The organism is Streptomyces sp. NPDC058001, from assembly GCF_042886315.1.
Classification (GTDB): domain Bacteria; phylum Actinomycetota; class Actinomycetes; order Streptomycetales; family Streptomycetaceae; genus Streptomyces.
In genome coordinates, this window is the sequence record NZ_JBHVQT010000020.1 from 56810 (window position 1) to 154745 (window position 97936).

93 protein-coding genes and 1 pseudogene (1 of these 94 only partly in view) are annotated in these 97936 nt (G+C 70.9%); 49 read left to right on the forward strand and 45 right to left on the reverse strand.

The annotated features are described in order from the left end of the window. A protein-coding gene (locus tag ACFVT5_RS38640; protein ID WP_389898154.1) for a GntR family transcriptional regulator crosses the window boundary here: on the reverse strand, nucleotides 1-219 show its beginning. 621 nt of this gene lie to the left of the window's left edge; the window shows 219 of its 840 coding nt (coding positions 1-219); the start codon lies at nucleotides 217-219; its stop codon lies off the left edge, out of view. Between the two features lie 304 nt (nucleotides 220-523). Between ACFVT5_RS38640 and ACFVT5_RS38645 the strand changes: the two genes are divergently transcribed. The 5 genes from ACFVT5_RS38645 to ACFVT5_RS38665 all read left to right on the forward strand — a co-directional run bounded on the left by ACFVT5_RS38645 (nucleotide 524) and on the right by ACFVT5_RS38665 (nucleotide 6756). Continuing rightward, nucleotides 524-1801, forward strand: coding sequence for an extracellular solute-binding protein (locus ACFVT5_RS38645; RefSeq protein WP_389898156.1), 1278 nt, complete (start codon nucleotides 524-526; stop codon nucleotides 1799-1801). An 85-nt stretch (nucleotides 1802-1886) separates the two neighbouring features. Further along, the gene (locus ACFVT5_RS38650; protein WP_389898158.1) at nucleotides 1887-2876 is read left to right on the forward strand and encodes a carbohydrate ABC transporter permease; all 990 of its coding nucleotides are present in this window, start codon (nucleotides 1887-1889) and stop codon (nucleotides 2874-2876) included. After that, nucleotides 2873-3712, forward strand: a complete 840-nt coding sequence (locus tag ACFVT5_RS38655; RefSeq protein WP_389898160.1) for a carbohydrate ABC transporter permease — start codon at nucleotides 2873-2875, stop codon at nucleotides 3710-3712. The genes ACFVT5_RS38650 and ACFVT5_RS38655 overlap by 4 nt, the downstream gene beginning before the upstream one ends. A gap of 54 nt (nucleotides 3713-3766) precedes the next feature. Beyond that, nucleotides 3767-5329 (forward strand): beta-N-acetylhexosaminidase, encoded by a 1563-nt coding sequence (locus ACFVT5_RS38660; RefSeq protein ID WP_389898163.1) that lies wholly within the window; start codon nucleotides 3767-3769, stop codon nucleotides 5327-5329. Next, nucleotides 5326-6756: a cellulose binding domain-containing protein gene (locus ACFVT5_RS38665; RefSeq protein ID WP_389898165.1), complete on the forward strand. Its 1431-nt coding sequence runs from the start codon at nucleotides 5326-5328 to the stop codon at nucleotides 6754-6756. Before ACFVT5_RS38660 ends, ACFVT5_RS38665 begins: the two co-directional genes overlap by 4 nt. A gap of 98 nt (nucleotides 6757-6854) precedes the next feature. Here the strand turns inward: ACFVT5_RS38665 and ACFVT5_RS38670 are convergent, their stop codons facing one another. Beyond that, nucleotides 6855-7310, reverse strand: coding sequence for a hypothetical protein (locus ACFVT5_RS38670; protein ID WP_389898168.1), 456 nt, complete (start codon nucleotides 7308-7310; stop codon nucleotides 6855-6857). 264 nt (nucleotides 7311-7574) lie between these two features. Between ACFVT5_RS38670 and ACFVT5_RS38675 the strand changes: the two genes are divergently transcribed. Further along, entirely contained in the window at nucleotides 7575-8207 is a 633-nt protein-coding gene (locus ACFVT5_RS38675) for a hypothetical protein (protein WP_389898170.1), read from the forward strand. Nucleotides 8208-8288: 81 nt separating this feature from the next. On the opposite strand, the gene ACFVT5_RS38680 is transcribed toward ACFVT5_RS38675, so the two are convergent. Beyond that, nucleotides 8289-9008, reverse strand: coding sequence for a hypothetical protein (locus ACFVT5_RS38680; protein ID WP_389898172.1), 720 nt, complete (start codon nucleotides 9006-9008; stop codon nucleotides 8289-8291). Between the two features lie 185 nt (nucleotides 9009-9193). Here ACFVT5_RS38680 and ACFVT5_RS38685 point away from each other — a divergent pair, with 185 nt between their 5' ends. Beyond that, nucleotides 9194-9847, forward strand: a complete 654-nt coding sequence (locus tag ACFVT5_RS38685) for a hypothetical protein (protein ID WP_389898175.1) — start codon at nucleotides 9194-9196, stop codon at nucleotides 9845-9847. Nucleotides 9848-9884: 37 nt separating this feature from the next. Here the strand turns inward: ACFVT5_RS38685 and ACFVT5_RS38690 are convergent, their stop codons facing one another. Then, nucleotides 9885-11390 (reverse strand): cytochrome P450, encoded by a 1506-nt coding sequence (locus ACFVT5_RS38690; protein WP_389898178.1) that lies wholly within the window; start codon nucleotides 11388-11390, stop codon nucleotides 9885-9887. Between the two features lie 103 nt (nucleotides 11391-11493). Between ACFVT5_RS38690 and ACFVT5_RS38695 the strand changes: the two genes are divergently transcribed. Together ACFVT5_RS38695 and ACFVT5_RS38700 are read left to right on the forward strand one after the other, a co-directional pair. Continuing rightward, the gene (locus ACFVT5_RS38695) at nucleotides 11494-12126 is read left to right on the forward strand and encodes a TetR/AcrR family transcriptional regulator (RefSeq protein ID WP_389898181.1); all 633 of its coding nucleotides are present in this window, start codon (nucleotides 11494-11496) and stop codon (nucleotides 12124-12126) included. Between the two features lie 110 nt (nucleotides 12127-12236). Then, the gene (locus ACFVT5_RS38700; RefSeq protein WP_389898184.1) at nucleotides 12237-12593 is read left to right on the forward strand and encodes a DUF6479 family protein; all 357 of its coding nucleotides are present in this window, start codon (nucleotides 12237-12239) and stop codon (nucleotides 12591-12593) included. Between the two features lie 117 nt (nucleotides 12594-12710). Here the strand turns inward: ACFVT5_RS38700 and ACFVT5_RS38705 are convergent, their stop codons facing one another. Then, nucleotides 12711-13631, reverse strand: coding sequence for a pentapeptide repeat-containing protein (locus tag ACFVT5_RS38705; RefSeq protein ID WP_389898187.1), 921 nt, complete (start codon nucleotides 13629-13631; stop codon nucleotides 12711-12713). A gap of 281 nt (nucleotides 13632-13912) precedes the next feature. Here ACFVT5_RS38705 and ACFVT5_RS38710 point away from each other — a divergent pair, with 281 nt between their 5' ends. Both ACFVT5_RS38710 and ACFVT5_RS38715 read left to right on the forward strand, forming a co-directional pair. After that, nucleotides 13913-14734 (forward strand): VOC family protein, encoded by an 822-nt coding sequence (locus ACFVT5_RS38710; protein ID WP_389898190.1) that lies wholly within the window; start codon nucleotides 13913-13915, stop codon nucleotides 14732-14734. A 94-nt stretch (nucleotides 14735-14828) separates the two neighbouring features. Continuing rightward, on the forward strand, nucleotides 14829-15569 hold the full coding sequence (locus ACFVT5_RS38715) for a hypothetical protein (RefSeq protein ID WP_389898193.1): 741 nt from the start codon (nucleotides 14829-14831) through the stop codon (nucleotides 15567-15569). A gap of 21 nt (nucleotides 15570-15590) precedes the next feature. On the opposite strand, the gene ACFVT5_RS38720 is transcribed toward ACFVT5_RS38715, so the two are convergent. The 4 genes from ACFVT5_RS38720 to htpX form a co-directional block, all read right to left on the reverse strand. After that, nucleotides 15591-16682 carry a glutathione S-transferase family protein gene (locus tag ACFVT5_RS38720; protein ID WP_389898196.1) on the reverse strand — a complete coding sequence of 364 codons (1092 nt, stop codon included), beginning with the start codon at nucleotides 16680-16682 and terminating at the stop codon, nucleotides 15591-15593. A 136-nt stretch (nucleotides 16683-16818) separates the two neighbouring features. Then, complete coding sequence (locus tag ACFVT5_RS38725; protein ID WP_389898199.1) at nucleotides 16819-17859, reverse strand: PHP domain-containing protein; 1041 nt, start codon at nucleotides 17857-17859, stop codon at nucleotides 16819-16821. 126 nt (nucleotides 17860-17985) lie between these two features. After that, on the reverse strand, nucleotides 17986-18564 hold the full coding sequence (locus ACFVT5_RS38730) for a hypothetical protein (protein ID WP_389898202.1): 579 nt from the start codon (nucleotides 18562-18564) through the stop codon (nucleotides 17986-17988). A 6-nt stretch (nucleotides 18565-18570) separates the two neighbouring features. Further along, nucleotides 18571-19488 carry a zinc metalloprotease HtpX gene (gene htpX, locus ACFVT5_RS38735; protein ID WP_389898205.1) on the reverse strand — a complete coding sequence of 306 codons (918 nt, stop codon included), beginning with the start codon at nucleotides 19486-19488 and terminating at the stop codon, nucleotides 18571-18573. 260 nt (nucleotides 19489-19748) lie between these two features. Between htpX and ACFVT5_RS38740 the strand changes: the two genes are divergently transcribed. Beyond that, the gene (locus tag ACFVT5_RS38740; RefSeq protein WP_389898208.1) at nucleotides 19749-19940 is read left to right on the forward strand and encodes a DUF1059 domain-containing protein; all 192 of its coding nucleotides are present in this window, start codon (nucleotides 19749-19751) and stop codon (nucleotides 19938-19940) included. Nucleotides 19941-19991: 51 nt separating this feature from the next. Here the strand turns inward: ACFVT5_RS38740 and ACFVT5_RS38745 are convergent, their stop codons facing one another. The 5 genes from ACFVT5_RS38745 to ACFVT5_RS38765 form a co-directional block, all read right to left on the reverse strand. Beyond that, entirely contained in the window at nucleotides 19992-21191 is a 1200-nt protein-coding gene (locus tag ACFVT5_RS38745) for a cytochrome P450 (protein ID WP_389898384.1), read from the reverse strand. A 132-nt stretch (nucleotides 21192-21323) separates the two neighbouring features. After that, nucleotides 21324-22352, reverse strand: coding sequence for a non-homologous end-joining DNA ligase (gene ligD / locus ACFVT5_RS38750; RefSeq protein ID WP_389898211.1), 1029 nt, complete (start codon nucleotides 22350-22352; stop codon nucleotides 21324-21326). Continuing rightward, complete coding sequence (locus ACFVT5_RS38755) at nucleotides 22349-23098, reverse strand: DNA polymerase ligase N-terminal domain-containing protein (RefSeq protein WP_389898214.1); 750 nt, start codon at nucleotides 23096-23098, stop codon at nucleotides 22349-22351. Before ACFVT5_RS38755 ends, ligD begins: the two co-directional genes overlap by 4 nt. Nucleotides 23099-23203: 105 nt before the next feature. Beyond that, nucleotides 23204-24364, reverse strand: a complete 1161-nt coding sequence (rho, locus tag ACFVT5_RS38760; RefSeq protein ID WP_389898217.1) for a transcription termination factor Rho — start codon at nucleotides 24362-24364, stop codon at nucleotides 23204-23206. Nucleotides 24365-24707: 343 nt separating this feature from the next. Next, entirely contained in the window at nucleotides 24708-25067 is a 360-nt protein-coding gene (locus ACFVT5_RS38765; RefSeq protein WP_389898220.1) for an ArsR/SmtB family transcription factor, read from the reverse strand. 84 nt (nucleotides 25068-25151) lie between these two features. Between ACFVT5_RS38765 and ACFVT5_RS38770 the strand changes: the two genes are divergently transcribed. The 3 genes from ACFVT5_RS38770 to ACFVT5_RS38780 all read left to right on the forward strand — a co-directional run bounded on the left by ACFVT5_RS38770 (nucleotide 25152) and on the right by ACFVT5_RS38780 (nucleotide 30243). Next, entirely contained in the window at nucleotides 25152-26237 is a 1086-nt protein-coding gene (locus tag ACFVT5_RS38770; RefSeq protein ID WP_389898223.1) for a cation diffusion facilitator family transporter, read from the forward strand. A 159-nt stretch (nucleotides 26238-26396) separates the two neighbouring features. After that, nucleotides 26397-27437 carry a PP2C family protein-serine/threonine phosphatase gene (locus tag ACFVT5_RS38775; RefSeq protein WP_389898226.1) on the forward strand — a complete coding sequence of 347 codons (1041 nt, stop codon included), beginning with the start codon at nucleotides 26397-26399 and terminating at the stop codon, nucleotides 27435-27437. A gap of 112 nt (nucleotides 27438-27549) precedes the next feature. Further along, nucleotides 27550-30243: a SpoIIE family protein phosphatase gene (locus tag ACFVT5_RS38780; protein ID WP_389898228.1), complete on the forward strand. Its 2694-nt coding sequence runs from the start codon at nucleotides 27550-27552 to the stop codon at nucleotides 30241-30243. A 44-nt stretch (nucleotides 30244-30287) separates the two neighbouring features. On the opposite strand, the gene ACFVT5_RS38785 is transcribed toward ACFVT5_RS38780, so the two are convergent. After that, a complete protein-coding gene (locus ACFVT5_RS38785; protein ID WP_389898232.1) occupies nucleotides 30288-30800 on the reverse strand; it encodes a levansucrase in 513 nt (170 codons plus the stop codon). Between the two features lie 223 nt (nucleotides 30801-31023). On the opposite strand from ACFVT5_RS38785, the gene ACFVT5_RS38790 reads away from it, so the two are divergent. Together ACFVT5_RS38790 and ACFVT5_RS38795 are read left to right on the forward strand one after the other, a co-directional pair. Further along, nucleotides 31024-33627, forward strand: coding sequence for a SpoIIE family protein phosphatase (locus ACFVT5_RS38790; protein WP_389898235.1), 2604 nt, complete (start codon nucleotides 31024-31026; stop codon nucleotides 33625-33627). A gap of 102 nt (nucleotides 33628-33729) precedes the next feature. Further along, a complete protein-coding gene (locus ACFVT5_RS38795) occupies nucleotides 33730-34245 on the forward strand; it encodes a metallophosphoesterase family protein (protein WP_389898386.1) in 516 nt (171 codons plus the stop codon). A 12-nt stretch (nucleotides 34246-34257) separates the two neighbouring features. Here the strand turns inward: ACFVT5_RS38795 and ACFVT5_RS38800 are convergent, their stop codons facing one another. Genes ACFVT5_RS38800 through ACFVT5_RS38830 form a run of 7 tightly spaced genes read right to left on the reverse strand, consistent with a single transcriptional unit; the run spans nucleotide 34258 to nucleotide 42124 of the window. Continuing rightward, nucleotides 34258-35031, reverse strand: a complete 774-nt coding sequence (locus ACFVT5_RS38800) for an SRPBCC family protein (RefSeq protein WP_389898237.1) — start codon at nucleotides 35029-35031, stop codon at nucleotides 34258-34260. 43 nt (nucleotides 35032-35074) lie between these two features. Further along, entirely contained in the window at nucleotides 35075-36187 is a 1113-nt protein-coding gene (locus ACFVT5_RS38805) for an XdhC family protein (protein ID WP_389898239.1), read from the reverse strand. Then, nucleotides 36180-37397, reverse strand: a complete 1218-nt coding sequence (locus ACFVT5_RS38810; protein ID WP_389898242.1) for a VWA domain-containing protein — start codon at nucleotides 37395-37397, stop codon at nucleotides 36180-36182. Before ACFVT5_RS38810 ends, ACFVT5_RS38805 begins: the two co-directional genes overlap by 8 nt. A gap of 5 nt (nucleotides 37398-37402) precedes the next feature. Beyond that, nucleotides 37403-38290, reverse strand: a complete 888-nt coding sequence (locus tag ACFVT5_RS38815; RefSeq protein ID WP_389898245.1) for an AAA family ATPase — start codon at nucleotides 38288-38290, stop codon at nucleotides 37403-37405. 56 nt (nucleotides 38291-38346) lie between these two features. Continuing rightward, nucleotides 38347-39204, reverse strand: coding sequence for an FAD binding domain-containing protein (locus tag ACFVT5_RS38820; protein WP_389898247.1), 858 nt, complete (start codon nucleotides 39202-39204; stop codon nucleotides 38347-38349). Continuing rightward, a complete protein-coding gene (locus ACFVT5_RS38825; protein ID WP_389898250.1) occupies nucleotides 39201-41618 on the reverse strand; it encodes a xanthine dehydrogenase family protein molybdopterin-binding subunit in 2418 nt (805 codons plus the stop codon). The genes ACFVT5_RS38820 and ACFVT5_RS38825 overlap by 4 nt, the downstream gene beginning before the upstream one ends. Further along, nucleotides 41615-42124 (reverse strand): (2Fe-2S)-binding protein, encoded by a 510-nt coding sequence (locus ACFVT5_RS38830; protein WP_389898252.1) that lies wholly within the window; start codon nucleotides 42122-42124, stop codon nucleotides 41615-41617. Before ACFVT5_RS38830 ends, ACFVT5_RS38825 begins: the two co-directional genes overlap by 4 nt. 148 nt (nucleotides 42125-42272) lie before the next feature. On the opposite strand from ACFVT5_RS38830, the gene ACFVT5_RS38835 reads away from it, so the two are divergent. After that, the gene (locus tag ACFVT5_RS38835) at nucleotides 42273-42782 is read left to right on the forward strand and encodes a DUF664 domain-containing protein (protein ID WP_389898254.1); all 510 of its coding nucleotides are present in this window, start codon (nucleotides 42273-42275) and stop codon (nucleotides 42780-42782) included. 19 nt (nucleotides 42783-42801) lie between these two features. Here ACFVT5_RS38835 and ACFVT5_RS38840 read toward each other — a convergent pair whose 3' ends face one another. Beyond that, on the reverse strand, nucleotides 42802-43683 hold the full coding sequence (locus ACFVT5_RS38840) for a Gfo/Idh/MocA family protein (protein WP_389898256.1): 882 nt from the start codon (nucleotides 43681-43683) through the stop codon (nucleotides 42802-42804). 322 nt (nucleotides 43684-44005) lie between these two features. On the opposite strand from ACFVT5_RS38840, the gene ACFVT5_RS38845 reads away from it, so the two are divergent. The 10 genes from ACFVT5_RS38845 to ACFVT5_RS38890 all read left to right on the forward strand — a co-directional run bounded on the left by ACFVT5_RS38845 (nucleotide 44006) and on the right by ACFVT5_RS38890 (nucleotide 56431). Beyond that, complete coding sequence (locus ACFVT5_RS38845; protein WP_389898388.1) at nucleotides 44006-46087, forward strand: glycoside hydrolase family 27 protein; 2082 nt, start codon at nucleotides 44006-44008, stop codon at nucleotides 46085-46087. 196 nt (nucleotides 46088-46283) lie between these two features. Continuing rightward, the gene (locus ACFVT5_RS38850) at nucleotides 46284-47570 is read left to right on the forward strand and encodes an ABC transporter substrate-binding protein (protein WP_389898259.1); all 1287 of its coding nucleotides are present in this window, start codon (nucleotides 46284-46286) and stop codon (nucleotides 47568-47570) included. Between the two features lies 1 nt (nucleotide 47571). Further along, nucleotides 47572-48510, forward strand: coding sequence for a carbohydrate ABC transporter permease (locus ACFVT5_RS38855; RefSeq protein ID WP_389898261.1), 939 nt, complete (start codon nucleotides 47572-47574; stop codon nucleotides 48508-48510). Further along, nucleotides 48507-49415, forward strand: coding sequence for a carbohydrate ABC transporter permease (locus tag ACFVT5_RS38860; protein ID WP_389898264.1), 909 nt, complete (start codon nucleotides 48507-48509; stop codon nucleotides 49413-49415). The genes ACFVT5_RS38855 and ACFVT5_RS38860 overlap by 4 nt, the downstream gene beginning before the upstream one ends. Further along, nucleotides 49412-51523: an alpha-galactosidase gene (locus tag ACFVT5_RS38865; protein ID WP_389898266.1), complete on the forward strand. Its 2112-nt coding sequence runs from the start codon at nucleotides 49412-49414 to the stop codon at nucleotides 51521-51523. Before ACFVT5_RS38860 ends, ACFVT5_RS38865 begins: the two co-directional genes overlap by 4 nt. Before the next feature lie 168 nt (nucleotides 51524-51691). Beyond that, nucleotides 51692-52465: an SDR family NAD(P)-dependent oxidoreductase gene (locus ACFVT5_RS38870; RefSeq protein ID WP_389898268.1), complete on the forward strand. Its 774-nt coding sequence runs from the start codon at nucleotides 51692-51694 to the stop codon at nucleotides 52463-52465. A 198-nt stretch (nucleotides 52466-52663) separates the two neighbouring features. Then, a complete protein-coding gene (locus tag ACFVT5_RS38875) occupies nucleotides 52664-53452 on the forward strand; it encodes a FadR/GntR family transcriptional regulator (RefSeq protein WP_389898270.1) in 789 nt (262 codons plus the stop codon). Continuing rightward, complete coding sequence (gene dgoD / locus ACFVT5_RS38880) at nucleotides 53449-54594, forward strand: galactonate dehydratase (RefSeq protein ID WP_389898273.1); 1146 nt, start codon at nucleotides 53449-53451, stop codon at nucleotides 54592-54594. The genes ACFVT5_RS38875 and dgoD overlap by 4 nt, the downstream gene beginning before the upstream one ends. Beyond that, nucleotides 54588-55478, forward strand: coding sequence for a hypothetical protein (locus tag ACFVT5_RS38885; protein ID WP_389898276.1), 891 nt, complete (start codon nucleotides 54588-54590; stop codon nucleotides 55476-55478). The genes dgoD and ACFVT5_RS38885 overlap by 7 nt, the downstream gene beginning before the upstream one ends. Next, on the forward strand, nucleotides 55475-56431 hold the full coding sequence (locus ACFVT5_RS38890) for an SMP-30/gluconolactonase/LRE family protein (RefSeq protein WP_389898279.1): 957 nt from the start codon (nucleotides 55475-55477) through the stop codon (nucleotides 56429-56431). Before ACFVT5_RS38885 ends, ACFVT5_RS38890 begins: the two co-directional genes overlap by 4 nt. 64 nt (nucleotides 56432-56495) lie before the next feature. Here ACFVT5_RS38890 and ACFVT5_RS38895 read toward each other — a convergent pair whose 3' ends face one another. Then, a complete protein-coding gene (locus ACFVT5_RS38895) occupies nucleotides 56496-56990 on the reverse strand; it encodes a MarR family transcriptional regulator (RefSeq protein ID WP_389898281.1) in 495 nt (164 codons plus the stop codon). Nucleotides 56991-57073: 83 nt separating this feature from the next. Between ACFVT5_RS38895 and ACFVT5_RS38900 the strand changes: the two genes are divergently transcribed. Continuing rightward, the gene (locus ACFVT5_RS38900) at nucleotides 57074-57457 is read left to right on the forward strand and encodes a 4-oxalocrotonate tautomerase family protein (protein ID WP_389898284.1); all 384 of its coding nucleotides are present in this window, start codon (nucleotides 57074-57076) and stop codon (nucleotides 57455-57457) included. 165 nt (nucleotides 57458-57622) lie between these two features. Then, complete coding sequence (locus ACFVT5_RS38905; protein ID WP_389898286.1) at nucleotides 57623-58453, forward strand: undecaprenyl-diphosphate phosphatase; 831 nt, start codon at nucleotides 57623-57625, stop codon at nucleotides 58451-58453. 99 nt (nucleotides 58454-58552) lie between these two features. Here ACFVT5_RS38905 and ACFVT5_RS38910 read toward each other — a convergent pair whose 3' ends face one another. After that, nucleotides 58553-61849, reverse strand: a complete 3297-nt coding sequence (locus tag ACFVT5_RS38910) for a GH92 family glycosyl hydrolase (RefSeq protein ID WP_389898289.1) — start codon at nucleotides 61847-61849, stop codon at nucleotides 58553-58555. A gap of 422 nt (nucleotides 61850-62271) precedes the next feature. Between ACFVT5_RS38910 and ACFVT5_RS38915 the strand changes: the two genes are divergently transcribed. Further along, entirely contained in the window at nucleotides 62272-62907 is a 636-nt protein-coding gene (locus ACFVT5_RS38915) for an LAETG motif-containing sortase-dependent surface protein (protein ID WP_389898292.1), read from the forward strand. A gap of 153 nt (nucleotides 62908-63060) precedes the next feature. Here ACFVT5_RS38915 and ACFVT5_RS38920 read toward each other — a convergent pair whose 3' ends face one another. Beyond that, entirely contained in the window at nucleotides 63061-63447 is a 387-nt protein-coding gene (locus tag ACFVT5_RS38920) for a DUF6223 family protein (RefSeq protein ID WP_389898295.1), read from the reverse strand. Between the two features lie 246 nt (nucleotides 63448-63693). Between ACFVT5_RS38920 and ACFVT5_RS38925 the strand changes: the two genes are divergently transcribed. The 3 genes from ACFVT5_RS38925 to ACFVT5_RS38935 all read left to right on the forward strand — a co-directional run bounded on the left by ACFVT5_RS38925 (nucleotide 63694) and on the right by ACFVT5_RS38935 (nucleotide 67774). Beyond that, entirely contained in the window at nucleotides 63694-64809 is a 1116-nt protein-coding gene (locus ACFVT5_RS38925) for a sensor histidine kinase (protein ID WP_389898297.1), read from the forward strand. Next, nucleotides 64806-65468 carry a response regulator gene (locus ACFVT5_RS38930; RefSeq protein WP_389898299.1) on the forward strand — a complete coding sequence of 221 codons (663 nt, stop codon included), beginning with the start codon at nucleotides 64806-64808 and terminating at the stop codon, nucleotides 65466-65468. Before ACFVT5_RS38925 ends, ACFVT5_RS38930 begins: the two co-directional genes overlap by 4 nt. 101 nt (nucleotides 65469-65569) lie before the next feature. Then, entirely contained in the window at nucleotides 65570-67774 is a 2205-nt protein-coding gene (locus tag ACFVT5_RS38935) for a PQQ-binding-like beta-propeller repeat protein (protein ID WP_389898301.1), read from the forward strand. A 178-nt stretch (nucleotides 67775-67952) separates the two neighbouring features. On the opposite strand, the gene ACFVT5_RS38940 is transcribed toward ACFVT5_RS38935, so the two are convergent. Continuing rightward, complete coding sequence (locus ACFVT5_RS38940; protein ID WP_389898303.1) at nucleotides 67953-68420, reverse strand: hypothetical protein; 468 nt, start codon at nucleotides 68418-68420, stop codon at nucleotides 67953-67955. 267 nt (nucleotides 68421-68687) lie between these two features. Next, entirely contained in the window at nucleotides 68688-69911 is a 1224-nt protein-coding gene (locus tag ACFVT5_RS38945; RefSeq protein ID WP_389898306.1) for a glycoside hydrolase family 64 protein, read from the reverse strand. A 192-nt stretch (nucleotides 69912-70103) separates the two neighbouring features. On the opposite strand from ACFVT5_RS38945, the gene ACFVT5_RS38950 reads away from it, so the two are divergent. Next, nucleotides 70104-70337, forward strand: a complete 234-nt coding sequence (locus ACFVT5_RS38950; protein ID WP_389898308.1) for a hypothetical protein — start codon at nucleotides 70104-70106, stop codon at nucleotides 70335-70337. Nucleotides 70338-70369: 32 nt separating this feature from the next. On the opposite strand, the gene ACFVT5_RS38955 is transcribed toward ACFVT5_RS38950, so the two are convergent. Both ACFVT5_RS38955 and ACFVT5_RS38960 read right to left on the reverse strand, forming a co-directional pair. Next, nucleotides 70370-71164, reverse strand: a complete 795-nt coding sequence (locus ACFVT5_RS38955) for an ArsR/SmtB family transcription factor (RefSeq protein ID WP_389898311.1) — start codon at nucleotides 71162-71164, stop codon at nucleotides 70370-70372. Between the two features lie 146 nt (nucleotides 71165-71310). Beyond that, nucleotides 71311-71691 carry a VOC family protein gene (locus ACFVT5_RS38960; protein ID WP_389898314.1) on the reverse strand — a complete coding sequence of 127 codons (381 nt, stop codon included), beginning with the start codon at nucleotides 71689-71691 and terminating at the stop codon, nucleotides 71311-71313. Nucleotides 71692-71815: 124 nt separating this feature from the next. Between ACFVT5_RS38960 and ACFVT5_RS38965 the strand changes: the two genes are divergently transcribed. After that, complete coding sequence (locus ACFVT5_RS38965; protein WP_389898316.1) at nucleotides 71816-72259, forward strand: RidA family protein; 444 nt, start codon at nucleotides 71816-71818, stop codon at nucleotides 72257-72259. Between the two features lie 108 nt (nucleotides 72260-72367). Here the strand turns inward: ACFVT5_RS38965 and ACFVT5_RS38970 are convergent, their stop codons facing one another. After that, nucleotides 72368-72832 (reverse strand): hypothetical protein, encoded by a 465-nt coding sequence (locus ACFVT5_RS38970; RefSeq protein ID WP_389898318.1) that lies wholly within the window; start codon nucleotides 72830-72832, stop codon nucleotides 72368-72370. Between the two features lie 346 nt (nucleotides 72833-73178). On the opposite strand from ACFVT5_RS38970, the gene ACFVT5_RS38975 reads away from it, so the two are divergent. Next, entirely contained in the window at nucleotides 73179-74057 is an 879-nt protein-coding gene (locus tag ACFVT5_RS38975; protein ID WP_389898320.1) for a menaquinone biosynthetic enzyme MqnA/MqnD family protein, read from the forward strand. A 249-nt stretch (nucleotides 74058-74306) separates the two neighbouring features. Here the strand turns inward: ACFVT5_RS38975 and ACFVT5_RS38980 are convergent, their stop codons facing one another. Then, complete coding sequence (locus ACFVT5_RS38980) at nucleotides 74307-74978, reverse strand: TetR/AcrR family transcriptional regulator (RefSeq protein ID WP_389898322.1); 672 nt, start codon at nucleotides 74976-74978, stop codon at nucleotides 74307-74309. Nucleotides 74979-75098: 120 nt separating this feature from the next. Here ACFVT5_RS38980 and ACFVT5_RS38985 point away from each other — a divergent pair, with 120 nt between their 5' ends. Further along, a complete protein-coding gene (locus ACFVT5_RS38985) occupies nucleotides 75099-75617 on the forward strand; it encodes a hypothetical protein (protein WP_389898324.1) in 519 nt (172 codons plus the stop codon). Nucleotides 75618-75644: 27 nt separating this feature from the next. On the opposite strand, the gene ACFVT5_RS38990 is transcribed toward ACFVT5_RS38985, so the two are convergent. From ACFVT5_RS38990 to ACFVT5_RS39005, 4 genes are read right to left on the reverse strand one after another with little or no spacing between them, the layout of a single operon-like run. Further along, on the reverse strand, nucleotides 75645-77273 hold the full coding sequence (locus tag ACFVT5_RS38990; protein ID WP_389898326.1) for a phytoene desaturase family protein: 1629 nt from the start codon (nucleotides 77271-77273) through the stop codon (nucleotides 75645-75647). Then, nucleotides 77270-77737: an SRPBCC family protein gene (locus tag ACFVT5_RS38995; protein ID WP_389898328.1), complete on the reverse strand. Its 468-nt coding sequence runs from the start codon at nucleotides 77735-77737 to the stop codon at nucleotides 77270-77272. The genes ACFVT5_RS38990 and ACFVT5_RS38995 overlap by 4 nt, the downstream gene beginning before the upstream one ends. Nucleotides 77738-77779: 42 nt before the next feature. Further along, nucleotides 77780-78721: an SRPBCC family protein gene (locus tag ACFVT5_RS39000; protein WP_389898330.1), complete on the reverse strand. Its 942-nt coding sequence runs from the start codon at nucleotides 78719-78721 to the stop codon at nucleotides 77780-77782. Nucleotides 78722-78724: 3 nt separating this feature from the next. Continuing rightward, nucleotides 78725-79384 (reverse strand): histone protein, encoded by a 660-nt coding sequence (locus tag ACFVT5_RS39005; RefSeq protein ID WP_389898332.1) that lies wholly within the window; start codon nucleotides 79382-79384, stop codon nucleotides 78725-78727. Between the two features lie 214 nt (nucleotides 79385-79598). Here ACFVT5_RS39005 and ACFVT5_RS39010 point away from each other — a divergent pair, with 214 nt between their 5' ends. The 9 genes from ACFVT5_RS39010 to ACFVT5_RS39050 all read left to right on the forward strand — a co-directional run bounded on the left by ACFVT5_RS39010 (nucleotide 79599) and on the right by ACFVT5_RS39050 (nucleotide 84006). Continuing rightward, nucleotides 79599-79937 (forward strand): gas vesicle protein, encoded by a 339-nt coding sequence (locus tag ACFVT5_RS39010; protein WP_389898334.1) that lies wholly within the window; start codon nucleotides 79599-79601, stop codon nucleotides 79935-79937. Nucleotides 79938-80015: 78 nt separating this feature from the next. After that, nucleotides 80016-80525, forward strand: a complete 510-nt coding sequence (gvpJ, locus tag ACFVT5_RS39015) for a gas vesicle protein GvpJ (RefSeq protein WP_389898336.1) — start codon at nucleotides 80016-80018, stop codon at nucleotides 80523-80525. A 3-nt stretch (nucleotides 80526-80528) separates the two neighbouring features. After that, complete coding sequence (locus tag ACFVT5_RS39020) at nucleotides 80529-81245, forward strand: GvpL/GvpF family gas vesicle protein (RefSeq protein WP_389898338.1); 717 nt, start codon at nucleotides 80529-80531, stop codon at nucleotides 81243-81245. A gap of 19 nt (nucleotides 81246-81264) precedes the next feature. Then, a complete protein-coding gene (locus ACFVT5_RS39025) occupies nucleotides 81265-81534 on the forward strand; it encodes a gas vesicle protein GvpG (RefSeq protein WP_389898390.1) in 270 nt (89 codons plus the stop codon). 4 nt (nucleotides 81535-81538) lie between these two features. Further along, nucleotides 81539-82153, forward strand: coding sequence for a gas vesicle protein (locus ACFVT5_RS39030; RefSeq protein ID WP_389898340.1), 615 nt, complete (start codon nucleotides 81539-81541; stop codon nucleotides 82151-82153). After that, nucleotides 82150-83013: a GvpL/GvpF family gas vesicle protein gene (locus ACFVT5_RS39035; protein WP_389898342.1), complete on the forward strand. Its 864-nt coding sequence runs from the start codon at nucleotides 82150-82152 to the stop codon at nucleotides 83011-83013. The genes ACFVT5_RS39030 and ACFVT5_RS39035 overlap by 4 nt, the downstream gene beginning before the upstream one ends. After that, complete coding sequence (locus ACFVT5_RS39040) at nucleotides 83010-83228, forward strand: gas vesicle protein (RefSeq protein ID WP_389898345.1); 219 nt, start codon at nucleotides 83010-83012, stop codon at nucleotides 83226-83228. Before ACFVT5_RS39035 ends, ACFVT5_RS39040 begins: the two co-directional genes overlap by 4 nt. Continuing rightward, nucleotides 83218-83673, forward strand: coding sequence for a gas vesicle protein K (locus ACFVT5_RS39045; RefSeq protein WP_389898348.1), 456 nt, complete (start codon nucleotides 83218-83220; stop codon nucleotides 83671-83673). Before ACFVT5_RS39040 ends, ACFVT5_RS39045 begins: the two co-directional genes overlap by 11 nt. A gap of 105 nt (nucleotides 83674-83778) precedes the next feature. Beyond that, entirely contained in the window at nucleotides 83779-84006 is a 228-nt protein-coding gene (locus ACFVT5_RS39050) for a DUF6458 family protein (protein ID WP_389898351.1), read from the forward strand. Nucleotides 84007-84375: 369 nt separating this feature from the next. Here ACFVT5_RS39050 and ACFVT5_RS39055 read toward each other — a convergent pair whose 3' ends face one another. From ACFVT5_RS39055 to ACFVT5_RS39065, 3 genes are all read right to left on the reverse strand, one after another. Further along, the gene (locus ACFVT5_RS39055; RefSeq protein WP_389898353.1) at nucleotides 84376-85500 is read right to left on the reverse strand and encodes an AI-2E family transporter; all 1125 of its coding nucleotides are present in this window, start codon (nucleotides 85498-85500) and stop codon (nucleotides 84376-84378) included. Nucleotides 85501-85763: 263 nt separating this feature from the next. Then, on the reverse strand, nucleotides 85764-87182 hold the full coding sequence (gene murF / locus ACFVT5_RS39060; protein WP_389898355.1) for a UDP-N-acetylmuramoyl-tripeptide--D-alanyl-D-alanine ligase: 1419 nt from the start codon (nucleotides 87180-87182) through the stop codon (nucleotides 85764-85766). Nucleotides 87183-87210: 28 nt separating this feature from the next. After that, nucleotides 87211-87684: a peptidase gene (locus ACFVT5_RS39065; RefSeq protein WP_389898357.1), complete on the reverse strand. Its 474-nt coding sequence runs from the start codon at nucleotides 87682-87684 to the stop codon at nucleotides 87211-87213. Between the two features lie 100 nt (nucleotides 87685-87784). On the opposite strand from ACFVT5_RS39065, the gene ACFVT5_RS39070 reads away from it, so the two are divergent. Together ACFVT5_RS39070 and ACFVT5_RS39075 are read left to right on the forward strand one after the other, a co-directional pair. Beyond that, nucleotides 87785-89011 (forward strand): hypothetical protein, encoded by a 1227-nt coding sequence (locus ACFVT5_RS39070; RefSeq protein WP_389898359.1) that lies wholly within the window; start codon nucleotides 87785-87787, stop codon nucleotides 89009-89011. Between the two features lie 258 nt (nucleotides 89012-89269). Beyond that, nucleotides 89270-92191, forward strand: a complete 2922-nt coding sequence (locus tag ACFVT5_RS39075) for a choice-of-anchor D domain-containing protein (RefSeq protein ID WP_389898361.1) — start codon at nucleotides 89270-89272, stop codon at nucleotides 92189-92191. A gap of 38 nt (nucleotides 92192-92229) precedes the next feature. Here ACFVT5_RS39075 and ACFVT5_RS39080 read toward each other — a convergent pair whose 3' ends face one another. The 6 genes and pseudogenes from ACFVT5_RS39080 to ACFVT5_RS39105 form a co-directional block, all read right to left on the reverse strand. Beyond that, the gene (locus ACFVT5_RS39080; RefSeq protein ID WP_389898363.1) at nucleotides 92230-93270 is read right to left on the reverse strand and encodes an LLM class flavin-dependent oxidoreductase; all 1041 of its coding nucleotides are present in this window, start codon (nucleotides 93268-93270) and stop codon (nucleotides 92230-92232) included. 47 nt (nucleotides 93271-93317) lie between these two features. Further along, on the reverse strand, nucleotides 93318-94142 hold the full coding sequence (locus tag ACFVT5_RS39085; RefSeq protein ID WP_389898365.1) for a DUF1684 domain-containing protein: 825 nt from the start codon (nucleotides 94140-94142) through the stop codon (nucleotides 93318-93320). Beyond that, nucleotides 94139-95851, reverse strand: coding sequence for a dipeptide ABC transporter ATP-binding protein (locus tag ACFVT5_RS39090; RefSeq protein WP_389898367.1), 1713 nt, complete (start codon nucleotides 95849-95851; stop codon nucleotides 94139-94141). Before ACFVT5_RS39090 ends, ACFVT5_RS39085 begins: the two co-directional genes overlap by 4 nt. Further along, entirely contained in the window at nucleotides 95848-96774 is a 927-nt protein-coding gene (locus ACFVT5_RS39095) for an ABC transporter permease (RefSeq protein ID WP_389898369.1), read from the reverse strand. The genes ACFVT5_RS39090 and ACFVT5_RS39095 overlap by 4 nt, the downstream gene beginning before the upstream one ends. After that, entirely contained in the window at nucleotides 96771-97730 is a 960-nt protein-coding gene (locus ACFVT5_RS39100) for an ABC transporter permease (protein WP_389898371.1), read from the reverse strand. Before ACFVT5_RS39100 ends, ACFVT5_RS39095 begins: the two co-directional genes overlap by 4 nt. Before the next feature lie 3 nt (nucleotides 97731-97733). Next, a pseudogene (locus tag ACFVT5_RS39105) lies at nucleotides 97734-97936 on the reverse strand (ABC transporter substrate-binding protein); the annotation flags it as partial.

The window sequence follows — 97936 nt, forward strand, 5'->3', positions numbered from 1 at the left end:
TGCCACGAACATGCCGCGGCCGTGTTCCCGTACCAGCAGGCCCGCCGCCACCAGTTCGTCCACGGCGGCGCGCAGGGTCGGGCGGGAGACGCCCAGGCGCGCGCAGAGTGTCCGCTCGGACGGGATGGCGTCCCCCGGGCGGTGGGACTCGATGAGTTCGAGGATGAAGTCGCGGACCCGCTCCCGCTTGAGCACCGCCCCTGGTGCGTCGGCGTTCATGCTGTGCCCCCTCTTGCACGGATGTCTCCGACCAGCCGGACCATTCTTTACCAGTTGATAACCAGTTGACTGCCAGTGGACCACAACTGGCCTGCTGGTCAGGGGAAGTGTAACCGCTGTCACCCACCGGCTCACCGCGCCCATACCGGCGGGCGGGGTCAAATCCCTTACGGCGGAGGGTCTTGACGCCCACATTGGTCTATGCCACCTTCAACGACCATCAAGAGGTGAGCTGTCCAGTGGGCTGCGCTGGTCAGGTGGTTTGGTCCTGTCTTCTCTGGTCCTGTCTTCTCCGAGGTGAACCGTGAAGCTCCGCTTGCTCGCCGGTGTGTCCGTGCTCCTGATGACCGCCGGACTCAGTGCCTGTAGTTCCTCCGACTCCTCGTCCGGCGCGGCCGGCGACGGCGAGGGCGGGAAGACCACCATCGACGTCTGGCTGATGCGCGACAGCGTCTCGGACGCGTTCCAGAAGGAGTTCGTACGGGGCTTCGAGGACGCGCACCCCGACATCCGCGTCAAGGTGCAGATCCAGGAGTGGGACGGCATCGGACAGAAGGTCACGGCGGCCCTGGCCAGCAATGACGCACCCGATGTCATCGAGGCCGGCAACACCCAGGTCGCCCAGTTCGCGCAGAGCGGCGGCCTGCTCGACCTCAGCGACAAGGTCGCCGAACTCGACGGCGAGAACTGGCTGAAGGGCCTCGCCGAGCCGGGGTCCTACGAGGGCAAGCAGTACGGCATCCCGTACTACGCGGCCAACCGCGTCGTCGTCTACCGCACCGACCTCTTCGAGAAGGCCGGCGTGGACGCGAGCGCCATCAAGACCCGTGACCAGTGGATCGCGGCGACTCGGAAGCTCAACAAGGGTGCCACACAGGGTATTTATCTGCCGGGCCAGAACTGGTACGCCCTGTCCGGCTTCATCTGGGACGAGGGCGGTGACCTCGCCACCGAGTCCGGCGGCACCTGGAAGGGAGCCCTCGACACCCCCGAGGCGATCCGCGGCGTCGAGTTCTACAAGAAGCTCCAGGCGCTCGGCAAGGGACCCAAGGACTCCGACGAGGCCCAGCCCCCGCAGGGAGAGGTGATGGCCAAGGGGCAGGTCGCGCAGATCATCTCCGCGCCGGGCGGCGCGAACCTGATCGCGCAGAACAACCCCGACCTCAAGGACAAGCTGGGCTTCTTCCCGATCCCGGGCAAGACCGCCGGCACACCGGGCGCCGTCTTCACCGGCGGCTCCGACCTCGTCGTGCCCACCGTCGCCAAGCACCACGACGCCGCGCTCACCTTCATCAAGGAACTCACCGGTGAGACCTGGCAGAAGAAGCTCGCCCTCGCCATGAGCTACGTCCCCAACCGGACGACGCTAGCCGACGCCGTCGCCTCCAACCCGGGCGCCGCCGCCATGGCCGTGGGAGCGGCCAACGGACACGCCACGCCCAACACCCCGGGCTGGGCCGCCGTCGAGGCCGAGAACCCCATCAAGGACTACCTGACCGCCGTACTCACCGGGGGCGACGCCCAGGCGGAGGCGGCCAAGGCGTCCGCCGACATCACCCGGGCCATGAAGACGGGTTCCTGACCGGACACCCCGGGCGACCCGAAACCCGATCCCCGAAACCCGGTCCCCGAAGCCCCGTCCCCGAAACCCCGGAAGGAGGAGCGCCGTGTCGGTCATCCGCGAGCGGACCGCGCCCCGCCCCCTCAGCCACCGCCCGCCCCGGCGCTCCCCGGGCGCCGAGGGACCCCGACGCACGGCGACGACCGACGGCCGCACCCCCTGGCCGTACCTCCTGATCGCACCCGCCGTCCTCGGCATGCTCTATCTGCTCGTCTACCCGCTGGTCCGCGCCGTGGTGATCTCGCTCCAGCGGTTCGGACTGCGGGAACTGGTCCTCGGCAAGGCGGAGTTCGTCGGCCTGGACAACTACCGGACCCTGCTGTCCGACCCGCGCTTCTGGGAGGTCGTCCGCCGCACGTTCCTCTTCATGGCGATCAACGTGGTCCTGATCATGGCGCTGTCCACCCTGGTCGCCCTGATGATCGAACGCCTGCGCAGGGTCGGCCGTACCGTCGTCCTCAGCGCCCTCGTCCTGGCCTGGGCGATGCCCGTGGTGGCGGCGACCACGGTCTTCCAGTGGCTGTTCCACTCCGAGTTCGGCATCGTCAACAAGGCGCTGACCGGCCTCGGCCTGGAGTCCTTCGACCGCTATCCATGGTTCGCGCACGGTCCGGCCGCCTTCGCCATCCTGGTCCTCCTGATCGTCTGGCAGTCGGTGCCGTTCGCCGCCGTCACGATCTACTCGGCCCTGACCACCGTGCCCGCCGAGCTGTACGAGTCGGCGCGGCTCGACGGCGCGGGCGGCACCCGGATCTTCCGCTCGATCACATTCCCGATGGTCCGGCCGATCTTCATGCTCGTCCTGTCGCTCGAAGTCATCTGGACCTTCAAGGCGTTCGTACAGATCTGGGTGATGACCCGCGGCGGTCCCGGCGACGCCACCACCATCCTGCCCGTGTACGCGGTCCAGACGGCCCTCTCCGGCCAGCGCTACGACCTGGGCTCCGCCGCGTCCATGGTCACCGTCGTCCTGATGTCCGGCGTGCTGGTCCTCTACTTCCGCCAGATGTTCCGCCAGGAGGCCGAGCAGCGATGAAGCCGATCCGCCACCGTCTGCGCCGACTTCCGCTGAACGCCGCCGCCGTCGTCACGGTCGTCGTCTGTCTCTTCCCCGTCTACTGGATGATCTCCACATCCTTCAAGCCGTCCCGCGACATCCAGTCCGACAGCCCCCGACTCGTGCCACAGACCTGGACCCTCGACCACTTCCGCAGAGCCGTGGACGCCGACGGCTTCGGACTGTTCTGGCGCAACAGCGTCCTCGTCACCCTCAGCGCGGTCCTCCTCGCGCTGCTCGTCGCGCTCGGCGCCGCCTTCGCCGTCGCCCGGATGCGCTGGAGGGGCCGGCGGCAGTTCATGCTGATGGTCTTCATCGCGCAGATGGCGCCCTGGGAGTCCCTGATCATCCCGATCTACATCATCTCCAGGGACACCGACATGCTCGACCGGCTGCCGACGCTGACCCTGGTCTACTTCATGATCACGCTGCCGTTCACCATCGTGGTGCTGCGCGGCTTCATCGCCACCATTCCGCCCGAACTGGAGGAGTCCGCGCAGGTCGACGGCTGCACCCGGCTCGGCGCCTTCCGGCACATCGCGTTCCCCCTGCTCGCCCCTGGCCTCATGGCGACCTCGCTGTTCGGCTACATCACCGCCTGGAACGAGTTCGCCTACGCCAACTTCCTCATCATCAAACAGCAGGACAACCGGACGCTGCCCGTGTGGCTGTCGTCCTTCCAGAACACCTTCGGCACCGACTGGGGCGCCACCATGGCCGCCTCCACCCTCTTCGCCCTTCCGGCCCTGGTGGTGTTCCTGCTGCTCCAGCGCCATGTGACCGCCGGCTTCGCCGCCGGCGCCGTCAAGGGCTGACGACCACGGACCCCCCGGGCCGAACCGCACGCGACCCGTCACGGAGGCCGACCTGTGCCCGCACACCGACCCGAACCCGCCCTCGTACCCCGCCCCACCAAGGCGGCCTTTCGCTCCGGTCACTTCACCTTCGACCGCACCACCACCCTCCGCGTCGACCCGGGCGCCGAACCCGCCGCCGACCTGCTGCGCACCCTCCTCGCCCCGGCGACAGGGCTGCCCCTGCGCCCGTCCCCGGAAGGACAGGTGGTGTTCGCCCTCGATGCCCAGCTCAGCGGTCTCGGCGAGGAGGGCTACGGACTCACCGTCGGGCCGCACGCCGTCCTCCTGCGGGCCGGACACCCCACCGGACTGCTGCGCGGTGTCCAGACGATCCGTCAACTCCTGCCCCCCGAAGCCCTGTCCGACCGCCCCCGGCGCCCCGGCCGCTGGCAGGTGCCGTGCGCCGAGATCACCGACATACCCCGCCACCCGTGGCGCGGCGCGATGCTCGACGTCGCCCGGCACTTCCAGCCGGTCTCCTTCCTGCGCCGGTACGTCGACCTGCTCGCGCTGCACAAGCTGAACGTGCTCCACCTCCATCTCACCGACGACCAGGGCTGGCGCATGCCCGTCGCCGCCTACCCCCGGCTCACCGAGATCGGCGGGCACCGGGCCGAGTCGATGGTCGGCCCGGCCGGCAGCGACACCTACGACGGCATCCCGCACGGCGGCTCCTACACGCGCGCCGAACTCGTCGACCTGGTCGCCTACGCCCAGGCCCGTGGCGTCACCGTCATGCCGGAGATAGAGATGCCGGGCCATGTACGCGCCGCCCTCGCCGCCTACCCCGAACTCGGCTCGAACCCCGACCGTCAACTCGACGTATGGACCCGGTGGGGCGTGTGCGACACCGTCCTCGCGGTCCACCGGGACCATGTACTCGACTTCTGCACCACCGTGCTCGGCGAGGTCATGGACGTGTTCCCGTCCCCGTACATCCACGTCGGCGGCGACGAGTGCCCGACCACCGAGTGGACCCGGAGCCCGGCCGCCCGCGCACGGGCCGCCGCCGAAGGACTCCCGAACCCCGAGGCGCTGCACGGCTGGTTCCTCGGCCGGATCGGCGCCTTCCTCACCGCGCACGGCCGGCGTCCCACCGGCTGGGCCGAGAGCGGCGGCGAACTGCCCGACGACTTCACCGTCATCACCTGGCGCGAACCCGCCCACGCGCTGCGCGCCGTCCGCCGCGGCCACGCCGTCGTCAGCGCCCACTACCGCGCCACCTATCTCGACTACGCCCAGTCCGACGACCCCGGCGAGCCCCCCGCCCAGCCCGGAGCCGTCGTCGACCTGCGGGCCGTCCACGCCCATGACCCGGTCGCGGACGACCTCCGGACCACGGCGTCCGCGCAGGTGCTCGGCGCCCAGGCCCAGCTCTGGACCGAGTTCGTCAGCACGCCCGCCCACGTCGAATACCTCACCTACCCCCGGTTGTGCGCACTCGCCGACCGGACCTGGACCGGTCCCACGGACTGGTCCGACTTCCTGGCACGACTCGGCCCCCACACGGACCGACTCGACGCACTCGGCGTCCGTCACCGTCCATCCCACCGTTCCGGAGAGGAAGCATCATGAGCAGGATCCCCCCGAGCAGGCTGCGCACCGCGGTCGCCACCGCCGTCGCGGTGACCCTGGGCGCCGCGGGACTCGCGGCGCTCCCGGGCACCGCGAACGCCGCCGCGGACGGCCTCGCCGTCCAGTACCGCACCAGCGCGTCCGGCGCCACGGCCGACCAGTCGGAGCCCTGGCTGAAGGTCCGCAACACCAGTGCCGCGGCGGTACCGCTCGCGAACGTCAAGGTCCGTTACTACTTCAAGGCCGACTCGGCGAGCACCGACTACCGCTTCGCCTGTTCCTGGGCGGTCAAGGGCTGCGCCAACATCACCGGCACCTTCGGCACCCTCGCCCACCCGACCGCCACCGCCGACCGCTATCTGGAGATCGCCTTCACCTCGGGCGCCGGCTCCCTCGCCCCGGGCGCCGACACCGGGGACATGCAACTCCGCTTCCACCGCGCCGACTGGCAGACCCTGCGGCAGAGCGACGACTACTCCTTCGGCGCCAACCAGACGTCGTACGCGGACTGGTCGAAGGTCACCGCCCTGCTCTCCGGCAGCCAGGTGTGGGGCACCGCACCCGAGGGCAACACACCGACCGACCCGCCCACCGACCCCCCGACCGACCCGCCCACCGGCGGCGCCACCCTGTTCGACGACTTCAACTACAGCAACTCGGGCGACCCGGCGATCTCGGCGCACGGCTGGAGCGTGCGCTCCAACTCCGGCGGCCCCGGGGTGCCCGGCGCCACCTGGGCCCCGGAGAACGTCACCTTCGCCACCACCGGCGGCAACTCCATCATGAACATGGAGACCTCGACGGCGGGCACCGGCGCGAGCACCAAGCAGACCGAAGTGCTCACCAAGGCGATGAAGTTCAAGAACGGCACCTACGCGGCCCGCGTGAAGTTCAACGACGCCCCGAAGTCGGGCCCGGACGGCGACCACCTGGTGCAGACGTTCTTCACCATCAACGACCTCAAGGCCCCGATGGCCGACGACTACTCCGAGTACGACTTCGAGTACCTCCCCAACGGCGGCTGGGGCGAGTCGTCGAACATCCTCTACACGACGTCCTGGGAGACGTACAACCCGGACCCGTGGCAGGCGGTCAACCAGCACACCGAGTCCCGCCAGAGCTACGCCGGATGGCACGACCTCGTGCTCACCATCGACAACAGCACCATCAAGTACTACGTCGACGGACAGCTCTTCGGCACCCATGACGCCGCGTATCTGCCGGAGCGTCCGATGTCCATCAACTTCAACCAGTGGCTGATCGACCTCGCGGGCCAGACCAGCACCACGCCGCGCGCGTACGACCAGCAGGTCGACTATGTCCTGCACGTCAAGGACCAGGTCCTCACGCCCGCGCAGGTCACCGCGAAGATCGGCGCCTACCGCTCGGCGGGCACGACGTTCGAGGACACGGTGCCGGGCGTCTGACCCGTCCCGTACGACCGGCGCCCGTACGACCGGCGCCCGTACGACCGAGCGGGGCGGAGACCGTGACGGCCTCCGCCCCGCTCGCCGGGTGCCGGGGGTCAGCTTGTGGTGGCCCCTTCGGGTACCGGCGAGCTGACCCAGGTGTTGGAGTTCCCGTCCGCCGGGAGCCAGCGCAGCCGCAGTTGGCGGTGTGCCGTCTCGCCGGACATCCGGGTCGTCGTCCCCTTGGTGCCGCACTGCATGCCGAGCACCTGCCCGCGCGGTGACTGCCAGGTCCCGGGCGCGGTGCCGTCGTCGGCCTGGAGCACCACACATCCGCGCCGGTCCGTCAGCTTGGTGACATCGGCCGTCACCAGGGTCCCGCCGTCCGCCGTCGGCCGCGTCGCGATCGTCGCCGCGCCGGTCTTCTCGATGTCGGCGACGACCAGACGCACCGGCTCCCGCTCCACATCCGGTCCCACGGCCACCGCAGGCCCCGCCGCGACCAGGGCGGACGCCACCGCTCCCAGCAGAATCGGCGCCAGCGCCACCGTCACGACATCACGTACCCGCATGTCGACCTCCTTCTGTGCCGGCCACCGCCGTCCGGTGGCCGTTCGCCCTGGTCAACCGGGTCGGCCCGGACGGCGGCACGCGGCGAACGGGTGAGCCGCCGGGCGTCGTGGGCCACCCGCGTCAACCTCTGTAGGCCAATCCCCTGACACCACGGAGATTCTGCTTAATGGCCATGAAATGCGGTGATATCGGGCCATGTGGCTCCAGGGCTTCGCCGGGCACGACCGAGCGTGGCCGGCCCTGTGGCCGGAGAGGACAGGCATATGCTCCGCATACGCACCGCAGCGCTGCTCACCACGGGCGCTGCCTCGCTGGCCGTACTGGGCGCCCCGGGCGCGGTGGCGGCCACCGGTGAGATCAGCGGCGCGAGCGCCGCCGTGACACCGGCGGTCGTCGCTCCCGGCGGTACCTTCACGCTGACCGTCGACTGCTCCGCCCTCGCCAAGCCGGTGGTGAGCACCGGCAACGGACAGGGCCTCGAAGCGCCGGTGACCCTGTCGTCCATCGGCGCCGGCAGATACCGGGGCATCGGCCGCCTCGCCCCCAATCTCGGCAACGCGACCGCCGTCGGCATCAACGGCAACTGCGGGTCGACGGGCAGCCAGTGGTCGGCCGGCCTCATCGTCTCCTCGTTCGCGACGAGGACCCCCACCCCCACCCCCACCGTGACGCGCGCACCGGCCGTCGGCCCCACGCGCGCCCCGGCCGTCAAGCCCGCACTCACGCCGGATCCCGCGCTCTCCACGACGGCCGGAGCGGTACGAGGCGGCCTGGGCGGAGCGTTCGGCGACCATCCCAACGGGACCGACATCGCCATCGGCTCCGGCCTCGTCGCCGCCGGACTGGCGACGGCCTATATCGTCCTGCGCCGCCGCACCCGCGCGCATCGCCACTGAACCGACCGGCGCCATGCCCCTCGTACGGTCGCGCCCCGGGTCCCAGGGACCCGGGGCGTCGTACGTGCCACCCTGGCGCGCTCAGTCCGAGGTACGGCGGCGTACCGCGAAGTAGACGCCGGAGCCCAGGGAGCCCGCCACCAGGGCGCTGCCCAGGGTGAGTTGGACCGGCCCGATCTCACCGATGCCTCCGCCGCTGCCGGCCTGCACGCCCTTGCGCTCGGACGGACCGAAGCGCTCCGACTCCCTGCGGTGCTCCGACTCGTTCCGGTGGCCCGGCTCCTGGCGATGGCCCGGCTCTTTCTGACGGTCCAGCTCCGTCTGACGGTCGGGCTCCCTCTGACGTTCGGGCTCTTTCTGGCGGTCGGGCTCCTTCTGCTGCTCGGGCCGGCGTTCCGCCGAGGGGTCCTTCTGCTGGTCCGGCCGGTGGTCCGCGCTCTCGGGGCCCTTGCCCACCTGGCCGCGACCGTCGTCCGCGATGGTCACCTGCACGGTCTTCGACCGGCCGTCACAGGTGAAGGTCACCTCGTGCCGGGCGGCCGGCTTGGCGTCCGGGGACACCCTTGTCCGCGTCTCACGTCCCTCGTTGAGTTCCGCGTGGTCGAAGACGCCCGAGTCGACGGTGACCTCCGGTACCTGGCAGCCGCGTGAGGTGAGCGTGACCGTGTCGCCCGGTCGCACCGTGGCCGGTTCCACGCCCACCTGCCACGACTCGTCGTCGGCCGACGCTGCCGGGGCGGTCACGGCCACCCATGCCACGGCGGCCACCGCGGCCCCCGACGCCCGTACGATCGCCCGCATCACACCACTTCCCGTCCGCTTCGCGCAGGTCCTTGCTGTGTGGACGCTAGGAGCGGGTGAACGGGGGCGCCGCTGGGCAAGGGCCATACGGGCGGCCGGCCCTGCCGTTCGGGCCAACCGGGGTGGCGTCCCGCTGAGTACCCGTACTCAGGTCCCGCGCGGGCCCGACCGGACATACTCACTCCATGACTTCACGAGGACGCCTGACCCTGGCGACAGCCGCGTTGGTCTCCGTACCGCTCGCGCTCACGGGCTGCGCCGACACGGGCCGGACCACGGACGCGTCGGGGACGGTGGCGGGTTCGGCCACGCCGCCTCAGGGAGGCGCCACCTCGGCATCGGAGGAAGGCGCGACCCCGGCATCGGACGCATCGGACACATCCGAGAAGGGGACGACCTCGGCACCGAAGCGGAAGGCGTCCTGCCCGGAGGCGACCGCGAGCACGGCGAGCGCGGACCCCGGCGCCACCACCGGCGAGCAGGGCGGCGACGCCAACCCCAAGTACGCCGAGAACCACGCCTTCCGTCAGACCCTCCCTCTCTCCGGCGACGCCCTGTGCACGGCCGCTGAGGAGACCCGCCGCGTGAAGAAGGCCCTGGAGGGGCTCGCCGGGACCCGGGAGGCGACGGTGGCCCAGGTCAGGACCGCCCTCACGGGCCTCGGCTACGACGCGTCCGCCGTCACCGCGAGCAGTTTCGGAACCGGCCTGATCAGTTACGTCGTCGACTTGCGCCCGGTCTGTGTCGAGGGCTCGCTCGGCAGCACCCAGGTGACGGCCGAGGCGCACGGCGTGTACATGGAGGGCACGGGCTGCCAGGAACCGGCGGGCGGCCACTGACCACCGCCGAGCCGCAGGGGCTCGGACGCTCCAACGCTCAGGACGACGGCGCGCGGCGGCCCAGGCCGAGCGTCAGACCGGCCGGCATCAGCGTCAGCCGCTCGGTGACCCGCAGACGGTACGCGGGATCGGCGGTCAGGTCGTAGCGGCGCAGCAGCAGACCGAGGACCAGTGTCGCCTCGTGCAGCGCGAACTGGCGGCCGATGCACGCCCGCGCGCCCGTACCCCACGGCTTGAAGGCGTGGGCGGGGCGGGACCGTACGGCGGCGGGCGTGAAGCGCTCGGGGTCGAAGGACTCCGGGTCGTCGCCCCACACGGACCGGTCCCGGTGCAGCATGATCGTCAGCACCAGCGCCCAGGCACCCTGGTTCATCGGATGGACGCCGGACAGCGTCGTGTCCTGCCGGGCCTCGCGCGCGAAGGCGGGCGCGGTCGGCCACAGCCGCAGCGACTCGTCGAGCACCCTGCGGACGTACCGCAACTTCGCGACCTGGTCGTACGCGGGCCGTGGCGTGTCGCCCCACACCTGGTCGACCTCGGCCCGCGCGCGGGCGGCGACCTCCGGGTGCAGTGCGAGGTAGTGCAGCGCGAACGACAGCGCCCCGGAGGTCGTCTCATGCCCCGCGACCAGGAACGTGATCACCTGTCGGCGAATGTTCTCGGGGGACAGGCGCTCACCCGTGACGGGGTGCGCGGTGTCCAGCATCCGGTCGAGCAGATCACCGGAACCACCGCCCTCGCGGGGCGCCGCACGCCGTGAGGCGATCACCTCGTCGACGATCCGGTTGAGATACGCGATGTCGTCGGCGTTGCGCCGGGCCGCGCCGCGCAGGATCAGCGGGGTCAGGGGAGTGGGCACGGCGTTGCGCCGCTGCGCGAACGACAGGGTGCCGACCATCGCCGTGACGAAGGGGTGCGGCCGGGACCGTTCGAAGGACCCGAAGTCATGGCCGAAACCGGTACGGGCGATCGTCTCCAGGGTCAGCTTGGTCATGTCGCCGGGCACATCGACCCGCGCGCCCGCCGACTCCCGCTCGTCCCAGTGCGCCGTCAGACGCTCGGCGACGTCCAGCATCAGCGGGTGGTAGCCCGCCATCGCCTCACGGCTGAAACCGGGCGCGAGCACATCGTGCGCCAACTGCCAGTTGGGCTCGTGGTTGTACGCGGTGAACAGACCGTCGCCCGCGACGGGACGGAGATTGGCTACCCCGAGCCCGACATGCTTGGCGAAACGCGACTCGTCCGCCAGCTCGGCCACCGGCTCCGCGCCCCACACGAAGACGATCTCCTTGCCGAACGCCTTCCGCCGGAAGACGGGACCCAGCTGCCGCGCGAACTTCATCGAGTCCTGCACCGGCGTCCGCACATGCGAGCCCAGCGCGTCGCCGAGCAGCGGCAGCCGGTGCGGGGGATGCGGGATACGGCGCAGCTCCGGCCAGCCCAGCTCCGCGCTGCGGAACCCCTTGTCGGTCCCGTCGGCCCCGTCCGTGTCCTTGGTCCCGTCGGCCCTCGCACCGCCGACCGTCCCCGTCGTGCCCGCCATCCGCGCCATCTCCCCAGTCGTTGTTGTACGCGGGTTCAACAGTGCTCCCAGTCTGATCCCGTTATTGAACTCACGTCAAGTAACGTGCAGTAGGGTGCGCAACATGGCCGGGAAACAGGGGGAGCGCACCACTCAGCCGGGGGAGCGCGGCACGCGGAAACGGCTGAGCACCGAGGAGCGCCGGGAACAGTTGCTGTCCGCCGGCGCGAGCCTCTTCGCGCAGCACCCGTACGACGATGTGTGGATCGAGCAGGTCGCCGAGATCGCCGGAGTCTCCCGAGGACTCCTGTACCACTATTTTCCCACCAAACGGGACTTCTTCGCCGCCGTCGTGGAACGCGAGAGCGCCCGCATGCTGCGCCTGACGGCCGCCGAACCCGGGGTGCCCGTGCGGGAGCAGATCCGCACCGGCCTCGACGTCTTCCTCGACTACGCGCACACCCACGCGCACGGCTTCCGCGCCTTCCACCGCGCCGCCGCCACCGGGGACCCCTTGGTGCGGGACGTCTACCGCGCGGGACTCGCCGCCCATGAACGGCAGATCCTCGACGCCCTCGCGGCGGACCCGGAGTCCGCGCGCATCACCCGGGACCCGGTCACCCTGCGGATCGCGGTACGGGGCTGGCTCGCCTTCATGGTCGCGGTCTGCCTGGACTGGCTCGACGCACCGGACCTCTCGCGCGAACAGCTACGGGACCTCTGCGCGAGGGCACTGCTGGGCGCGATCGAGCCTTAGCGGTGCCTTAGCGGTGCCTTGGTGGGGGTGCCGATGCGGAGTGGGGCGAACTGGTCGGTCCGGGAGGGACTGCACCGCCGAATACGGGGTATTCAGGTGGTATGACCGGAATGAGTGCACACCTGGTCCTGGCCTCCACGGAGGGGCTGCTTGTCATCGGCCCGTTCATCATCGGGGCGGTCCTGGTGGTGGCCCTGATCTGGATCGTCTGGCTGGGCATCAGGATGCGCAGCGCGGAACCCGGACCGCCGAGCGCTGACGAGCAACCGCACCTTCCCGATACGGGTGCGGTTCACGAGGTCAGTGAGCGGCGCGAGCCGGACGAGGTGCCGCCGGAGGGTAGCGGCCTCAATCCCTACCAGCTCCACGGGAACCTCCCGAACAAACGGAGCGAGGACCAGCGGCGCAGGCGCTGGACCCCGGGCCACGGAGGCTCCTTCGGGAGTGGCGGAGCGGGCGGGATGTAGCGGACCCGCCCGGCCCGCACGGTGCGCCGCGAGCGCCGGAGAGGACCCGCGGTGAGGGGGAAGAACGCCCCGAACGGCGCGAGCCCCCCGCTCTCCCGACGACTCCGACTCGTCCGATTACCTCGGCTTACGGCGAGCCCGTGGGCGCCGTTGTTTCTGGGGCCGGGGTGTGGTGTCCGGGCTCCAGTGGAGCGGGCGCGTGAAGGGCGCCGGTATCCGCGTCGCCGCGTCACCTTTCGCCGCGGTCAGTTGCGGCTGGGTCAGGAACAGGCAGCTCCTGAGGTCCGCCCCGCTCAGGTCGGCGCCCCGGAAGTCGACCCCGATCACATCCGCGAGCCGGAGATCGGCCCCCTTGAGGTCGGCGCCGACGAGCCGCGCCCCCCGAAGGTTCGCGCCCCGCAGATCGGCGCCCGCCAGTCTCGCCCCGATGAGATCCGCGCCCCGGTGATTCCGGCGGCCCGGGACCTCGGCCCGTACCAGCTCACTGGCCCGCAGCAGCAGCGCGCTCACCTCGTCACGGAGCGTCGGCACATCGACGTCGGTCAGGCTCTCGGCGGTGCCCCTGGTCAGGCGCTCGACCCCGTCCAGGGTCTGCCGGAGTTCTCCGTACAGGGGCCGGGCGGCCGGCAGTGTCAGTGCCTCGGTGAGGTGGCGGAGCAGTTCGTGGAGCTGGCGCATCACCGGGAACACGTCGAACATCTGTCGGGCGGTCCCGGGATTCCGTCGCCAGTCGCGCCCGCCGAATGTCACCTGCGCGACCTTCTGCCCGGCACCGAAGCAGTCGAAGACCGTGCAGCCGGTGAACCCCTTCTCGCGCAGATCCGTGTGGATCCCACAGCCGAAGTCCGCGCGCAGATGACCGCAGGGCTTCCCGGCCGGCTTGTCCACCGCGAAGTCGGACGAGGCGGCGAAAGGCAGGGCCACACAGCACAGGCCGAAGCAGTTGGCGCAGTCGGCCCGCAGCGGGTCGGGATCGCCCGAACGGGTGGAGGCTGAACCTTCGGTCGAGGGTGAGGCTTCGTGCTCTGAAGGCGACAACGCGCGATCTCTCCTGCCAAGGGGCGGGCACGGCCGGTCGCCGGGCCCCGGTCCGTCGAACCGCCCCCATTCTCCCCGACAGGGTCACCCGCCCGGTCCCGCCCGCCAAGGGCCCCGTACCGGAAGATCCTGACCCGGAAGGGCACGTGCGAAAGCGGGTAAATGCTGTCAATGTGGTGGTGTGCCTCCTGTCTCCGTCGAGCCACGGCGGGCGTCGACAGAGGTGAGCGCGCCCCGGCGACTGTCCGTGGTGCCTTCCCACGAGGGAGACACGGCCTGCGATGGACAAGGAAACGTCAGCGGCGGACACCGCCGCACAGTCGATCACGACCGACGCCGTCTTCGGTGCGCCGTGCTGGGTCAGTCTGATGGCGCGCGACCTGGAGGCCGCGCAGGCGTTCTACGGCGCCGTACTCGGCTGGAAGTTCCGCAAGGGCCCGCTCGGCGACGACTTCAGCGTGGCATCGCGCGACGGCGTACCCGTGGCGGGCATCAGCTCGCTGGCCACGGCCCTCCAGGTCGCGGTGGCCTGGACCCCGTACTTCGCCGTCGCCGACGCGGACGTCACGGCGGCCCGCATCCGGGAGCGCAGCGGCACCATCGCCGTCGGCCCCATCGCGCTCGCCTCGGGCCGCGGTGTGCTGGCCGCCGACCGGGACGGAGCCACCTTCGGTATCTGGGAGGGCCGCCTCTACGTGGGCTGGGACGTCTGGCACAAGGAGGCGCCCGCCTGGCTGCGACTGCGCACCCGCAGCGCCTTCGATGCGGCGATCTTCTACGGCGAGGTCCTGGAGTGGGCCTGTGAGCGCCCCGGCGGTTGCGAGGTCGGCTACGAGGACGACGAGGTCGTGCTGCGCAGCGGCGGCCATGTCGTGGCGCGGCTCAGCTCCGGCGCCCTGGAGGCCGCCGTCGATCCGACCATCCGGCCCCGCTGGCAGGTGTACTTCCCCGTGCCCGACGTGGAGTTCTGCGTTCAGGCCGCACTCGACAGCGGCGGCTCGCTGGTCCTACGGGAAGTGACCGCGCTCGGCGTTCCGGAGGCCACCCTCCGCGACCCCGACGGGGGACTCTTCACCGTCACGAGGGGCAACCCCCGCAGGTGAACCCCGGGGCCGGTGCCCGGCCGCCCCGGCCTCTTCGCCGTCTCGCGGGGTCGTCCGGCTGGCCCGGTGGGGCAAGGGTGGCGACGATGGACGTGTGTACGGCAGCTGGTGGTATCGCAACATCGTCGAACCGGGCAAGCTCCCGCTGCTGCTCGCCCTGGTCGCGTTCGTCGTCACCTTTGTGCTGACCCGGGTGATCACCCGGATGATCCGCGCGGGGAAGGGCCCCTTCCGCAATGTCACGCCGGGTGGGATGCACGTCCACCACGTGGTGCCGGGCATCGTGTTGATGGTCGTCGGCGGATTCGCCGTCATCGCCGGCGGCAACCAGGGCTTCGGCTCGGGATTCGCCGCCGTCCTCTTCGGCGCCGGTACCGGCCTGGTGCTGGACGAGTTCGCGCTGGTCCTGCACTTGAGCGATGTGTACTGGACCAGGGAGGGCACGAAGAGCGTCGAGATCGTCCTGATCACGATGGCGCTGGCGGCCCTGCTCCTGGCCGGCTTCTCACCGTTCGGGGTCGACGGGCTGAGCAGCGCCGAACTGCACGACCGTCTCAACGTCACCTTCACGGTCGCCGTGAACCTGCTGTTCGCCCTCATCGCGCTGTTCAAGGGCAAGGCCCGCATGGCGGTCCTCGGTGTCCTGGTGCCCTTCGTCGCCCTGTTCGGAGCGGTTCGCCTGGCCCGGCCCGCGTCACCCTGGGCCAGACGGTTCTACCGCCGCCGCCCCAAGGCACGCGCCCGCTCCAGGAAACGCGCCTACCACCACGACCGGCGCTGGGCCCGGCTGCGTCAGCGGGTCACGGACCTCATCGGCGGTGCCCCGACCCACTGACCCACTCGCCCAGGTCCGTCGCTACGGCAGCGGGGGCCGGCCCGTCGCGGGAACCTCCTCGCCCGCCGGTACGGGGCCCGGAGGGGAGCCGGCGCCGAACGGGCGACCGCCCAGTTTCTCGCGGTGGTGCGGCGTCAGCCAGCCCGACAGCTCGGGGCCCAGGGGGACGATCCCGGTCGGGTTGATGCCCGTGTGCACCTGGTAGTAGTGCCGCTTGATGTGGTCGAAGTCCGTCGTGTCGCCGAATCCGGGCGTCTGGTAGAGATCACGGGCGTACGCCCAGAGCACCGGGTTCTCGGCGAGCTTCCACAGGTTGCACTTGAAATGGCCGTGGTAGACCGTGTCGAACCGGACGAGCGTCGTGAACAGCCGGATGTCGGCCTCGGTGAGGGTGTCCCCGACCAGATAGCGGCGGTCGGCCAGGCGCCGCGCCACCTCGTCCAGACGGCGGAACACCCCCTCGGCCGCGGCCTCGTACTCCGCCTGGCCGGTGGCGAACCCGGCCCGGTACACACCGTTGTTGACGTCCCGGTAGACGCCGTCCACGACCTTGTCGATCTCGTCGCGCAAGGGCTCCGGATACAGATCGGGCGCACCGGGCCGGTGCAGCGCGGTCCACTCGGTGGCGAAGTCGAGGGTGATCTGCTGGAAGTCGTTGGTGACGAGCTGCCCGGTCGGCACATCGACGATCGCGGGCACGCTCACGCCGCCCGGATACCCCGTCTCGCGCGCGTCGTACGCCTCCGACAGATACCGGATGCCCAGGACCGGATCGCGGTCGTCCGGGTCGAGCGTGAAACGCCAGCTGCGGTCGTCCTGGATCGGATCGGTGATCGCCAGCGACACCGCGCCCTCCAGGCCGAGCAGCCGCCGGGAGATGACCGAGCGATGCGCCCAGGGGCACGCACGGCTCACGACGAGCCGGTACCGGCCCGCCTCGACGGGCCAGCCGTCACGGGCGTCCGCGGTGACGCGGTCCGCGAAGTGACTCCTGGACCGCTTGAACGCCTTGCGCCCGTACTCGGCATTGCCTTCGGGGGCTTTCGGGGTTTCCGGGGCTTCCGGCGTTCTGGTCGTGGCCTGTGCGCCGTCCCCGTCGTTCGTGGGGGTCATGACTGGCTTCCCCTTTCCGTCGGTCCCGTTTCCGTCGGTCCCGCACCGCGTGGCGCCTGCCCGGTGGTCGGCCGCTGCACGCCCCGCAACCGGCCATCGTCGCAGCCGTGCCGTCTCCTTGGGCAGGTCCGTCGCGTCAGCCCCTCGCGTGCGCGCCCGCGGGCGTCTCGCCCGTACGGGTCCAGGCCCGCAGCTCGTCCGCCGACCAGGTGGTGACCACCCGTTCGGGCGGCACCTCGCATTCCGTGGCCCGTGCGCAGCCGTACACCTGCCAGTCGAGCTGGCCGGGCGCGTGGGCGTCGGTGTCCACCGAGAACAGCACCCCTGCGTCCAGCGCGCGGCGCAGCAGCCGCCGGGGCGGGTCGAGGCGTTCCGGGCGGCAGTTGATCTCGACCGCGGTACCGGTCTCGGCGCAGGCGGCGAACACCGCGTCCGCGTCGAACTGGGACTCGGGCCGCCGCCGCTCACCGAGCAGCCGTCCCGTGCAGTGCCCCAGCACGTCCGACAGCGGATTGCGGACGGCGGCGATCATCCGGCGGGTCATCGCGCCCGGGTCCATCCGCAGTTTGGAGTGCACGGACACCACCACGAGGTCGAGCTGCGCCAGGAGGTCCGGCTCCTGGTCGAGGGAACCGTCGTCGAGGATGTCGCACTCGATGCCGGTGAGCAGCCGGAACGGCGCCCAGCGCGTGTTGAGTTCGGTCACCACCGCCAGCTGTTCGCGCAGCCGCTCGGGCGACAGACCGCGTGCGACGGTGAGGCGGGGGGAGTGGTCGGTGAGTACGGCCCACTCGTGGCCGAGCCAGGCGGCGGTCCGGCCCATCTCCTCGATGGGGCTGCCGCCGTCCGACCAGTCCGAGTGCAGATGACAGTCGCCGCGCAGGAGCCGCCGCAGTTCCTCGCCGCCGGTCGCGAGCGGGGTCCTGGCCTCCCGCTCCAGCTCCGCCAGATACTCCGGCACCTCGCCGTCCAGGGCCTCCCGGACGACCCCCGCGGTCCTCGGGCCGATGCCCTTGACCGTCTCCAGCGAGCCGGCCGCCGCGCGCCGCCGTACCTCGCCGTCACCCATCGCCTCGACGACCGCGGCGGCCGTACGGAAGGCGCGGACCCGGTAGGTCGGCGCCAGGGTGCGTTCGAGGAGGAACGCGATCCGCTGGAGGGCCTCGACGGGATCCATCGGCACCTCCTGGCATCGGAAACAGGCCGCCGTACTCCAGTCCTGCCATCGGAACAGGCCCTACTCCAGCTTCGCCCGGCCGGCGCGTCCCCGCACGGTGACCCAGGGGCCCGGCGGCTCGGCGGCTCAGAGGCCCGGCGCGCCCCAGAGCGGGAACCAGCGGGTCAGTTCCGGCTCGATCCGCAGATCGTCCGTGAGGACCGCTCGCACCTGGAGTTCCAGCGGATTGTCGCGATGCTGGCCCGGCAGCGGCGCGAACGGATAGAAGGAGCCGCGCTTGTAGAGATAGACCAGCGCGAGTTGCCGGCCTCCCTGGTCGTGGAACCCGACCAGGGAGCACAGGAGCTGCGGCCCGAACCCGGTGCCTTCGAGCGCGGTGTTCACCGCGTGCAGATCGCTGACGAGTCCGGGCAGGTCGTCAGGGGTGCGCCGGGACACCAGCCACGAGTAGCCGTACGGGTCGCGGCTGATCTCGACCGGGGAGCCCAGCCGGTCCTTGTCGGCCTCAAGGAGGGCCATCGCGTCGTCGTGGATCCGGGAGAACTCGGCGCCCTCGACGGTCGAGAAGCACACCGAGCCGACGCCGGTCGGCGTGAAATCGGTGGCGGCCTGAAGGGTGATCGCCGCCGACGGCAGGGCGAACAGCCGGTCCAGATCCGGGGCGACCGGCTTCGTCCGGCCGAACAGTGTGTCGAGAAAACCCATCAGCACTCAGCTCCGTTGGTCCGCGGCCTGACCCAGGCTCGCGCTGATCGAGGCCAGCTGCTCCAGCCTCTTCTCCAGGCTCGGGTGCGTCGAGAAGAGCTGAGAGACGGTCTTGCTCGCCTCGCCGCTGATGGCGGGCGCGAAGTAGAACGCGCTGAACGCCTGTGCCGTCCGCAGATCCTCGGTGGGGATCCGCGCGATGTCGCCGCTGACCTTGGTCAGTGCCGACGCCAGCGCGGACGGCCGTCCGGTGAGCATGGCGGCGGCCCGGTCGGCGGCCAGCTCGCGATACCGGGACAGCGCCCTGATCAGCAGGAAGCTGATCGCGTACACAGCCGCCGACACCCCTATCACGGCCATCAGGATGACGACGGTGTTCTGGTCGCGGCGGCGTCCGAGCATTCCGGAGTAGAGCGCGAACCGGACCACGAGTCCGGCGATGACACCGAGGAACGACGCGACGGTGATCACCGCGACGTCCCGGTGCGCGACATGTGACAGCTCGTGTGCCAGGACGCCCTCCAGCTCGTCCGGCTCCAGACGGCGCAGCAGACCCGTGGTGACACAGATGACCGCGTGGTCGGCATTGCGGCCCGTCGCGAACGCGTTCGGCAGGTCCATGTTCGAGACCGCGACCTCAGGCTTCGGCATGTCGGCCGTGGCGCACAGCCGGTCGATCACGCCGTGCAGATGGGGTTGCTCCTCCGGGGTGACGATGCGGCCGTGCATCGCGTACAGCGCGATGCGGTCGGAGAACCAGTACTGGGCCCAGAGCATCCCGCCCGCGATCACCACGACGAGCACCCAGGACTTCAGCAGGACGATGAGTGCGCCCACGAAGACCACGTACAACAATCCGAGCAGGAACAGTGTGACCGCCATGCGTGCGGTCAGGCGCCGGTCGGGCTCGAAGCGGCTCTGCATCGCCACCACCTCGGAATCCGGTAGTCAGTTCTGACCAGGTCGTACCGCGGGGTTCGTGGTGACGACCTGGCCTGGTCCTTCCATGGTCCGTCATCGGACGGCCGGAAGACAGCGCCGGACGGCGGCCGGGGTCAAATCAGGGCATTGCTCCGGTCAAATCCTGCTGTACCGGTACAACGCCGACCGCCGCTCCGGGGTTCCCAGGGGCCGGAAACAGAGGGAGGGTGGAGGAGAACCCGTACGCCACCGGGAGGCACATCATGCGTAAAGTCGCCGACTGCCGGGACTTCCCGAGCGAGTCGAAGTGCACTCTGACCATCTCGGGTGAGGAAGAGGAAGTGGTCCGCGCCGCCGCCGAGCACGCGGCCTCCGTGCACGGCCACCAGAACACTCCGGAACTGCGGAACCAGCTGCGCGGGATGCTCAAGGACGAGATGCCCCAGCACGCCTGACCCGGCGGCTCAGAGCCTTACCCGGCGGCCCGGAGCCCGGCCCCGGGCAGGTCAGAGACGTACCGGCAGAGTCGCCACGCTGTTGCCCACGAAGCCCGCGTGTCGCGGCAGTTCGCTGTCCGGGACCGCGAGCCGGAGCCCCGGTCGGCGCGTGAACAGTTGTTCAAGGGCGATCGTGGCCTCAAGGCGGGCCAGCGGAGCGCCGGGGCAGTAGTGCGGGCCGTGACCGAGCGAGAGATGCCGGGCACGGCCCGTACGCGTCACGTCGAAGCGGTCCGCGTCCGTGCCGTGGGCAGCCGGGTCGCGCCCCGCCGCCGAGTACCCGGCCAGGACCGGCGTCCCGCGCGGGATCACTGTGCCGTCGAGGGTGAGATCCCGGGTCGGGTAGCGGAACGGGAAGTAGCTCACGGGACTGTCCCAGCGCAGTGTCTCCTCCACCACGTCGGCCCAGTCGGCCCGGCCCGTCCGAACCGCGTCGAGCTGGTCGGGGTGCGCGCACAGGGCGCGGACCGCGTTGGTGATCAGATTTAGCGTGGTCTCATGTCCGGCGATGATCATCAGCAGCAGGGTGCCGATCAGCTCGGCCCTGCCCAGCCGGTCGCCGTCCTCCTCGCGGGCGGCGATGAGCGCGCTGGTGAGGTCGTCGCCCGGGTCGCGCTCCCGTTCGGCGACGACCGTCGCCACCACCTCGACCAGCTCCCGGTTGGCCGCCAGCACCTCCTCGGGGCCGAGGTCGGTGGCGACGACCTGGTTCGACAGATGGTGCAGCCGGTCGCGGTGGGCGGGGTCGACGCCGAGTAGGTCGCCGATGACGGCCAGCGGGAGGGGAAGCGCGAAGTGTTCGCGGAGGTCGACGGTGCCGTCACCGTCCCGCGCGGCCCGCTCCATGTCGTCCAGGAGCCGCGCCGTCAGGGTTTCGATCCGGGGGCGCAGCGCCTCGACGCGCCGCACGGTGAGCGCCCGGCCCGCCAGCGAGCGCAGCCGCCGGTGGTCGTCGCCGTCGGCGGTCGTCATGCCCCGCACCGTGGCGAAGGTCTTCATGGGCCATCCGTCCGGGACATGGCCCTCGCGCAGCGCGGTGAAGTGCCGGGCGTCCTTGGCCACGTCGGGGTGCGCCAGGAACTCCTTGAGCGCCTCATGGCCCAGGACGGCGGCGCCCTCGACCTCACCGGGCAGCACGATCCGCGCGACCGCTCCTTGGGCGAGCAGCCGGGCGTTGTCCGCGTGCGGGCAACCGCCCGCGGGGTCCATGCGGTGCGGCGGTCGGTGCGGGGGTCGGTGCGGCGGTACGGGTGCGCTGTCCAACGAACCTCTCCCCTCCGGGCATGGCCAACTCCCTTGGCGGGAGGGAGCGTTGCGATCCTACGCGGAGGTGCCGGGGACCTACGGGACCGGCCGCTCCTTCCCGGTTACCGACTCCCGTACGACCTCGGACGGTTCCTTGTCGTCGCGCAGCCCGAGGAAACGTGGATGGCGCAGCATGCCGTCCCGTGTCCACTCGGCGAAGGCGACCTGAGCGACGAGGCGTGGCTCGACCCAGTGCACCCGGGGCTCGCGCACCCGGTCGGCGAACGGCGAGCGCGGCGCCGGTAGTTCGTCGAGGCGGGCCTTCAGGTCCAGCAGGGTCCGGTAGGTGTATCCGGTGCCGACCTTGCCCGCGTAGCGCAGCGTCCCGGACTCGTGGTAGCCGAGCAGCAGGGCGCCGAATCCCGTGCGGCTGCCGGAGGGTTCGGTGAAGCCGCCGATGACGAACTCCTGGCCCCGGGCGCACTTGAGCTTGAGCCAGTCGGCCGCCCTGCGGGACCGGTAGCGGCTCGCCGCACGCTTCGCGATCAGTCCCTCCCAGCCCCGCGCGCAGGCGTCCGCCAGCAGGTCGGCGCCGCCCGCGTTGCGATGGGTCGTGAACCGCAGCGGCGGGCGGAACGTGAGCGCGCGCCGCAGCAGGGACTTGCGCGTCCGCAGCGGCAGCCGCGTCGTGTCGGCGCCCTCCAGGCGCAGCAGGTCGAACACGTAGTAGGTCACCGCGACGTCGCTGGCCGCGACCTCCCAGCGCTGGGTGAGCCCCATGCGCTGCTGGAGCAGCCCGAAGTCGGTGCGGCCGTGCGCGTACGCCACGATCTCGCCGTCCACCGTGAAGTCCGCGCACTCCTGGGCGGCCAGCGCGTCGACGATCTCCGGATAGGTGTCGCCCACCCGCCGGCCGGAGCGGGACAGCAGGGTGACGGTGCCGTTCTCGCGCACGGCGAGGATACGGACGCCGTCCAGCTTCCGTTCGAAGATCCACTGGTCCGAGAAGTCCCGGCGGTCACTGAGCGTGGCGAGCATGGGGTGGGCGGCCAGTTCGACACCGGGCGGCGCGTCGGACAGCAGGCCCGCGAGGTCCGGCGGGAGCGTGCCGAGCAGGTCGGTCATCCCGGCTCACCCCGCCCGGTGCCCGGATCCCCGGTGGCTTGGCGGTCGCTGTGCCAGGTGGCCTCGGGGTGCTCGGCGACCTGGCGCAGGGTGCGGCCACTGCGTACGGAACGGGCCCTTCGCGGGTCCGGTGTCCCGTGGCCGCCTTCCCGCGCGCGGCCGTCGGCGGTCTTCACCAGGAGCCACGCCGCTTTGCCGCGCCCGCCGCCACCGCTGCCCCCACCGTTGCCGTCGTCGTCGCTGTCGGCCTCGCGGAAGCGGGTGAGCGCGTATCCGCCGTGCAGCTTCTCGCCGTCGAGCCAGAAGGTGGCGTGCCCGCGCTCCAGGGACGCGGCGAACGGGACCGGGCGCTTACGGCTGTCGTGGCTCATCGGCCGATAGGTGCCGTGGTCCCAGACGATGACGGTGCCACCGCCGTACTCGCCGGCCGGGATCACCCCTTCGAATGCGCGGTACTCCAGCGGATGGTCCTCCGTGGGCACCGCGAGCCGTTTGTCGTGCGGATCGGCGGACGGTCCCTTCGGTACCGACCAGGACTTGAGTACGCCGTCGACTTCGAGCCGGAAGTCGAAGTGCATGGTGCGCGCGTCATGGATCTGTACGACGAACCGGGGATGTTCGTCCGGCGGCATGGTGCGCTCGTCCGGCTCCGGCCGCCGTCCCTGGGGTTCCCGGGTTCGGTCGAAGCGGCGTTTGCCGCGGTAGGTGCGCAGTGTGTCCTTGTCGCCCTGGGCCGGGTCACCCATGGCCGGCTCCCTTCCTCCGGGCCCGCGCCTGGGAAGATCGACGGACCCCCGTACCCCATGATCGCGCGGGCGGCGCGGTCGCGCATCGGCGCACGTCGGCGCCGGTCAGCCGCCGGGGACGGTGTGGTGGACCTCGCGGAGGAAGGCAGTGTTGGTGGGCGTGGAGCGCAGCCGGTCGAGCAGTGTCTCCAGGGAAGCCTGGCTGTCCCGGCCGTACAGGGCGCGCCTGAGGCCCCGGACGACGGCCAACTCGTGCTGCGGTACGAGGAGTTCGTCACGGCGGGTGCTGGACGTGGTGATGTCGACGGCGGGGAAGATCCGCTTGTCGGAGAGGGAGCGGTCGAGCCGCAGCTCCATGTTGCCGGTGCTTTTGAGCTCTTCGAAGTAGTAGTCGTCGGCACGGGAGCCGGTCTCGACCAGCGCCGTGGCGAGGATGGTCAGGGAGCCGCCTTCCTCGGTGAGCCGGGCGGCGCCGAAGAACCGCTTGGGACCGATCAGCGCGGCGGCGTCGACGCCACCGGTGAGAGTGCGTCCGCCGGACGAGGCCGCGTTGTTGTGCGCGCGGCACAGCCGGGTCAGAGAGTCCAGGAGGATGATGACGTCCTGGCCCTGTTCGACGAGTCGCTTGGCGCGTTCCACGGCGAGTTCGGCGAGGGCGATGTGCTCCTTGGCCGGACGGTCGAAGGTCGAGGCGAGTACCTCACCCCGTACGGAACGGCGCATGTCCGTGACTTCCTCGGGGCGTTCGTCCAGGAGGACGACCATGAGGTGGCAGTCGGGGTGGTTCTCGGCGACGGCGGCGGCGAGTTGCTGGAGGAGCACCGTCTTGCCGGTCTTGGGCGGGGCCACGATCAGTCCGCGCTGGCCCTTGCCCACGGGCGAGATCAGATCGACCAGACGCATCGTCAGGCCGCCGGCCCTGCTCTCCAGGCGCAGCCGGTCGCGGGGGTGAAGGGGTGTCATGTCGTGGAAGGCGGGCCGGCCGCGCAGCGCCTCCAGGGGCCGGCCGCCCACCTGTTCGACCTTGACCAGGGCGCGCTGTCGGCCGCGGCCCCGGCTGCCGTCGGCGGACATACCTGTCACGGTGTCGCCCTTGCGCAGTCCGTGGCGACGGATCTGGGCCGCGGCCACCTGGACGTCGTCGGGTGTGGGCAGGAGGTCGGGGCCGCGCAGAAATCCGTGGCCCTGGGGAGTGATGTCGAGGACGCCGGCCGCCGGAATCTCGGTGGGGCGCTCGGTCGTGGGGTGTTCGAGTGTGGTGGTCATGTACGTGTGGTCCTTTCGAGGACGGTCATGCGGACGAGAAGCGGGGCAGCCCGGCAGAACGGTGTGAGGCGGTGACGTCACGCCTCGTGGGGGCGGACAGGAAAGTCCGCGGCCGGGAGTGAAGGTGAAAATTTCTTCGCTGGATCGCCGGTCACGATGCGCCGGTCGAAAGGACGGACGCTGTCACAGCGGAGAAGGGGAAGAGCACCGGCGCCGATGTGCGGCGTACACAAGTGCTGTACGCACTGTAGCACGGGGAGTGTCGGTGGGGCGATTACCCGGGTCGGTCGTGTCGGGGTCGGTCGGGTGCGGGGCGGCCGGGGCCGGGTGAGTCGTGTGTGGGTCAGTCGTGCGAGGGGCGGTCCGTCAGGCGGTGGTCCGCCAGGCTCAGTGCCTCGTCGACGACCCGGCGCAGATGTCCGTCGCCCAGCGCGTAGATGACCCGCCGGCCCTCCTTGCGGGTGCCGACGAGTCCGGCGAGCCGGAGCCGGGCCAGATGCTGGCTGACGGCGGGCCGGGCGGCACCGACGGCCTCGGTCAGGGTGCTCACATCGGCTTCTCCCCGGGCGAGTTGATGCAGCAGCGCCAGGCGTGTGCGGTCACCGAGCAGGGCGAGCAGTTCGGCGGCGAGCGCGAACTGGTCCTCGCCGGGGGTGCGCGGATGCGCATCGTACGCAGATGACAAGTGCATGCGTGCGCTCATACGCACATAATGGGGCCGGGGAGCGGGCATGTCCACCATGGCGCGCGTCGACGGTCCCTGGGACCGAATCCGGAAGGGGAGCCGATGAGCGACAGACATGAGCACCACCACGGAACCGGGCCGTCGCACCAGGAGACCCACCCCGCGCGCGTGGCCCGGCTGCGGCACCGTGTCGGGCACCTGGTCAGACCCCACTCCCACGAGTCCGCCGACAAGGTGGACCCGGCCCTGGAGTCCTCCGCGCGCGGGATGCGGGCGCTGTGGATCTCACTCGCCGTGCTCGGCACCACCGCACTGGCCCAGGCCGTCGTCGTCGTGCTGTCCGGTTCGGTCGCGCTGCTCGGGGACACCGTGCACAACGCCGCCGACGCCCTGACCGCCGTCCCCCTCGGTATCGCCTTCGTCATCGGCCGCCGGGCCGCCGATCGCCGCTTCACCTACGGGTACGGGCGGGCCGAGGACCTGGCGGGCATCGTGGTGCTGCTGGCCATCGCCGCGTCCTCGGGTTTCGCCGCCTGGACCGCCGTCGACCGGCTCCTCGCCCCGCGCGCGATGACGCACGTCCCGGTGGTGGCGGCTGCGGCGGTCATCGGCTTCGTCGGTAACGAATGGGTGGCGCGCTACCGCATCCGTGTCGGGCGCGAGATCGGTTCCGCGGCGCTCGTCGCGGACGGGCTGCACGCGCGTACCGACGGATTCACGTCGCTCGCCGTGCTGCTGAGCGCCGGCGGGGCCGCGCTCGGCTGGCGCCTCGCCGACCCGGTCGTGGGGCTGGCGATCACCGCCGCCATCCTGTTCGTGCTGCGGGACGCCGCACGCGAGGTGTTCCGCCGGATCATGGACGCCGTCGACCCGGCCCTCGTCGACACGGCGGAACGCGCCCTTGAGGAGGTGGAGGGGGTGCGCGCGGTGGGGGAGCTGCGGCTGCGCTGGATCGGGCACCGGCTGCGGGCCGAGGTCTCCGTGGTCGTGGACGGCGACCTGAGCGTCCGCGCGGCCCACCGGGTCGCCGTCGATGCCGAGCACGCGCTGCTGCACGCCGTACCGAAGCTCACGGCCGCCCTCGTGCACGCCGACCCCGCGCCCGTACCCGGTGAGAGCGACCCGCACCTCGTTCTCGCCCACCACTCCGCACCCCGCGAAACACCGCGACCCCACGCACCGGCCTGACCCGCGCCGCCAGGTTCTGGCATATGCCCCGAGCGGTGTTCGTCGGGGTAGGCGCCGCTTGCGCGGGTGGTGTATTCAGGATGCATGGGCCTTCGGGGTGTCCAGGGGGAACTGGCGTGGACGCGGTGGCCGAGACGGGCACTCGTGGTGGTTCCCTTCATGCTGATCGCGGTGATCACCGCAGTCGACATCCTGACCTCGCCCCATGTCCATCTGGCCCCCTTCCTGGTGGCCGCGCCCGCCGTCACGGCCTCCTTCGAGGGGCCCAGGATGACGGCGGTCGTCGGCGGGCTCGCCGTGGTCGCCGAGTCCATGGTGGCGCTGATACGGACCACCTTCGCCGATCTGAATCACACTTTCGAGATCGTCGCCCTCGTGGTGATATCGGCGATTGTGACGCTGTTCGCGCAGCTCCGCGTGCGGCGCGAGGGCCAGATGAGCCGGCTGCGGTCCGTGGCCGAGGCGGCGCAGCGTGTGGTGCTCAGGCCGCTGCCCGGCCGTAGCGGCCCGCTGCGCATCGCCTCGATGTATCTGGCGGCCGACGCCGAGGCCAAGATCGGCGGCGATCTGTACGCCGCCGCGCGCACCGGCTGGGGCAGCCGCCTGATCATCGGGGACGTGCGGGGCAAGGGCCTTGAAGCGGTCGGGGACGCGGCCGTGGTCCTCGGGGCGTTCCGGGCGGCGGCCCACCTCCAGGCCGAGCTGCCGGTCCTGGTGGCACATCTGGAGGGCAGTGTCGTCGCGGACCTCGCCGACCCCGCCGCGCAGCGCACGGACGGTGAACTCGCCGGTGAGACGTTCGTGACCGCGGCCGTGCTCGACGTGCCCGACCGGGAGTCGGTGCTCCGGGTCATCAACTGCGGACATCCCCCGCCCCTGTTGCTGCGGAACGGAGGCGTCGTCCCGCTCGACGTACGGCAGCCCGCGCCGCCGCTGGGCCTCGCCGAGTTCATGGACGGGGACCTGGTCGTGGAGACGTTCAGCTTCGTGACCGGCGATGTCGTCCTGCTGTACACGGACGGTGTCATCGAGTGCCGCGACACGTCCGGAACGTTCTATCCGCTCGCCGACCGGGTGGTCCGGTGGTGCGGGGAGGCCCCCGAGGTGCTGCTCACGCTGCTCTGCGAGGACCTGCTGGCGCATGCCGGGGGTGCCCTGGGGGACGACGCGGCGATCGTCGCCATCGAGCGCGTGCTGTGACCCCGGGATCATGGGTCCGGCGCCTTGCGGGTGGCGCGGTGTGGCACCACGTGTCCCCCGGGTCGCGGGCCGTGCGATGCGGACCGTGGGCGGCCGGGTGTAGTAATAGGACATGGCCGGACGCTACGGCCGCCCGCGCTTGGTTCTCAGGATGCGAACTGTCGCAGGTCAGGTCTTTCTCCTTCAGCTGGCGATCGTGGTGCTCCTTGTCGCGACCGCCGCTGTGGCGCTTGTGCTCCAGTCGCGCGCCGACAGCGAGCGGGAGGCCCGTAACCGGTCGGTGGCCGTCGCCGAGACCTTCGCGAACGCACCCGGCATGGAAGCCGCGCTGGACAGCCCCGATCCCACGGCCGTGCTCCAGCCGCGCGCCCTGGCCGCGCAGAAACTGTCCGGCGTCGACTTCGTCGTGGTCACCAACACCCACGGCATCCGCTACACACATCCGCTGCCCGACCGCATCGGCAAGCAGTTCGTCGGCAACACCGGGCCCGCCCTCGCCGGACATGTCACCACCGAGAAGATCACCGGCACCATCGGCCCCCTCGTGCAGGCGGTCGTCCCGGTGTTCGGCTCCGACGGCAAGGTCATCGGGCTGGTCTCGGCGGGCATCACCATCGCGCGCGTCCACGGTGTCGCCGAAGACCAGTTCCCGCTGCTGTTCGGCGCCGCCGGCGGCCTGCTGCTGCTCAGCGCGGGCGGCACCGCCCTGGTGAACCGTCGGCTGCGCCGCCAGACCCGTGGCCTCGGACCCGCCGAGATGACCCGGATGTACGAGCACCACGACGCGGTTCTGCACGCGGTCCGCGAAGGCGTCCTCATCGTGGACGCCGAGGGCCGGCTGGTCCTCGCGAACGACGAGGCGCGACGCCTGCTCGGTCTGCCGGCCGACATCGAGGGCCGGAAGGTCGCCGACCTCGGCCTCGATCCGTCGACCGCGCGGCTCCTGGAGTCCGGCCAGGTCGTCACGGACGAGGTGCTCGCAGTGGGGGACCGGCTCCTCGCCGTCAACCAGCGGTCCACGGACCAGGACGGCGGACCGCCCGGCAGTGTCGCGACGCTGCGCGACACCACCGATCTCCAGGCACTCTCCGGCCGCGCCGACATCGCGCGCGGACGCCTCAGACTCCTCTACGACGCGGGCGCGGAGATCGGTACGACCCTCGATGTGGTCCGCACCTGCGAGGAGTTGGCCGAGTTCGCCGCCGCCCACTTCGCCGACTACGTCACCGTCGACGTCGTGGAGAGCGTGCTGCGCGGTGAGGAGCCCACGGCGGCCGACACCGGCAAGGTCGTGCGGCGTACCGCGTTCAGCGGCATCCACGACGACGTCGGCCTGTACCCGATCGGCACAGTGATCCGCCGCGTGCCCGACACCCCGCTCAGCACGGCCTTCGCGGCTGGTACCCCGGTTCTCGAACGGGACCTGGCGGCGTTCTCCGGCTGGCAGAAGCAGAATCCGCAGCGGGCACGCCAGGTGGTCGAGCGGGGACTGCACTCCATGATCGCCGTGCCGCTGAAGGCGCGCGGCGTCGTGTTCGGGGTCGCCCTCTTCTGGCGCTCGGAGAAACCCGAACCTTACGACGACGACGATCTGTCCCTCGCCGAGGAACTCGTCACCCGGGCGGCCGTCAGCATCGACACCGCCCGGCGCTACACCCGCGAACACACCATGGCGGTCACCCTCCAGCGCAGCCTGCTGCCGCACGGCCTGCCCGACCAGGTCGCGCTCGACGTCGCGTACCGCTATCTCCCCGCGCAGGCCGGACTCGGCGGGGTCGGCGGCGACTGGTTCGACATCATCCCGCTGCCCGGCGCGCGCGTCGCACTCGTCGTCGGGGACGTCGTGGGCCACGGGCTGCACGCGGCGGCGACCATGGGACGGCTGCGCACGGCGGTCCACAACTTCTCCACGCTCGACCTGCCGCCCGACGAACTCCTGTGGCACCTGGACGAGTTGGTGACCCGCATCGACCAGGACGAGTCGGGCGACGAGACGGGCGGCGAGCGGGCGGGCAGCGATCCGAACGGTGCCCGGGTCACCGGCGCGACCTGTGTCTACGCCATCTACGACCCCGTCTCGGGGCGTTGCACGATGGCCCGCGCGGGACACCTCCAGCCGGTGATCCTGTACCCCGACGGCACCACCCGACTCGCCGACGTACCCGGCGGTCCGCCCCTCGGACTCGGTGGACTGCCCTTCGAGACCCTCGACATCGAACTGCCCGAGGACACCCGTCTCGTCCTGTTCACGGACGGACTCGTGGAGGACCGCGACCGCGACATCGACGACGGACTCACCCTGCTGCGCCGCACCCTCGCGGAGCACACCGCGGGGACCCCCGACGAGATCTGCGAGGCCACGATCACCCGGCTCATCCCGGACAACCCGCGCGACGACATCGCCCTGATCGTCGGCCGTACCCGCGTCCTCGACGCCGCCCACGTCGCCGACTGGGAGGTGCCGTCCAACCCGCAGGCCGTCTCCGAGATCCGTGCCGCCGTCTCCGGGAAACTCGCCGAATGGGACCTCGGCGAGGAGGCGTTCACGACCGAGTTGATCCTGAGCGAACTGGTCACCAACTCGATCCGCTACGCGTCGGGACCGATCCGCGTCCGGCTCATCCGGGACCGCGCCCTGATCTGCGAGGTGTCCGACCGCAGCAGCACGTCACCGCATCTACGGCGGGCCGCCACCATGGACGAGGGCGGGCGCGGCCTGTTCCTGGTGGCCCAGTTCGCCGACCGCTGGGGTACGCGCTACACGGCCGAGGGCAAGGTCATCTGGACGGAACAGCCCCTGCCGTGACGGCACTTGGCCACCGCCGGCAGGGGCCGTCCGGGAGCGACGGCTCAGGCTTGGGGGAACGGCTCACCGGGGAAGTACAGGTCGCCCTTCCTGACCATGTACGCGGCGTAGGCGTACCCGATCAGGGGACGGCCGCCGTAGTACGCGGTCATCCGCCGGGCCGTGTCCACCACCACCGGGCGTGCGAGACACGCGAAGTCGGTGTGCTGCTGCTGCCGCGCCCAGGCCACGGCGGCCGGGTCGACCCGCTCGCTGACCAGCACCGGAAAGGTGCCCAGGCCGTTCTGGAGGCCCACCGGGAGGCCGCCCTTGACCGACTTGCAGTACCGCTCCACCTGGGTGGTGAAGGCCGCCACTACCGGAACCGTGATCTCCGGCACCGCGGCGGCCACCGTGAACAGATGCAGCTTCGTCGCCATCCAGCGCAGCCGGAACTCCTCCCGGCGGCCCACCAGTACCGGTACGCCGCCCCAGTCCACCCAGTGCGGGGCACAGCCGTCGGCGGCCAGCCGATGGGCGAGCGAGTTGAGGTACGCGCGGGTGGGCTCTTCCGTCATACGGTCGATTCTGCCGGGTACCCGATCCCGCCCCCGCACCGGGCCGATGTGACGTCGAACTGTCCCAATCGCCGTGTGCGTACCGTACGTTGACGCGAAGCGGGCGCCCGCTCCTTTCCGGTGGCTTCGGTACGGCCCCAGAGGTCACGGATGACGCACGGTTGGCCACGGCGTGAACGCGGAACGGTCACAAGGGCTGCGTAAGCGTGCGGGACGCGCTGTAATGACGAATGTGGTCAGCGAGAGCGCGACAGGACGGAGGACGGCCGATCTGTGTGCTGAACTCGCGCTGAAGGCGCTCGACGAGGAACAGGATCCCCGGCGGCGTCTGCGCTCGGTCGTCGAACAGGTCCTGGTGTTCACCGGGGCGACACTCGTCGCCGTCTTCGCACCCGGCGGGCCGGACGGCGACGGCGATCTGTCCCTGGTCGAATCGGCGGGCCTGCCGCGCAGCCTGTACGGGCTGCGGGCCCGCTACTCCGGCACGGGCGGCTCACCCGTCGCCGTCGCCCACCGCGAAGGGACCCCGGTGTGGCTGGGACCCGACGTACTCGCCGCCCTGCCCGAGGGGGAGAGCCCACAGGTCACGGGCGCCTCCGTCGCCGTACTGCCACTGGACGGCGGCCGACGGGGGGCCGGTTGCCTCCTGGTCGTGACCGACCGGCCCGACGGGTTCGACGCCGGTGACCGACAGTGGCTGGAACTGCTCGCCGCCGCGATCGGCTGCCCCGCCCCGGGACACGCACCCGCACCCGACACGCGACGGGACCACGCGCCCGGCCCGGACGGTGCGGACGGCCTGGGCGGTGGGGACGGCGTGGACGGTTCGGACGGCCGGGCCAGTTCCTTCCGGCTCGCCATGGACAGCGGCCGGATCGACATCGACGACGCGGTCCTCGCCCTCTTCGGCCTGGCACCGGCCGACTTCGACGGACGCGTGGAGACCCTGCTCGCGCTCACCGTGCCGGAGGATTTGCCGACGCTGATGTCCGTCGTCGAGGCCGACCACATGGCCATCGGGGACCGCGAGCTGGACTTCCGTATCCGACGGCCCTCGGGCGAGCCGCGTTGGCTGCGGCTGCGCGGCCAGGTCGTCTCCGGCGGCGACGCGGGACCCGCACGGCTCATCGGCACCGTCCTTGACGCCTCCAACCTGCGGCCCGGTGTCAACGACGTGGCCCGCGTCCAACGCCTCGCCGCCGTCCTCGCCACCGCCTCCACCGTCCGTGAGGCCAGCCAGGCCGTCGCCGGGGGACTGCGCGCCCCGCTGCGAGCCGACCGCATCGCCCTCGCCGAACTGGAAGGCGACCGGCTCGTCGTCACCGTCCTCGACCCGCCCCAGCCCGACGCCTGGCCCGAGAGCTGGCGCAGCGAATGGCGCTCCGAGTGGCCCGACGCGCCCGTGCGGGCCATGCCGACCCTGGCGGCGGCCATCGCCGACGGCCGCGCCACCGTCCTGGACGCCGGAACACCCCTGGAACCGAACCTCGCCGCTGTCGGCCCCGGCGGACTCGCGATCCTGCCGCTGCCCGCCGGCGGCCGGATGGCCGGGGTGTGCCTCATCGGCTGGGACACCCCGCACGCCTTCGGCTCCGAGGAGCGCGCTTTCCTCACCGCCGCCGCCGGACTCGCCGGGCAGGCCCTGATGCGGGTGCACGCGTTCGACGCCGAACATGAACTCGTCAGCACCCTGCAACGCTCCCTGCTGCCGCGCCGGCTGCCCGACCTGCCCGGCGGCCGGGCCGTCGCCCGCTATCTGCCCACCACGGCCGGCCTGGAGGTGGGCGGCGACTGGTACGACGTGATCCCGCTGACCGACAACCACGTGGCCCTCGTCATCGGCGACGTCCAGGGGCACAACGCGGGCGCCGCGACCCTCATGGGGCAGATGCGGACCGCGCTGCGCGCCTATGCAGTGGAGGGCCATCCGCCGGACGTCGTCGTCTCGCACGCCAACCGCCTCCTCGTCGGCATGGAGACCGACCTCTTCGCGACCTGCTGCTACGTCGACGTCGACATGGAGGCCGGCACCGCCCTGTGTGTACGGGCCGGACATCTGCCGCCCGTCGTGCGCCGCGCCGACGGCAGCACCGTCGTCATCGAGGCGGAGGGCGGACCACCCCTCGGCGTGATCACCGAGGCCGACTTCCCGATGACACCGCTGCGGCTCCAGCCCGGCATGGTCGTCGCCCTCACCACCGACGGCCTCGTGGAGTCCGCCGACCGGGACATCGATGTGGGCCTGGCCCAGCTCGGCGACACCTTCTCCGCCACCGACCCCACCCACCTCGGACTGGTCGCCGACGCCCTCCTCGACGGCGCCAACCGCGACGACGACGTGGCGCTGCTCCTGCTGCGGTACGACGGCATGGCGGTGCTGCCCCGGCGCGAGAGCTGGAGTGTGTGGCGGGTCCCCGAGGCGGCCCGGCACGCCCGCCGCTTCACCAAACGCACCTTGCGCGCCTGGTTTCTCACGGGGGACGCCGGGAGCGGCGACACGACCCAGCACATCATGAGCACCAGAAATGCGAGAAGCACCGACGACATCGAGAACATCGACACCGTGCTCCTGGTGGTCTCCGAACTCGTCACCAACGCCCTGGTCCACACGGACGGGCCGGTCCGGCTCGATCTGACCCTTGTGGGCGGCCGGCTCCGGATCGCCGTCTGCGATGCCTCGCCCCGCACCCCGGTCAAGCCGACGAACCTCGGCTGGGAGGCGACGGGAGGGCGCGGCATCCTGCTGGTCGAGGCCATGTCGGCTGCCTGGGGGACGGTACCGGTCAGCGGCGGCAAACAGGTGTGGGGCGAGGTCGTCGTCGGATGACGGGGCGTGCCGCCCCGCGCTCCCGGACCGTTCCGGCGTCCGGCGCTCCAGGACGGTCCCGGCGTCCGGCGCTCCAGGACCGTCCCGGATAGCGTGACGGATGTGCGTCTGCTCCTGATGTCCGACACCCATCTGCCCCGGCGGGCCAAACACCTGCCCGGGGAACTGCTCGACCGGATCCCCCTCGCCGACGTGGTCGTCCACGCGGGCGACTGGGTGGACACGGCGACCCTGGACCTCCTGGAGAGCCGCGCCCGGCACCTGATCGGGGTGTACGGCAACAACGACGGCCCGGCGCTGCGGGCGCGGCTGCCCGAGGTGGCCCGCGCCGAACTGGGCGGGCTGCGCTTCGGCGTGGTCCATGAGACGGGATCCGCGCAGGGCCGCGAACGGCGCTGCCGGGCCCGCTTCCCCGATCTGGACGTGCTCGTGTTCGGGCACAGCCACATCCCCTGGGACAGCACCGCCGAGGGCGGACTGCGGCTGCTGAACCCGGGCTCGCCCACCGACCGGCGCCGCCAGCCATACCACACCTACATGACCGCCGAGGTCGCCGACGGCACACTGACCGAGGTCGTACTGCACCGACTGCCGCCGCGCGAAGGCGATATGACGTAGCGTCAGTTCGCGTCACCGGTTGCGTACGGCGCTCCACGGAGAGCGCAGGCGACGCCACACCACGACGCCGGTCACCGCCACGAGGGCCCCGAGGACAACCGCCCCGACCCGCTTCGCGATCGGCACTCCCAGCGCTTTCAGCAGATCGATCGGCTCGGTCTCGGGCAGGGGAGGCGCGAGGCGGAGGTGCGCGGGACCGTCGTCGTACAGATGGGCCCCGGTGTACGGGTCGGCCCCGACCGCTCCTTCGGCGGCCTCGGCTCCGGCGCCGACCGCGCCCAGGCCGCCGGCCGTGCCTGTGCCGTCGACTGTGCCCATGTCGCCGGCCGCGCTTTCGTGCGCCTCGGTGAGCTGCCGCGAGAGACGGTCCGCGAACTGACCGACGAGCTTGTCACCCACCTCGCCCAGTACCCCGCGCCCGAACTGCGCGGGCCGACCTGTCACCGTCAGATCCGTGTGCACGGACACCATCGTGCCGCCGTCCCCGGCCTCCGTCAGCGTGCCGGTGACCGTGGCGCGGGCGGTGCCCTGACCGTGCGTCTCCTTGCCGCCGGCCGTCAGGACCAGCCGGTGCGCCGACTCGTCCTGGTCCTCGAAGACCGCCGTACCGCCGTACGTCAGCCCGATCGGGCCGACCTTGACCTTCACCTTCCCGGCGACGGTCTGCCCGTCGAAGTCCTCCACCGTCGCGCCGGGCATGCACGGCGCCACCCGCTCGATGTCGAGGAGCGCGCGCCACGCCTCGTCGACGGGGACGGGGACGGTGAACTCATGGTGCAGTTCCATCAGTTGCTCCTCTCGCGGCGGTTCACAGCGGGATCACAGCGGTTCACAGCGGTTCGGTCGGCCCGGGATGGATCGCCCCGGCCGTCATCGTGAGCGGCTTCCCCGTACCGCCCCAGCGCAACGCGACGATTTCCGCCGCCACGGACACGGCCACCTCCTCCGGCGTACGTGCCCCGAGGTCCAGACCCACCGGCGAGCGCAGCCGCGCCAGTTCGGCGTCGTCGAGCCCGGCGTCCCGCAGCCGCTTCAGCCGTTCGTCGTGCGTACGGCGGCTACCCATCGCGCCGATGTACGCGGCCGGGCGGCGCAGCGCCTCCTCCAGGAGCGGTACGTCGAACTTCGGGTCGTGCGTGAGCACACAGAGCACCGTCCGCCCGTCGGTGTCCGTGCCCCGCAGATACCGGTGCGGCCAGTCCACGACGACCTCGACGCCGTCCGGGAAACGCTTCGGCGTGGCGAAGACCGGGCGTGCGTCGCACACGGTGACCCGGTAGCCGAGGAACGCGCCGATCCGGGCGACAGCGGCGGCGTAGTCGATCGCGCCGAACACCAGCATCCTCGGCGGTGGCGCGAACGACTGGAGGAACACGGTGACGGCGTCCTCACGGCGTTCGCCGTGCGGCCCGTAGTGCCGCGACCCGGTTGTTCCCTGGGCCAGTTCACCCCGTGCGTCCGCCGCGACGGCGACATCGAGACCGGTCGCGCCGAGCGTGCCCGCCTGCCGGTCCGGCCACACGGCGAGGGTCGCACCGCGTGGTGCCGGTCCGTCGACCACCGTCGCCACGGTCACCGGCCGGTCCCCGGCGACGGACGCGGCGACCTCGCCGAACACCGGGTCGGTGCCGGGCGATACGGCCCGTACCAGAAGGGTGATCTCGCCGCCGCACGTCAGGCCGACCGCGAAGGCGTCCTCGTCGCTGTAGCCGAAGGTCTCCAGCCGTGCCTCGCCGTCCGCGACGACCTCCCGCGCCAGTTCGAAGACGGCGCCCTCCACACAGCCCCCGGAGACACTGCCGACCACCTCGTCGTCCGGGCCCACGGCCATTGCCGCGCCCGGGTCGCGCGGGGTACTGCGGCTGACGGCGACCACCGTGGCCAGGCCGAACGGGGAGCCCGCCGCGTACCAGCCGCCCAACGTCGGAAGAATGTCACGCACCGTCGACCCCTCTCACCGTCACCGCACCCGGCACACCCGCCGCACCAGCCGAGTCTTCCGAGCCCCGCACCCGCGCCGAGTCCTCCGCGCCCCGCACCACCGCCGCCAGCCGTTCCAGGGCCGCCACGCTGTGTCCCTCCACGAAGGCGTCCACGCTCGGCAGCGCCGCCGCCATGCCGCCCGCCAGCGGGGCGTAACCGGGCCGCGCCTTACGCGGGTTGGCCCACACCACCCGGTGCGCCAGCCGGTGCAGTCGGCGCATCTGCTCCGCGAGCAGCGCCGGGTCACCGCGCTCCCAGCCGTCCGAGAGCACCACGACGACCGCGCCGCGCGCCGTCCCGCGCTGCCCCCACCGGTCGAGGAACCCGCGCAGCATCTCGCCGAGGCGGGTGCCGCCGCGCCAGTCCGGTACGGCGGCGGCGACTGCGGCCATCGCCAGGTCCGGGTCGCGGTGCGTGAGTTCCCGGGTGACCCGGGTCAGCCGGGTGCCGATCGTGAACACCTCCGTACGGGCCCGTGCCCGAGGGGGTCCGCCGTGGGTGGCGGCGTGCGCGAACCGCAGCAGGGCGTCCGCGTACGGGCCCATGGAACCGCTCACATCCACCAACAGCACGACCCGGCGGGGCCGTTCGGCCCGTTCGCGGCGTCGCAGCAGCGCCGGCTCACCGCCCCGGCGCAGCAACTCCCGTACCGTACGCCGGGGATCGACAAGGCCGTGCCGCGCGGGACGGAGCCGGGCGGTGCGGCGCGGCTCACCGCGCAGCGCGAACGCGCCGAGCAGCCGCCGCGCCTGCTCACGTTCCGCGCGGGTCAGTTCGGCGAAGTCCCGGTGCCGCAGCACCTCGGTGGAACTGGCCAGCGCCGCGACCGCATCGGCGTCCCGTTCCTCACCCGCGCCCCGGTCCGGGCCGCGCGCCGCGTCCCGTACCACCGGGCGCAGCCCCGGCGCCGCAGGGGATCGCGTGCGGGTGCGCGGCCCCGGGGCGCCCTCGAAGTACGCCGTGAACACGCGGTCGTAGCGCTCCAGGTCGTCCCTGCTGCCGCAGAGCGTGAGGCGCCCCGCCCAGTACACGGTCGCGCGGGGTCCGGCGCCCAGTTCGGCGAGCGCGCGCAGGAACGTCTGTACCCGGTCCGGGCCCGCGTCGACCCCGGCCGCGCGCAGCGCGCGGGCGAAACCCACCAGGACCGCCGGGGCGTCGACCGTCGTCATCGCGCTCACACTCCCCGGGCCGCGAGGATCGCTGTCAGATCGAGGGACCGGGCCCGTTCGGCGTCCTCGCGGTACTTCAGCACCGAGCCGAGCGTGGCCACCGCGAGGTCCGCGTCGACCTCGGTCGCGCCGAGCGCGTCCAGGGCCTCGGCCCAGTCGATGGTCTCGGCGACCCCTGGCGGCTTCAGCAGATCCTCGCCGCGCAACGCCTGCACCACCGCCGTCACCTGCTCGGCGAGGCGCGCCGCGACCCCCGGCAACCGGCCCCGGACGATGGCGAGTTCACGGGCGAAGTCCGGGTGCTCGAACCAGTGGTAGAGGCAGCGCCGCTTCAGCGCGTCGTGCACTTCGCGGGTCCGGTTCGAGGTGAGCACCACGACGGGCGGGGTCCCGGCGCGTAGGGTGCCCAGCTCCGGGATCGTCACCGTGTACTCGGACAGCAGCTCCAGGAGGAACGCCTCGAACTCGTCGTCCGCGCGGTCCACTTCATCCACGAGCAGCACCGACGGATGGGTCTCCAGCGCCTGGAGCAGCGGCCGGGCGATCAGGAACCGCCGGTCGTACAACTCGCCCTCAAGGCGGTCCGCGTCGGTGACTCCGGCGGCCTCGGCGGCCCGCAGATGCAGAAGTTGCCGGGGGAAGTCCCAGTCGTACAGGGCCTGCGAGGCGTCGATGCCCTCGTAGCACTGGAGACGGATCAGCGGCGCGTGAAGGACCTCGGCGAGCGCGGAGGCGAGTGCCGTCTTGCCGACGCCCGCGTCGCCCTCGCAGAAGATCGGCCGGTGGAGTTTCAGCGCGAGGAAGCAGGCGATGGCCAGCCCGTCGTCGACCAGGTACCCGGTGTCCTCCAGACGGACCCGCAGCGCCTGAGGCCCCAGACCGCCGTCACCCATACCTCCGTCACCCAGGCCCCCTTCAGCACCCCCGCCGGGCATCCGTACGGCTCCCGTCACGTCGGCCCGGCCGCCGCCCGCACCGCGCGCCGGGTCAGCACCCGGGCGAGATGCCCGCGGTACTCGGCCGAGCCCGACAGGTCCGTGGGCGGTGACGTGCCGTCGGCGGCCCGTTCGGCCGCCCTCGCGATCTCCGTGCCGTCCGGGTCCGCGCCCCGCAGCGCGGCCTCGGTCGCCGTGGCCCGCAGCGGGGTCGAGCCCATGTTGGTGAGACCGATCCGCGCCTCGGCGATGTGCCCGTCGTCGCGGCGCACCAGGGCTGCCACACCGACGATCGCCCACGCCTGCGCGACCCGTTGGAACTTCTCGTAGTGGAAGCCCCAGCCGTCCGCCTTCGGTACCCGTACCTCCACGAGGAGTTCGTCGGGGCGCAGCGCCGTTCGGAGGTAGTCCGCGAAGAAGTCCCGCGCGGGAATCGTCCGGCGCCCACCGGGTCCTGCCGCCACCATCCCGGCGTCCAGGGCGAGCGCCACGGCGGGCAGGTCTCCGGCCGGGTCGGCGTGCGCGAGGGACCCGCCGAGGGTGCCCCGATGGCGTACCGCCGGGTCCGCGACCGTCGCGGTCGCGGCGGCGAGCAGCCCCGCGTACCGGCGTACCAACGGGTCGTGGAGGACGTCGTGGTGTGTGGTGAGCGCGCCGATGACCAGGGCGTCGCCGTCCTCGCGCACCCCGCGCAGGGCGGGGATACGACCCACGTCCACGACGAGTTCCGGGAAGGCGAGCCGCATCCGCAGCAGCGGCAGCAGGCTCTGCCCGCCGGCCAGGACCTTCGCCTCGTCCCCGGCGTCCGCCAGGGTCCGGACGGCCTCGTCCACCGACGATGGGCGGGCGTAGTCGAACGCGGCGGGAATCATGACGCACCTTCCTCGGCCGTCGCCGCGCCCGCCGCCCGCGCGTCGCGTACGGCACGCCAGACGCGCTCGGGGGTGCACGGCATCGGCACATCGGTGACGCCCAGCGGACGCAGCGCGTCGATGATCGCGTTGACCACGGCCGGTGTCGACGCGATCGTGCCGGACTCGCCGACTCCCTTCACGCCGAGGGGATTCGAGGTCGCCGGGGTCTCGGTGCGGTCCGTGACGAATTCGGGCAGGTCCGCCGCCGACGGCACCAGATAGTCCGCCATCGTGCCGGAGACCAGACTGCCCTGGTCGTCGTAGACCGCCTCCTCGTACAGCGCCTGCGCGATGCCCTGCGCGACGCCTCCGTGCACCTGCCCCTCGACGATCATCGGGTTGATGACGCGGCCCACGTCGTCCACGCTCACATAGGAGCGGATCGCCGTACGGCCCGTCTCGGTGTCGATCTCGACCGCGCACAGATGGGTGCCGTGCGGATACGAGAAGTTGTCCGGGTCCACCAGGTGTTCCGCGTTGATGGTGGGCTCCATGCCGTCGGGCAGGTCGTGCGAGGAGAACGTCTCGAACGCGACCTCCTGGATCGTCCTGCGCGCCTCCGGCGAGCCCTTCACGGAGAACACACCGTCGGTGAAGTCGAGGTCGTTCTCGTTCGCCTCCAGCAGGTGCGCGGCGACCTTGCGGGCCTTGTCGACCACCTTCCTCGCCGCCTGGTGCACCGCCGTACCCCCGACGACGAGCGACCGCGAGCCGTAGGTGTCCATGCCCTGCGGCGCCGACTTGGTGTCCCCGTGCAGGACCTCGACGTCCTCGAAAGGCACCCCGAGCACATCGGCGGCGATCTGGCTCCAGCAGGTCACATGCCCCTGCCCGTGCGGACTGGTGCCCGTGACCACCTCGACCTTGCCGGTGGGCAGCATCCGGATACTCGCCGCCTCCCAGCCACCGGCCGCGTACCGCAGATCCCGCAGTACCCGGCTCGGCGCGAGCCCGCACATCTCCGTGTACGTGGACACTCCGATGCCGAGCCGTACCGGGTCGTCGGCCGCGCGGCGCCGCTCCTGCTCGGCGCGCAGGTCGTCGTACCCGAACAGGGCGAGCGCCTTGTCCGTCGCCGCCTCGTAGTTCCCGCTGTCATAGGTCAGTCCGGCGATGGCGGTGTACGGGAACTCGTTGTGCCCGATCCAGTTGCGGCGCCGCAACTCCACCGGATCCAGGCCGAGTTCGGCGGCCAGCTCGTCCATGATCCGCTCGATCGCGAAGGTCGCCTCCGGACGGCCCGCGCCCCGGTAGGCGTCGGTGGGTGTGCGGGTGGTGAAGACACCGGTGCAGTGGAAGGAGTACGCGTCCATCTTGTAGATGCCCGGATACATGAAGGCGCCGAGGATCGGGATGCCCGGCGTGACCAGCATCAGATACGCGCCCATGTCGGCCAGCAGGTCCACCTTCAGGCCGAGCAGCTTGCCGTCGCGGTTCGCGGCGATCTCCACGTCCTGGATCTGACCGCGCCCGTGGTGCGTGGCGAGGTAGTTCTCCGAACGGGACTCGGTCCACTTCACGGGCCGTCCGAGCCGCCGGGCGACGGCCAGGGCGAGGGCCTCCTCGCCGTACACCTGGAGCTTGGAGCCGAAGCCGCCGCCGACATCGGGCGCGACGATCCGCAGCTTCTGCTCGGGGACGCCCGTGACCACGGACAGCATCACCCGCAGTACGTGCGGGATCTGGGTCGCCGAGTAGACCGTGTACTCGGCGGACGCGGCCAGCGGGGTCACCACGACGGCCCGGGGTTCCATCGGGTTGGGGATGAGGCGCTGTTGCAGGAAACGGCGGCGGACCACGACGTCGGCCCGTGCCCGTACGGTCGCGTAGTCCTCGCCGGTGGCGAGCGGCCAGTCGTAGCAGCGGTTGGTGCCCTTGTCCGTATGGACCAGCGGGGAGCCGTCGGCGAGCGCGGCCTCCAGGTCGAGTACGGGGTCCAGCGGGGTGTAGTCGACCTCGACGGCCTCCAGCGCGTCGGCCGCCGCGTACCGGTCCCGGGCGACGACCACCGCGACCGGGTCGCCCGCGTACCGCACCTCGTCCACGGCGACCGGCGGATGGTCGGGCAGCACGATGTCCTCGGTCACCGGCCAGGCACACGGCAGCGAGCCCAGCCCTTCGGCGAGGTCACGGCCGGTGAACGCGGCCACGACACCCGGCCGCTCCAGGGCCGGCGTCACGTCGACACGGTCGATGCGGGCGTGTGCCATGGGGCTGCGCAGGATCGCCAGATGGAGCAGTCCGGCGACGGTGATGTTGTCGGTCCAGTTCGTCTGGCCCGTGACGAGGCGGGCGTCCTCCTTGCGCAGCCGTGAGCGGCCGACCTCGCCGTCCTCGCGCCCGGGTGTCCGGTCGGTGAGCTGGTCGGTCATACCGCCGCCTCCTCCTCGGCCGGGGTCTCCTGCCCGGAAGCGGTCCCGGCGGCGCCGGCGGCTGCCAGGACCGCGCGGACGATGTTCTGGTAGCCGGTGCACCGGCAGAGATTGCCCTCCAGGGCCGTACGGACCTCTTCGGGCGACGGGTCGGGGTTCTCCTTGAGCAGGTCCCGGGCCGCCATGATCATGCCGGGGGTGCAGTAGCCGCACTGGAGGGCGTGCTGTTCGTGGAACGTCCGCTGGAGCGGATCGCGCACACCGTTCGTGGCCAGCCCCTGGATCGTGGTCACCGCACAGCCGTCGGCCTGCACCGCCAGGACGGAGCAGCTCTTGACGCTCTCCCCGTCGAGGTCGACCGTGCAGGCCCCGCAGTTGCTGGTGTCGCAGCCGATCGGGGTGCCGGTGATGCCCAGCCGGTCCCGCAGATAGTGGACGAGCAGCAGCCGGGGCTCCACGTCGTCCTCGTAGGCCGTGCCGTCCACTGTCACCGAAATACGTGTCATGTGTGCCCTCCGGAGGACAGGGCGAGGGTCGTCAGTCGTTCGAACGTGATATGCGTCACTCTAGAACTGAGCTTCGAGGGGCGCGAGTGCGCGCGCCTGTGGCGGGCGACGGCGGACGACGAGAAACGACGACAGACAGGGACCTCGTATGAACGGCGCAGAAGTGCTGGTGGACGGCTACAACCGCATCCAGGAGGAGGTGCACGCCGTCGTCGAGGGGCTCTCGCCCGAGGACCTGAACGCGCGCGTCGACCCCGACGCGAACTCCGTGGCCTGGCTCGTCTGGCATCTGACCCGGGTGCAGGACGACCATGTGGCCGACGCCGCCGGGCTCGAACAGGTGTGGATCGGCCAGGGCTGGTCGAGCCGCTTCGACCTGCCGTACGCGAAGCGGGCCACCGGGTACGGGCAGTCCAGCAGGCAGGTCGGCCGGATGCGGGTGGCGTCGGGCGATCTGCTCCTCGACTACTACGACGCCGTCCACGACCAGACCGTCGCCTTCGTGCGCGGTCTCGGCGAGGACGACCTCGACAAGGTCGTGGACGAGGGCTGGTCACCGCCGGTCACGCTGGGAGTGCGACTGGTGAGCGTGATCGGCGACGACCTCCAGCATGTGGGGCAGGCCGCGTTCGTACGGGGGGTACTCGAACGGCGCTGAACTTCCGGTCGGCGCCGGGTCAGGCCATCGCCAGCAGTTCCTGGAGCCGCAGTCCCCGGCGCACATCCACATCCGAGGAGACCCCGGTCCGTACCGCCGTGCCGAACTCCCCGCGCAGCGTCGGCCAGCACACGGAGTGGTCGAGCCCGGCCGCGTCGAAGACCAACTCGGGCCCCTGGCCGAAGAGTTCGACGCGAGTACGGCCCTCGGGCAGGGCCACGGCGCCGGAGAGCGACGCCTGACTGATCGCGCCGTTCTCGTGCTCGCAGGTCAACTCCACCCAGCGGCGCGGGTCTCCGGTCGCGCGCAGCGAGACGATCGGGCCGACCGACGCGTCGAGCAGGTCGAGCAGATGCGGACCGAGGTCCAGCACGGCGCCGTGCTCCAGACGCCAGGGCGTCGCGAAGTCGCCGCCGAGGAAGGCCCCGTGCAGACAGCAGGCGCGGGCGCCGAGTACGTCCCTCTCCCGGGCGGCGGCCAGGAAGCGGCGGGTCTCGGGGAGATACCGGTTGGTGAGGACGAGTTGTGTGACGACGCCCGCGTCCCCGGCCGCTTCGGCCACGCGCCGGGCCGCCGCCAGATCCAGGCCGAGCGGCTTCTCCAGGAGCAGGGCCCGACCCGCCTTCGCCGCCCGTACGGCCAACTCCGCCTGGACATCGGGCGGCACCGCGAACGCCACGGCCTCACAGCGGTCAAGCAGTTCGTCGAACGAACCGGCGACCGCCGCGCCGTACGCCGTCGCCAACTCCAGCGCCGCGTCGGGCCTGCGTGCCCATACCGCGGTCAACTCCGTCTCCGGACCGGCCGCCAGCATCGGCGCGTGTGCCGCGCGGGCCCACGGTCCCGCTCCCACCAGGCCCACCTTCACGGGCTCGTACGTCCAGGGGCGGGTGTCGGGCATCGGGGCTCCGGGAGATCGGGGAGATCGGGGATCGGTCGAGAGAGGCGGGGCGGACAAGTTGTACAGCGCGCGGTGGGGTGAAGGGAAGTCCGGGGACCGGGGCAGCGTGCTTGTTTGAATAAATTAGGAATAATTATTGACACCGGATGAGCGGGACGCCACAGTCGTCGCCGACCCCACTCGTGACCCCAACATCCGGGAGATCCACGTGGCTTCACCTCCACCCGACACACCACCAGGCGCCGTCTCCACCACACGACGCGGGACCGTAGGCCGGTCCGCCGCCCGGTCCGCCCGCCGCGCCGGCGTCCTCGTCGCAGCGCTGGCCCTCGCCGCGACCGCCGCACCCGCGACCGCCGCCCCGGCGTCGGCCGCACCCACGGCGGACGGCGGCGCCGACGACCAGGGCGCCCCCGCGTACTACGACAGCGGTCTGGCCCCGACGCCGTACATGGGCTGGAACACCTACTACGGGCTCGGCGCACCGACCGAGTCCGAGGTCAGGAGCATCGCGGACCGCATCGTCAGCAGCGGGCTGCGGGACAGCGGATACGACATCGTCTGGCTCGACGGCGGCTGGCAGGCCGACACCCCGCGCGACGCCGAGGGCCGGCTCACCGCGCACCCGGACCGCTTCCCCTCGGGCATCCCCGCCCTCGTGACGTATCTGCACAAGAAGGGCCTCAAGGCCGGTATCTACACCGACGCCGGTACCTACGACGGCGGCAAAAGCTGCGGTATCGGCAGCCGTGGCCACTACACCGAGGACGCGCGGCAGTTCGCGGACTGGAAGATCGACGCGATCAAGGTCGACTTCCTCTGCGGGATCACCGCCGAACTCGATCCGGAGCCCGCCTTCAGGGAGTTCAGCGCCGCCGTCGCCACATCGGGGCGCCGGATGCTGCTCAACCTGTGCAATCCGCTGACCGACGACTGGGGCCTGCCGCACACCCCGGAGCAGGACGCCCACAACACCTACGTCTACGGTCCGACGACCGCCGACTCCTGGCGCACCGGCACCGACATCGCCTGGGGCAACCCGACCCCCGGTCAGTGGCCCAACGTGCTGCGCAACATGGACGCCAACGCCTGGCACCCCGAGGCCCAGGGACCCGGCCGCTACAACGACCCCGACTACCTCATCCCGATGCGCAAACTCTCCGACGGCACCTATGAGTTGACCGAGGAGGAGTCGACGACCCAGTTCGTGATGTGGGCCGTCATGGGATCCCCGCTCGTCCTCGGCTCCGACCCGCGCGAACTGCCCGCGTCGATGATCGGCACGCTGCGCAACCCGGAGATCATCGCCGTCGACCAGGACCCCCTGGCCGTCCAGGGCGTCCGGGTCGCGACCGACGTCGACGGTGACGTCTACAGCAAGGTGCTCAGCGGCGACGGACGCCGGGCCGTCGTCCTGCTCAACCGCTCCGACCGGGCCATCGAACGCACGGTGACCTTCGCCGACGCGGCGCTCACCGGTCCCGTCCGGGTCCGGGACCTGAGGGCACGCGCGGACCGGGGCACGCACACCGGCTCGTACACCGTGACCGTCCCCGCGCACGGCACCGCGTTCCTGCGGCTGACCGGTCAGGACCACGCGCCGGGCACCTCGCTCGGAGTCAGCGCTACTGCGAGTCCCGCCGTGGTGCGCGCGGACACCGGTCCCGTCACCTTCCTGCGGGGCCCGCGCGGCTCCCTGGTCCAGCACGCCTCCGGACGCACCCGCGACCTGGGCGGTCCGACCGGTGGCCGGATCCTCGGCCAGCCCGCCGCGTACGCGTCGCCGGGCGGCCGGATCGACGTGTTCGTGCGCGGCACCGACTCGGCCGCCTACCGGCGCACGCTCACCGCCGGCCGCTGGGGCGACTGGCAACGGCTCGGCGGCCGACTCACCGACGCGCCGACCGTGGCCTTCACCGACCCCGGGCACTGGACCCTGTTCGCGCGCGGCGCCGACGGGCGGATCGTGACCCGCGGACCGTCCTCGGCCTGGTCGTCCATCGGGGCACCGGAGGACAGGCCCGTCTACGGCAGGCCCTCCGCCGTCCAGGACGACCGGGGCCGTGTCCATGTCGCCGTGCGCACCGCGGCGGACGCCGTGTGGGAACGCGTCCGGGACACCGACGGCACCTGGTCCGCGTGGACATCGCTCGGCGGCACCATCGGCGGCTCCCCGACCCTGGTCACGGCCGGGGACACGGTACGGCTGTACGCGCGCGCCGCCGACTACACGCTCTGGCAGCGGACATACCGCGACGGCTCCTGGGCGGGCTGGACGAAGCGGCAGGAGTTCCCGAGTGCCGCACTGCGCGGGGCACTTGGCGCGGTCGCCGGTCCGGACGGGACGGTCGACGCGGTGTACCGGGGCGTGGACGGTCTCGTGCGGTTCGTGCGCCTCGCCTAGGTCAACGGCTCGTACGCCTCGCACAGCCAACGGTTCGTACACCTCGCAGCGACGAGGATCCGTACACCTCGTAAAGATAAATTAGTAATTAACCTTGACGTGGCTGATGGGCCACGCGAGTCTTGATCCGCCGCGACAAGGGCCCGGCCAGCCAGGGGGCCGGGCCCCCGCCGCGCGGACCCACAGGGAGTCCTCCATGAACAGCAATCACCTCAGCCGCCGACGTGTGCTCACCGGATTCGGCGCCGTGGGGACGGCGGCACTGATGAGCGGCTGCGTCACCTCCACCTCCGGCGGCAAGACGTCGTCCAAGGGAGCGGTGACCCTCCAGTCCAACCTCTCGTCGCCCCAGGCGAAGAACGCGATGCGGGACCTGGTCGCCGCCTACGGCAAGCGCGGCGAGGGCACGGCCACGCTCAACACCGTGGCGTCGGAGACCTTCCGCACCCAGCTGCCGACGTATCTCACCTCGGCCAACCCGCCGGACGTGTACACCTGGTACCCCGGCTCGGTCGCCGACTCGTACGCCAAGAAGGACCTGCTCCTCACGCTCGACGACGTATGGCAGTCGCCCGATCTGAAGAAGTACTCGAAGGCACTGAACTCCCTGTGCACGGCGGGTTCCGGCAAGAAGGTCTTCGTGCCCACCACCTACTACTGGTGGGGCATGTTCTACCGGAAGTCCCACTTCGCGAAGTGGGGCGTCAAGGCGCCCAAGACCTGGGACGAGTTCCTCGACCTGTGCGACAAGCTCAAGAGCAAGGGAGTCGCGCCGATCGGGCTCGGCGCCGGAGGCAACACCGCCTGGGTCGCGTCCGCCTGGTTCGACTACCTCGACATACGCGTCAACGGCGCCGCCTACCACCGCGATCTGCTCGCCGGCAAGCACCGCTTCGACGACCCGGAGGTCCGCAAGGTCTTCGACCGCTGGAAGGAGGTCCTGCCGTACTTCGACCCGAACGGCACCGCGATCCCCTTCCAGGACGCGACGACCTCACTGCTCCAGGGCCGCACCGGCATGATGCTGATCGGCACCTTCTTCGCCGACTCCGCGCCCAAGAACGCCCTCGACGACATCGACTTCTTCCGCTTCCCGGTGATCGACGCCAAGGTCCCGCTCGCCGAAGAGGCGCCCACGGACGGCTACTTCGCGAGCGCCCGCACCGGACGCACCGACGGCGTCAAGGACTTCCTCCGCTATCTGGCGACCGCCGAGGCACAGGAGATCTACGTCAAGGGGTCCTCGGGCACCGCCATCCCGTGTCACCCCGACGCCAAGGACAGCGGTACCGACCTGGTCAAGAAGGGCCGGGCGCATGTCGCCGAGGCCGCCGAGATCACCCAGTTCTTCAACCGCGATTCCAGCGACGCGCTCCAGCCCACCGCGGACAACGCCCTCATCCAGTTCTTCGCCAAGCCGTCCTCCGTCGACTCGATCCTCCGTGACTGGCAGCGGGACGCCGAGAAGATCTGGGGGTCGTGAGGTGGCCGTGCTGACCGCCCCCGAACGTGCGGCGCCCGCGCCGCCGCGCCCGCCGCGGCGGCGCCGGGGGAGCGCGAGCCGGGTACCGCCCGTCGTCCTGGCGTTCGTCCTGATCCCGGTGCTGTTCGAGGCGGTCTGGGTGTTCTGGCCCGCGCTCCAGGGCTTCTACCTCTCGCTCACCCGGTGGGACGGGGTGTCACCGCCGACCTTCGTCGGTCTCGACAACTACCGCGAGATGGCGGGCGACAGCGTCTTCGGGACGTCCCTCGTCAACACCGTCCTGTGGCTGGTCCTGTTCGGCGGTCTTTCCGCCGTCCTCGGCCTCGGCGCCGCCCTGCTCCTGCAACAGGAGCGGCGGGGCGTCGGCTTCTACCGCGCCGCCCTGTTCCTGCCTGTCGTCTTCTCGCTCGTCGCCACCGCCCTGGTCTGGCAGGCGATCTACCAGCCCGACGGTGTCCTCAACCAACTGCTCGGCTCCGTCGGCCTCGACAGCCTCCGCCACGCCTGGCTCGCCGACCAGGACACCGCCCTGTACGCCGTGATCGTGCCCGCCCTCTGGCGCCAGATCGGCTATGTGATGGTCCTCTACGTCGCCGGACTCAAGGGCATCGACCCGATGCTGTACGAGGCGGCCAAGGTCGACGGCGCAACTCGCTGGCAGCAGTTCCGGCATGTCACGCTGCCCCAGCTGAGCAGCGTCAACGCGGTCGTCCTGTCCGTCATCGTGATCGACTCACTGCGCTCCTTCGACGTGGTGTGGTCGCTGACCCGCGGCGGCCCCTACCACTCCTCCGAACTGCTCAGCACCTATATGTACTCGACGGCCTTCCAGTCCCTGCGCCTCGGCTACGGATCGGCCCTGGCCGTCGTCATCTTCGTGCTGGCCTTCGGCGTCATCGCCTCCTATCTCGTCCGCGCCTTCCGGGAGGCCGACCGATGAGCGCCACCCAGTCCACCGCCGACACCCCGACCGCGAGCGCCCGCTCGACGGCCACCGCGAAGGCCAACGCCACCGCGCTGCGCAGACGCCGCGCGGCCACCGCCGGCTTCCATCTGGGCGCGGGCACCCTCGCCGTGCTGTGGCTGCTGCCGATCGCCCTGGTCCTCGTCACCAGCCTGCGGTCCTTCGACGACATCGCCGCGCACGGCCTCGGCAGCCTGCCGCACTCCTTCACGCTGGACAACTTCCGGCAGGCATGGGTCGACGGCGGCCAGCAGCGCGCCCTGATCAACAGCCTGATCGTGACGGTGCCCTGCGTGATCGCCACCCTCGCGCTCGCCGCGATGGCCGCGTTCGCCCTGAGCCGCTACGCCCTCCCGCTGCGCCGGGCGCTGCTCCTGCTGATGCTCGGCGGCAATCTGCTGCCCCCGCAGATCCTGCTCATCCCGGTGTCCAAGCTCAGCGAACTCATGGGCATCCACGACACATTGCCCGCGCTGATCGGCGTACAGATCGGCTTCGGCGTCGGGTTCTACGTGTTCGTGCTGCACGGCTTCATGCGGTCCATCCCCGACGAGATCCAGCAGGCCGCCGTCATCGACGGCGCGAGCCCCTGGCAGATCTTCTGGCGGATCATCCTGCCGCTGACCCGGCCCGCGCTCGCCGCGCTCAGCGCGCTCTCCTTCACCTGGATCTTCAACGATTTGCTGTGGGCCATCACCGTCCTGCGCAGCGACGAGAAGATGCCGATCACCGCCGCCCTCATCGGACTTCAGGGCCAGTACGTGTCCATGTGGAACGTGATCGCGGCGGGTTCCGTCATCGCGGCGGCCCCGACGGTGGCCGTCTTCCTCCGGTTCCAGCGCCACTTCGTGGCCGGCCTCAACCTGGGAGCAGTCAAGTGACCGCGCACCGCCTCTGGACCCTGCGGACGGAGCACACGAGCTACACCGTCCGCCTCGCCGACGACGGTCCCTGGGCCGAACTGCACTCCTGGGGACCGCACGGCGTCGAGACCGGCCCGTCCCCGCTCGACTGGTCCCGCCGCACCCACTACATCGTCCCCGCCGACCTCGCCCCGGCCGAGTATCTGCCGCGAGGGCTGCGGCCGTTCAACGGCGCGGAGCTGACCGCCCGGCGGCCCGGCACGGAAGCCGGCGTGTGGTGGACGTTCACGGAGGCCGTCGAGGGCGACGGCACCCTGCGGCTCGTCTTCGACGACGACGTCATCGGGCTGCGCGTCACCCTCTGCTACGAGACCGTCCCGGACACCGACGTCGTCCTGCGCTGGACCGAGCTGACCTGCACCGGCACGACCGAACTGCGCCTGGAACACCTCGACTCGGCCGCCGTCACCGTCCCCGTCACGGGCGGCGCCCGGCTCACCTACCTCACCGGACAGTGGTCGCAGGAGTTCCAGCTCACCCGGCTCGACCTGGTCCGGGGCGGCTTCACTATGGGCAGCACCCAGGGAGCGCCGGGCCACGCCTACGTGCCCTGGCTCGCCGTGCAGGACGCCGCCGACACCGGCGCGGACACCGGTCCCGGCCCTGTCCCGACGTACGGCATCGCCCTGGAGTGGTCGGGCAACTGGCACATCACCGCCGACGCGGAACCCGGCGGCACGGTCCGGGTCCGCGCCGGACGCGTCCCGCACGAGGGCGCCGTCCTCCTCGCCCCCGGCGCCACCCTCACCACCCCTCGCCTGGCCTGCGCCTACAGCGCCGAAGGGCTCGACGGACTGGCCCGGGTCTGGCACCGCTACGACCGCCGCATCGCCGGAGCCCGGCTGGAGCGCACCCGCAAGGTCCTCTACAACTCCTGGGAGGCGACCGGATTCGACGTCGCCGCGGCGGGACAGCTCGACCTCGCCAAGATCGCCGCGGAGATCGGCGCGGAACTGTTCGTCGTGGACGACGGCTGGTTCACCGGGCGCCACGACGACACCGGCGGCCTCGGCGACTGGTACCCCGAACCGGCGGCCTTCCCGCAGGGATTCGACCACTTCATCGACGAAGTATGCTCCCTCGGCCTGGACTTCGGCCTCTGGGTGGAACCCGAGGCGGTGAGCCCCGGCAGCCGACTGCACCGCGAGCACCCCGACTGGGTCTACCGCGTCGAGGGCAGGCCCACCCGGCTCGTCCGCAACCAACTCCTCCTCGACCTCGGCCGCGAGGACGTCCAGGACTTCGTCATCGCCACCCTGAACCGGCTCCTCACCGAGCACGCCGTCACCTACCTCAAGTGGGACATGAACCGGCCGCCCACCGAGCGCGGCCGGCCCGGCGCGGGACCCGCCGAACGCGTCGACCTCGACGCCGAGCACGTCGCCGGGTATCTGCGCGTCCTCGACCACCTCCGCACCGCGCACCCCGAGGTCACCGTGGAGGGCTGCGCGGGCGGCGGCGCCCGGATCGAGCACGCCACGATCGCCCGTACCGACGTGGTCTGGCCCAGCGACAACACCGCGCCCCTGGACCGTCTCAGCACCCAGTACGGTTTCCTGCACGCCCACGCGCCGCACCTGATGAGTTCCTGGGTCACCGACGCGCCCGGCCTCTTCGACCCCAGGCCCCGTTCCCTCGCCTTCCGCTTCGTCAACGCCATGTCCGGCGTCCTCGGCGTCGGCGCCGACCTGCGGCACTGGACACCCGAGCAGCGGGCCGAGGCCACCGGGTGGATCGCCCTGTACAAGGATGTCCGCGATGTGATCCACCGGGGTGAGGCCCATCTCCTGGGCACCCCCGACGACCCGTCTTTCGGCGTCCAGTACGTGTCCGGGGACGGCGCCCGGGTCGTCGTCACCGCGCTCGGTACCGGCCGGCTGGACGGCGCGCCCCTCGTCCCGGGGCGCCCCGCCCGGCTCCGGCTGCGCGGCCTGCCGCCCGAGGCCCGCTACATCGATCAGGCCACCTCAGTCACCTACAGCGGGGCCCATCTGCTGTACGCCGGGCTGCCGTTCGCCTGGACCGCCGACCACGACGCGGAGCTGGTGGTGCTCATGCGGCAGTAGCGACCGGCCGCCGACAGCCGGTGCCGCACAGGGGCCTGACGCGGCATCAGCCGAGCACCGGCCCCGCGGCCGGCCGAGCGAAAGCCCCGCACGCCCCGCAGAATTGACCCCGGCACCCCGCCCGCACCGCGGCCGTGCCACCACGGACCCCGAGGAGTCGACCCGACCATGAACCACCCCGCAGGACGGCCAGGCGCACGCTTCACCGACCGCGTCGCCGTGGTCACCGGTGCGGCCTCCGGCATCGGAGCCGCCACCGCCGTACGCCTCGCCGCGGAAGGCGCCGCCGTCGTCCTCGCCGACATCGACGAGGCACGCGGCAAGGAGACCGCGCGACGGATCGGCGAGGACGGCGGCCGGGCCCTCTTCATGTCCGCCGACGTCTCCGCCGACGCGGACTGGACCCGCGTGGTCGACGCCGCGCACACCTTCGGCGCGATCGGGGTCCTGGTCAGCAACGCCTACACCGTCGACGTCGCCCCCGCGCACGAGATGACCCTGGAGTCCTGGCAGCGGCAACTCGCGGTCAACCTCACCGGCGGCTTCCTCGGCTTCCGCGCCGCGCTGCCCGACCTGCGCGCACACCGGGGCGCCGTCGTCCTCACCTCGTCGGTCCACGCCCACCGGGGCATCCCCGGACACCCCGCCTACGCCGCGTCCAAGGGAGCGCTGCTCTCGCTGTGCGGACAACTCGCCGTCGAGTACGGGCCCGAGGTCCGCGTCAACGCCGTACTGCCCGGACCCGTGCTCACCGCCGCCTGGGACCGGGTGGCCGACGACGACCGGGAGCGCAGCGTCGCCCAGACCGCGGCCGGGCGCTTCGGCACGCCCGACGAGGTCGCGGCGGCCATCGCCTTCCTCGCCGCCGACGAGGCGTCCTTCATCACCGGTACGAGTCTTCTCGTCGACGGCGGCTGGAGCGTCGTCACCTCCTCCGCCTGACCCCCGACCATCCGTCGACCGCTCACCGACCGCCACCGACCTCCTACGACCGTCCACCGATCACCCGCCTGATCAGCCGCCCGACCACCCGCCTCACCCACGCGCCGAGGCGACCCCCACCTCGTGCCGCCGAAGCGCCCGCCCGGACCGGTCCACCGACCGGACCTCCGGGCCCCGAAGAACGAAAGGCAGATGGACATGACGCGCTACGCCCGCCGCGGTGTGCACGGCCAGACCGTGGAAGCACTCGCCCGCCGGGTACTGAGCGGCCGGCTCCCCGAGGGCTCGACCCTCGACCTGGTGGCACTCCAGAGCGAACTGGATGTCAGCCTGACGGCGCTGCGCGAGTCCCTGAAGGTCCTCGCCGCCAAGGGCATGGTCGACGCCCGCCAGAAACGCGGCACCTTCGTACGGGCCCGCGCCGACTGGAACCTCCTCGACGCGGACGTCCTGCGCTGGCAGTTCGAGGGCGGCAGCACCGCCGACGCCGACCGCGCGCTGCTCCGTAACCTCGGTGAGGTCCGCTCGATCATCGAACCCGCCGCCGTACGGCTCGCCGCGCAGCGCCGCACCGACAGCGACCTCGACGCCCTGGAGGCGGCGATCGACGCGATGGGCGCGGGCGGCGACGACACCGCGCACGCCGTCGAGGCCGACCTCGCCTTCCACCGCGCGCTGCTCGCCGCCACCCACAACGAACTTCTCGAACGCATGGAGATGGTCATCGAGTCGGGCCTCGCCCACCGCGACCGCATCGTCCACAGCTCACCCCACAGCGACGATCCCGTACCCAGCCACCGGTCCGTCCTGAACGCCGTCCGCGCCCAGGACCCCGACGCCGCCGAGACCGCCATGCGGGCCCTGCTCGACCAGGCCGTACGGGACCTGGACCGGGTCGAGCCGACGGCCGGCGGCGACCCGTCGGACGGGGACCCGTCGGGCGACGACGCCGCGGCCGACCGTACGAAGGGCACGGACGCCTCGTGAAGATCACCCGCATCGAGACCTTCCTCGTCCCGCCGCGCTGGTTGTTCTGCCGCGTCGAGACCGACGACGGTGTCGTCGGCTGGGGCGAGCCCGTCGTGGAGGGCCGCGCGGAGATCGTGCGCGCCGCCGTCGACGTCCTCGCCGAATACCTCGTCGGCCAGGACCCCCTGCGCATCCAGGACCACTGGCAGATCCTCACCAAGGGCGGCTTCTACCGGGGCGGACCCGTTCTCTCCAGCGCCGTCGCGGGCCTCGATCAGGCGCTGTGGGACATCGCGGGGAAGACGTACGGCGCGCCGGTGCACGCGCTGCTCGGCGGTCCGGTACGTGACCGGGTGCGCGTCTACGCCTGGGTCGGCGGTGACGAACCGGCCGAGCTGACGGAGCAGGTCACCGAGCAGGTCGAGGCCGGGTTCACGGCGGTCAAGATGAACGCCGCCGGAGCCACCTCACGGATCACCACCCCCGCCGAGACCGCCGCCGTCGTCGCCCGGGTCGCCGCAGCGCGTGACGTCCTCGGCCCGCACCGCGATGTCGCCGTCGACTTCCACGGCCGCTTCACCGCCGCCACCGCCCGCCGCGTCCTCGCCGAACTCGCCCCGGTGCACCCGTTGTTCGTGGAGGAACCGCTCCTGCCGGACCAGGGACATCTGCTACCCCAGCTGGTCGCCGCGAGCCCGGTGCCGATCGCCACCGGTGAACGCCTTTACGGGCGGGCCGAGTTCCTGCCCGCCCTCACCGCCGGTATCGCCGTGGCGCAGCCGGACCTCTCGCACGCCGGCGGCATTTCGGAGGTCCACCGCATCGCGTCCCTCGCCGAGACGTACGGCGCCGAACTCGCCCCGCACTGCCCGCTCGGCCCGATCGCCCTCGCTGCCAGCCTCCAAGTCGCCTTCGCCACCCCCAACTTCCTCATCCAGGAACAGAGCCTCGGCATCCACTACAACAAGGAGGCCGACCTGCTGTCGTATCTGATGGACACCGAGCCGTTCCGCTTCGTCGCCGGGCACGCCCTGCGGGGGAACCTGCCCGGACTCGGTGTCACGCTGGACGAGGCGGCGGTAAGGGCCGCCGACCGGGACGGGCACCGGTGGCGGAACCCGGTGTGGCGCCATCCCGACGGATCGTTCGCGGAATGGTGAGCCGACCCACCGAGTCCGGGGTACGGATCGTCACCGACCCGGCGCACGGCGGGCGTTGGACGTCCCTGCGGGCGTCGGGCCGCGAATGGCTGTGGGGGCGCGACGAACCGCGCCGCCCGGGTGTGCGACCCGGCGATCCGTTCGCCGACGCGGGCGGGGTCGAGGAGTGCGTCCCGACCGTGCGGGGCACACCGGATCACGGGGACGCCTGGGCACGAGCCTGGACACGCGACGGGGGCACGGACACTGTGGACTGCCCTGACTTCCGGCTCACCCGCGTCGTCACCTCGGGCGACTCGGGTGAGCCCATCGGTTCCGGGGCGGCGAGTGTCACGTACCGGCTCACGGCAGACCCCGGCTACCGCTTCCTCTGGGCGGCGCACGCCCTGCTCGACCTGTCGACGGGCGCCACGATCCGGATGGCTGAGGGAGCACGGACCCGGCTCTTCCCGGAGGCCGCCGGACTGGTCGCCGAACTGGTCGGCGAGCGCTGGCCGTTCGGGGCGCCCTGGATCGAGGGCCCCTGGCCGACCCCGTACGGCATCCCGCTGCACCGCACGGGACCGGACGACAGCACCGCAGTGGGGGCCGTCGTGGCGGGCGGCGCGGTCTGTGTGCACGACGGCACCGGCACGCTCCGGTTCTCACTCGAAGCCGAGGGGCAGCCGGTGTCGGTGGCCCTCTGGCGGAATCTCGGCGGGTTTCCCGTGGGTGGCCCGTACCGCAGTACGGGTGTGGAGCCGATGCTCGGCCGGGTCTTCGACCTCGCGGACGCGGGGCCAGGGGACGCCGCCGTCGTGCCGCCGTCGGGCGAGGTGCGATGGCGGCTCACCGTGACGGAACACTGCGCCTGCGCACGCCGGACCGAGGAGGCCCCCCGATGAACGGCACACCCACCGGTACACCGAACGGCACACCCACCGGTACACCGAACGGCACGCCCACCGGCACACCGAACGGCGCACCCATCGGCACGCCCACCGCGCTCCGGCCCGACCGGCTCGAACTCGGCGAAGGCATCCGCTCGGTCGACGGTCGGGTGGTGCTCGTCGACATCCTCGCCGGACGCCTGCTCGACGCCCCGGCGGATCCGGCCGCACCTCTGCGGCCACTGCTCCAGTTGGACGTCCCGCTCGGCGCGGTGGCGCCGGTCGCCGGACGGCCCGGCGGCTGGATCGCGGCGGCGGGCACCGGGATCTGCCTGCTCGGCACGGCGCGCGACGGCCGCCTCACCTGGCTGGCCCGACCCGAGGACAACGCGCCCGCCCGTATGCGCATGAACGACGCCACAGCCGACCCGCACGGCCGGTTCTGGGCGGGCAGCATGGCGTACGACGCCGTGGCCGGGGCGGGTTCGCTGTACCGGGTCGATCCGGACGGCACGGTGAGCACGGCGCTGACCGGGCTGACGGTGCCCAACGGCCCGGCGTTCAGTGCGGACGGCTCCCTGATGTACCTCGCCGACAGCGCGCGGGGAATCGTCCGGCGCCACCCCGTGGACCCGGCGACCGGCGCCCTCGGCACACCGGACATCTTCGCCACCTTCGCCGAAGGCAGCCCGGACGGTATGACCGTGGATGCCGAAGGCGCGCTGTGGGTGGCCGTCTGGGGCACCGGCACCGTCCACCGCTACCACCCGGACGGCACCCGCGACCGCGTCCTGACCCTCCCGGCACGCCAGCCCGCCGGCGTCTGCCTGCACGGCAACACGCTCCACATCACCACGGCGACGGTGGGTCTGACCGACCCGGGCCCCTATGACGGCGCGGTGTTCACGGCACACGTCGACGTCCCGGGCCCACCGACCGCCGCGTACCGCCCCGCCGCCGACGCCTGACCCGGTCGCCACCCCCGTCACCACCGCCACTTGGTGCCGGGGGAGCACGAGTTACGCGCCCCCTCTAGGCACCCTCGTCCTCCGCCGCGCCCTCCTCGTAGGCACGCAACGTGTCCACCACCATGCGGCGTTCGGCCGGTGTGAGGGGGGCGAGGGCCTGGCGCCACGCGGTGGCGCCCCGTGACAGCCATGCCGAGATCGACGGACGCACCCCGTCGGTGATGCTGACGATGCGACGCCGCCGGTCCGACTCGTCCTCGCGCCGCTCCAGCACGCCCTTACGGCTCAGCTCACCGACCATCAGACTCACCGTCGTCGGCGCGACCTCCAGCCGGGTCGCCAGGTCGTTCACGGTCATCGGCCCGTCGAACAGCAGATACGACAGCAGCGACAGATGCCGGGGCGCCAGCGCCAGGGACTGGAGTTCCTCCGGTACCGGCATGCGTTTGGCGCGGCCGACCATGCGGGGCATCAGCAACAGCAACGCCCGGATCGCGTCGTCCACGTCGTCGTCCACGTCCGGCTCCGCGCCCGCACGGGGGTCGCCCTCGGTTGACATGCCACACCCCCCAATTTAGCTTTGATGTCAAAGATGCTTGGCCCGCAAAGTAAACGTGTCCACCATCGTAAAGGGGCTCCGTCATGCCGCATTTCACCGTGCAGATCCGCGAGGAGGAGTTCGACGGGAAGGTCGAACCGCAGCTCATCGCGGGCCTGACCGAAGCCGTCGCCGGTGTGTTCGGCGAGTGGGCGCGATCCGTCGCGGTCGTCACCCTCGTCGGCGTACCGCGAGGCCGCTGGGGGAGCGGGGGTGTTCCCAGCGACGAGAACGCGCCGGTCGTCATCCTCGGTATGCGCGAGGGCGCCTTCGCGCATCCGGACGTGCCGAACGCGCCCGCCCGTCTCATCGCCGCCATCACCGACGCCGTCGCGGACGTCTTCGGTGAGCCGGTCCGTGAGCGCGTCACCGTGCTGCTCGAAGCGGTCCCCGCCGGTCGCTCGGGCGTGGGCGGCGTACCGGTCTGACCTGTCCGGGGGTGGCGGTCGTCCCGGCGCGCGCCGGGTGGAACCCGAGGGTCGGTGGAGTCGTCTACAGTGACGTACGCCGTCTACAAGCCTGTAGTCGGCGGTCCGTGCCGGGCAGATCGGTGGCCTGTGGCGGGCAGAACTGACCCAGCAGAACTGGATGCCATGAGCGCGATCAGTATCGGCCAGGCCGTCATCCTCGGCGCCGTCGAGGGAGTGACCGAATTTCTCCCCATCTCGTCGACCGGCCATCTGAAGATCACGGAGGGTCTGATGGGGATCCCCGTCGATGACCACTCGGTCGTCGGATTCTCGGCCGTCATCCAGGTCGGCGCGATCGCCGCCGTCCTCGTCTACTTCTTCAAGGACATCGTCCGCATCCTCACCGCCTGGGGCCGCGGCCTCAAGGACCCTGACGAGCGCTACCACCACGACTACAAGTTCGCCTGGTGGGTGATCTACGCGACGATCCCGATCGTCGTCGTCGGCCTCGCCGCCAAACCCCTCATCCAGGGACCGCTCGCCTCGCTCTGGGTCGTGGCCGGTTCCCTGATCGTCGGCAGCGGTGTCATGTGGGCGGCCGACCAGATGGGCCGGCACAAGCGCGGTGAGGACGACACCTCGCTCAAGGACGCCATGCTCGTCGGCTCCTCGCAGATCCTCGCGCTGCTCTTCCCGGGCTTCTCGCGCTCCGGCGCCACCATGTCCACCGCGCTGATGCTCGACCTCGACCGGGTCGCCGCCACCCGGCTCTCCTTCTTCCTCGGCATCCCGGCCCTCACCGGCGCCGGCATCTACGAACTGAAGGACGCGCTCGGTTCCGGCGCCGGAGCCGCACCCCTCGTCGTCGGCACGATCGTGTCCTTCGGCGTCGCGTATGCCTCGATCGCCTGGCTGCTGAAGTACGTGGCCAAGCACTCCTTCAACGCCTTCGTCGTCTACCGTCTCGTCGTCGGCGTACTCCTGCTCGGGCTGCTCACCACCGGAGTGCTCTGACCCGAGTGATCCGACCGGACAGAGAAGAAGACGGCGGTCCGCACGTCCCGACCGGGAACGCGCGGACCGCCGCCGTGTGTCAGGCCCCGGCGCCCCGGATCACGCGGTGTCCACCGCGAACACATGCATCGTGCCGCCGCTCGTGGACGCGGGAAGTGTCACGCTCGCCAACTGCTTGCCCGGCTCCAGGGCGATGGGCGCGGTCGCGAAGACATCCGTGCCCACCTCGTCGACACCGCCCCCGGAGATATCCCGGTATGTGGTGTGCACGGCGACGACGTTCCCGAACGACGGCTGCTCGGTGCCTCCGCCGAGCGTCCAGTCGCTGAAGCCGACCGTCGCCTGCCGTGTCGTGCCGTCGGTGTACGTCAGCGTCACCGTGCCGGTGGTGGAGCCGTTCGCCGCGCTGCCCAGCAGGCTCAGCCGGGTCGCGTTCTCGGAACTCGCGGTCATGTCGAGGGTCTGGCCGCCCCCGACGACCTCGATGTTGTCCGGGTCGCCCGCCTTCACGTCGGGCCAGGTGAAGGCGAAGTCACCGGATGACACCGTGCCGCCGGGTTTCGCGCCCGCGTCGGCGAGGGCCTTCGCCGAGTAACTCCAGCCGCCGCCGTCGAAGTTGGCCTGCGGATCGGTGTCGTCGGCGGAGACACCGTTGTTGTTGAGGTTCCACAGCACGGTGTCGCGGACAGCGACCGTGACCGCCAGCGAGGTCTTCGGCAGGGCGGTGCCCGTCGAGGTGGTGAGGGTCAACGGGACTTTGTAGAAGCCGGGTTCGACCCCTTCACTCGCTTTGACGGTGAGCTTGGTGGTCGCCGCGCCCGCGCCCGGCACCGCCAGGTCGCCCTCCGCCGGGCTCACCGTCAGACCGGCCGGCGGTTCGGCCCTCCAACGCACGGTCGCCCCTTCGTCCGCGAGCGTCTGCACCTTCAGCGTCGACTCCACCGCACCGCCGCCCGGCTCGGCCTTCACCGCGCTCGGAGTGGTCCCCGTGAAGAACGGCACCCCGCCCTCCCGGAACGACGGCGGGGCGTCCGCCGGATCACTGCCCCAGGACGTGTTCGGCGACGTACCCAATGTGTAGTCGAGCGTGCCGCCGCGCGACACGAGGGACGCGGGCACCCAAGGGCGGTCCGACGCCTTGCCGTTGACCTTCAGCGTCTGGATGTAGAGGTGGTCGGTGGACGCGGTGGGAGCGTTGACCGTGATGTCCCGGCCGTGTCCGGTACGGATCACCGCGCGCGGGAACAGCGGTGCCGACAGGACGAGTTCGGCCCGGCTCGGGATCTGCGGATACAGGCCGAGCGCCGAGAAGACGTACCAGGACGACATCGTCCCGGCGTCGTCGTTCCCGGGAATCCCTCCGGGCGAGTGAGTCCACAGTTGGTCCAACTCGGCGCGGACCGTCTCCTGTGTCTTGTAGGGCGCGCCCAGGTAGTTGTAGAGGTACGGCGCGTTGATGTCGGGCTCGTTCGTCGGGTCGTAACGCGTGGCGTCACGCGCCGAGAAGTTGAATGTGCCGTCCGGTGTACGGAAGAAGGAATCCAGCCGCTTCACGGCCGTCTCGTTCCCGCCCATCGCCCGCGCCAGGCCCGCGACATCCGAATACACCATCCACGAGTACTGGGCGCTGCTCCCCTCGACGAACCCGCTCCCGGTGGACGGTGTGAACGAGCCCGCCCAGGTGCCGTCCGCCTTGCGGTCCCGCATGTAACCGCCCTGCTCGGTGGCCGCAGGATCGAAGACATGTGTCCAACCCCCGGACCGCTCAAGGAACTTCTTCGCGTCGGCTCGGTCACCGGTCAGCCGGGCCAGCTCCGACAGACCGAAATCGGCCGCCGCGTCCTCCAGTGTCTCGGCCGCGCCGCCCCAGCAGTGACAGTTGTCAGCCGGTACGTAACCGAGCTCCAGATACTGGTCGAGCGCCGGGCGCTGTCCCACGCACTCCACATTGCATCCGGCGCTGGACGAGTCGTTCGCCGTCGGCACCGTCGCCGCCGTGATCAGCGACCGCAGCGCGCCCTTCACATCGAAGTCCCGGGCGCCGAAGGCGTACATACCGGCCACCGTCGGAGCCGACGGGTCGCCGGACATCACACTCGTCTTGCCGTTCTGGAGCAGCCAGCGGTCCCACTCGCCGTCCCGCTGTGTGGCGTAGTTGAACAGCGACTGCGCATAGTCACTGCCAACGCTCGGCGACAGCAGCGCCAGCAACTGCACCTGCGCGCGGTACTGGTCCCATCCGGAGAACGTCCCGTACTGCGCTTTCTGGCCACGCGCCAGCCGGTGCGGCTCGCGGTCGGAGCCCAGATAGCGACCGTCGACGTCACTGGTGAGCGTCGGCTCCAGCATCGAGTGGTACAGCGCCGTGTAGAACGTCGTGCGCCGGTTGTCGGAGCCACCGCTGACGCGGATCTTGCCCAACTGGTCGCGCCACGCGGACACCGCGTCCGACCGGACCGAATCGAAGGTCTTCCGTGGCGGATTCTCGGCCCGCAGATTGGCCTCAGCGTTCGCCGCGGTGACATACGAGATCGCCACCTTGGCCTGAACTCGCTCGGTCCCGCCGGGGAACGTCACATACGCGCCGGAGCCCTTGCCCGCCACCGGATTGCCGGACGAGCCGTAGCCCGTACCGCCGCTGGCCCGCGTCGATCCCGGCTGAAGCGTCCCGTCCGTCCAGGTCCCCACCGACTGGAAGGGTTGGTCGAAATGGGCCGTGAAGTGCAGCGTGTACAGGTCGTGCCGGTTGTTGGCGCTCTGCGGACCGCAGAAGTTGCCCGCGCTCACCGACCCCGTCACCGTCCGGGTCGCCGGGTCGACCTCGACCGTCGCATCGGTGCTGCCCGTCTCGGAGTTGGACGTCCGCAGCAGCATGCTCGCCGGCTTGTCCGCCGGGAACCCGAAGCGGCCGGTGCCCGTGCGCTCCGTCGTCGTCAGCTCCGCCGAGGCGCCACTGGCCAGGCCGACCTTGTAGTAGCCGGGCAGCGCGGTCTCGTCGGCGTGCGAGAAGGCGCTCGCGTACGTGGCGTCGGTGGCGTCCGCCGACGGGGACGACGCGACCTCACCGACGTACGGCATGATCGGAATGTCCCCGCTCGCCCCCGAACAACCCACGCCGTTCAGGTGGGTGAGGCTGAAACCGCGGATCCGCGTCGCGTCGTACTGGTAGCCGCCGGGCGCCGGAGTCGAGATCTGCCGGCCCCGCGAGTTCTGCGGACTCCAGGCCAGCATGCCGAACGGCCGGACCGCTCCCGGATAGGTGTTGCCCGCGTTCGACGTGCCGATCAGCGGATCGACGTACGCCACCGGATCCGTGACCGCGGCCGGGCCCGGCGCCGCCGACGCGGGAGCGCCGGACAGGCCGAGGCCGAGCACCGCGACAACTGCCGTCGCCACGCCCCCGAACGTGCGACGTCTCGCGCGTCCTCGACGCGTGAAGGTGTCTGACACCGTTCCCTGCCCTTCGTGTCATGAGCGACGGGAAGCCCGCGCCGCCGGATCGCAGGAGTCTTTGCCGAGCTTTTGAACGAGAGCTGTCGGACCGGGTCCGACTACGTCCCAGCATGCTGGACAACGTTGTCAATGACCGAGCAAGGATGCTCCTCGTCCCCGCCGCGGGTGTCAAGAGGACCCGGAACTCGGGGTTCCGTCCATTCGGGTGCAAGTGCCATGGGAGAGTGGGCGCCTGATGAGTCATCAGTGAACCCCCGGGTAACGAGTGTGCGTCGAGAGGCGCGGGGTGGGTGCGGGGGATGGTGGCCCGGGGAGTACTGTGCGCTCGCACCAGACCCGAAGTACGGATTGTGTGTGGAGGATTCATGAAGGTATCCACCCGTGCGTGGAAGCGCTCGGGCGTTCTCATAGCGGGCGCGGCCGTGGGGTTCGTCGGAATCGGCGTGTGCGCCACTCCGGCGTCCGCCCACACGCCCAACTGGACGGTGACGTGCTCGGACGTCTCCGTCGATCTGACCGCCTACAGCGACAAGGTCACCAACACGGTGACCATCACCGTTGACGGCAAGGACCTTCTGCCGGCGAAGGAGTTCGGCAAGGAGTTCCACGAGGAGCTGAAGCTCCCCGAGCACAGCAAGGAGGCGCAGGTCCGCCTGATCGTCAAGGCCGGTGACGGTGACCGGTTCTCGGCCGACGAGACGAAGACCTCGCCCGTCTGCGAGACCGAGAGCCCCGCGCCCTCGGAGACCCCCAAGCCGTCGGACACACCGACGCCTTCGGAGACCCCCTCGGAGACTCCCAAGCCCTCGGAGACTCCCAGCAGTTCCGACACCCCCAGCTCCGCGGCCCCGGCCCCGGAGACCAGCACCTCTCCGCAGGGTGACCTCGCCGAGACCGGTTCCTCCAGCGCGACCCCGGTGATCGCCGGCGCCGCCGCCGCGGTGGTCCTGGCCGGTGGCGGCATCCTGGTGGCCACGCGTAAGCGACGCGCCCGCGGCTGAGAAGCTTCGAAGGCTGTTCGTGCCCCGCGGTCCGACCGTCCGCGGGGCACACGCATGTCCACCCCTTGTGCTGTGCCTCGCTGATGGCAATTGGCCGTAGCCCGTTGGCCGTTGAGGAGATCGCCGTGGCGGCTGGTGGCCGAACTCATTCCCTCACCCCGGAAGCCGGTCGCCGCGGTGGGCGCGGTTCAGGGCCAAGGTGCCGAGTGCAGTGCCGGTCAGGCCCAGGGCCAGCGCCACGATGCCCCCGCCCAGACCGTTGCCGGTGCCGAGGCCGCCGTCGGCTGTGGCCACCACCACGCCACCGATCGCCATGCCGATCAGCCCCGCCACGATCGCCGCACCGCGCCCGGAGCCCGTGCCGAAGCGACCGGCGGGGCGGGCCAGCGCCAGCCCGCCGACGATCACACCGATCAGCGCCACCAGCGCGGCCACGAACGCCCCGAGCCGCCCGGCGCTCATGTCGTAGGCATCGGCGGCGGTCGGCTGGAGCGAGGCATGCGCGGCCAGCGGTGCGGTGAGCATGAATGCGAATGACATGAGTGTTCCTTCTTCCCCTGCAACTGGACATCCACGACTGGACGTTCACGACTGGACCTGGCCCGAGCATGTCCGCCGGACCCGCACTCGGTCGTCCAGCGGGCGCAGGCAATCCGTGCTGCCGCCGCTGCCGCATCCGGCTACCGTGGGCGCGGCACGAGCCGTGGAAGTACCGCAGGCGCGGTAGTCGGCCGATCGTCCGCGCGCAGGACTCGCCCGCGCGGACATCTGGCCTAAGGTGCGCGCATGAGCGGGGGACGGAGCGGTGTCACGGACTGTGCGATCGCCGTCGGGGTGGCGGCGATCCTGGTAGTCACCGGGCTGTCCGGGCAGCACTCCGGCACGAACCTCGACCTGCTCGGGTACGCACTGCTGACGATCGGCGGCCTGACCCTGGCCGCGCGCCGCCGCGCGCCCGTTGCCGTCCTGGCCGTCACCGGGCTGTGCGCGGTGGGGTATCAGGCGGCCGGTTTCGATGTGCCCGCTGTCGCGTACCTGTTCGCGGTGTACGCGGCCGTACGAGCGGGACACCGCACCGTCACCGTTGCGGCGAGCGTGACCATGCTGGCGGCTCTCCCCCTCGCGGCCCTGGCCTCGGGCCTGCACGATACGGGCGAGGCGTTCGCGCGGGCCCGGGGCGCACTCGAACTGGCCTGGCTGATCGCCGCCGGCGCCGCGGGGGAAGCGCTGCGGCAGGCCGAGCGGCGGGCGGACGAGGCCGAACGCACCCGAGAGGAGACCGCGCGGCACCGTGCCGACGAGGAACGCCTGCACATCGCACGGGAGTTGCACGATTCGCTCACCCACCAGATCTCGATCATCAAGGTGCAGGCCGAAGTCGCCGTGCACGTGGCCCGCAAGCGTGGCGAACAGGTGCCGGATGCCCTGCTGGTGATCCAGGAGGCCGGCCGTGAGGCGACCCGCGAGCTGCGCGCGACCCTGGGGGCGTTGCGCGACGACGACACGACGCCGCCGCGTGGGCTCGACCACGTCCCGGAACTGGTGGAACGGGCCCGTGGCATCGGCCTGGACGCGACGCTGACGATCGAAGGACGGCGGTTCGACGTGCCGGCCGCGGTGGACCGTACCGTCTATCGCATCGTTCAGGAGGCGCTCACGAACATCGCCCGGCACGCGGACGCCGCCACGGCGTCGGTCCGGATCGAATGCCGCCCCGACGTCCTCGCGATACGCGTCGAAGACGACGGTAAGGCCACCCCGGACTCCGCCCCGGCGCCCGGCGTCGGGCTGCTCGGCATGCGTGAACGCGTCACCGCCCTCGGCGGTCGGCTGCGCGCCGAACCGCGCGGCGAGGGCGGATTCACCGTCCAGGCCGAACTCCCCGTGGACCGCACGTCATGATCCGTGTCCTGCTGGTCGACGACCAACCGCTCCTGCGCAGCGGATTCCGCGCGCTCCTCGACCTCGAAGACGACATCGAGGTGGTGGCTGAGGCCGCCGACGGGGAGGAGGGCCTGGCCTTGGCCAGGAAATACCTTCCCGACATCGCTCTCATCGACATCCAGATGCCCGTGGTCGACGGCATCGAGGCGACCCGGCGCATCGCCGCGGACCCGGCCCTGGCCGGGGTGCACGTCGTCATCCTGACCAACTACGGCTTGGACACGTACGTGTTCCACGCGCTGCGCGCCGGCGCCGCCGGATTCCTCGTCAAGGACATCGTGCCGGAAGACTTCCTGCACGCCGTACGGGTCGCCGCGCGGGGCGATGCCCTGCTCGCACCGTCGATCACCCGTAAGCTCATCAACCGATATGTCACCCAACCGCTCGACACCGGTACCGACACGGCGCTGGAGGAACTGACCAACCGCGAACGCGAGGCCGTCGCCCTGGTCGCGCGGGGCCTGTCCAACGACCAGATCGCCGACCGCATGGTGATCAGCCCGACCACCGCGAAAACCCACGTCAACCGGGCCATGGCCAAGCTCCACGCCCGTGACCGCGCCCAACTCGTCATCCTCGCCTACGAGTCCGGCCTGGTGACCCCGCGTAACTCTTGACCCCAATGTCGGGGTGTGGGGTGGCTGAATGGGCCATGATGCCGGGCAGGGGCGTGTGTCGGGGCAGGGGCAGGCCGTGGTTTCGGGGCAGGGGGAAGCCCGTGGTCGAGGTAGTGGGCGGGGATCCGTGGCAGGTGGGGCCCTATCGGGTGGTGGGGCGGCTCGGGTCGGGCGGAATGGGGCGGGTGTATCTGGCGCGCTCGCCCGGTGGCCGTGCCGTCGCGGTCAAGACGATCCGGCCCGAACTCGCCGAAGACCCCGAGTTCCGGCGGCGGTTCGCGCGGGAGGCTGAGGCGGCGCGGGCGGTCAGCGGGGCGTTCACGGCGGCCGTGGTGGACGCCGATCCGTACGGGGACCCGCCCTGGCTGGCCACCGTCCATGTCGCGGGGATGTCCCTGGCGGACGCCGTCGAGCGGCACGGTCCGCTCCCGCCGGCGACCGTTCTGGCGCTCGGCGCGGGACTCGCCGAGGCGTTGCAGGCCATCCACGCGGCGAGCCTCGTACACCGCGACCTCAAGCCGTCCAATGTGCTCCTCGCGCCGGACGGGCCCAAGGTCATCGACTTCGGTATCGCCCTGACGGCGGGCTCCAGTTCGCTCACCCGCGCCGGTGTCGTGGTCGGTACGCCCGCCTTCATGGCGCCCGAACAGCTCACCGCGGCCGGAGCGGGAGCACCCGCCGATGTGTTCGCGCTCGGCGGTGTGCTCGCGTTCGCCGCGACGGGACGGCCGCCGTTCGGTGTCGGTACGGCCGCGGGCGTCGGCTACCGCGTGGTGCACCACGAGCCCGATCTGCACGAGGTCCCCGTGATCCTGCGCGTACTCCTCGCGCGTTGCCTGGCCAAGGATCCCGCCCACCGGCCCCAAGTCGGCGCCCTGCTCGGCGAGTTCGCCAGTGCGCAGCGGCAGGACACGGTCTCGCTCGCCTTCGTGGACGGTGCCTGGCTGCCGCCCGCCGTCGCCGCGTCGGTGCGGAGCGCCGGACAGGTCGGGGGAACCGCGCCGGAGCGGTCCGGCGGGACGAGTAGGCCGGACCCGTGGCGTGCCGTCACCGTGGACCCGTACGGAAACGCCCCCGGCCTCCGCACCCTTGCGCCCCACCCCGACACGGTGCTCTCCCTCCCCGACCCGGTGACACCGACCGCGGACCCGGCGTCGCTCACCCCTACCGGCCCTGACCGCGCCGTCGCGGGGTCGCCGAACCGTCGGCGGGTTCTTGTCGCCCTGGCGGGCGTGGGGACGGCTGCCGTCGTCGGAGGCGGCGTCCTGTGGCTGCGGAACCGTGACGACGACGACGGAGGCGGCGGCGACCGTGCGGCCACCGGCGGCGCAACCACCAAGTCCCCTGCGGGCAGCCGCCGTTGGACCTACACCACCGGTGGCCCCGTCACCCCGTCCCTCGTCGTCGCGGACGGTCTCGTCTTCGCCGCGAGCAAGGACGGCGGCCTCTACGCCCTCGACGAGCGGACCGGCGAGCGGCGCTGGCAGTTCAGTACCGGCAACGGCGTCTACTCCTGCCCGGCGATCGCGGCGGGCACCGCGTACGTCGGCAGCGCGGACTACCACCTGTACGCCGTGCACGTGAACTCCGGTGACCAGCGCTGGGAGTTCACCACACGGGGCGAGGTCAACTCCTCGCCGGTCGTCGCCGGGGGAGTGGTCTACGTGGGCAGCGACGACGGCACCCTGTACGCCGTCACCACCCGTACCGGGAAACAGAAGTGGGCCTTCGCCGCGACAGGCCGTATCCGCTCGTCGCCGGTGGTCGCCTGGGGGCGGGTCTACGTCGGCAGCGACGACCGGCGGGTGTACGCGGTCGATGTCGCCTCCGGGCGGCGCGCCTGGACGTACCGGACCGGCGGCGTCGTCAAGTCCTCGCCCGCCGTGGCCGATCGGGCGCTGTACGTCGGCAGTTACGACGGCAAGCTGCACGCCGTGCACTGCGACACGGGCGCCGGGCTGTGGACCTTCGCCACCGGGGGCGGTGTGGGCTCGTCCCCCGTGGTGTCCGAGGGTGTGGTGTTCGTCGGCAGCGACGACGGCCATCTGTACGCGGTCGACGCCGAGACGGGCAGGCAGCGCTGGAAGTTCCGCGTGGGGAATGTCGTCTACTCGTCGCCGACGGTCCTGGCCGGGACCGTCTACGTCGGCTGCAAGAGCGGCACCCTGTACGCCGTCGACGCGGCCACGGGCGAGGCGAGGTGGACGTACCGGACGGGCGCCGACATCCGCTCATCACCCGCGGCGACGGACGGCGCGGTCTACGTCGGCAACGACAGCGGGACGGTGTTCGCGGTCACCCGCTGAGCGTGGCGTGGTGCGTGGAGTGGCGTGGTGCGTGGCGTAGTACGTGACGTGGTGCGTGGCGTGGTCCACCGCTTCGACGTGGCACGGCCCCGCCCATGACCTGGCCGGTCACGTGCGGGGCCGTGGGGTGATGCCTGTCAGGACGCCGGCCGGCGGCTGGGACCGGCGCGATCGGGCATCAGCCCAGGCGCTGGAGCAGCCACTCGGGCTCACCGTGGCCGGCGAGCGTCGCGCGGGGGCCTCGCGCGGTCAGGCTGCCCAGCCCCGGGTCTTCGGCGAGCCGGAGGGCGACGGGCCTGTTGTCGTCCTCGCCCTCGATCCTCCACCGGTCGGGCGACTCGCCGCACGGTCCCGCGAAGACGGGCGGCGGGAACAGGGGAACCGGCGACAGCGCGAGGCAGCGGCGGGGGTCCCGCTTGTCCTGGAACCGCACGCTGCGGTCGGGCTCGTTGCGCAGCGACCACACGGTGTCCGGGCCGCACGGCCGGAGGTCGCCGCCGACCGGACCCTCCCCGGCGGTGAGGCACGCGCCGGACCGCGCGTCACGGACGTAGTAGTCGCCGTTGTCGGCGGCCTGGGCAGGGGCGGCGAGCGTGAGCACGGCGGCGGCCGACGCGGCGAGCGACAGAACGGTTCTGATACGCACGGGACTCCTCGTACGGAGAGGGACAACGGAGGGGGACAGGAGACAGCCGGGTCCGTGGTGAGTGAGCCACGGACCCAGCTGCTCCAAAGATCACAAACTGATCACGTTCCCGCCACGCACCGCCGCCGGGACGTCTCCGTACTTCACCGTTTCGGCGGGGGCGCACGGGAAGCGCACCCACCTACACCGAATGCGCCCCGCACCACTTCGTACGCCCTCTCCGCCCCGCACGCTCCAGGCCGCCCGGACCGCGGGCCGGTGAGCCGTTCAGCTGAACGGGTCGAGGGTGACGTACGCCTGTTGCGGGTTGCCGTCGTGGACCAGGGACTCGTAGTTCCCGACGTCGTCGAAGGCGAAGGCGTACGCCTTGCCGTCGGCCATCTGCGCGTGGATCTTGCGGGCGTAGTGGTTGGTCACCGTGTCCTGGTAGAAGTTCGCCGAACTGGTGTCCGGCTGGTTGGGGTTGACCAGGAGCGTGGAGCGGTTGAAGCCCGCGCACAGGGTGCGGGAGATCGGGCCGCGCACCAGGTCGTTGGGGGCGTCGAGCCGCTTGTAGCACCCGAAAATGCTGTCCGAGTCCGGCTTCTGGAAGCTGGTGACGACGGCGCCCGAGCTGTTGGTGAAGTTCATGACGTTGCCGGAGACCCGCCCGAAGTACTTCGTGTTGGGCTCGTTGGCGAACGGCGTCACCGTCAGCGTCTGGGTGCTGTACTTCTGCCACACCCGGTTGACGTAGTCGTCCATGACGGTGCCCGGCAGCGCGCCCGCCTCGATGCCGTGACCGGGTGCCAGCGCCCGCAGTACGGTGCCGTCGGAGCGGGTCTGGATCAGATTCGCCCAGCCCCCGGGCTGTCCGCGCAGCGCGCTGTAGAAGCCGTTGTACCCGCCCGGCTTGAGGTGCCCGGTGTTGACCGTGGAACCGTCGGCTCGCTGCACCCCGACCGCGTAGGGCGCCGAGAACATGTCGACCTGTGTGCTGTTGATCCACAGACCGGAGTCATTGAGTGTGTACTCGGACCAGTTGAAGAGGATGTCGCGGTTCGGGTCCGTCGGATTCTGCACCGCGGGCTGCACGAGCCCACCGGTCGTCAGCTTGAACACGAGCTTCTGACCGTACGAGAAGTAGATCCGGCCGGAGAACTTGGGCAGCCGGACCGTGAGCGACTGCCCGTTCGCCGGGCCCGCGATCGACGCGTCCGGCGCGGGCGTCGGCGGATTGCCGCCGGCGGGCCAGGGGTGGAAGGTGCCGCCGGCGTCGGCCCAGCCCTGGCGTCCCGTCGAGAGTTCGGTGCCGAGGTTGTAGATGTAGACCGGGTCACCGCGCCCGGAACTATTGGTGATCTTCAGGGGGATCGTCGCCGGTACGGCGGCCATGGCGGGTGCGGGTGCGGGGGAGCCCGCCGCCTGTGCCGGTGCGCTGGTCGCCGTGAAGCCCGCGGCGAGCACGATCGCCGCCGCCAAGGCCGCCGGCCAACTGCGTTGTCTGGGCACGCTCTTCCTCCTCGACAGGGTGGGGTCCTGGGGATGGAACGCCTTGCCATGCGTTGCTGAGAGCGCTCTCAGAATTGCGCCGGTGGGGTCGGGTGTCAATCATTCGGGTGACCCGATCGGCGCAGCGGCACGCCACGGACGCACGGGTCGTTCGTTGGTCAACGCCCCTGAACCGAACCGGGAGATGACTTCGTGCGACTTCGTCACGTCACCCTTGCCGCCGCGACCGGCGCCCTGATGATCTGCGGCGCCGCAGCCGCAGAGGCGGCCGAGCCCGCGCCCCACTTCACGTCCGAGGACAACGACCAGGGCCGTTCCATCGACACCGACAAGGAGGCCCGGCAGCTGACCCACAACCTCGGGCACAAGGCGTCCACGCCGGTCCACATGGCGCGATATGTACTGTCGCCGCGCCCGCCGTACTGACCCCGATCGCCCCGCGCCTCCGGCCGACGGGTTCAGCCCGCCGGCTCGGGGAGCGTTTCCCCGGTCTCCAGAAGGGTCTTGAGACCGGACAGGAGATGCGGCCAGCCCTCGCCGACCATCTTCAGGAGGGTGCTCCCGGGGTCGGCCGCGGTGTGGGTGACCGTCAGTTTCACCAGCTCACCCAGCGGCTCGATGTCGAAACCGACCTTCGAGCGGGGTTCGGCGGTGAGCTTCGCCAGCACGTCGCCACCGAGCCCCACGGAGTCGGCCCACTCGGGTGTGAAGGTGTGCCAGGTGTACGCCAGCCGCCGGTAGGGCTCCGCTTCGAGGACCACCTGTTCCGGGTCGCTGATGGTCACGCCCTCCTGCTCCCAGGTGATCGCGGACCCGGGCTTCCAGTCGGACTTCAGCGCCACTTTCCAGTAGCGAAGCGTGAACGCCGGATCGGTGAGGGCCTGCCACAGCCGCTCGGGGGTGGTCCTGATGTAGGTCGTGTAGACGAACTCGTTCTTGTCCATCGGCTCGTGCTCCAATGCCGTCTTGAGATCGGCGAGCGCGGTCGTCCGCTCGCGGTCGTACTGGCTGATCCAGCGGTCGGCGATGGCATTGATCGGCACGGCGTTGAGGTAGTGCAGCTTCTCCCGGCCGCGCCGGACCACGCTCACGAGGTTGGCCTCCTCCAGGACCGCCAGATGCTTACTGACGGACTGCCGGGCCATGTCGAGGCCCTCGCACAGCTCCCGCAGCGTCTGCCCGTCACGGGCGTTGAGCCGGTCCAGCAGCCGCCGCCGACTGACGTCGGCCAGCGCCTTGAACACCTCGTCCATGCGTTGCCATCCCAAATATGCAGCCTTGAGGCTGCCTAAAAGATAGGCAGCCTCAAGGCTGCATGTCAAGGAGGGAGAGGAAGGGGCGGTCGCCGGGGGTGTGTGCCGGGGCGGCATTGTCAGGTGCGCACCCGAAGGTAGGAGAACTAGGTGCGCACCCAGAGGCAGAAGGGGTGGCCCGCCGGGTCGAAGTGGATGCGGGTGTCGTCCTCGGGCTGGTGGTCGGCGAGAACGGCGCCCGCCGTGAGCGCGAGGGCGCTCGCACTGTCGAGGTCGTCCACCTCGATGTCCAGGTGCATCATCATCTGCTGCGCTCCCGGTACGGGCGGCCAGGCAGGCCGTACGTACTCCGCCTCGGTCTGGAAGGAGAGCCCGGGGCCGCCACCGGGTGGGACGATCTTCACCCAGTCGGGTTCCTCCCGCTCGACCTCCCAGCCGAGCAACCGCTGGTAGAAGGCCGCGAGTTCGTGTGCGTCCGGCGCGTCCAGCACGATCGTGGACAGGGTCAGGCGCGGGCGCGGCGTCATCGGTGGGTCCTCTCGGTATGACGGGTTCACCGGCCTTTGCGCCAGGTCGGCATGTGCGGGCGGCATGGATCACATGCGACATATGCGCTGGTGGGATGAGTGGGGGTCGGGTGAGGATGCCGCCATGGACAACACGACGACAAGGTCGACCGACAGGACCACCACCACACTCACCCACTTTGCCGCACCCGGGGGCGTGGCGCCCGGCGCGGGATACACCCATGTCGTCATGGGCTCGGGCCGGTTCGTCGCGATCTCCGGGCAGGTCGCGTTGGACGAGTCCGGCGGGACGGTGGGCGAGGGCGATCCCGCCGCGCAGGCGCGTCAGGTCTTCGAGAATCTCCGGCGCTGTCTGGCCGCCGCCGGTGCGACCTTCGATGACGTGGTCAAGTTCACCTACTACGTCACGGATGTGGCGCACCTGCCCGCGTTCCGCGTCGTACGCGACGAGTACATCGACACCGTACGGCCGCCGGCCAGTACGGCGGTCCAGGTGTCGGCGCTTTTCCGCCCCGAACTGTTGCTGGAGGTCGAGGCGTTCGCGGTACTGGGGGCCGTACGGGAGTGAACGCGGCGGCGGTCAGCGGCAGTTGAGGTGTGGGGGATGGTCGAGGGAGGCGGCGCTGCCTGGGGAGCGGCGCCGCCGGTGTGCGTGGGGGGACCGTGCCGGGCCGGGTCAGAACACGAACGGCCCGGGGTTCTGCGGGGTAGTCGCCGTGCAGGTCGCGCTGATGCCGAACACCACGACGTTGAGCGACGCGGCCTCCAGGCTGTCGCCCGCTGCGACGGTGCCGTTCAGCGGACCGGTGGACACCGCGCCGCCCGACGGGATCGCGGGGTTGGCGTTACCCGTGAAGGTGGTGGTGCCCGAACCGTTCTTGGTGAGGGTGAGCGTCGACCGCACCGAGTTGGCGCCGATCGGGATGGGAGCGGTGATGGCCGACGTGGACACGCTGATCGTCGCGGCCGTGCCGTTCTGGGTGGCGGTGAGGGTTGCCGTGCCGGAGCCGTAACTGCCGCAGTCGAAGCCGATGGTGGCCGTGCTCGGAACCACGGCGGTCGCCAGCGGGGCCAGGGCGAGACTGCCCGCCGCCGCGCCGGCGGTCAGTGCCGTGACGATGCCGAGCCTGCGTAACTTCATGGGGTCCTGCCTTCATGTGGGGGGATGGTGCGATGACGATGCCCTGACACACCCGTCACCGGGGACGCACCGTGCGAACGCCGACCCTGTACTGACGAGTCATCAGAATGCGGAGGCGCTGCTCATTGAGGCACGGGGGTGAAAAGAGAGCAAGGCATGCGGCGAGGTTGTTGGCATGACCCGGTCATTTTCAGCCGGATTGGAGACGGTCGGCCTCCCATCCGCAAGCAGACGCCCTGGCTCAGTCGTGTTCCGCCGCCACACAACCGCCCTTGGCCTGCCTGGTCCGTGACCGGGTGCCCCTGGCGCCGGGTAGAGGCAGATTCTGAAGTACTAGCCTGTGGGCGTGGATACTTCACCCGTAGCTCGCGTCCTGCATGAACCGGCGAAGCGTCCCCGGGTCGGGCACATCCAGTTCCTCAACTGTCTGCCGATCTACTGGGGACTGGCCCGCACCGGCGCGTTGCTCGACCTGGAGTTGACCAAGGACACTCCGGACCGGCTGAGCAGTTCGCTGGTCGACGGGACCCTGGATATCGGTCCGATCGCCTGCATGGAGTACCTCAAGCATGCCGACGACTTGGTGCTGCTCCCGGACATCGCGGTGGGCAGCGATGGTGCGGTGACCTCCTGCCTGATCGTCAGCCAGGTTCCACTGCACGAGTTGGACGGGCGTCGGGTCGCCTTGGGTTCCACCTCGCGCTCGTCGGTACGCCTGGCTCGACTTCTGCTGGAGGCGCGGGAAGGGGTCCGCCCGGAGTACTTCACCTGCCCGCCGGACCTGCCGGTGATGATGCAGGACGCGGATGCCGCGGTCGTCATCGGTGACGCCGCGCTACGCGCCTACCTTCACCAGGCCGAGGATCTGGGACTGCTGGTGTACGACCTGGGCGAGATGTGGAAGGCGTGGACTGGTCTGCCGTTCGTTTTCGCGGCCTGGGCCGTCCGCAAGGACTACTTGGCGCAGAACCCTCGCATCGTGCGCGAGGTGCACCGCGCCTTCCTGGAGTCCCGGGACCTGTCGATGGCCGAAGTTGACAAGGTGTGCGAGCAGGCCGCCCGATGGGAGGCGTTCGACGAGCAGGCGTTGCGCCGCTACTACACCGAGGCGCTGGACTTCTCCTTCGGCGAACGCCAGTTGGCGGGTGTTCGCGAGTTCGCTCGCAGGGTTGCCTCGGACTCCGGATTCGATCCTGAGCTGGAGATCTCGGTCCTCCAGCCGTAGTGGCTGCCTTGGTACGCCATCGGCCGCGTTGCCGGTGCGCTCTGTGTAGACGGCCGAGATCGCCGCGCTCGTCCGGGCGGCCCGCCGCCGCTGTCGGCGCCGAGTACTCGCCGCCCTCCGGGGCCGTCGCCTCGAAGGTCGCCGCGCATCGCTGCTCCGCTTCGGGCTGGGCGAACTCCCGCAAGCAACTGGCCGGTGATCTCCTCGCTGGTGTCAGTTCGGCAGTGCGTCGGCCCTCTCGGCAGTCGGCTATGCGGTTGCTTGTCGGTGTAGGCCGTCGAGGAGAGCTTGTAGGCCGGACTCGAAGCTCTCGTCAGGGGATGCGGCGTAGTCGGCCGCTGGGGTTTCCAGGCGGGCGCGCAGGCGGGGGTGGCGCATGGCGATCTCCCGGGCCTTGGTCATGGCGTGGTGGATCTGTTCCTCTGCGGTGTTGTCGCCCTGGTCGAGCTTGCGGGTGAGCGAGGCGGTCGCGGCTGCGCCGGCCGCGTTGCCGAGGACGTAGGTGAACAGGGATGCGGCGGCTCGGTCGGCTTGGGTGGGGGTGAAGCCGGCGGTCTCGTGCAGGGCGAGACTGTGGTCGTCGTGGCGCGCCTTGCTCTCGCCGTAGAGGACGTGTGCGGCGAATGCCTGCACCAGCCAGGGGTGGCGGAGGAACATTCCGTACAGCTCGGTGGCCATGGTGGTGGCCGCGGTGTGCCAGTCGGCGGCGTCGAGGTCGGGGAGTTCGAGTTCGCCCCATACGTGGTCGGTGGCGAGCAGGACCAGGTCGTCCTTGTTCTTGACGTGCCAGTACACCGCCGTGGCGGCGGACCCCAGTCGCTTGCCGAGGGCGCGCATGTTCAGTCCTTCGAGGCCGTCGGCATCGAGGAGTCCGACGGCGGTGGTGACGATCTGATCGCGGGTGAGGGTGTCGCGTGCCATGCCTGCACGGTACGTCGGGACTTGCACAAAGTTCAAGACGAAGCTTGCACAGTGTTCAAGTCGCGGGTTACGGTCCTTCTCGTCCCCAACTTGAACTAAGTGCAAGTCCGAGGAGAGACGATGAACGCCCTTGCCGCCGTCATGCAGTTGCTGGTCGCTGCCGCCTTTGTGAGCATCCCGCTGGTCCGCCACCGCTTCGGTCCGGCCGCGAAGGCCGCCGCGGTGGCCGAGCTGCGCCGCCAGAGGGTTCGGCCGGAGGTGCTGGAGGAGAACAAGCTCCGTTTCGACGCCGGCGGCCACGAGGCCGCGGCCCCGGTCACCGTCGCCGCGGTGATGTCCGTCGTCGCCGTGATGAACTTCGTCGGCGCGGATCTGGCCCGGCCGCTGACCTGGATATTCTCCTCCCTGGTCCTGTTGATGAACGCAGCGATCGTCTACAGCAACCTCACCGCGGTGAAGTCCGTTGAAGCCGCCTTTCGCCGCAAGGGCGACCCGGAGCTGGCCCGCGTCGAGGTGGCCCCGTTCCTCAAGGCCGCCGAGGAAGCCTTTCCGGGCTGGGTGGGTGTCCAGACCTACCTGCGCAACACCATCGTCTTCGGCGGCTCCGCCCTCGCTCTCGTCGCCGTCTCCGTTGCCTGACCACACGCCTTGGGTGCGGCGGCGCTTCTATCGTGTCGTCCGCCTGCCGCCGCGGTTCCGTGTGGCCAGCGTTCTTTGGGCGGTGCTGAACACCCGACGGGTCGTGTGGCGGCGCAGAGCCGCGCGGGCGGCGTTGGCGCCGGGTGCTCCGTGCACACCGCCCCCGGGGTGGGCCGACGCGGAGGCGAGGTAGAGCCCGGTGACGGGGGTCTCGGGACGGCCCGTGCCGGGAAACGGCCGGAAGGCCGCCTGCTGGTGCAGGTTCGTGGTGCCGCCGTTGATGGCGCCGCCGTGGAGGTTCACGTCCGCGGCCTCCAGGGTCGGCGGGGCGAGGACACGACGGGCCCGTATCCGGTCGCGGAAGCCGGGCGCGTACCGCTCCACCCGGCCTTCGACGCGATCGGCCATGATCTTCTGTTCGGCTTCGTCCCACGCACCGGTGAGGCCCGCGCCCCCGGCATCACCGCGGACCCGGTGGGGTACGTGGGTGTACGCCCAGGCGGACTCGGTCCCTTCCGGTGAGCGGGTCCGATCGGCGGTCGTCATCTGGCCGAGGAGCAGGAAGGGGCGCTCCGGGACCCGGCCCATGGCGATCTGCGCCGCGAAGAGAGTGAGGTCGTCGACTCCGTCGGCGAGGTGGACGGTACCCGCGCCCGCCGCCTCGGGCGCGCTCCAGGGGATGGGCGCGGAAAGGGCCCAGTCGACCTTGAAGGTGGCGTAATCCCACTGGAAGCGTCGTAGGTCCTCGAAGACGCGGGCCGGCAGATGCTCCGGGCCGACGAGGCGTCGGTACAGGTCCGGTGCCGAAACGTCCGCGAGCACAGCCCGCCGTGCCGTCATCTCCTCCCCGCCCGTCGTCCGCACCCCCACGGCCCGGCCGCCGCGCACGATCACCTCGGACACTCCCTGGCCGCACCTGAGCGTGCCGCCGTGCCGTTCCAGCCGGTGTACGAGCGCCGCGGTGATCTCGCTCGCGCCGCCGACCGGTACCGGGAAGCCGACCGTCTGGCCGAGCATGGACATCATCCAGCCGAAGCCTCCGCTGCCCGCCGCCTCCGGTGCCAGGTCGGCGTGGAGTGCGTTGCCCGCCAGCAGCAGCCGTCCGCCGTCCCCCGTGAACTCCTCCTCGCCCAAGCGGCGCACCGGGAGCACCATGGTCCGCGCCAGGCGCAGCGCACCGGCGCAGCGCAGTCGCAGGGCGAGAGCAGCCCCGGCCCGAATCGGCGGCAAGGGGGCGAAGAGCGTCCCCAGCAGGTCCTGGCCGACGCGGTCCCAGGTGTCGCACAGATCCAGCCACGCCTGCCCGTCCCCCCTGCCGAACTCCTCCAGCGTCTTCGCCGTCGTGTCACGGTCCCGGTGGAGGACCGCGCAGCGCCCGTCGGTCAGCGGGTGCGCCAGTACCGCGGGGGCGTGTGACCAGCGCAGGCCCTCGTGGTCGAGGGCGAGCCGGGCCATCACGGGGGAGGCGGCGGCCAGGGGATAGAAGGAGCTGAACAGGTCGCTCACGTAATCCGGATGGACCGCGCGGTCGCTACGGACCGCGCCGCCGGGTGTCTGCTGGGCCTCCAGTACCCGCACCGTCCACCCCGCGTCGGCGAGCAGATTGGCGGCGACCAGGCCGTTGGGCCCGGCTCCTATCACGATCGCGTCGCTCATGACCCCGTTCCTTCCCCTCGCGTGTCGATCCGGGAGTCCTCCCGCTCGACGACGGAGGCGAGCCGGGACAGCATGGCGCGGTGGCGGAACTGGAGTACAGCGTCGAGCACCGCGTTGTGCAGCTTGCCGGCCGGCCCTCGCAGAGGGTGCTCGTCCAGGATCACCAGCGTCTCCTCGCCCCAGGTCCGGACGTCGAGAGCGATGCGGGCCGTGCCGAGCGGGCTGTGCGCCTCCAACTCCAGGTGCCGGGGCGGCTCGAACCGCCGTACCACGGTGTGACCGTCGAACCGTTTGGAGGCCAGGGTCACGGTGTACGACAGCGACGAGCCGACGTCGGGCCAGTTCCCGGAGCGTGGAGTGGAGCGCGCGGTGCCGACCACCCAGTCGGCATAGCGTGCCGGGTTCTTCAGGACCCTCCAGACCGTTGCCGGGTCCCGGCCGATGAGCTGGTGGCGGATGGCCATGCGTGGCTCCCTTCCCGGGTGCTGCTCGGCCCGACGCCGTCTTCAGCGTTGGCCGACCTCCTCCTCGTCGTACTCCTCTTCGACGTCCTGGACCTCGTCCTCGTCGGCGTAGGCGTCGTCTTCGACCTGGTCATCCTCGTCGGCGTCCTCGGCCTCGGCTTCCTCCTCTTCGACGGCCTCCTCGTGGGTGCGGACGACTTCACCGTCCCTGATCTCGCCGCGCCAGCCCTCGGCCTCCTCGCTGGTGAGGGTCGCGTACCGCTGGAAGTGCTTGAAGTCCAGGCGGAGGCGCCTGCCTTGGGCCCGCCACAAGTTGCCCGTCTTCTCGAAGAACCCCGAGGGGTAGTACTCCACCACCAGCACGACCCTGGTGAGCGTGGGCGTCAACTCGTGGAAGCTGACGCAGCCGTGGGTGGTCCCCTTGGCGCCCTCGGACGTCCACGCCACGCGTTCGTCCGGGACCTGCTCCGTGATGGTCGCCTTCCAACCACGCGTGGAGGGACCGACTTTGGCCTTCCAGTTGGTCGTGATCTCGTCCTCCTGCGAAACGTGGCGCACACCCTTGGTGAAGCCGCTGAACTTCTCGTACTCCGTCCAGTGGTCGTACACCGCCCGGATGGGGAGGCCGACGTCCAGGCTCTCGATGATGCTGGTGACCTTGGTGGTTCCCGACCGGCCACCGCCCTTGCCGCCCAGCGCTTCGCGGGTCTTCCCCAGCAGGCCGCCCATGAGGCCCTTCAGCTTCTCTCCCGCGATGGCCTTGAGAGGTGACTCGCCTCCGAGGATGCGCGTCGCCGCCTTGGGGAGAGCACCACCGTTCTCGGCGATGTCCAGGAGTTGGCCGGTGGCGCCGGTCAGTGAGTCTCCCGCCTTGGCGAGCGTGTGGTCCATGCGTGCGCCGAGGTACCGGACCAGCTCCTCCTTGAGGAGGTCGAGTCCCGGGGTTTCGTCGCGGGTCCTGTTGTCGTCCTTGGTCTCGGTCATGGTTCACCTCTCCCGTGCGGTCCGGGAGGACGTCTTCGCCTTCGTGGTCGTGGACTGCTTGCGCGCCGTGGACTTCTTGGCAGGGGGGCTGCCGGCCTTGCTCGCGGCTGTCTTCTTCCGTCGTTGCGGAGGGGCGGTCGTACGGGAAGTCGTGGAGGTGCCCTGACGCTTGGCCGGCGACGTCTTCTTCCCCGATGTGCTCGTCTCCCGCGTGTGTCCTCGGGTTGTCGCTGTCGCGCTCGTCTTGGAGCGCCCTTTCGCACTTTGTTCCTGCTTGTCGCCTTCCTGCTTGTAGCCTTCCGGCCTGTCGTCTTCCTGCTTCTTGCCTTCCTTCTTGTCTTCCTGCTCGTCGTCGGATTCCGCAGCCGCTGAGGCATCCGGACCTTGTTCGTCTTCCGTCAGGCGCAGCGTGCGCTCGTGGAGGGAGTCGGCGAGGTCGGCGAGCTTGCGGTCCGTGGCTGCCGCGACGGCCTGGCGGCCGGCGTCGAGCAGTTCGCCGCGCATCTGCTCGTTCAACTCGTTGACCTGCGGGACATCCCCCAGCCGTCGTGCACCCTCGGCCACCAGCTGACGGGGGTCGAGCCCGAAACGGCGGCCCGCCACATAGGTCGCGATGGTGAACGCCAGCTTTCCCTTTTTTGGTGCGGCCCAAGACGTATCCACCCCCGAGCGCCGCGGCGAGAGCGAGTTTGTTCGTGTTGTTCATGAGCTGTCCTTCCGCGCGGGACGGTGACACCCGGCGTCTACACGGTGTGACCGGGGAGTTCCGCCAGGTCAACGTGTAAAGACTGTCTGATTCATCCTCTTCATACGCGAATGCCCCTCTATGCTGAAAAAGTACGTATTTGTCAAGCGTATTCCGATCAGAGGAAGAGCGATGGTGCAGGCGGACGGTGATGCCAGGAACGGCGGCGCCGGTGCCGGTGCTGACGACGGTGGCGGTGCGGGTGACGTGCGGGCCACCCCCGTAGAGGTGATGCGTTCCGCCGTCGAGCAGTTGCAGGCGCTCCTCGGGCGGGCTCCCGAGTCCGTGTCCGCAGTGCGGCCGAGCGACGACGGCTGGGAGGCCGACGTGGAGGTCGTGGAAGTGGCACGCGTCCCGGACACCACGAGTGTGCTGGCCAGCTACCGGGTCACCCTGGACGACGGGGGCGGCCTGCTCTCCTACGAACGCACCCGTCGGTACACCAGGGCGCAGACCGAGAGCAGGGGGTAATCACGCCGGCCGCCGAAGACAAGGGCCCACCAGCTGCACCCGGCCCTCCCGGGCCGTCCGACAACCTACGGAGGAACCATGACCGTGGTACCTCAAACAGGGGGCGGAGGCGCGGCCTCCCCAGGCGGAGCCTCCGGGAGCCTGTACGACATCCTCGACCTCATCCTTGACCGTGGCCTGGTGATCGACGCCTTTGTGCGCGTCTCCCTCGTGGGCATCGAAATCCTCAAGATCGACGCGCGGGTCGTGATCGCCAGCGTGGACACGTACCTCCGCTTCGCCGAGGCGTGCAACCGACTCGACCTCGAAGCCGGCAGGAAGGCGCCCGCGCAACTCCCTGACGTCATGGGCAAAGTGACCGAGGGCGGCGCCGAGGGGAAGTCGAAGGGCGCGGTCTCCGGTGCCATCCAGGCAGTCAGTGAGAACCTGGGGCAGCGCAAGGGCGGTGCGGACGAGGCAGGGCGAGGCGACAGCGCGGAACCCGAATCCCGTGTCGAATCCGAACCCGAACGCGAGCCCGAACCGTCCGGTCGGGAGACGGCACGGCGGCGCCCGGCACGCCGGGCCGCACGCAGGGACGGTGAGTAGTCCATGCCCGTCTACGTCTACTCCATCACCGCCGACGACCATCCACTGAAGCTCGACGACCTCACCGGCGTCGGCGACCCTCCCGGTCCCCTGCGGATCGTGTCCGCCGCCGGCCTGTCCGCGGTCGTCAGTGACGCGGCGGAGGAGTTGCGCCCCAAGCGGCGTGACCTGACCGCACATCAGGGGGTCCAGGACCGGCTCATGCGCGACGGGACCGTGCTGCCCTTCCGGTTCGGCCTGACCGCCCCGGACGACGAGGCCGTACGCGCCGCGCTCACGGACAACGCCGAGACCTACCGTGAGCGGCTCGAAACCCTGGCGGGCTGTGCCGAGTACCACATGAAGGTGTCCCAGGACGAGGACGCCCTGCTGCGCAGCATCCTCGCCGATTCGGAACCCGCCAGACAGATGACCAGTGCCATTCGAGAAGGTTCGGCCAGTCCGGACACGCCCCTCAACCTGGGGCAACTGGTGTCCCAGGAAGTGGAGGCCCGTCAGAAGGCGCTGGCCGCAGGTGTGATGGAGGCGCTGCGCCCGTACGCACGGGCCGAGGTCTCCTACTCCAGCGGCTCGGACTCCTTCCTGGGGACCTCGTTCCTGGTCGGCGAGGAAGAGGAAGAGGAGCAGTTCCTGACCGCGCAGCAGAGCCTGGCCCACCAGTTCGGGGACGAGATCACCTTCCGCCTCCGGGGGCCCCTGCCGCCGTACAGCTTCGTCTGACTTGGGAGACGTGATCGACATGGGTCTGTTCACGGAAATCGTCGCGCTTCCGCTGGCGCCGGTGAGATCGGTCATGTGGGTCATGGCCAAGACGGTCGAGGCCGCCGAGCGCGAGTACTACGACCCGACACCGTGCGAGAACGAACTGGCGGCTCTGGAAGGGGCGTTGCTGAACGGCGAGATCGACGAGGCCGAGTACGACCGTCGGGAGGACGAACTCCTGGACCGGCTCGAAGAGATCCGCGCCTACTGGAACGGCAGTGCCGACACACCTGGACCGACGAGGTGACGGCATGTCCGAGCCCAGTTCACGCGGTCTCCAGAACTACTCCTCGCGTGCGTCGCCCTCGCCGTACGGGCGCGATTCGTCCGCCAACCTCGCCGACATCCTCGAACGGGTCCTGGACAAGGGCATCGTGATCGCCGGGGACATCCAGATCAACCTCCTCGACATCGAACTGCTCACCATCAAACTCCGGCTGCTGATCGCCTCCGTCGACAAGGCGAAGGAGATGGGCATCGACTGGTGGGAGCACGACCCGGCCCTCTCGTCCTCGGCGCGCAACGACTCACTCGCGGCGGAGAACCGGCGGCTGCGGACGCAGATCGAGGCAATGCGGGAACGCGAAGGAATTCCGACGGCCGCCGAGGACGACGACGTTGTCCCGGGAGAGGTCATGGAGGTCGAGGAGCGGGTGGAGGATGTCGAGGATGAGTCGGGGGAGGCCGCGGAGGGCGAGGAGGGCGAGGAGGGCGAGGAGGCGGAGGTTGTCGAGGAAGCTCCCAGAAGCTCCCGCGGCTCCCGAAGCTCCCGCGACTCCCGCGGCGCGCCCCGCTCCGATCAGGAACGACTGCCGCGCCGACAGGGCAGAGCGCGCCGACGCTCCCAGGAGCCTGATGCCCCATGACCATGAACAGGCCGACGCCGTCCGGCGACCGTGTCGTCTACGCGTACGCGATCGCCCTGGACACGGCCGGACTTGACGAGGCCGTGGCCGCGCTGACGGGTGTGGCGGCGGCCCCTGTGCGATTGGTCCACGACCGTGTCGACCCCGATCTGACGGCGGCCGTGAGCAGCGTCCCGCAGGCCGACTTCGACGAGGACGCGCTGAAGCGGCACCTGGAGGATCTGGACTGGCTTGAGGTGACCGCGCGATCCCACCACGGCGTGATCGAGGCACTGGCGGCCAGGACCACTGTCCTGCCGCTGCGACTCGCGACGATCTACCTGGCCGACGAGGGCGTGGTCGATGCCCTGGACAGGGGACGAGCGGTCTTCCTGGACGGCCTCTCCCGCCTGTCCGACCACGTGGAATGGGGCGTCAAGGTGTACGTCCAGCCGAAGAGCGCCGCCGGCCCCGCGCCTGCCCCCGAGCGCGCGTCCCGGAGCCCCGGGCGCGCCTATCTGAAGGGGCGCAGGGCCCAGCGCGAAGGCCGCGAGCAGTTCTACGCGTTGGCAGCGCGGGCGGCCGAGAAGATCGAGGAAGCGGGACGGCGGTACGCGTCGGACCGGGCCCGGCACGGAGTCCAGCAAGGGCAGTTGGCGGTCCGGCCGGGTGAGAACGTCGTCAACGACGCCTATCTCGTGTCCTTGGCGGCATCCGAGGACTTCCGCACGGCGGCGGCCGGGGCGGCTCAGGGCCTGGCCGGCGTACAGGTCGAGGTCACCGGCCCGTGGGCGCCGTACTCCTTCGCGCCCCGCTCCTTGGCGGACCCGGGAGAGTCCGGAGACGCGAGCGCCGGGGACCAGAGAAGCGCGGGCTCATGACTGACCCGTATGCCCCCCAGCCAGTGCGGTCGTTGCCCGACCGGCAGGTGGCTCTGATCGATCTGCTCGACCGGTTGCTCAGCGGCGGAGCCGTGCTCACGGGAGACGTCGTCCTGTCGATAGCCGACATCGATCTCGTACGGATCTCCCTGCGCGCCCTCATCGTGTCCATCGGGCCGAAGGCCCGCTCACCGTGGGAAACCGATGATGACTGACCCCCTCCCCAAGCCTTTCTCGCTGCCGCCGGAACCTGGAAGGGAAGCGTCGCGCGACACCGGGCCCGACCGGTGGGACGAAGTCGCGAAGGCCGCCGAGCGTGCCTTCCGGCTGCTGCCCGCGAGGCCGCAGGACACCCCTGGACCGGACTCCGCGCCCCAGCGGCCGGCCCGTCGGATCACCACCGACCCCGACACGGTCGAGCAGGACCTGGTCCGCCTCGTGCTCACCGTGGTCGAACTGTTGAGACAACTCATGGAACGACAGGCTCTCCACCGGGTCGACACCGGTGACCTCTCGGAGGAGCAGGAGGAACGCCTCGGCCTGACGCTGATGACCCTGCACGACAGGATGGGAACACTCTGCGCGCGATACGGCCTGACCATGGACGACCTCCAACTCGACCTCGGCCCCCTCGGACCCCTGCTGCCCCCGCCCGACTGAGCGCGCGGCGGGGCGAGAGTGTTCGGGCCGTTGCGGCTGTGCGTACTGGTTCCCGTCGCGGGTACCCGCAGGGCGTTGCTTCATCACACAGAAGGGAGAGATTCGATGGGTCTGGGAGGGTGCATCGTCCTGATCGCCGTGGGAGCGATCCTCACGTTCGCCACGGATTGGGAGGTTGACGGCACCAACCTCAATGTGATCGGCCTCATTCTCATGGCGGTCGGGCTGATCGGTACCGCAGTCTTCGCGAGTATCGCCCGCGGCCGCCGGGTGGTGGTTCCGCCAACGACGCGGGTCGTGGACGAGCGAGGAACCCCTCGCACGTACGAGTGACCCGGCGGGAGTGGCCGGAGCGGTGTCTCACATGAATCGCATAGTCGCGGTCGGAGGTGGCTGCGCCGGCTTCCATACCGCTCGGTCGCTGCTCCCGGTGCTGGGGTGGTGCCCCAGGTTGCTATGGGCGTGTTGGAACGCACGAGAGGCAGCCGTCCAGTCGAGACGGTGAGCAGGTCCGCGGCCGAGCGTCTCCGGGCGCGTCACGGAGAACCCGCCGAGCGCGCTTTGTCCCGTCGGGGTGACCGGAGAACGGCTGCACAGCGGGCAGCAACGGCGGACAGGAACCAGAGCGGCACACGCACGGGGAGTGGTCTTCCTCCGGCGTGGGACGGCTTTTGGGGGTGGTCTTGTTCTCCGCGAGCGGGTCTACGAGGTGTCGGGGCCGGGTGCTGACGGGGTGTCCCCTTCCGCCCCCGGGGCGCGCAGCGCCTGCCGTACCGACCAGACCACGGCGACCAGCGGAACGGCCACCAGCGCGCCGATGACGCCAGCCGTGATGGCGCCCCCGATCACGGAGAGGGCAACCACGACGGGGTGAAGTCGGACGGCCCAGCTCATCACCAGCGGTTGCAGCAGATGGCCCTCGATCTGCCCGATGACCACGATGAGTACCACCACGATCCCCGCCACCAACGGGCCCTTGGACGCGAGCGCGATCACCACCGCGACGGCCAGGGCGATCGGGGAGCCGATCAGAGGGACGAACGCGGCGAAGAACTCCAGCAGGGCCAGCGGCAGCGCGAGGGGTACGCCGAGCAGGGTGAGCGCCACGCCGACGAGGACCGCGTTGACCGTGGCGACCAGCAGCACGCCGTGGGTGTAGCCGTTGAGGGTCCGCCACGCGGCCCGGCCCGCCACGGAGGTACGGCCGCGGAACCGCGCCGGTAGCTCGGCACAGAACCAGACCCAGTATCGCTCCCCGGAGTGGATGAAGAAGACGGAGCAGAACGCGGCGAGAGCCAGCACGGTGAACACCTCGACCACCCGGCCGGCGCCGCTGAGGGCGGTACTGACGACCTTGGAGCGGTGGGACGAGATGAGTTGCCCCAGCTCGGACTGGAAATCGGTCAAGGCATGAGGGGAGAGCCGGAACGGCGGCTGCTCCAGCAGGTGTCCGATCCGGGTGAGCCCGCTGCGGAACTCCTGCGTCAGAGTGGTCCACTGCCCTGCGACCACGTCCCCGACCAGTGCGAACACACCGAGAACCAGCGCGATGCTGCCGATCACCGTCAGACCGACCGCGAGCGCGCGGGGCAGCGTCCGGGCCAGCAGCCCGGCGGTGGGCCGCAGCACGGCCGTGGCAATCAGCGCCAGGAAGACGGCGACGGCGATTTGCTGGAAGCGGCCGAGCACGGAGAAGACCCCGAGGACGACGACGGCGACCACCACCACGCGCCATCCGTACGCGGCGGCAACACGCAGACCCTCGGGTACGGACGTGCCCGTGGCACGGACCGGGGGCGACGGCGGCGGCTCGGCGGGGTTGGACACTGCCTTGCCTTACCGCCGCCGACCCCTGCCGTCACGCGGATGCCACCCGGTTCACCCGAGGGCCACGCCCGGATACGCCGACCGGTCGGCCTCGTTGTGCGCGAGGAGCAACCGGACGGTGGTGGCGTGGAGTGGACGGCGGCTCGGTTGGCCGCCGTGCTCAGGCCGGGTGATGTGCTGCTGGCGATGGGGCCGGGTGGCGAGCCTGCCGAGGTGGTTCGGCAGGCCATGAACATCGTCCTGGGATCGGGAGTGAGGACCCTCTAGTCGGCGCCCAACACGCGCTGAGAGGCCGGCGCGGTGTCGGATTCGAGGACCTTCTGGACGAGGGTTTCGAGTCCGACACCGCGGCTGGCCTTGAAGAGCACGATGTCCCCCGGGCGCAGGAGTCCGTCCAGGAGGTGCTGCGCGGCGTCCTGGTCCGGGACGTGATGGCTGGTGCCCGCACCGGCGGCGTGTGCGGCTTGCGCCATCCACTGTGCTTCGGTTCCCCCGATGGTGATGACGTGGTCGTAGCCGAGGGTTCCGGCGGCGGTGCCGACCTGTTCGTGGGCGGTGCGTGACTCGTTGCCGAGTTCGCGCATCTCGCCAAGGACGGCCAGGGTGCGCCGGTCCTTGCCGCCTCCCATCGAGGCCACCGCGCGCAGGGAGACCCGCATGGCGTCGGGGTTGGCGTTGTAGGAGTCGTTGACGACGGTCACGTCGTCGGGGCGGGTAGTGACCTCCATCCGCCAGCGGGACTGGACGGTCGCCTCGCCCAGCAGCCCGGCGATCCGGTCGACGGACAGGCCGGCTTCCCGGGCCACGGCGGCAGCGGCGAGGGCGTTGGATACCTGGTGCTCACCGAGCAGCCGCATCGAGACACGGGCCCGGCCTTCGGGGGTGACGAGGTCGAAGCGCGGCCGGCCGTCGGCGTCGAGGTGTACGTTCTCGGCGCGGACCGTGGCGTCCGGGGCGACGCCGAAGGTGACGATGCGGGCGGTGGTGCGGTCGGCCATGGCCCGTACCAGTGCGTCGTCCGCGTTGAGGACGGCGAGTCCGGAGTCGGCCAGGGCTTCGACGAGTTCTCCTTTGGCCTTGGCGATCTGCTCCTTGCCGCCGAACTCGCCGACGTGGGCGCTGCCGACGTTGAGCACGACGCTGACCTGGGGCGGTGCGAGCCGGGCGAGGGATGCGATGTCGCCGATGTGGCGGGCACCCATTTCCAGTACGAGGAACCGTGTGTCGGCGTCGGCGCGGGAGGCGGTGACCGGCAGACCGATCTCGTTGTTGTAGCTCTGCGCGGTGGCGACGGTGGGCCCGGCTGCGGCCAGCAGGTGGGCGATCAGGTCCTTCGTGGAGGTCTTGCCCGCCGAACCGGTCACAGCGACGACGGTGGCGGTCAGGTCGGCGATGACGTGCTGGGCGATGAGTCCGGCCGCGTCCAGGACGTGCGGGACGACGATGGCCGGGACGCCGACGGGCCGGGTGGTCAGCGCGGCGACGGCGCCGTGTTCGACGGCGCTGTGGGCGTAGGCGTGTCCGTCGGTGTGTTCGCCCGTCAGCGCCAGGAAGAGTGAGCCGGGCTCGGTCTGGCGGCTGTCGAAGACCAGGGGTGCGCTGACGCACGCGGCGGGGTCCGGTACGTCGTGGAGTTCGCCGTTCACGATGCGGGCGATGTGGGCGAGGGACAGGGGCAGCATGGGCGGCTTCTTCCAGGTGGGGGGAGATTCAGGACGTTACCCGCCGGATCGCCGCGTGCGGCGGAGGCCGCCGTGGTCCAGTCGGGGATACGTCGATCGAGATACCGCGCCCCGCGAAGAACGTTGCGAAGTGCTCGGCCGGCAGGGCGGCGGCCGTGGTGTCCGGGGTGTGGCCGGACGGGTCGCGGAACACGATGTGCCCGTCGTCCAGCCCGGTCGCCAGGATCAGGCGACCACCGCGGCGCGGCGGCGTGAGCTGCGGCCGGCGGATCTTCTTGGAGACCGACGCCACGACCATGCACCCCGCCGCCAGCAGCTCCAGCAGTTCGTCCATACCCAGCTCGCGGTGCACGGTCGCGTCCAGATCGTGCGTCTGGTGCGCGTATGAGGCGAACGGGTCGTAGAACATGCCGTGGATGCCGTCCGCGTCGCATGTGTAGGCGCCGAACGCGCGGGCGCCGGAGAGGAGTTGGAAATCAGGCCACCCGGGCGGTGAGAACACCCACGATGTCCGTAACCAGCGCTAGTGGTCTGACATGTGCCTGAATATTGTCCCCTGTGTCGACACAGGCTCCGTACAGGCGGGGCCGATTGGGGGGCTCATGAGGAACGTGATCCGCTCCACCATCGCCGCCGCGGCGGTCCTCTCCATGCTGCCGCTGACGGCGGCGTCCGCCGCCGCGGACACGCCGAGGCCGCTGTCCGTCGCAGAGGTCGCCGCGATGTCACCGGCGAAGCAGGGCGAGGTCCTCAAGCCGCTGAGAGTGGTGGCCGACGCCATCGCCCAGGTCGGACAGGGGGACCGCGCCGACATCTACACGCAGGTCGAGATGGCCTCCGACTACCGCTCGGTCAACGTCTACCTGACCGACGTGAGTCAAGGCCGCAGCTTCCTGGCCGCGGTGCGCCGCGCCAACCCCAAGGCGGACACCGGGCTCGTCAACGTCCTTGAGGGCAAGAAGTCCCGTCAGCAGCTCAAGAAGGAGATCGACGCGATCGTCGCCGACCCCGCGCTGTCTTTCGAAGTAGAGCTGGCGGGCACGTCGGTCGACGGCGGCGCGATCGAACTGGCCGTGGACGATCCGGCGGCGGCGAAGGCGTACCTGGCGGCGCCCGCCGTCGCCACCGAACGCTCCGCCGCCGGCGGCACCTCGGTCCGCGTCACCCAGGCGGCGCCGTCGCGCCCCCTGAGCCGCTGGAACGACACCTCGCCGTTCTACGCGGGAGCGGCCCTCGGACCCGCGTACGGCGCGGAGTCCAACTGCACCAGTGGCATTCCCGCCGTCAGCACCTGGGACGGCCGCCAGTGGCTCGTCACGGCCGGCCACTGCTACAACGTCAACGACTACGTCTACACGGCCGGCGGCAACTACATCGGCCAGGTGAAATACGACCTGCCCGCGATCGACGCGCTCTTCATCGAGACGCCCACCCTCCGCTACACCTGGGACGGCACCGATGCCGCGGGCTACACCCGTTACCTCAACGGCGTCCGCAACGTCGCCGTCAACGACTTCACCTGCCAGCTCGGCTACAACTCCAAGGTCGTCTGCAACATCCGCACGGTGTACGCGGGCAACGCCAGCTGGAACGTCAACGGCACCACCGTGTGGGGCAGTTACGGCGTCCCCAACAACGGCGGAATCGTCGGCAGGGGCGGCGACAGCGGCGGCCCGGTGATCTTCATCAACGACGCCAACAGCCGGGAACTCAACGGCATCGTCAGTGTCGGCTACGGCTGCGGCGCCTCCGGATGCACCACCGGACTCGGCTGGGTCGACGTGTGGTCCATCTTCAACACCTTCGCCATCAAGCTGAACCCGTCCTGACCGGTTGAGGGTGCCGCCCGCTCAGTCACACCGAGTGGGCGGCACCCAGGGCTTCGGCGTAGTCGCATGACGTCCGTTGGCCAGCGGTCCGGCGGCGGATCCCGAAATACGTCGCAAACTTGCGTGACTTGTTCGGGATATTGACGGAGCACTGTCATCATTTTACGGTGTGGGTATCCCGTCGGGCAGCGGCGGTCCAGGCTTCCTCATGACCGCGGAACGTCCGGCTCTTCTCCTTTCCACTGGAAGGGTCCGTTGATGAAGAAGACCGGCAAGTTACGTGCCTGGACGTTCGCGACGATCGTTGCGTTGATCGCGGGGGGCCTGGCGTCGGTGTCGGGCACTGCCGCGGCGGCCACCGCCATACGCGCGGAGTCCCCGTTCGACTTTCCGGGGCGCGGTGCCACCGTGCCATTCACGGAGATCGAGGCCGAAGACGCCGTCACCACGGGCCAGTTGATCGGCTCCGACCGGGTCTACACCCGTCTTCCGTCAGAGGCGTCCGGGCGCAGAGCGGTCACGCTCAGCGGCTCAGGCCAGTACGTCGAGTTCACGCTCACCAAGCCGGCCAACGCGGTGACGGTGCGCTACAGCGTTCCGGACAGCAGCGCCGGGACCGGCCAGAACACCACCGCCGACCTGCGCGTCAACGGCGCTCATCTCAAGGATCTGCCGCTCACCTCCCGGTACGGCTGGTTCTACGGCGGCTACCCGTTCACCAACACCCCGGGCGACAAGCCCCACCACTTCTACGACGAGACGCGGGCCATGTTCGGGTCCACGCTCGCCGCCGGGGACAAGGTGCGGATCCAGTCCACCGGCGGTATCGCGATCACCGTCGACCTGGCCGACTTCGAGCTGGTCCCCAACCCGGTCGCCCGTCCCACCGGGTCGCTGTCGGTCGACGATTTCGGCGCCGTTCGGAACGGCACCACCGATTCGACCGCCGCTTTCCAGGCCGCGGTCGACGCCGGCAAGGCCCAGGGCAAGGTCGTCTGGATCCCCGAGGGGACGTACACCCTGTGGGACCACGTCGTCGTCGACGGCGTGACCCTCGCTGGCGCCGGCCCCTGGTACAGCGTGCTCACCGGCCGCCACCCCACCGACCGCAAGCGCGCGGCCGGGATCTACGGGAAGTACGTCACCGGCGGCGGCTACACCGGCACCATCCGCCCGCACAAGGCCGGCGGGCCGAGCCGCAACGTCACCCTCAAGGACTTCGCCATCATCGGCGAGATCACCGAACGGGTGGACGAAGATCAGGTCAACGCGATCGGCGGCGCCATGACCGACTCGGTCGTGGACAACGTCTGGATGCAGCACACCAAGGTCGGGGCCTGGATGGACGGTCCGATGGACGACTTCGTCATCAAGAACAGCCGCATCCTCGACCAGACCGCCGACGGCGTGAACTTCCACACCGGCGTCACCAACTCCCGGGTCACCAACACCTTCGTCCGCAACTCCGGGGACGACGGCCTGGCGATGTGGGCCGACCGCGTGCCGAACGTCAACAACTCCTTCGACCACAACACCGTGGTCGCGCCGATCCTGGCCAACAACATCGTCACCTACGGCGGCCGGGACATCAGCATCACCGACAACGTCGTCAGTGACACCCTCACCAACGGCGGCGGCATCCACGTCGCCAACCGCTACACCAACGTGAGCTCCAATTACGGCACCGCGCTGGCCGGCACACACACCGTCGCGCGCAACACGCTGCTGCGCGCCGGGAACGCCGACTACAACTGGGACTTCGGGATCGGCGCCCTGTGGTTCGACGGTGAGAACGAGTCGATCAACGCCACGATCAACGTCACCGACACCGACATCCTGGACAGCTCCTACTCCGCCGTCCAGTTCATCCAGGGCACCAACAAGACCGTCAACTTCAACAACGTGAAGATCGACGGCACCGGCACCTACATGCTCCAGGTGCAGTCAGGGGCCACCGCGACGTTCACCAACGTCCGCGCGGACCACATCGGTGCGGGCACCTCCATCCACAGCTGCGTGGGCGGGAGTTGGGTGCCGCAGCTCATCGGCACCGGCAACACCGGCTGGAGCCTCAACTCCACGGTGTGCACCGGAAACTGGCCGGCCCCGAACTACATCTATCCCGGTGGCGGCGGCAGCACCGGCGGCCTGTCCGGGTCACCCGGCCTGCTGTCCTTCGCCGCTCGGGAGGTCGGCGGCACCAGCCCGGCGCAGACCGTCACCGTCACCAACGGCGACACGTCCGCCGCTCCGATCGGATCGGTCACCGTGACCGGCGACTACGCCCAGAGCAACACCTGCGGCACCTCGCTGGCCGCCGGCGCGTCCTGCACGGTCAGTGTCACCTTCAAGCCCACCGCCACCGGCACCCGCACCGGCACGCTCACCGTGGCCAGCACCGCCCCCGGCGGCCCGGTCACCGCCAGTCTCACCGGCGTCGGCACCAACGGCGTCTCCCTGTCCGCCTCGCCGACCAGCCTGTCCTTCGCCTCCCGGGTGGTCGGCAGCACCAGCCCGGCGCAGGCTGTGACGGTCACCAACAACGGCACGGCCACCGCCGCTCTGGGCACGGTCGCCACCACTGGTGACTTCGCCCAGACCAAGACTTGCGGGACGACGCTGGCGGCGGGTGCGTCGTGCACGGTCAACGTCACCTTCACCCCGACGGCCACCGGTACCCGGACCGGAATGCTCAGCGTGCCCAGCAACGACGCGAACAGCCCGCTGAGCGTCGCGCTGAGCGGCACGGGCACGTCCGCCAACCCCAACCTGGCCCAGGGCCGCCCGACCACCGAGACCAGCCACACCCAGACCTACGGCTCAGGCAACACGGTCGACGGCAACGCCAACACCTACTGGGAGTCGGCCAACAACGCCTTCCCGCAGTCCGTCACCGTGGACCTCGGCTCGGCGACCAACGTCGGACGGATCGTGTTGAAGCTCCCGCCGGCCACCGCCTGGGCCACCCGCTCCCAGACCATCGCGGTCACCGGCAGCACCGACAACGACACCTACACCTCGATCGTCGCCGCCACCTCCTATACCTTCAACCCGGCGACCGGCAACACCGTCACCCTCACCTTCCCCGCCACCAGCCGCCGCTACGTGCGTCTGACCTTCTCCGCCAACACCGGCTGGCCGGCCGCCCAACTCTCCGAATTCGAGGCATACGCCTCCTGACCCACCCCCGAACCAGGCTCCGGGGCAGGCACATTCCCCTACCCCGGAGCCTCGGCCGTGGAGGCGGTGTCGGGCTGCCAGCCCAACTCCGGTGCGATCAAGTGCCGTACGTCGTGGAGGATCTGCTCGTAGTCGTCCCGGTGGAACTCGTACGGCAGTTCCAGGCGCAGCTCCGAGACGGCCGTGACCACGGGATCCGCGGTCAGTTGCTCCAGAATCTGGTCCGCGGTCCCCACCACGTCCGGGGCGAACAGGATCCGCTTCGGGCCCTGCGGTGCCAGGGTGCGGGCATGCCGGCCGGCCGCGTACTCCCGGTAGCGGGCCCGGGTGGTCGCGTCCGCGCTGTCGAACGGAACGATCACCCGGCCGAGCGCCACCCGGGTCGGCCGGTCTTCGGTGAGAGCGCGCCGGTACTCGGTGAGCAAGGTGAGCTGGGCCGTGGTGAAGTCGTCCGTGCCCTCGCCGGTGACGATGTTTCCGCTCAGCAGGTTCAGGCCGTGCTCGGCGGCCCACCGGATCGAGCGCAGGCTGCCGCCGCCGTACCAGACTCGGTCCGACAGGCCGGGGTTGTGCGGCTGAAGGCGTGGCCGTTGGGTGTTGCCGGGCGACTGGATCACCGTGTCCGGGGCGCCGAGGTAGTCGCCGCGCAGGTGGTCGATGACGCGGGCGATCCTGCCGTAGGACAGGTCGAGGTCACGCCAGTCCCCGTCGTGCACCAGGTCGCCGAGGAGTTCGGCGTGCGGCATTCCGGTGCTGAAGCCGGCCTGTAGTCGGCCGCGGGACAGTACGTCGGCCAGTGCCAGGTCCTCGGCGAGCCGGAACGGGTTCTCGTAGCCGATCGGTATGACCGCTGTCCCCAGCTCGACCCGCTCGGTGCGCTGGCCTGCCGCGGCGAGGAAGACCGCGGCCGAGCCGACTCCGTGCTCAAGATGACGTTGCCGGATCCAGGAGCCGTCGTAGCCCAGCCGTTCGCCGTACTCGAACAGTCGCAGCGTCTCCTCCAGACCGGTGTACGGGTCGTCGTCGGCGAAGTTGCCCGGGGTGAGAAAGGCCAGCGAGCTGATCGCGGGGATGCTCATGAGGTGTTCGTCCCTCGTGGTCGTGGTCGTCCCGGTGGCGTCGGTGCTCAGGACCCGCCCCGCTCGCGGGGGATCTTCTCCCCGGCCTCGATCGACACGGGCAGCCGGTTCTCGGCCGGCGGCAGCGGGCAGGTGGCCAGATCGGTGTAGGCGCACGGCAGGTTCGCCGCCCGGTTGAAGTCCAGGACGACCGTGCCGTCGGCGGCGGGCGGTTCGAGGGCGAGGGCCCGGTTGGCCGCGTAGGTGGTGATACCGGAGGTCGCGTCGGTGAACAGCACCAGCAGGCTGCCCGGGGTGCGTCCGGGGAACGCGGTCAGCGCCAGGGGGCGTCCGGCCAGCTCGAACTCGACCCGGCCCGGCGCGTCGTACACGTGCTCAAGGCCCTCGACCGCCGCGCCCACGGTCGTCGGTCGCGGCTCGTCGAAGGCCGTGTAGCGGCCGGTCACCGCCCAGCGGGGATGCGGTGCGTAGGCGGGTGTGCCGGTGAAAGCGGTGCGCAGGGGGGTGTCCGGGTGCCGGGGACGGACGATGTCGTGTCCGCCGCGCTTGGCCACCTCGATCACGGCGTCGCCCCAGACCGCGTCGACTCCGCCGCGCTCAGGGAGCACTCCGAAGCGGTGCTCGCCGCGGACGGAGGTCCCGCCGACGACCAGTTCCTCGCCGTCGTCGAGGACCACGACGACCCCGTCGGCACCGGTCGACCAGGCTCCCGGAGCGTCCGGGAAGCGCTGCGGCTCGTCACCGAGCCAGTGCAGGCCGGTGATGGCGAGGAAGCCGTGCGGGTCGGCGAGGCGTGCTTCCTGCCCGGTGTGCCATTCCTGCCAGTCGCGGGTGAAGGCGGCCAGGTCAGCGGTGGCGTCCTGAACGGTCATGCGTGCTCCTTCGTTTTCGGTGGCTCGGATGCGGCGGTGGCGTAACGACCGCCGGGGATCGCAGCGAGCAGTTCGCGGGTGTAGGCGTGGCGGGGTCGGGTGAAGAGCTGCTCGGCGGTGCCCGTCTCGACGATACGGCCGGAGCGCATGACGGCGACCTGGTGCGCGATCTGGCGTACGACGGCCAGGTCGTGCGAGATGAACAGGTACGCCACCCCGGTGTCGGCCTGCAGTTCGGCGAGCAGGTCGAGGACCTGGGCCTGGACGGACACGTCGAGCGCGGACACCGGCTCGTCGCACACCACCAGGTCCGGAGAGAGCGCCAAGGCGCGGGCGATCGCGACGCGCTGCCGCTGACCGCCGGACAGCTCCGCCGGGCGGCGCTCCAGCATCGAGGCGGGCAGCGCCACCCGCTCAAGCAGTTGGCGGGCCCGCGCGAGCCGGGTGGCACGGTCACCGACCTTGAACGCGCGCAGCGGCTCGGTGATCACCTCGCCGATGGAGAACCTGGGATCCAGCGAGGCGTACGGGTTCTGGTAGACGAGCTGGGCCCGGCGGCGAAGCTGCCGTGCCTGTGCTCCGCGTGCGGTCGTGACTTCGGCGCCGTCGAACACAATGCGCCCGGCGGACGGGTCGGTCAGGCGGAGCACCAGGCGGGCGGTGGTGGACTTCCCGGAGCCGGACTCGCCGACCAGGGCCAGCGTGCGGCCCCGGTGGAGGGTGAAGCTGACGTCGTCGACCGCGCGCACGGTGCGGGCCGAGCCCGCGGCGTGCGGGAGCCGGAACTCCTTGACCGCGTGGTGGATTTCGACCAGCGGCGCGGCCTCGGGAGCGGACGGTGCGCGGACCGTGGCGCGGGGGCGGGCCGTGGCCAGGCTCGGCGCACTGGCGAGCAGCCGCCGGGTGTACTCGTGCCGCGGGTTGTCGAGGATGTCGCGGGTCGGACCGGCCTCGACGACCCGGCCCTCGGACATGACCACGATCCGCTGTGCCCGGTCGGCGGCGACGCCGAGGTCGTGGGTCACCAGCAGCACCGCGGTGCCGGACTCCTCGGTGAGGTGTTGCAGATGGTCGAGGATGACCCGTTGCACGGTGACGTCGAGTGCGCTGGTCGGCTCGTCCGCGATGATCAGTTCGGGTTTGCCGGCGATGGCGACGGCGATCAGGGCACGCTGCCGCATGCCGCCGGACAGTTCGTGCGGGTACTGCCGGGCGCGGGTGGCCGCGTCGGGCAACCCGGCCTGCTCCAGGATCGCGATCGCGTCCGACGGGGCGGTGCGGCGGGTCGCCAGTCGGTGGATGCGCAGCACCTCCGCGACCTGCTCGCCGATGCGTTTGACGGGGTTGAGTGACACCGTGGGGTCCTGGGGCACCAGGCCGATCTGTGCGCCGCGTACGGTGCGCAGCTCACGTTCGGACAGCGCGGTGAGGTCGTGCCGGCCGAAGCGGACCGTACCGGCGTCGATGCCGCCGTTCGCCGCCAGGAGCCGGATGATCGCATGTGCGGTCGTGCTCTTGCCGGATCCTGACTCACCGACCACCGCGGTCACTTGGCCCGGCCACACGTCGAGGTCCACGCTCCGCACGGCCTCCACCGTGCCGCGGCGCGTGCGGTACGACACCGACAGCCCTCGTACCTCCAGCAGTGGTTCCGGTGTGTTCGGCACGTTCTCACCGCTTCCTGGGTCGTTCGCCATGGGGCCGGTCATCGCTGTCGGGACCATTCGCCGTCCAGTGCTCGGGCGATGCGGTTGGTGGCCAGTACGGTCGCGGCGATCGCCAGACCGGGCAGAGCGGTGAGCCACCACGCGTTGGCCAGGTAGTTGCGGCCGTCGGAGATCAACGTGCCCCATTCCGGTGCGGGGGGTGGTGCCCCGTAGCCGAGGAAGCTCAGCGAGGACACGGCCAGGACGGAGGTCCCGAAGTCGAGGGTGGCCAGGACGATCACGGGGCCTGCCGCATTGGGCAGTACGTGCCGGCCGAGGACCGAGTACCAGCGGGACCCGCACGAGCGGGACGCCTCGACGAAGACCGCCTGCCGCACGCGCAGTACCTCTGAGCGCGTCACCCGGGCGAAGGCGGCGACGCTGGCGGCCCCGACCGCGACGGCGACCTTCACCGTCCCGTAGCCCAGCGCGGTGACCAGTGCCAGGGACAGGAACAGTGCCGGGATCGACAGCAGTACGTCGACGAAGCGCATCAGCACGTCGTCGACCCAACGGCCGACGAACCCGGCGACCAGCCCGAGCAGACCGCCGACCACGAACGCGACCGCCACCGCGATCAGCGTGGCCTTCAACGACAGTTGCGCACCGTGCACCACCCGGGAGAACAGGTCGCGTCCCAGTTCGTCGGTGCCGAACCAGTGTGCGCCGCTGGGGCTTCGGAAGTTGTGCGAAGGCACCCCGTGCAGCGGGTCCTGCGAGGTGAACAGACCCGGCCAGAACGCGGCCAGCACCACGAGGAGCACGACGAGGACCGATGTCAGCAGGCCGGGCCGACGCAGGAAGAACCGCAGGACGCGCCGCAGTTCGAGACCTGGCCCGGCACTCGGGTCGTTGTCCGGTTCGACCGGTCGCGCCAGGCCGGGCGCGGCGCCGGTGGCGACATCGTCGACAAGGGGCCGGGTCATGCGAAACTCCCCTTCCTGCCGGAGGACACCACGATCCGCGGGTCGAGGAGCGGATAGACGAGATCGACGAGCAGGTTGGCCAGCACGAAGATCAGTGCCCCGAACACCACGACTCCCTGGACCAGCGGGATGTCCTGGGCCGTGACCGCGGCGGCCGTCACCCGGCCCACGCCGTCGCGGGAGAACACGGTCTCCACGACCACCGAACCCGCGATCAGCTGCCCGGCCAGCAGCCCGACGACCGTCAGGGCCGGCAGCGACGCGTTGCGCAGAGCGTGCCGCAGGTGGATCCGCAGCCTGCCCGCGCCCTTGGCCCGCGCGGTCTCCACATATGCCTGATCCAGGGCCGTGAGCAGGCTCTTGGCCAGCACCTGCGCGACCAGGGCGCCGGTCGGGATCGCCAGCGTCAACGCCGGCAGCACCAGGCCACGCCATCCGTCGTTGCCGAACGCCGGGAGCCACCGCAGCCGGAAGGAGAACAGTTCGACCAGCAGCAGCCCGACCCAGAAGGTCGGCACCGACACGCCCAGCGGCGGCAACGACAGCAGCAGTTGCCGCAGCCACCGCCGCGAGGTGTATGTCGCCAGCACCGCGAGACCGCCGCCGATGAGCACCGCGAGCAACAGCGCCGTGCTGGTCAACGTCAGGGTCTGCGGGAGTGCGTTGCCCAGGGTCGAGGTCACCGAACGGCCGGTGGAGACCGAGTCGCCGAAGTCCCCGCGCACCGCCCTGCCGAGGTAGTCGGCGTACTGCGCCAACACCGGCTTGTCGAAGCCGTACTCGTGTCGGAGCCTGGCGAGCTGCGCCGGGTCGACCTGTCCGGAGTCCGCTCCGGCGCCGGCCATCGCCGACACCGGATCTCCGGGCAGGAAGTTCAGCACCAGGAACGAGACGGTGTACGCCGCCCACAGCACCCCGAGGGCCTGCGCGAGGCGTTTGAACACATAGCGGCGCATGCGCTAGCCGATCCAGGTGTCGTGCAGTTGGATCCGACTGGAGGCATCGAAGTCGACGTCGTGCACCTTCTTCGCCACCCCGAGCTGGGTCTGAAGCTCCACAACCGGCACGACGTAGGCGTTCCGCACGATCAACCGCTGAGCCTGGTCGACCAGTTGCCTGCGCTCGGCCGTCTCGGTGGTCGCCGCCTGCTGGGTCAGCAACG

Bases quoted from the DNA above. Each gene is read 5' to 3' on its own strand.
- ACFVT5_RS38655 (WP_389898160.1), top strand. From the start codon at position 2,873: ATGAAGCCGATCCGCCACCGTCTGCGCCGACTTCCGCTGAACGCCGCC.
- ACFVT5_RS38665 (WP_389898165.1), top strand. From the start codon at position 5,326: ATGAGCAGGATCCCCCCGAGCAGGCTGCGCACCGCGGTCGCCACCGCC.
- ACFVT5_RS38670 (WP_389898168.1), bottom strand. From the start codon at position 7,310: ATGCGGGTACGTGATGTCGTGACGGTGGCGCTGGCGCCGATTCTGCTG.
- ACFVT5_RS38675 (WP_389898170.1), top strand. From the start codon at position 7,575: ATGCTCCGCATACGCACCGCAGCGCTGCTCACCACGGGCGCTGCCTCG.
- ACFVT5_RS38680 (WP_389898172.1), bottom strand. From the start codon at position 9,008: ATGCGGGCGATCGTACGGGCGTCGGGGGCCGCGGTGGCCGCCGTGGCA.
- ACFVT5_RS38685 (WP_389898175.1), top strand. From the start codon at position 9,194: ATGACTTCACGAGGACGCCTGACCCTGGCGACAGCCGCGTTGGTCTCC.
- ACFVT5_RS38690 (WP_389898178.1), bottom strand. From the start codon at position 11,390: ATGGCGGGCACGACGGGGACGGTCGGCGGTGCGAGGGCCGACGGGACC.
- ACFVT5_RS38695 (WP_389898181.1), top strand. From the start codon at position 11,494: ATGGCCGGGAAACAGGGGGAGCGCACCACTCAGCCGGGGGAGCGCGGC.
- ACFVT5_RS38700 (WP_389898184.1), top strand. From the start codon at position 12,237: ATGAGTGCACACCTGGTCCTGGCCTCCACGGAGGGGCTGCTTGTCATC.
- ACFVT5_RS38710 (WP_389898190.1), top strand. From the start codon at position 13,913: ATGGACAAGGAAACGTCAGCGGCGGACACCGCCGCACAGTCGATCACG.
- ACFVT5_RS38720 (WP_389898196.1), bottom strand. From the start codon at position 16,682: ATGACCCCCACGAACGACGGGGACGGCGCACAGGCCACGACCAGAACG.
- ACFVT5_RS38725 (WP_389898199.1), bottom strand. From the start codon at position 17,859: ATGGATCCCGTCGAGGCCCTCCAGCGGATCGCGTTCCTCCTCGAACGC.
- ACFVT5_RS38730 (WP_389898202.1), bottom strand. From the start codon at position 18,564: ATGGGTTTTCTCGACACACTGTTCGGCCGGACGAAGCCGGTCGCCCCG.
- htpX (WP_389898205.1), bottom strand. From the start codon at position 19,488: ATGCAGAGCCGCTTCGAGCCCGACCGGCGCCTGACCGCACGCATGGCG.
- ACFVT5_RS38740 (WP_389898208.1), top strand. From the start codon at position 19,749: ATGCGTAAAGTCGCCGACTGCCGGGACTTCCCGAGCGAGTCGAAGTGC.
- ACFVT5_RS38745 (WP_389898384.1), bottom strand. From the start codon at position 21,191: ATGGACCCCGCGGGCGGTTGCCCGCACGCGGACAACGCCCGGCTGCTC.
- ligD (WP_389898211.1), bottom strand. From the start codon at position 22,352: ATGACCGACCTGCTCGGCACGCTCCCGCCGGACCTCGCGGGCCTGCTG.
- ACFVT5_RS38755 (WP_389898214.1), bottom strand. From the start codon at position 23,098: ATGGGTGACCCGGCCCAGGGCGACAAGGACACACTGCGCACCTACCGC.
- rho (WP_389898217.1), bottom strand. From the start codon at position 24,364: ATGACCACCACACTCGAACACCCCACGACCGAGCGCCCCACCGAGATT.
- ACFVT5_RS38765 (WP_389898220.1), bottom strand. From the start codon at position 25,067: ATGAGCGCACGCATGCACTTGTCATCTGCGTACGATGCGCATCCGCGC.
- ACFVT5_RS38770 (WP_389898223.1), top strand. From the start codon at position 25,152: ATGAGCGACAGACATGAGCACCACCACGGAACCGGGCCGTCGCACCAG.
- ACFVT5_RS38775 (WP_389898226.1), top strand. From the start codon at position 26,397: ATGCTGATCGCGGTGATCACCGCAGTCGACATCCTGACCTCGCCCCAT.
- ACFVT5_RS38780 (WP_389898228.1), top strand. From the start codon at position 27,550: ATGGCCGGACGCTACGGCCGCCCGCGCTTGGTTCTCAGGATGCGAACT.
- ACFVT5_RS38785 (WP_389898232.1), bottom strand. From the start codon at position 30,800: ATGACGGAAGAGCCCACCCGCGCGTACCTCAACTCGCTCGCCCATCGG.
- ACFVT5_RS38790 (WP_389898235.1), top strand. From the start codon at position 31,024: ATGACGAATGTGGTCAGCGAGAGCGCGACAGGACGGAGGACGGCCGAT.
- ACFVT5_RS38800 (WP_389898237.1), bottom strand. From the start codon at position 35,031: ATGGAACTGCACCATGAGTTCACCGTCCCCGTCCCCGTCGACGAGGCG.
- ACFVT5_RS38810 (WP_389898242.1), bottom strand. From the start codon at position 37,397: ATGACGACGGTCGACGCCCCGGCGGTCCTGGTGGGTTTCGCCCGCGCG.
- ACFVT5_RS38815 (WP_389898245.1), bottom strand. From the start codon at position 38,290: ATGGGTGACGGCGGTCTGGGGCCTCAGGCGCTGCGGGTCCGTCTGGAG.
- ACFVT5_RS38820 (WP_389898247.1), bottom strand. From the start codon at position 39,204: ATGATTCCCGCCGCGTTCGACTACGCCCGCCCATCGTCGGTGGACGAG.
- ACFVT5_RS38825 (WP_389898250.1), bottom strand. From the start codon at position 41,618: ATGACCGACCAGCTCACCGACCGGACACCCGGGCGCGAGGACGGCGAG.
- ACFVT5_RS38830 (WP_389898252.1), bottom strand. From the start codon at position 42,124: ATGACACGTATTTCGGTGACAGTGGACGGCACGGCCTACGAGGACGAC.
- ACFVT5_RS38835 (WP_389898254.1), top strand. From the start codon at position 42,273: ATGAACGGCGCAGAAGTGCTGGTGGACGGCTACAACCGCATCCAGGAG.
- ACFVT5_RS38840 (WP_389898256.1), bottom strand. From the start codon at position 43,683: ATGCCCGACACCCGCCCCTGGACGTACGAGCCCGTGAAGGTGGGCCTG.
- ACFVT5_RS38850 (WP_389898259.1), top strand. From the start codon at position 46,284: ATGAACAGCAATCACCTCAGCCGCCGACGTGTGCTCACCGGATTCGGC.
- ACFVT5_RS38860 (WP_389898264.1), top strand. From the start codon at position 48,507: ATGAGCGCCACCCAGTCCACCGCCGACACCCCGACCGCGAGCGCCCGC.
- ACFVT5_RS38870 (WP_389898268.1), top strand. From the start codon at position 51,692: ATGAACCACCCCGCAGGACGGCCAGGCGCACGCTTCACCGACCGCGTC.
- ACFVT5_RS38875 (WP_389898270.1), top strand. From the start codon at position 52,664: ATGACGCGCTACGCCCGCCGCGGTGTGCACGGCCAGACCGTGGAAGCA.
- ACFVT5_RS38885 (WP_389898276.1), top strand. From the start codon at position 54,588: ATGGTGAGCCGACCCACCGAGTCCGGGGTACGGATCGTCACCGACCCG.
- ACFVT5_RS38890 (WP_389898279.1), top strand. From the start codon at position 55,475: ATGAACGGCACACCCACCGGTACACCGAACGGCACACCCACCGGTACA.
- ACFVT5_RS38895 (WP_389898281.1), bottom strand. From the start codon at position 56,990: ATGTCAACCGAGGGCGACCCCCGTGCGGGCGCGGAGCCGGACGTGGAC.
- ACFVT5_RS38900 (WP_389898284.1), top strand. From the start codon at position 57,074: ATGCCGCATTTCACCGTGCAGATCCGCGAGGAGGAGTTCGACGGGAAG.
- ACFVT5_RS38905 (WP_389898286.1), top strand. From the start codon at position 57,623: ATGAGCGCGATCAGTATCGGCCAGGCCGTCATCCTCGGCGCCGTCGAG.
- ACFVT5_RS38915 (WP_389898292.1), top strand. From the start codon at position 62,272: ATGAAGGTATCCACCCGTGCGTGGAAGCGCTCGGGCGTTCTCATAGCG.
- ACFVT5_RS38920 (WP_389898295.1), bottom strand. From the start codon at position 63,447: ATGTCATTCGCATTCATGCTCACCGCACCGCTGGCCGCGCATGCCTCG.
- ACFVT5_RS38925 (WP_389898297.1), top strand. From the start codon at position 63,694: ATGAGCGGGGGACGGAGCGGTGTCACGGACTGTGCGATCGCCGTCGGG.
- ACFVT5_RS38930 (WP_389898299.1), top strand. From the start codon at position 64,806: ATGATCCGTGTCCTGCTGGTCGACGACCAACCGCTCCTGCGCAGCGGA.
- ACFVT5_RS38955 (WP_389898311.1), bottom strand. From the start codon at position 71,164: ATGGACGAGGTGTTCAAGGCGCTGGCCGACGTCAGTCGGCGGCGGCTG.
- ACFVT5_RS38960 (WP_389898314.1), bottom strand. From the start codon at position 71,691: ATGACGCCGCGCCCGCGCCTGACCCTGTCCACGATCGTGCTGGACGCG.
- ACFVT5_RS38965 (WP_389898316.1), top strand. From the start codon at position 71,816: ATGGACAACACGACGACAAGGTCGACCGACAGGACCACCACCACACTC.
- ACFVT5_RS38970 (WP_389898318.1), bottom strand. From the start codon at position 72,832: ATGAAGTTACGCAGGCTCGGCATCGTCACGGCACTGACCGCCGGCGCG.
- ACFVT5_RS38980 (WP_389898322.1), bottom strand. From the start codon at position 74,978: ATGGCACGCGACACCCTCACCCGCGATCAGATCGTCACCACCGCCGTC.
- ACFVT5_RS38985 (WP_389898324.1), top strand. From the start codon at position 75,099: ATGAACGCCCTTGCCGCCGTCATGCAGTTGCTGGTCGCTGCCGCCTTT.
- ACFVT5_RS38990 (WP_389898326.1), bottom strand. From the start codon at position 77,273: ATGAGCGACGCGATCGTGATAGGAGCCGGGCCCAACGGCCTGGTCGCC.
- ACFVT5_RS38995 (WP_389898328.1), bottom strand. From the start codon at position 77,737: ATGGCCATCCGCCACCAGCTCATCGGCCGGGACCCGGCAACGGTCTGG.
- ACFVT5_RS39000 (WP_389898330.1), bottom strand. From the start codon at position 78,721: ATGACCGAGACCAAGGACGACAACAGGACCCGCGACGAAACCCCGGGA.
- ACFVT5_RS39010 (WP_389898334.1), top strand. From the start codon at position 79,599: ATGGTGCAGGCGGACGGTGATGCCAGGAACGGCGGCGCCGGTGCCGGT.
- gvpJ (WP_389898336.1), top strand. From the start codon at position 80,016: ATGACCGTGGTACCTCAAACAGGGGGCGGAGGCGCGGCCTCCCCAGGC.
- ACFVT5_RS39020 (WP_389898338.1), top strand. From the start codon at position 80,529: ATGCCCGTCTACGTCTACTCCATCACCGCCGACGACCATCCACTGAAG.
- ACFVT5_RS39025 (WP_389898390.1), top strand. From the start codon at position 81,265: ATGGGTCTGTTCACGGAAATCGTCGCGCTTCCGCTGGCGCCGGTGAGA.
- ACFVT5_RS39030 (WP_389898340.1), top strand. From the start codon at position 81,539: ATGTCCGAGCCCAGTTCACGCGGTCTCCAGAACTACTCCTCGCGTGCG.
- ACFVT5_RS39035 (WP_389898342.1), top strand. From the start codon at position 82,150: ATGACCATGAACAGGCCGACGCCGTCCGGCGACCGTGTCGTCTACGCG.
- ACFVT5_RS39040 (WP_389898345.1), top strand. From the start codon at position 83,010: ATGACTGACCCGTATGCCCCCCAGCCAGTGCGGTCGTTGCCCGACCGG.
- ACFVT5_RS39045 (WP_389898348.1), top strand. From the start codon at position 83,218: ATGATGACTGACCCCCTCCCCAAGCCTTTCTCGCTGCCGCCGGAACCT.
- ACFVT5_RS39050 (WP_389898351.1), top strand. From the start codon at position 83,779: ATGGGTCTGGGAGGGTGCATCGTCCTGATCGCCGTGGGAGCGATCCTC.
- murF (WP_389898355.1), bottom strand. From the start codon at position 87,182: ATGCTGCCCCTGTCCCTCGCCCACATCGCCCGCATCGTGAACGGCGAA.
- ACFVT5_RS39070 (WP_389898359.1), top strand. From the start codon at position 87,785: ATGAGGAACGTGATCCGCTCCACCATCGCCGCCGCGGCGGTCCTCTCC.
- ACFVT5_RS39075 (WP_389898361.1), top strand. From the start codon at position 89,270: ATGAAGAAGACCGGCAAGTTACGTGCCTGGACGTTCGCGACGATCGTT.
- ACFVT5_RS39080 (WP_389898363.1), bottom strand. From the start codon at position 93,270: ATGAGCATCCCCGCGATCAGCTCGCTGGCCTTTCTCACCCCGGGCAAC.
- ACFVT5_RS39085 (WP_389898365.1), bottom strand. From the start codon at position 94,142: ATGACCGTTCAGGACGCCACCGCTGACCTGGCCGCCTTCACCCGCGAC.
- ACFVT5_RS39090 (WP_389898367.1), bottom strand. From the start codon at position 95,851: ATGACCGGCCCCATGGCGAACGACCCAGGAAGCGGTGAGAACGTGCCG.
- ACFVT5_RS39095 (WP_389898369.1), bottom strand. From the start codon at position 96,774: ATGACCCGGCCCCTTGTCGACGATGTCGCCACCGGCGCCGCGCCCGGC.
- ACFVT5_RS39100 (WP_389898371.1), bottom strand. From the start codon at position 97,730: ATGCGCCGCTATGTGTTCAAACGCCTCGCGCAGGCCCTCGGGGTGCTG.